Source organism: Myroides marinus, from assembly GCF_900109075.1.
Classification (GTDB): domain Bacteria; phylum Bacteroidota; class Bacteroidia; order Flavobacteriales; family Flavobacteriaceae; genus Flavobacterium; species Flavobacterium marinum_A.
Map to the genome: position 1 here is coordinate 1 of NZ_FNYS01000005.1, position 115,343 is coordinate 115,343.

Genomic DNA, 115,343 nt, shown 5'->3' on the forward strand with positions numbered 1-115,343 from the left:
ATTTCTTTGATTTTCATCTTAATGATACTTTTTATCATGGTCGTTGAGATAGGTTTATTAGCCATAACTTTGTGATTTTTAATCACAATTTACACTAAAAAACTAAGCTCAGAACTGTTCAGTTTGCACCGGAATCATCTGTTCAGTTTGCACCGGAATTACCTGTTCAGTTTGCACCGGAATTACCTGTTCAGTTTAGGCCGGAATTACCTGTTCAGTTTAAACCGGAATTACCTGTTCAGTTTAAACCGGAATTACCTGTTCAGTTTAAACCGGAATTACCTGTTCAGTTTAGACCGGAATTACCTGTTCAGTTTAGACCGGAATACCCACCATAGAAATCAATTAACTAGCTATCTCATTCAAAAAGATAACTAGTTAATTCATGTTACTATTGCTAAAAAGTCGTTTAGATTAGATGATTCTAAAGTATAAACATCAAGTTTTTTAAACTGAAAATCAATTATTTTTGGGTAAATTCTATTTTATTAAGTTACAGATATTCAAGTAGTTCTTTTAGCTTTTGAGTATTAGAATTATTAATAGTAAGAGCTGAATTGTAAGTTACCTTTGGTTCTCCTGGTATTGTTAAAAAGAAAGCCATAGCTTCTACTTCAGAGCCATATTTATCTACTAATTCACATTTTGCCTCCTTCATAGCTTTCGTAAACAAGTTTAAATTTTTTTGTTTAATTGACTCATAGTCAAATCCTTTTTTAAACAGAGGTACAATTTGTGTATCATAAAAATCAATAAGCACATCAATAAAGTTAGATAAGCCATAGACGATATCATCTTCATCAGAAACATAACACCACTCTTCTGCAACCCATTCATAATTTTGATGTATTGTTTTTAAACTTTGTTTGGTTGAAACTGCAGTATAACCTGTTAGGCAATCATTATCTAAAATAATAGATAATCCATAAACTTGTTCTTTTTTCTTTTTAAAAGAATGATACAGATAATCAAATTCATTAATAACAGCTGTCTTTAAGTCTATCAAATGCGTGTCATACCACGTGTCAAAAATTGGGTTTTGATTAGTTTCTTGTGCTTTAGAAGACCAATATGTATTGGCTTGACAAACTCGACTTACATCATCTAGCCCATCCTTCCCTAAAGAAAGATCCAATTTAGTACAAAGTAGACCATGAAGTAACGCTAACTCCTCTCTTATTTTTTGTTCACATATATAACTTGATATAGCCTTATGCTCTTCTTCTTGTGTTTTATTTTTGCTTGGATCAGAATAGTATGTCTTTATTCTGTCTATAGATCGTACAAATTGATCTAGAGAAGCGATAATCTTTAAAGTCTCCTCTCCTGTTAATTTAATTTCCTTATTATTTGGATTCATATTTCCTCTTTTTTACTTCTATCTCTAGGAGATTTACCAAAGTGTAAGATAAGTATAAAAACAGATTTTATATATCCCTGATATTATTGATTTTATATAGTATCTATATTCTTTATTAGAATATATTTCTCCTATTATACGTTTATAATTAACTTTAACTCGATAGAAACCTGTAAATATATACCCTCATTGGGATGTATAATTCCTAAAGTAATTATATGCCTACTAAATTTAACTCCTTGCTTATATTTTTAAAATAAGGAGTCATTGAATACTGAAGTATTCCACTATAAAACTACTAACTTTGGTATAAAAGTGAATTAAAATTTACTTTATGGATAAAGCTCTATTAATATTAATCTAAATTATTATATCAGTAAATAACCCGCTTAAAAAATGCTGTAGTCTACCTACAGCATTTTCTTTTTACAACTGTTTAATCTTTTCTATAATAGCTCTTACATTATCATTCTTAGGATCTAGTGCTAGGGACTTTTCATAGTTCAGTAGCGCATTCTTATAATCTTTATTTAAATAATAAGCCTCTGCTAAGCTATCGTATAAATTAGCATTACTACTATCATTTGACACAGCTAATTTGAATATATCAATAGCCTTATCTATTTCATTAGCATTGATTAACTCATATCCGAAATTGTTCAAATAAAAAGATCCAGATAGATAATGATTAGTATCCTTCTTTAAGGTTTGGTACTTCCTTTTAGCAGATTTAAAGTTCTGTTTAAACTCAGTAGATAATAAAGACACAAGATTAATCTTAGGATACATAATCAGCTCTGTTTCTATTTGATTATAGAGATGCCCCCAATCATCTTGAGCAACTTCAGAATTGTTATTCATAATCACTATCATTCCGTAACTGGAGTCAGGACAAATTAGTATACCACTTTGAACACCATTAGACGTTCCTGTTTTTCCATGATAAGCCCCTTCTTTTTGTCCATAGCCTACATCCCATAAATATCCTTTATCATCTCCTTCTACCTCATCTTTGAACAATAAACGAGAAGACTCTTTTATAAATGGAGATTGATCTTCTAATTGAAACTGCATGAACTTAATCAAATCTGGAAAATTACTTATCATTCCATGGGATCCGCCTAACAAAGGATTTTTTAGCAGTGGAGCAATCTTTCCATTCTCATCAAAACTAATTGCTAATTGCTCTCTATACTTTTCATATTCGTATAGATGGGTATTAGGCAAATCAAGTTCCACTAGAAAATCTTGTACTAAGTCCTTATATGATTTGTGATATACCTGCTCTAAAACATAAGCTAAAAGCTCCGGTCCTACTGAATTATATTCATATAGCGTTCCTGGTTTCTTATCTAGCTCCACTGTCTTTAGTTCCTCTAGTAAATCAGGCATCTCATACGCAAAAGCATTATTTTCATACTTCCCTTCCCTTACTTCCTGATATATTGTAGCTAACCTTTCAGGAGCCTTATCTTTAAGCCCTAATGTATGAGTCAATAAGTTTTGGATAGTAATAGGAGTTCCCTCAAACTGAAGGTTAGGGTAATCGCGATCTAGATACATCTTAATGTCATCATCTAAAGATATCTTATGTTCTAAAACTGCTCTAGCAACTAAAGAACCAGTAAATGTCTTAGTAATTGAAGCGATTTCATACAATGTATTATCATTTGGCCTTTGTTTCGAGACCGAATCTAACACTCCATAGTACTGCTTATAAACTTCTCCATTTCTATAAATAGCTATAGCTAGTGAGTTTATATTTCCTTTTTGTAGAGTTTCATTTGCATACTGATCGATAATACGACTAAGCTCTTGAAATGATTTACTTCTCTTTTGTTTGGTCTCTTTCCTAATCTCACTCCACAGACTAACTATACTTCTATTATCATCAGTATTAAGTTTGTTATACGCAGAACTAGCTATCCCAGTCAATGGAATACAAAAAAGAACAAAGGAAGTAAGTAATTTATTTCTCATAAACTAAAGATACACTAATTAAAGTAGTTAGTACTACATCTACTATAATTGAATTTATCTTTTTGAAACAGTCCTAAAAGATTATTCAGTCATTACATCAATATACATATTTACAAAATCAAATAATACGCTCGCTTTTATCTCTCTAAAAAAATCATAACCTATATTACCATCTAATATCCTGGGATGTGCACTCATAAGTCTTATGTCATATGCTAATATTTGTGATCCTTTAGAATAATTAATTGGCTTATCCTGCAATTTTATTTGGGTATCTTTTACAATATCATAAGGAATATCCTCTTTCATTTTAGTTATTGTACTTGCATTTAATGGCTTTTTATAAGCAAAAGTATCCACCTCTATCTTGTTCTTATACCTATTATAAAAATTTGTATCTATTTCCACAAATGCCTCTGCTCCTGTATCTACAAACCCAACAAAAGGAATATCATTTATTTTAATCTGAGCATATAATTCATTATTTCTAAAATAGATGTTTTGTTCTTTTTGCCTCTTTAAATCCTTAGGAAATACTATTTTTTTCTTATTCACGTCAATTACAAGTCTTTCTAAGGCAATCATTGTAGGCAAACCCACTACTACATCTGTTCGTTCAATAAATCGCTTAATTTTATCTAATCTATTAGATTCTTGTATTGATGATTTAGTAAACATAGACATAACATCATCTTCAAATACTGTTACAGGTACATTATACAATGTAATTCCACCAAATGAAATAGAATCTGCAAGATAATTTTGAGCATCTAAATCCTGACCATTCATTAATGTTTTGAATTCATCATTAGACTCAGAAAACTGTATCTTTCTTAACCCCATCTTCTCTGCTAGATGTTTTCTTACTGTGAAATATTCAGATACACCTGTATCAAATGCTGTCTTATGTTTTTGTCCATTGTAAACTATGTCAAAAGTTATCACATCTTTATCATCAAATTCTACTGAATTCAAACTATCAGATCTAACTATTCTAAGTTCTTTTTCTTTACTAAGCGTTTTTATATAAACATCCCTAGTTTTAAAAAAATACTGCCATTGAGATAATCCTTCTCCATCAAGATTACCATTTTCAACAATCTCTTTGAATGCCCTTTCACTTACTTTTAAAGCTTCTTTAAATTTATTTGCTTTTATATATAGAAGGCTTAGTTCATTACAAAATTCTGGCAATCTCGTATTATCATGAGATATAATTTTTTCAATATAAAGAATAGCAGTATCAGTCTGTCCTCTATAAACAGCTGTTTTATATTTATAAAAGTAATCTATAAATTCAGTCAATATTTTATCGCTAACTAATTGATCATAGAGGGGTTTTGCTGTAAAAAAATCATCATTAATCAGTGAATTATACAATTCTAAACCTCGGGAATATATAGTAGCCTGTTCTTTTTCAGTATTATTTTGTCCAAAACAAAACACATTTACCCCTAATAGAATATATATAATTACTGTTTTTTTCATTATCTCTCTTTTAAAACAAAAACTAATATATACTAGTTCATTAATCTATTTACGATATAAAGTTTTTTATAGATTAAATCATCTGATATAGAACTAACTTTTATTGAGTATTTTCAGTTAGTTACTAGGCTTCTGAAATTTGTTAAACCTTTTAAACAAATGTATAAAACAAGAACATCCATAAAATACCGTTAAGATGGTATTTTATGGATGCTTATATTAAATTCATTACTAGAGTATACCCTATAAAAAACAAATAAGAAACTTACCTACACCTCCTGCAACTCAAACATCATCTTAATCTGCTTATCCTTTAAAAAAGAAGGTAGAAGCTTAAAAGCAGTATTGCGAGCGGTGGTGATAATAGGATTGCTCAACTGAGCGATTTGACCTAGCTTCCAACTTTCACAAACGATGCCATGTGCCTTTTTACGACGAATAGCTGTAAAACTTTGGAAAGCTTCCTCTAAAGAGACTTTTTCTAAAAGTTTACTGATAACGTACACATCCTCGATACCTTGGCAAGCTCCTTGGCCTAGATTAGGAGTTGTCGCATGAGCAGCATCACCTATTAGACAACTCTTGCCTAAAGACCACTCTTGTATCAGCGGCAAATCATATATTTTGTTTAAGAAGATCTCCTCTTCTGCTGTTTGCATTATCATGTCTTTGACTAGAGGACAACAATCTTTTATCAGCGTATTCAGGTCTTTATTTTGAAGATATTTATCTTCATTGACTAAGAAATACCAATATACTTGCTTATCTAATAGCTTCACAAAACCAAAGCGATCTCCTCTGCCCCAACCTTCTAGGGCAATATTATTATACTTATCAGATAGTTCAAAATCAAGCACACCACGCCAGCACACTTGCTTAGCATCTCGTAGCGTATATTCACCATATAGAGCCTGTCTAACCTTAGAGCGTATTCCATCAGCCCCTATTACGTATTCATGAGATGCACTAGTACCATCTGTAAACTGAAGAGTATATAAACCATCATCACCCTGATTAAGCTCCTCTAAGCGCTTATTTAGTATAATATGCTCCATACCCACCTCATCTACTAAAACTTTGTGTAATTCGCTTCTATGAATCGCTACATTAGCTAATTGATACTTCTTTTCGAATGGAGTTAAATCAGATTGTGTAAGTACTTTCAGATTCATATCTGTCAACATCACTGTAGAAATACGAGTTCCTCTTGGAGTCAATTTATCAAAAATTCCAAGATGACGGTAGACCTGCATTGCATTATTTGCGATAGCGATACCAGCACCTACTGGCTTTAATTGCGCTGTAGATTCATACACAACAAAAGAAATATTTGCTTTCTTTAAAGCTATTGCCATAGTTAACCCTGCTATACCTGCACCAATAATTGCTACTTTCATATCTCCTTGATTTACTTGATAATTACTGCTATTCTTTTAATCTTACAAAGTGTAATAACCTCATTAGGCTAAAAAACATCTCAATACAAAACTACGACTCTTATCATTCTATATTTCTCAAGTGGGAACTTATTTCCACTTTCTTCCTAAAATGTCTTAAAAGGTCCATTTTATTCCAAAAAACTCCATTTTAAAAACCACAAACAACTGAATATAAATATATAAATAAAAACTTAAGATGTTTCGCTTCGGAGGCTCTGCGGAAAAGTTCAGTACTTGTTCGGAAAGAGAGGCTATTTTCCGAAGACTTTCAAATGGCTTCCAAATGAGTTCCCGAAGAAAGTCTTCTAAACCTCTTTTAGCCTTCTTATCTAGCAATGAGATTTATGTAAATATTTTGGTTCAATTTGAGACTTGCTAATTACTATCTTATTCTCTTGTAAACTGTAGCCTTATCGTTATTAATCAACGTTAACACATCATCTTTTACAGTAAAGTTAGCCTTAAGATAAACCTCAGCGCCTTGTTTTTTATCAGATTTTAATATCAAATCTTTGTTCTCTACTTCATAAACACCTTGTTGGTAGCTGTTTTGTTCACACATCTTTACAACTTGAAAGCTTTTAGCAGCTTCAAAGTACAAACGCTCTTTATTCTCCACATTCTCCCATGTACCTGTAAACTCATCCTTCTTAAGATATTTATTATTTAGTGTAGTCAATAGTACAAAAAACCAATGAATACCACAGGGATATAAAGATACTTCACTTTGCTAAACTTAGTAAACCAGTTTGGTCTCTCAACTGTATCAAACAAAGGTGGTTCTTGAATAAGTAACTTAAAAAACACCTTATAATCAGAAACAAATATAAAAATTCCCATAGCCAATAATAATGTAGCCATTCCCTTAGCACCTTCAATATCATAGGCAAAGTCTACCATCACAATATTAACCATATAAGTCAAGAACAAGATTACACCTATACGAGTAGTCTTTCTGAAAAATAATAACAAAGAACTCGCAATTTGCGTAACCGCTATAATAGTCCCATACCAATATGAATATCCATAGTAATACCACGTCAATTGAAATCCTGATAATGAAGAAATAGGTTTATCATACACACTAGGTTGGGTAGTGAACTGTGTTTCTAATAACTTGGCAAAGGCATAAGAGATAATAATAGTAGCAATAAAATACCTACAAAAAGTGTATAAGTATAAGTGTAATTTTTTTAGATCCATTTTTCAATCTGGGTTAGTTAGGTTAGTTGATAAAAACAAATCTAAATTAATTTCTTTAACTACAAATAAAAATATCAGAAAAGCATTTAATTCACATATCGAACTAAAAAAAGCGTTATAACTAATTGTCATAACGCTTTTCTTTATTTATCTAGATTATTTCTTTTCTGGTTGATCCTTCACATATTTTGGAGGAACTGTACTGTCATCCCCATCTACAATACGATTAAAGTGGAAATGAGGTGCTACCATTTCTATATCATTTTCTGCAAACACATCTTGTGCATGTTGACGCAAATCTGAATATACTTTAGATGACAACTTAGCATCGCGAATATAGACATTCAACTGATATTCTACATAAAAGTCCTGGAACTGATCTTGGAATATAAAAGGTTTTTGTCTCTTCATTACATGTTCTGTTCTACTAGCTACTTCATAAAGCATCTCATGTACCTTTTGCCATGGTACGTGATATCCAGCACCGATAGTCAAATACAATATCAAACCGTGTTCTCTAGCAGATTGTGAATAATTGACTGTCTGAGCAGTCATAATATTAGAGTTTGGTATCGTGATTACCTCATTCTTAGGAGTCTTAATCCTAGTAACTAAAGCTGTTTTCTCTAATACATCTCCAGTAAACTCCCCTAACTTAATACGATCTCCTAGTTTAAAAGGACGCATATACGTTATCACTAATCCAGCTACTAAGTTACCTATTACAGAAGTAGATCCTAATGACAGCATAATACCTGCAAATACCGATACTCCTTGGAATATCTGTGAATCAGAATTAGGTAAATAAGGGAATATCAAGATAAACATAAAGATGAATAACAACCCACTAACTAAATTATATGTAGGAATAGCCCAATCTGGATAAAATCCTCTAATAACTATTTTATGAGTCGCTATCTTATCTGCTAGAGATCTTACAAATTTTTGTATATACCTAAATATAACCACAATGACTACTATAGTAAATAACTTAGGCATATAAGCCATTATACTTCTTCCTACAGATCTAAGGGGGGATAACACATACTCTAACAGCTGATCTGATAAATGCTTAGTATAAGGAAATAACTTAAATACAGCTAGCAATCCCATATAAAGCACTATAAGAACTATTAAAAACTTTATAATCTTAGCGATAGACATAGTAGTCAACATCGCTCTTTGATCATCAATTATACCAAAAATACCTTTGATTTTCTTACCTCTTTGTCTCCATATCATCACTCTAGAGACTCTGTATCCATAGCGAATCCACTTTAAGATAAAGAACTCTACTATTAAAATAGCCACAGCACCTGCTATTTGCATCAATATTTGTTGCCAACTAGTATTGTGTAATTGAGTTTCTACTGCACTAATAATTTGTCCTCGATAATACTCCGCTGCTTCTACTCTAGTTTTGTTCTCTTGAGCTGCTTGTAGACTATCTACACTCATCAATATCTCGTTTTTATACACGATATTTAAATAAGTACCTTCATCTGATAATTTAATAGAATCTCCTTGGAACAGATAATTATCTGCTAACATCGAGATTTTACTCTCTATTGATTTAGCACGTTGTTTTGAGGTAAACGAACCAATATTTCCATACACATTAAACAATGTATCGTTAAAACTTAATACAGGTGTTTTCTCCATTCTCACGAATGAAGTTTGTACAGTATCAATTGGTTCTTTCGTGTTATTTTTCTTTTTACCAAACACAACTCCTGCCATAAGAACAGCAGTTAGTACAATAAAAAATCGAATATTAAATATGTTAAATCGCATAGAATACAATCTTGAAATAAAAGTAAATGTAACAATAATAAAAAGACAAAAACTATACCGTTTGTGATTTATCAGGAGGTTTTAACGTCTTTCTATAAGGATATGGTTGGCTTATGATTTATAATACACAACAAATCAACTTCTTAAATCAACATAAAAAGAAGAAAACAAAATCACAAACCACAAAAAGACAAAATCACAAAAACCAAAAAAGGATGCCCTTAAGCATCCTTCCTTTTTAATATCTCCACGCTAAAATGCGGCTTATTTTATTTCCTTGTTCCATATTGATAATGCGAACTTCTTTGGTTTCTGAGCGTTTAAGTAACGACTGCAGAGGTTTCAAATTGTCCTTATTAGACACTAGTGTAGTAAACCACACAGCCTGTCTCTTAAAGTGTTTACTCTCGTAAATGTAATTTGTGATAAAAGCTTTTTCTCCACCTTCACACCACAACTCATTATTCTGTCCACTAAAGTTCTGTACAGGTTTCCCAACTACTTCTTTTCCTAGATTCTTTAACTTCTTCGTAGTAGTAGCTAGTACCTCAGCTCTAGACTTAAAGAATGGAGGATTACAGATCACTACATCAAAGTACTCTTTATCCTCAATGATATTCTTTAGTATATTTCTTTTAGACAACTGCTTGCGTATCGTCACATTACTCTTTAGGTGAGGATTGTTCTCTATGATGTGACTTGCCGTTTTCACAGATACCACATCTACTTCAGAACCTACGAACTCCCATCCATATTCTGCTACTCCGATGATAGGATAAATCACATTAGCCCCTATTCCTAAGTCTAATACTTTAACTCCTCTTCCAGTAGGAACCTTACCATTATTCCCTTCTGCTAATAAATCCGCTATGTAGTGAATATAATCTGCACGGCCAGGTATAGGTGGACAAAGATTAGTCTTAGGCATTTCCCAAAACGTCATCTTGTAATCCTTCATTAAGATTGCCTTGTTTAATAATACAACTGCCTCAGGTATTGCAAAGTCAATAGTATCTACTCCTGAAGGGTTCTTAATAATGAAAGCTTCCAACTCTGGTACAACGCTTTTCAGTTGATCAAAATTATATAACTCTTGATGTTTATTGCGCTGGTGCAACTTCTTCTTCGTATTCTTACCGTCTTTCATTATTCTATTATTTGCTGCAAAATTAGGTTATTTAAAGGATTTATAAAGCTTAAAATAATAATTATACAAAACATAGTGAATAGTTCCCTCAATAAAACATCTCTTTGACAAATTTGTTTTGAGTTCGCTTTAATTAATTCAATATTTTTAATAGAAAAAATGAAAGACAAAAACGAATTAAAAAATATTGAGAAGTATAGAAAAGAAATCAGTCACAAAACTGATAGAGAGCTGTTAGAAGAAAAAGCTTACTTTACCTTTGCTACCTATAGAGTGACTGAAAAAATATACTTAATACTGTATATATGGTTTATACTATCATTTATAGGAATATTATGTGCAATACTTACCATATTTATTATTGGAAAACAGTAATCATTATCACTTTCCTTACTTTCTAATCAATAACTTAATAGAATTAGAAAACTTTAATCACTTTTATCTAGTTATTTCTATCAAATGCCTTTAATTTTACGCTTCACTTAAATACCAGAAGAACATGAAAGTTGGAATTGATAGTTTAGCATACTATATCCCTAAGATTCATTTACCTATAGAAACATTAGCCATTGAGAGAAATATAGATCCAATGAAGCTAATCAAAGGACTAGGACTACAAAAAATGGCTTTGTTAGACATCTATCAAGATGTTATCACAATGTCAGCCAATGCTGCACATAGCTTATTAAAAGACAATCCTACTGTACAACCAAAAGATATAGCGAAGATTTATGTAGGAACAGAAAGTGGAGTAGACAATTCTAAACCTATTGCATCTTACACATTAGGTCTTCTAGAACAGATTTATGGAGCGGGAACGTTTAGAAACTGTGATGCAGTAGACCATACTTTTGCTTGTATTGGTGCAGTAGATGCTATGCAGAATGCTATTGATTTCGTAAAAGCAAATCCTACTAAGAAAGCTATTGTTATCGCTACAGATTACGCGAAGTATGACTTGGCTTCTACAGGTGAGTACACACAAGGCGCTGGTGCTATAGCAATGCTTATTACAGCTAATCCTCGTATGTTAGCGTTTAACTCTCAGACTGGTGTAGCTACGGAGAGTGTATTTGACTTCTTTAAGCCATATCGCGCTATAGAAAAACAAGCAATCACAGGAAACTCAACGAATGATACTTGGTTTGAAATAGAAGAAACAGAAATCTCTATTCACAAAGACCAACCAGTATTTGAAGGGCAGTATTCTAACGAATGTTATATCAACAGAATAACGGAAGCTTACGCAGACTTTAAGAAGCAAAATAACCAAGAGTGTATCATCGTTTATAAAGATTGGAAGGCTATCTTAATGCATTTGCCTTACTGCTTTCAAGGACGTAGAACATTCCACGAAATAGTATTACAAGAAAACCCAGAATTAGTAGACAAAACAGCTGCTGATGCGAAAGATCAAATTAAGGCTTTTGCTAAGTCTGAGGCATATATGGAGATTGTAAAGAACAAGATCGCTCCTTCTGAAATAGCATCTGGTGAAGTAGGTAATATCTACACTGGATCTATCTTCTTAGGACTGCTATCTACATTATCACACTTCAGCGATACTAAAGAAAATATCACAGATACAAAACTTGGTTTTATCGCTTATGGATCAGGATCTAAATCTAAGGTATTCGAAGCAGAAGTACAACCTAATTGGGCTGCAGGTATGCCGTCTGTATCTATCTTTGACACTCTAAAAGAGTCTCAAGCTATAGACTTTAATACTTATAGTGCTCTACATAAAAAAGAGCAAAAAACAGCTGTATCAGCTCCGTCAAACGAGTTTGCAATTGATTATATCGAAGCTTCTATACCACACTTGGTTGGAGCTCGTTACTATAAATTTGTAAAATAGTACTTTAATACTAATAACCATAAAGGGCTGTCTATTCAGGCAGCCCTTCTAGTTTACTCCCATTCTGCAATAGTCGTGATACCACTTTTGGCTTTATCTCCTAACTTTACTTTTATCTTTGCATCTAAGGGCAAGAGTAAGTCTACTCTAGAACCAAACTTAATAAATCCCATCTCTTCACTTTGTCTAGCCATTTTACCTACTGTTAGATAATTCACAATTCGATTAGCCAATGCACCAGCTATTTGTTTAGCGAGTACCTCTCTCCCATTCTTGTGCTTATATACTACAGTATGGCGCTCATTCGCTGTTGAGGACTTAGGATGCCAAGCTACTAGATGTTCTCCTTTGTGATATTGGCTATAGACAACATTTCCCTCTATAGGATTGCGATTTACATGTACGTTAAGCACACTCATAAAGATAGAAACCTGAATACGTCTATCGCTAAAGTACTCATCAGGTTCTACTACTTCGATAACCACAACCTTCCCATCACAAGGTGCTAGTACTAGATTATCTCCTTGTAACAACTGTCTATTGGGAATTCTAAAAAAAGAAACTATTAATCCAACTATACTTGTACTTCCTATCAAAAGAACCAACTGTAGCCACCAATAACGACTATCAATGAAGATATACGATAATAAATTCAATATAATAAAACTGTTTATAGCAACGAAGATTGAACCTCTTCCTTCTCTGTGTATTCTCATATCACTGATTTTAAAAATATTAACCTAGCTTACTAATCATCTTAAGAAGACGAATATGGGAAGAAGTACTTGACCAATAAGATATGGCCAAGTACATAATTTACTTGCGATTAGTAGATATAAAGTTGTTGAGAAAGGAGATATCAGGTTATCTCATGTGTTCTACTTGTATTGTCTATTTTATGCTTCTAACTGTTTTTGTGTAAATACAACTTTATTGACAAGTAAATTTCATTATTTAGGGTGTATGAATGAGTAATAATCACAACATAACCAATTTATTATTCATAACTATACTCCCCTATAATTAGAGGTTCCGACTGGATTCGAACCAATCTACTGGCTATTGCGTAACCAGGCCTAACCACTCAGCCACAGAACCTAATTGTGCTACAAACTTATACTCTTCTAGTACAACCTTAGTAGCACAGATATTTAATATTATACTAGTCCAGTTTGTACTATCTATGTGTCAATTTATTAATCACCTCAGATACTCCATTAGTGATAAACACCAACTCTTCTTCTGTTAGTTCCGTATGAATTGGTAGAGATAACACCCTTGCCGTTAAATACTCTGTATTAGGTAAAGAGTATTCTCTATCCTTTAGCTCCTTAAACATCTCTTGTTCATGACATGGCACTGGATAATAAATCATACTTGGAATACCTATATTGGCTAATTCAGCGTGTACCTCATCTCTATTTACTCCTTCTAAGATCATTGTATACTGATGATATACGTGATGGCTATACTCAGGTTCATAAGGCGTAATAATATGCGGATTAGAAGAAAAAGCCTCGTTATAGAAAGCGGCTACCTCTCTTCTCTTATCACAATATTTATCTAGGTATTTTAATTTGACATTTAGCACTGCAGCCTGTATAGAATCTAGACGGCTGTTTACTCCTACTATCTCGTGATAATAGCGTCTTTCTGATCCGTGATTACAAATCTTTTGCATTGTATGAGCCAGAGTATCATCATTAGTCAATATCACTCCTCCATCTCCATAAGCTCCTAAATTCTTAGAAGGAAAGAATGAAATACAACTAACTGTTCCCATTGTCCCTGTCTTTCTACCTCCGCTTTCATTGATATAACTTCCTCCTATACTCTGAGCATTATCTTCTATCACAGCAATATTATGCTTATTCACTACTGTTAAAATAGCATCCATATTAGAACACTGCCCATATAGATGTACTGGAATAATCGCTTTTGTTTTATCTGTAATCGCCTGTTCTAAACTTGCTATATTGATGGTAAAAGTATCTTTATCCACATCGACAAAGACAGGAGTTAACCCTAGTAAAGCCACTACCTCTACCGTCGCTATAAAAGTAAAAGAAGGAGTAATCACCTCATCACCTGGCTTTAATCCCAATGCCATTAATGCTATCTGTAGTGCATCTGTTCCATTAGCACAAGGTATTACGTGTTTCACACCTGTATAAGTAGCTAAGTTCTCCGTAAACTCTTTAACTGCTGGACCATTGATAAACGTACTAGTCTTAATAACCTCTTCTATTCCCTTGTCTATTTCACTCTTTATTTGCTCATATTGACGTTGCAAATCAACCATTTGTATTTTATGCATTTCCACCTATTTTATCGTTACCTATATAAGCCCCCTAATGACTAGTAGTACTTTAAAGGTTATCCCTTTTTAGTAAGACAAAAGTAGAGTGAATAGATAGGTATTATATGGTCCAGTTTTTAGAAATACCACCTTATATAGGATGACTTCTTCTTTACAAAAAAATCTGAGTTGATTACACATATCCGAGTTTTAGTTACAGTTCGAGCCTTCTTTAAGTCAAAAAAACAAACCTTTGGTCTACTAATACTAAAACAAATAACTATGAGTATAGTTAAAGATATAAATTCAATATGGGTAAGTAATAGACAACATAGAACCTGGCTTGATATTCTTAAGTTTTGGAAGAAAAGACCATGTCCTCATGTTAAACTACCTACTCCTCTACACCTAATAGATTCGTGTAAAGGACTTGTATTAAACAATCAAAAAGTCAAATCAATCTTATTCTCTACAGATATAGCATTAATCGAGAACAATGATTCGGATGCTATACTAGCAGTATACCCGTTTGCACCCTCACAGAAGATTATCAAGACCTTGATAGAGTTTTCTAACAAACCTGTTATCTGTGGTATCGGAGGAGGTATTACACAGGGAGACTTCGCTATCACTATGGCCAAGAAAGCTGAAGCTTTAGGAGCGGCGGCTGTTATCGTTAATCAGCCTTTTAAAAATGAAGATATTGCAGAAGTGAGCAAACATATCAGCATTCCGATTATCTCTAGTGTATCCACTATCAACTTTGATTTTAAAGCACGTATTGAGGCTGGAGTATCTTGTTTTAACGTGACAGGAGGCACAGAGACCTTAAAGATAGTAGAACACATCAAAACAAACTATCCCAATGTAGCAGTAATCTCTACAGGAGGTAAAACAAACGAGTCTTTAAGAAAAATAGCCCAAGCCAAAGTAAATGCTATTATCCTTACTCCCCCTTCTAATGGAGAGTTATTCCGTTCTATTATGGATGGGTATAGAGGAGAGTAATTTTTCTATAATATTGTAAGACAAGTCTTAAACCTATTTCTTTTTATCTTTTACTTTTTTGTCTTGACACCAAAAAGTAACAAAAAAAGTCAAGGCTGTAATTCCTAAACGATCAATTACGACACAAATTCTTAGAACTAAACAAACTCCCTACGGTCAAACACTGTTTAGTTCTTTAGAATTTGCATCTATTGATACTCGTTTATCCATTAAGGCCATTATACCGCTTCGCAAGATTATTACGGTTAAACAGTCTACCTATAGAGTGCTTCACAACATTAAATCGTTTTGATTAGTTAATTTACCTGTTACCTCTCAAAAAACACTTCTCCTTTAGATTTATTTACTTCAACAATAACTTCAATTAATTACATCTTTTGGATTTTAGCGAAATAGCTGTAATACAGAATAAATCAAATATTTACGATAATTTTCTCACCATTTATTATAACCACAGATACTTCCGTTATTTAGGTTGTTGTTGTGTGACGCAGTGTATCATTCCTCCATTTTCATAGAGGTTTCTCACATCTATACCAACTACTGTTCTATCAGGGTATAGAGATTGAATAATCTTATTTGCCACTACATCATTAGGGTCATTGTAGTTAGGCACTAATACTTTAGTATTAGCGATATAATAGTTCACATAAGAACCTTTGTATCCTAAGTTAGTCCCATCAGTCTTTTCTACATTGTGTTTTGTCAAGGGAACTTCTACAAAATCATAAGTCTCTCCTTTCTTATTTTTAGCAGCATATAGCTTATCAATATCCTTAGGCTGTACATCAAACTCTAATAGATCCTCTTCATTCATGGTAACGATAGTATGCTTATTGCCAAAACGAGCAAATCCATCTATATGTTGATCAGTAAGCTCTAACCCAGGCTGTCCCTCTAGCCATATAAAATGTGTTACCCCTAAATACTTTGTAAAGATACTTTCTACTTCTTCAAGCGACATTCCAGGGTTCCTATTGTCATTAAGGATAGAGCTTTTACAAGCCATTAGAGTTCCGTTGCCATCTATTTCCACACTTCCCCCTTCATTAACCATCAACTTATTAATATCTACCACTTCTCTATTCTGTGCTCTGCCTATTTTCTCTGGGATAACATTACACTTAGAATACCCTATAGGCAGACCTGATACCTCATCTGTTTTTTCTCCCCATCCATTAAATCCCCAATCTTGTATAACTAAGTTTCCTTTCTTATCTTTTACATAAATAGGTCCATTATCTCTTGCCCACACATCGTCTGTCGGATAAAGGTAGAAGTCTATATTAGCCAATGGAACCTCAGCATCATTTAGCAAGTTAATAATCCTTGTCTTCTCTTTTTCATTATAAGCTATAATATGCACATTCTCGCTTGTCACTAAAGCCTTAGCCATCGCAACCCAAGTAGCATCAAGGCTATTTCTATACTTAACGCCATACTGATAATGATGAGGCCATTGTAACCAAGTACCTTCATGTTGTTCACTCTCTTCAGGCATTGTATATAGAATATCTGTATTCATATTATCTTCTTTCTTTTTATCTACACTAAAACATTCTGTAAGCACAGTCAATATTGCTAAAATCACGATCTTCTCCATTTGTTCAGTATTTGTTAGGTCTATGATTATACTTCTTCTTATCTGTTTTAAAATGCATATTACCTTCTGATAATTTAGATCCTTGTCTTATCATCATTCCATTGTAAACACAAGTATCATTACCACAATTATGCTTAGAGTAATCTCCAAAATTCCTATGTTTAATACGTTTATTAGCTAATATCTTTTGTTGATTACTTCTAATATCATCCCATATCCTATTTTTATCTCCATTAGTTAAGTCTAACCCTAAAGTAAATACTTCAAAATAAACTATAGGATCCTTTAATTGTAAGAATTCAAAGGTTTTTTGAAAGGTCTTATTAGCATATTCTCTAATAGCTACTTTATTTGTCACAGTCAACTTTTCATTCTCTAATATTGATTTATAAATCCCTAAAATATTAAAGTCTGTATATTTCTTATAATTATCTAGATAATAGAAATATTCCTTTACAGTTAATTGGTTGAATCTCTTTCCTATTTTCATAAGATAAAAGTAATAATTTAATCATCTCCTAAAACTAACTATATACTTTCTGGCCATTGTTGTTCTATGTGGTAATCGTATTGCATGATTTTAGATATTTTCTCTTGAATATCTTTACCACTATATTTCTCAACCATATATAGTGCTAAATCTATACCTGAAGTAATCCCTGAAGCTGTCAAAACTTGACCACTATCTACAAAACGTACATTTAATACAACTTCTGCTAGAGGTAAAGCATTCCCTAAACTCACTGCATCTAAATAATGAGTCGTAAACTTATGTCCATCTAATAAACCTGCATTAGCTAAGAAATAAGCTCCTGTACATACTGAAGTCATTGTGGTTCCCTTTTGTTTTTGTTTTTTTAAAAATCTTATAATTTCCTCATTCTTAGATAATGTCATAGCCACTTCTATCGGAGTTCCTGGTACTAATATAATATCAACTTCAGGCAAAGTCTTAAAACTGTACTTAGGCAGAATAGTCACAGTATTCTTCTCTGTTTCTATTAATTTACCTTCTTGAGAAAATAATAATAATTCATACTGATCATCTGTAAAACGATTAGCCTTAACAAAAACATCTGTAGGACCTGCAAAATCCTGCAGTTCCATTTCAGGATAAACGAAGATCCCTATTTTTATCTTTTCTTGTGCAAACATCATTGTTGTCAATAGGCAAAATACCCAAGTTAAATTAATTCTTAATTTCATATTGTTTGTTTTATATTTCAAAATTAAGACAGTGCTCTAAACTATCTGTTTTGTTATTTCGTTAGAATGTATTGACTTTCAATACTACTATAAATACTAATAAGCTCAATTAAGTTCAGTATTAAATGGTGTCTATTCAAAACTATTTACTGTTCATTCATAAAAATATAAAGTGTAAAGCCTCCTTATATATGTACTTTTGCTCAATGAATTAATTATACAATAAAATGAACTATCAGAAATTTGACATAGAGAATTGGAATAGAAAAGAACACTTCTATCACTTTAAAGATCAGCTAAGGTGCGGATTTAGCTTAACAACTAAAATAGACATCAGTCAAGTTATCCCTTTTATAAAAGAACATGGATATAAATTTTATCCAACTATTATTTATCTAATCAGTAAAGCTGTAAATAAACACCAAGAGTTTAAACTAGCGATGAAAGATAACGAATTAATTGAATGGGATACTGTTAACCCTGCTTATACTATCATGCATACAGAAACAGAGACGTTCTCTGAATTATGCTCGATGTACACTGATAATTTAAAGGTTTTTTTAAAGGAGTATGACCGAGTACAAGAAAAATATAAAGGTAATTATGCTATGTCTCCTCAAACTGGAATAGAGAATATTTTTCACATCTCAATGATTCCATGGGTAAGTTTTGATGGATTTAACCTAAATGTACCAGGTTTTGGAGATTACTTTGCTCCTATTTTTACACTAGGTAAGTACACTGTAAATAAAGATGAAGTTCTAATGCCTATCTCAATACAAGTACACCATGCAACATGTGATGGATTACATATATCTAAATTATTGAATAGTTTACAAGAGTATTGTAACAGTATATCAGAACTATAATAAAATACTTCAAAGGCATAATTCTATGTTTTTGAAGTATTATCGTTTTCTATACTCATTAGGAGTCTGTCCTATATAACGCTTAAAATAGCGACAGAATTGTGAAGAATCCGTAAACTCTAGTTTATCGCTAATCTGCTTAACAGATAAAGAAGTTGTCATAAGGTACTCTTTTGCCTTATTAATAACGATAAACCCAATCCAAGACTTAACAGACTTACCTGTTCTCTTCTTTATCAGAATACTTAAATGCTGAGCTGTTAGATGCAATTGTTCCGCATAGAAAGAAACATTGCGTTCTACATGCCCATGCTTATTCACTAACTCTAAGAAAGAATCCGTCACATCATTAATACGAGTCTTCTGTAAATTCTCCTTCTTAGATAGAGATAGATAAGACATTGCTACTGCTGTAATCAGTGAAAAAACAAGGTACTGTATCATTTGTTCAAGAAGTAAATTCTTAGCCTCTTGATAGTACTTTTTTATCAGATCTACTAACTCTCCTATTACCTGTTTATCCTGATCTACGGGATAGATAAGTAGAGAGTTCAATACCTCTGAATTATTGATAAACTCAGATAAAATAGTGTACTTCTCTATAAAGTCATAGGACATAATAAAGATCTCTGCCATAAAATCATCACTCCACTCTACCGGCTCTACATTCATCTCTGGTAATATAATTAAAGTTGCTCCCTGTAAAGCAGTATGCTCTTTATGATTAATCTTCATACGCAATGTACCCTGATTACAAAACACAAATATCAATCCTCTATATTGATACTTTTGCTCTAGAAACATCTTTAAATCCACAGACTTACTATCTAAAATAACCAAACCATCCATCTGTATAGGATATTCTATCCCATACATTTTTTGTAAATCTGATATCTGTAGAAGCTCTAACATCTTTTTTCTTGTAAAAGTATAAAACGAAAATCAGAGCTTCTGTTAAATTAAAAGCTTTGTTTATCGAATACTTAAAATGGCACATAAATCACTTAAAATAGCATATCCTTTACTCTACTCAATCTTCTAATTTCGCCCAATAAATAAACATCACAATGACTCCAACAACAACACAATCCAAAAAACAATACAACAGAATAAGGCTAGCTGTATCACTCTTCTTTTTTTCACATGGATTAATACTATCCTCATGGGCAAGTAGAATACCCTCCATAAAAACTCAGCTCAATATATCAGAAGCTGAGCTAGGTACATTACTTCTTTTAATGCCTATTGGACAGATCAGTACTATGCCCATTACAGCAAAACTAGTTGACAAATACGGCAGTAAAAGCATTGTCAAATATGGCTTCTTACTTTATCCATTGATTCTATTGATTATAGGACTATCAACATCTTACACACAACTAGCCATTAGTCTTTTCTTCTTTGGCATAGCAGGTAATCTATGCAATATTTCTATCAATACGCAAGGAGTGGAACTAGAATCATTAATGCATAAACCGATGATGTCATCCTTCCACGGAGCGTGGAGTATATCAGGTTTTGTCGGTGCATTGATAGGGCTACTAATCTTAAATTTGAACCTTACTACATTTACCCACTTCTCCATTATAGCAGTTATCATTGTTTTACTATGGGGAATAAATATTCCTTCTTTAATCACAACTTCTCCTATAACACCAACTTCTCAAGTCAAAGAGTCAATCTTTAAACACCTAGACAAAACATTAGTCTTATTGGGAATAATCGGGTTCTTAAGTATGGCTATTGAAGGAGCTATGTTTGATTGGAGTGGTGTATACTTTCAAGAGATTGTGAAAGCCCCAGAACAATTAGTCATTATCGGTTATACTTCTTTTATCTTGATGATGGCTATTGGTCGTTTTTTAGGCGACTATTTAATTGTCCGCTTAGGTAGACAGCGCGTCATACAGATCTGTGGTACACTGATGAGTACAGGGTTGATCATATCAGTATTCTTTCCTTCACTAGTCGTATGTACACTCGCTTTTATGATGGTAGGACTAGGTGGTTCATGTAGTGTTCCGACTATATATGGGGTTGCAGGAAAGCACAATAAAGTTAGCGCAAGTGTTGCTCTAACATTAGTCTCTACCATTTCCTTCTTTGGTTTCTTAATAGGCCCACCAGTGATTGGTTTTATAGCAGAAGTATTTGACCTAAGATATTCTTATTTCTTATTTGCCCTATTCGGAATTATTATGGTAATCATGGCAAGTCGCTTACGAATATTAAAAGAGAACTAATCTTCTTTATCTACTGCAAATTGAGAGGAATAATTTTAGGTAACTAGTAGCAGAGTTATCTACTTCATTACATACATTCTGTGCGTCAATGTATAGATGAAACTATCCAGCTTTCTACCCTATCTATATTACTCAATATACAACACACTTTTTATCTAGATCGCGTCATTCTATAAATCAAAAGTTAATCTTACAAATATAGGATGACGCAATTTATTGGTATGCTGATAACGAATAAAACAGGTAACAGAAGAAAACAAAACCACAAAAAAAGCTTATTTCACTCCCATACTGAACTACAAAAAACTACAAAAACCACCCATAATGACACAAAAAGACAAGTACTTCTCATTTTTGTGAATTTTTCAATACTTAAATCACAATATTAGAATTATTCTAAATAATATAAGTCTATTTAGAATTAATATAATTAACACTTAATTCAAAACACGCACATCTAACAATAACGTTAACAAAACACATCAATCTAATTTACAACAATTTAAACAAATAAAAGAGATAGCTATTTTTAACTAAATTTTAAATATTGAGATATTATATACATTTGCATCACTATTTAAATTAAGTCCAAATAATGAATACTATCTCTCATGTAGTAAAGTTGCTCTCACATAACTTTATTTACATATTTCTTCTCTTACTAGCAGGAAACAGTGTCGCCCAGAGTCATAAAACCTTCAAAGGCACTGTAGTAGATTCAGAAAATCACCCTCTTGAATTTGCATCTGTCATACTTGATAACAATGAAGTATACTACACCAATAGCAAAGGCCAGTTCTCTTTTACTACCAAAAGGGAGTTTGAAGCTTTTAGCATAAACTACGCAAACAAAAAGTCGTTATTTATCACAGATTTAAAGACTTATAATACATACAACCACTACTTCTTATTAGTGGATCTATCCATTACATTAGAAGAGATCAACATTACTTCTCCCATACATAAAGCACAGTCAGGATCTAACTCTGCCATTGTCATTGACAAAGAGAAGATTAGCGAAGCTCAAGCTTTTAGTTTAAAAGACGTACTTAATACCCTTCCAGGACACGCTACTGTAGCTCCTAATCTAAATACAGCGCAAACCATTAACCTAAGAGGTGCAAGTTTTGACAAGATGACTGGAGGTACACTACAGCAAATGAACAACTCTTTTGGAGTAGCCATTATCGTAGATGATGTAACTATTTCCAATGATGCTAATATGCAAACTAGAAGTTTAAATCAGTTTGGACTAATCAATTCGTCTAATACTGGAAGCATCGCTAACCTTACCTACCAGGGAGTTGATTTACGTGAAATCCCTGTAGAGAACATCGAAAGCATAGAAGTAGTACAAGGGGTAGCCTCTGCCAAATATGGAGAACTTACAGACGGTGCAATTATCATCAATAAACAGGCAGGTAAAACACCTTATAGCTTTACTACTAACATCAATAGAGGAGCTACGTCTTACAGTTTGTCTAAGGGATTTGGACTTCCTAATAAATGGGGAGCTCTAAACCTATCGATGAACTATTCGAAGAGTAATAACGATCCAAGAGATAATATCAAAGAGTACAATCGCATCAGTCAAAGCATCTTGTGGACTAAATCATTTAGCCCACGCATTAAGAATAACCTTAGCTTAAGCTTCAGCAAGCGATTAGACGGTGTACGCGAAGATCCAGATGACCAGCAGAGCCGCAAACTTAAAGCTACGGATGAATTCTTTAGATGGTCTAACAGAACTAGCATTCAATTCAAGTCTAGGATAATCAAATCACTAAATCTAAACATCAACGGTTCTTATGGAATAAGTAATACTTATAACCAAGAACGCATTAATAAAGGTCCTTTTCCTATCGCTAATAAAGACACCACAGGAGTCTATGAAGGGTATTATGTAGATGGTCGATACATCGCTGTCGAAGAGATACAAGGGAGACCTATTAGCTTAGGATCTACATTAAATATCTCGTCTGATGCCTTTGGAAACAAGTTTGAACACCTGATTACTGCAGGAATGTCTGTCAACTATCACGACAACTTAGGAAAAGGAACTATCTATAAAGCAGACCAACCTCGTTGGTTTCAGAACAGCAATCAAAACGAACGTCCTTATGACTTTAGAAGAAATGAAGGTCAAGTAAACTATGGTATATATGTGATGGATAACTTTAAGTCTTATCTGTTTAGCAAACCACTAGATGGAAACATAGGTTTCCGCATGGACGTACAGAACGGAAAAGTGAGCTACCAACCCAGAATAAACGTAGCCTACCAGGTATCTCCTAACAGCAGATTTACCATCGGATATGGTATTTCTACTAAGGCTCCGTCACTAGCCCACCGCTACCCCGCTCCTATCTGGTTAGACTTCCCATTGTTAAACTATTTTGACGATTCTAATATTGCCAATAGTTTATACCTAGTCAAAACAGTTAAAATAGAATCAGATAACAATCATCTTAAACCCTCTACTTCATCACAGTTTGAGCTAGGATATACGTTTAACAACAAATTTTTATCCAATAGTTTCTTTGGATACTTTAAAGATAACAAAGACGGTTTTGGTGTTAAGCAAGAGTACTTCCCTATCGACGTACCTGAATACAAAGTAGTCGGAACACCCGAAAAAGGAAAGCCTATACAGTATGAAGCTACAGGTAACTTTAAGACTTTGACTAATTACAGTATCAGACGCATGACAAATAGTGTACGCTCTAAGTCTTTTGGTTTTGACTGGACAGTTTCTACACAGAAGATAAAACCTCTAAACATGTATTTATCTCTGTCTAATAGTCTTTCGTACAGCGAATATTACGATCAAAACCCAACGTATAACGAAGTCACAGAAGAGAGCTATAAACAGGACTACGGCGTGTATTACACAGTGTTTTACCCTAATAAGACCAAGTCCCTTTCGTTGATGAGTAAGTTGAGATTGACCTATCACATCCCTAAGATTGGATTTATCGTAACGATGAACAGTGATATATTCTGGTTTAGAAAGAGCTTTAATACAGAGCAGAAATATGCTAATGAATACCTAGATATCGCTATGCAACCGATTAAAGTAGAACTTCCCGAGGATATTAAACAGACCATCTCTACTGCAGGGAGCAACTATGAACAACCGACATTCTATGTAATCAACCTAAACGCCACTAAAGAAATACGAAAAAACATAAGAATAGGGATCAACACCTATAACTTCTTTAATATCAGAATAAACAAAGAGAAAAAACTATCTGATGGAACTAGATCTATAATCAACTATAATGCTCCATTCAGTATCACAGGATCAATATCAATTAAATTTTAACCCACAATGAGAAATACTTTACTTTTAGCCATTGTCTTTATCTGCACCGTTTTTACAACGAGCTGTAGTAAAGACGACAACTCTAGCGATTTTGCCAATACCTTAAATGTCAAGTTCGTCGCTGAAGTTTCACAAGAGAATACTAACCTGACTATCCCATTAGAAGGAACTTCTATTGAATTTACCAATAGAGCCAATGGAAATAAAAATACCGTAACCCTAGATAAACAAGGGATTGCTGCTGCCAATTTAAGAGTAGGAAGTTATAATATCATAGCCAAACTTACCATGACTAAGCAGGCGTATAACCAACTGATTGACTCATCTAACAGCAAGGAAGAAAAGATCGAAGAAGACAACATTACCTTCACCGCGAATATAGACAACCTAACTGTAGCTAATGCAGAAGATATCAAGATTGTACTAAAGATGAATAAAGCGAGTCAGTCTGGCCTAATCTTTAAGCAAATATTCTATGCTGGTTCAAATCTTCAAGATGGTTCTGGATATAGGGACCAATTCCTTGAGATTTATAACAACAGTGAAGAAACTTTATATGTAGATGGTATTGTATTAGCTATGTTACACAACACGACGAATAGCCAAGCTACAGGACCAGACGATATAAGCTACCTTCCTTCTCGCCAATACGACTGGACTAAAGCAGCCGAAAACAGCGGAAAAGGAGATTTAAACAAAGACTATGTCTATGCCAAAAAAGTATTGCAATTCCCAGGTACAGGTACACAGTACCCTATCGAGGCAGGTAAGAGTATGATTATTGCTTCTACAGCTATTGATCACACTAAAAACTTTATTATAGGTAAACCATCAGAATTCGTAGATCCTAATAAAACTGTTGATTTAAGTAAAGCTGACTTTGACGTTTACATCCTTGACTACTTACAGAGAGAATACGGTATAGATATCACACAAGCCAAATACCGTTATAACCTAAACACACTTGGTACAGCGAAGATGAAAGTTATCAAAGCACAACAGAGCGATTTAGCTATGCGCTTCGCTACAGATGACGGAATACTATTAATACAACTACCTAAAGACATCGTTGTAGAATCATTTCCAACAGTTAAAGCACCTAAGAAAAACGACTCTACACAGTGTGTGAGAATACCAGTAGAGTACATCATTGACGGAGTACAGGTAAGACACTCTACAGATAGCCGTGTAGCACCGCGTAAAGTACCTGAATCAGTAGATAGAGGTAGTGCATACGCTCCTAATGGTACATACTCTAGCCAATCTCTATTGAGAAAAACGAGATATAAACTAAGCAATGGACGCCGTGTGTTACAAGACACAGATAACTCTACAGAAGACTTCGTAGTTCTAGAAAAACCAGTTGTATCAAAAGGGGATGACTCTTTCACTAATTAATCCATGAAAGCATTATATATCTTTATAATTCTATTTTTCACCCAAATGCTAAATGCTCAGAGCCATTCTGAGCATTTAGACCTTTGGTTAATTCAGAAAAATAAGCGCACCTATGTTCCTGAGCATATCTTGTTTCTCAATCAACAGACACAAGAGTACGGTCGCCTAGCTATAGATTACACTAAAACCTCTGGCGAGTACAAAAAAAGTCAAGAGGCAGAGAACAGTAATGACTTTAAATTCTCAGCAGAGGGATTCGCTGACATCTATAAGTTTAAAGCCTATGGTAACTTTAGCTATGCCAAGACTTTTGAGAACAAACTTGCCAATGATTTAAGAGGAAAGAAAGACATCTTTAATCCCTTTTACTTCTATGCGAACCATCCCAATAACTTTCAGAATCAGCAATATTTTGCCAATACCATGTTTAGCTATGAACTAGTTAACAAGAAACTATTTGTCGGCTTTGGTATTGACTTTGATTACAACTGGACTACGGGTAACAATGACCCTAGACCTGACGTAATTAACTACTTCATTCGCTATAAAGGAGATATTGCCTGGCAATTAGACAAGCACTCTATTGGGCTTAGAGCCACTTATGGCAAGGTTACAGAAGAGAACAACATCATGTATAAGAACAATGAATACAAGAGCAGTAACAAATACAAAGACCGCTTTCTTAATATCAGTTTAGGATATGGAGATATTGTACTAAGTGACCAGAACCTATTGTTAGACCGCAAGGCTAAGGAGAACACCTATACCCTAGCTCATCAATATACAGGTAATCAACTAGAAGTAGCGACATTAGCCAAGATAAGCTCGTACGACGAAAACTCAGAACTAAATAAGTACAAACAGAGCTTTGATGTCTACAATAGATTTAAGAACAAACAGCTTACCCTACAGAGTATGCTGACTTATACCCCTACTGACCACCGTCAATATCAGTTAAGCGTCAAGTATAACAACTACGATGGCAAGAATCTAAGACAGATAGAAGGACTTAATTATAAAGTAGATCACTACAATGCCAATGCCCAACTATTAGCCTCGTTTTCTATGCTATTTAGAGACACCGATGTACAGCTAGGGCTAGACCACACCCTGTACTCTACAGTACGTCGAGACTATGCCATAGGCGTTTATAGCAATGAAAAGCAATTGTTAAACAAAGTAATTATCAACACCATCTGGGATAAAAAAGATCATTTTTACCAAGTCAATGTCACTCCTTTATATAGAGTTAAACTAGTCAATGATTTGACCATTCCAGAGACTCAACACACCAACTTCACAGACCAAGTAATTATACCTAATCATCAGTATAACAACAACAATGCTTTAGGAGTACAAGGTGAGGTCGGTTATGGAAACAAAACCTGGTTAAACCAATACAGTCTATATTTCGCTATTTCTGGTCACTACCTTCAGTCTGACGGATTAGACAGAAGTAGCCTTAATCTAAGTTTAAAATTATACCTATAATGAACAGGGCTATCTACCTTGCTATACTACTAATTACCCTATTATTTTTAAGTTTTCACAGATTAGATCACACTTATTCTGAATACCAATCCATAGAAGACCTACGTCGCGACTATCAGCGTCCTAGTGCCCTATGGCCAGCTCCTACCTTAGACAGTACAGCTGTATTTACAGAGCTAGGAGCTATACTATCACCACTAGTACTAACAGAGAAAGAGCAACCTATTGCTGCCTTGGGCAAGATGTTGTTTTATGACCCTCGCCTATCCTCTTCTAATCAGATCTCTTGCTCTACCTGTCATATTGATACAGCCCACTGGGCAGATAAGCAGAGCTTAGCCGTAGGACACCAGGGACTAGTAGGCACGCGCAATACCCCGAGTATAGAGAACGTCTGGATACAGCGAGAGCTTTTCTGGGATGGTAGAGCCAATAGCCTACAGGAACAACAGATGATGTCTATCGAAAATCACATCGAAATGTTTCAAGACATTGACGAACTCCCTGCTAAGATCACTGCCATTAAGGGGTATAAGAAACACTTCAAAAAAGCCTATGGCAATAGCACTGTCACTAAAGACAGAATACTAGATGCCATCGCCTTATTTCAGAAGACCATTGTTTCTAATCCTACTCCATTTGATGCCTTTATGCAGGGGGATTATACCCAGCTAACTGATCAGCAAGTACACGGATTACACCTATTTCGAACCAAAGCCAGATGTATTAATTGCCACAGTGGCCCTTACTTCACCGATCTACAGTACCACAATGAAGGGTTTACCTTTTATAAGAGAAAGAGAGAAGACCTAGGCCGATATAACGTTACCCATAAGGCAGCTGATGTCGGTAAAATGAAAACGCCAGGACTGCGCAATGTATTACACACAGGACCGTGGTTTCACCAAGGCATTTTCCCTAATATAGAGAGTGTCATCGGTATGTATAACGCAGGAATGAATACTCCTTTTCGAAGAGAAGAGTATAAACACGATACCCTATTCCCTATCACTTCTCCATTGATCAAAAGATTAGGACTGACCAAAGAAGAACAACGCGCTATCATAGCCTTCTTAGAATCTTTATCTTCTGAACCGATGTTAATCGAAAAACCAAAGCTGCCGAAGTAGAGAGAGAAAAGAAGGAAGAATGAACAAGGAGGAATGTTTACCTTAGTCAAAAAGAAGATAACAAAGACAAAATCACAACTAAAGGACAAACACCATTCGTCAAAATTAACATTATACTTTAAGCTATATTTAAGCACATTGCTGAAATTTGACATTTCTTATTTTGAAATTTTTCGTAATTTGCGTCCAAACACAAAAACAGATGAAAATACACTTCACTTACATACTATTTTTTATTTTATTTAGTGCAAATACCTTTGCTCAGAAGCTAGAACTGTACACTAATGACGGTAAAGAAGAATACCTAGGCTGCCTAAACTGTGATGCTAAAGATGCTAATTCGATATGGAATAGCTATGGCAACTACGGAAATCTATACAGCCAAAAATCTATTTGGAATAAGTATGGTATTTTTGGAGATCAGACAAGCAGCTATTCTCCTTGGAATATCCATGCAGACAACCCTCCTATAGTGAAGAAAGATGGAGTAATGTATGGATACTTCACTACGAATAAGCACTTCGTAGGTAAGCGAGTTGAAGTAGAACTTACCAAAATGTTATTTGACTACTACCTAGATATTAAAGAAGATCCTAGTAAGTGGAATAAAAACCACGATGTAGCCAAATCTAAGGAAATAACTAAATCAAAAGAAGCTCCTAAACTAAAAGAAACTGTAAAGAAATAATATAAAGCGATTGGTAAAACCAATCGCTTTTTTAGTTTTTAAGAGAATAAATGTTTATAGATAAAAACAACATATTTTTTTAAGTCTCTTATCTATATCAATTACACCAAAGAAGATAAAAACTTTAACTAATTCTTCGTCTTAGACCTAGATTATTTATAAATAAGTGTCGGAGTTTATCTATAATTATTATTTATATTTGTAGCGAGTTATAACAATATGTATTAAAAAGAAATAGAATGAATACAGACGAAAAGTTTCACGACGAAATGGGAGATAACCACATCGCATCTAGTGATGCAACTCCACTTAGAAGTGATGCATTTGACCGCACAGATGACGAAAAAATAGAATTGATAAAGAAAGATGTAGAAAACATTTTGAACACTTTAGGTCTTGATCTTACAGATGATAGCCTTAAAGGTACACCTAACCGTGTAGCTAAGATGTTCGTAAAAGAAATGTTTGGAGGGCTTAACCCATCGAAAAAACCTAGTGCATCTACATTTGACAATAAATATAAATACAACGAAATGCTAGTAGAAAAAAACATCGTTGTTTATTCTACTTGTGAACACCACTTATTGCCTATTGTAGGTAGAGCTCACGTAGCTTATATCTCTAATGGTACTGTAGTAGGTCTATCTAAGATGAACCGTATCGTTGACTTTTATGCTAAAAGACCTCAGGTACAGGAACGTCTAACGATCCAAATCGTAAATGAGTTAAAACGTGTATTAAATACAGAAGATGTAGCGTGTATCATCGATGCAAAGCACTTATGTGTAAACTCTAGAGGTATCCGCGATATCGAGAGTAGCACTGTAACTGCTGAGTTCGGAGGAAAATTCCAAGATGAGAACGTTCGTAAAGAGTTCTTAAACTATATCCAATTAGAAACTAAATTCTAATCACTATAATTTAAATTTATGTTATATCAAGAACAACAACTAAAAATGTACAACTCCTTAAGTGGAGAAAAAGAAGTTTTCAAACCTATCCATGAGGGTAAAGTAGGTATGTACGTATGTGGACCAACGGTTTACAGCTATGTACACCTTGGAAACTGTCGTACTTTTATATCTTTTGACTTGGTATATCGCTATTTAAAACACTTGGGATACGCTGTGCGTTATGTGCGTAATATCACTGACGTAGGACATATGGTAGACGATGTGGATGAAGGAGAAGACAAAATCGCTAAGAGAGCACGTATTGAACAAATAGAGCCGATGGAAATCGTTCAGAAATATACACTGAACTTCCACAATATTCTAAAACAGTTCAATAACTTACCTCCTAGCATTGAACCTACGGCTACTGGACATATCATCGAGCAGATAGAGATTATCCAATCCATTATCGCTAATGGATATGCTTATGAAGTGAATGGTTCTGTGTACTTCGATGTAGAGAAATACAACAAGGATCACCGATATGGTATCTTGAGTGGTCGTAAGATAGAAGATATGATCTCTAATACTCGTGAATTAGATGGACAATCTGATAAACGTAGCCCACTAGACTTCGCTCTGTGGAAAAATGCTGAACCTCAACATATCATGAGATGGCCTTCTCCATGGGGAGACGGTTTCCCTGGATGGCACTTAGAGTGTACAGCGATGAGCACGAAGTATCTAGGTAAGCACTTTGACATACACGGAGGTGGTATGGATTTAAAATTCCCTCACCACGAGTGTGAAATCGCGCAAAATGAAGCTTCTACAGGTAACTCTCCTGTGAACTACTGGATGCATGCGAATATGCTTACATTAAATGGTAAAAAAATGGCTAAGTCAACAGGTAACAATATCTTGCCAGATGAGTTGTTCTCAGGAGAGAATACGATTCTAAGCAAAGGATTTGCTCCTACTGTAGCTCGTTTCTTTATCTTACAGGCGCATTATAGAAGTATACTAGACTTCTCTGACGATGCTATCTTAGCTTCTGAAAGGGGATATATGAGATTAATGGAGACTATTAAGTCTTTAAAAGAGCTTAAAACTTCTAGTAACTCTTCTGTAGACGTAGCAAAGTGGAAACAATCTTGCTACGACGCTATGAATGATGACTTTAACAGTCCTATCTTAATCGCTAATCTATTCGAAGCAGTGAAGTTTATCAACCTTATTAAGGATAATAAAGAAACGATCACAGCAGCTGACTTAGAGAACTTAACGACTAGCTTAAATGCATTCGTATTCGATGTATTAGGTCTAGAGGATAGCGATGGTGTGAGCGCTAATAACGAAAAACTAGAAGGTGTAGTAAATATGCTTATCGGTATGCGCAACGAGGCTAGAGCGAATAAAGATTTCGCAATGTCTGATCACATCAGAGATGAACTAGCTAAAATCGGTATTCAATTAAAAGATGGTAAAGAAGGTACTTCCTTCACATTATAATACAAAAAAAGCTATAAGGTAACTCTTATAGCTTTTTCTTATTACACGCTATTATGATCAAAAAAATATTAATCTTCCCGTTTGTAATACTAGTTCGCTTTTATCAACTATGTATATCCCCTTTTTTCCCACCAGCGTGTAGATACAGCCCTACTTGCTCCCAATACACATTAGATGCATTGAGAAAGCATGGCCTGTTCAAAGGCGGATGGATGGCTATAAAACGAATAGCTAGTTGTGGACCATGGGGAGGAAAAGGATATGATCCAGTTCCGTAATAATGAGGAATCAAGAATGGTTGACAGATTCCCTTTTGAGAATAAAGATATTTTCATACATTTATCATCTAACAGTATGACAAACTATGATACATTCATTAAGTATGATTTGGAACCCGTCAGAGGGTATTGATTTAGGATTTATTAAACTGAGATATTACAGTCTAATGTTCGTTATAGCATTCGGTTTAGGGTGGTTTTTAATGAAAAAGATATATGATCGCGAGGGAGAAAGTGTAGAGAAATTAGATAAGTTATTTATCTATACTGTACTAGCTACTCTAGTAGGTGCACGTCTAGGACACGTATTCTTTTATGACTGGGCATATTATAAGGATCACTTATTCGAGATTATATCTCCTGTTCGTTTTACTCCTAAGTTTGAGATTGTTGGTTTTAGTGGATTAGCGAGTCATGGTGCTGCTATTGCGATTATCACGGTTATGTACTTCTACAGCAAAAAGATTGTTCAAAAACCTGTACTTTGGATACTGGATAGAATTACGATACCAGTAGCTATTGGTGGTATGTTCGTTCGTTTTGGTAATTTCTTTAACTCAGAGATTGTAGGTCACGAAACTGCTAGTGCTTTTGGCATTCGCTTTATCAGAGATAAGTTTACTCCAAGACAAGCAATGGAAATTACAGGTCTTAATGATTATAACCAAGCGTATGATGCGATACAGACTAATCCTCAGTTTGCTGAAGCATTAGCAATAGTAGCCCCTAAACACCCAACACAGTTATATGAGGCATTCGGATACCTTATCGTATTCTTGATTGTTTACTATATGTATTGGAAGACAGATGCTCGTAAAAAGTTAGGTTATATCTTTGGGGTATTCTTAGTTCTACTGTGGGCAGTGCGTTTCGTAGTGGAATATGTTAAAGATAGTCAAGGAGGTTTTGAAGAAACTCTAGGTTATTTATCAACAGGGCAATGGTTAAGTATACCTTTTATCATCATAGGTATCTATTTATGGGCAACTGCTAAAAACAAAAAATACGAGGCTTAATACTCGATATATCATATAAAAAGAGCGAATCAGTTGATTCGCTCTTTTCATTTTATACTATCTCTCGTTTAAACGACACAAGGTAACCTGTAGTAGCTCCTGCTGAGTTGACATCTATAATAGATACTAACTCCCATCCCTCCTGTCCATACTTGTTTAGGACTTCTTCTACATCTTGATCACTTACATTAAAACTCCATAAACTAGTTGGTTTTAGTTGTATCGCTTTGTATTCAAACTTTTTCATAATTGTTATAATTGGTTAATTAGGTTTTTACATTCTTAAGTAGTTCCACTTTGTCTTAACTACCTCTGGATTTAAACTAGACAAGAACTCGTGAAAATCTACAAAGTTTTTATTCCAAAAGCGAACATTATGTGTAAACTTAAAGGTTATCTCTTTGTTATCTTCTTTTATAACAATCCTCCAAACATTGCTATTATTAATTCTAACATCTGTTCGTTTTAATTCTGTAATTGTACTTATAGGAAAGATGGTTTGTGTACCACTTGAATCTACTACACAAAGTTCTTGTTCATTAAAATACAAATCGACATCACTAACTGCACTTTTAAACATATTAGGCTTAGATGTTATTTTTTTAAAACTGTGTGTCTCACCACCTTCTCCGGTTTTGTCTACTATAATGATCTGGTCTTTATTTTCTAAACTGATACTGTTCTTTAATAGATAATACAGACCATATACACTAGCAAACAAAACAATCAATACAAAAACACCTCTAAGTAATGGTGAATTAGTTGGTAAAAATCTTCCCATAACGAATAAAACACCAATACTAAGTGGTATTAAAACAACTTTATATTTAAACATAATTAGTCACTTACTAATAATTCAAAAGGTATATATTTTCTTACATACCATTCTTCTTTATGAAATATCCCTTCACACTCTCTACTCCACTTCTTCTTATAAAATCTCCTTCCTTATACTTCCAAAATAGACAATCTTAAATAGAAACAATTTGGCATAAAAGTATTACATTTCTAACATTAAACGATATAAAAAGATGCAAACCAAATATACCACTCAAGATAGAGGTGACAAAAAAGATTACCAACAGTATCTAGAAGCTATGGATGCAATAGCTATCGAAAAGGTGGCCTCGGCGAGTGTATTCTTTGAACCGAAACAGGGAAATATACTGGTAGATGTAGGTATGGCCTCAGGGACTAGTACTACTATTCTGGCTCAACTATTTCCTCAACTCGATATTATAGGTGTAGATATCAATCCAAAGATGGTGGATATTGCTAATGAAACATATCAACTTCCCAATCTATCATTTAGAGAAGATGATGGAGAGAAGCTATTAACTTTTAAAGAGAATTCTGTAAGTGGTTTCTTTAACTGCTCGGCTATACATCACATCACTTCTTATAACGATTATGACAACAACAGAGCCATCAATACACTGCGTAGACAAGTAGAATTACTTAAGGATAAAGGTGTATTAGTGATAAGAGACTTTGTCAAAGTAGAAGAAAAAGAGGTAATCATAGAGCTTTCTACAGTGTCAAAAAATACACGTCCAAGTGATAGTGTTCTATTTATACAATTTGCCCAAACCGCTAGGTCATTAGCTGTAGAGAGAGGTTTTCCAATAGAGGAATTACCTTCTAATAAAGCCACTACTAGACGTTTTCAGGCACATTATACAGATGTAGTGGAGTTCATACGTCGCAAAGATTATTACGCAAATTGGGATATAGAATTACAAGAAGAGTATGGATATTTTACTCAACATGAGTTCGAAGCTCTTTTTAAAGAGTTAGGTTTGCGCATCATTCTATCTACACCAATCTACAATCAATGGATTATTAATAATCGATATAAGAATGAGTTTGTCATATATGACCTTAATGGACAGGAAATAGGATTCCCTCCTACTAATTACTTAATAGCTGGAGAGAAAGTATCTGGTGCAAAACAACTACAACTCACTAGACATTTACCTAAAAGTAATAGACCATTTTTAGAATACGCTTCATTTAAGAATATCAAAACGGATAGAATATACGATGTTGTCAAACGTCCAAACAAGGTAATTGATGTCATCCCATATAAATTGGATGATAATGGCCTAAAGATAGTGGCTAAGCATGGATATCCTCGTCCATTAGCTAATGTCAATACTAGTAGCCCTGTGATAGATGGCAAGAGCTATAGTGGTTATATTCCAGAAGGGTTAGCTCTAGCAGAGACAGTAGATATCGCTTCAGATATAGAAAAACGTTTTAATATACAAGCTTCTGACTACTCTACTAGTTCACATTCATTACAGTATTATACTTCTCCAGGAGGAATTAATGAAAAGGTAACTTCCATGTATGTGCAACTCAACAAAGAAGTACAACTAAATACACCGCTATCTGAAGGATACTCTGGCTTTAAAGATTCTGGGTATTTACATCAGTACGATACTGCTCAATTATTAAATACAGCACAGACAGGTGCTTTAGTAGAAGCTAGACTAGAGGTTAATATTTATAATTTATTCTTTAAGCTTAATATCCCTCTACCTAAATGGCTTGGAGCTAAAATCGAGATACCTAATACTTCAGAGATTATAAGTAGTTCTCTAGAAGAGTTATTGCTAATTCAATCCTCAGATTATACGACTAGTGAGGTGTCATCAGGCTTTTTAAAAACAAGTAGAGCTATATTCTCTGAAATAGGAATAGATAATAGTCAGGCTATTTTAGAGTATACTTATCCAGCTAAATATAGTACGAATACTCTAGTGGTTCTTCCTTTGTTTAAACAGAAAAACAAAGTTTATTTAGGTCTTGAACTAAGAAGTTTACCTGTACCTCAATTATTTACTGACAATAGTTCTATATTAACTGTACCTGCTTATAGATTAAATAAAGAAGTCACTAACTATTACGATTTAGAACAGTATATTACTTCATTGAAAATAGGAAATAGTTGTGTATTAAACTTCTCTAAACTAGGAGAAAAGTACTTCCCTAGTGTAGGAATTACATCTGAACAAGTATATCCATACTTGATATCATTAGATCAACCGACTCCTACACTAAGATGGGTAGACATAGATGATTTATACAACAACTTAGAAAAGATAGAAGATGCTCATTTACTCATCACTTTGTGCCGATTAAAACACAGTCTTTCTTAGATTTAAAATACTCATACATTAGCAGCTACTCTCCATAGCTGCTAATATTTTGAAAAGCACCTCACAAAAGTTTAAAAACACAACAATACACTCGATAACATAGAAAACATTGTTAAAAAAAATGTTAATTTAGTAGTTTAAACTACCTAATTAAATATGAATCAAGCTGTAGAAGTATCAAAAGACTTTAAAAATAGCGCCACAAAAGCAATCATAAGTATTGTAGTATTCTTAGTTTTTTACTTGGCTATTTTATCATTAGCTATATATGGATTTACTCTTTCATTAAAAGCTGCAAAAGCTATTATTAGTAGTAAAGCTAACTTATATACAGGAGCTCTCGCATTATTTATTATTGGTTTTGCTGGTGCTCTACTATTCTTCTTAATTAAGTTTATTTTCAAACCAAATAAACACGATCGATCACACTTAATCGAAATTACAGAGCAAGAAGAACCTGAGTTATTTGCGTTTATTCAAGAGATTGTTCTGGATATAAATGTGGACTTCCCTAAAAAGATATTTTTAACTACAGAGGTCAATGCTGCTGTATTCTATGACTCCACATTCTTAAGCATGTTCTACCCTGTACGAAAAAATCTGATGATAGGTATGGGACTTATCAACACATATACACGCTTAGAATTAAAAGCTATTATTGCACATGAGTTTGGGCACTTTTCTCAAAGAAGTATGAAAGCTGGTAGTTATGTTAGCAATGTAAATCACATGATTTTTAATATGCTTTATGATAATGATTCATACAATAAATATATGGCTAAAGTAGCTAGTACTCATGGTTACATCACTATACTTATGTATTTTATGGAGTTTGCAATCAAGGCGATACAATGGGTATTACGTATACTCTATAAAGTAGTAAACAAGAATTACTTGGCTCTATCTAAGCAAATGGAATATCACGCTGATGAAGTGGCGGCTACATTAGTAGGATATAAACCACTAGAAACCTCTCTATATCGAATAGAATTAGCTGATAAAGCCTTTAATACAGCTATTAATATCTATGTTAACCATATAAAAGAACAGACTAAAAGCAGTAACTTATTTACAGAACAGAGCTATATATTAACAGAGCTAGCAAAAGAGAATTCTAATGACTTTATGGGAACTTTACCTATTGTTAAAGAAGGAGATATTGATAGATTTAAGCGTTCTAAAATAGAGTTCAATGACCATTGGAATACACATCCAAGTACATTACAACGCATAGATAGATTAAAGTCATTATTCTTACTTGAAGTTGAAGAAGATGAAACTCTTGCCAATACCCTATTTAAAGATATTAATCAAACACAAAAAATGCTTACAAATAAGTTATTTGAAGATGCACTTGATAATAAAACTCAACTAACGACAACATTAGAAGACTTTAAACAACACTATCAACAATATAAAAGAGACAATACTTTCCACAAATATTACAAACATTATTACGATTACAACAATCCTAAAATATTTGATCTTAATGATGCTTTACACCTAAATAAAAAAGTAAGCAAAGATGAAATCTATGATAAAAAATCGATAGAAATGTCTTTACAACTAGCTGGGCTACACGACGACCAAGGTACACTTAATGATGTCCTAAACAACAATAAAGAACTTAAATATCTACACTATAATCAAGAGAAATACAAAAGAAATCAGTTCAGTCAGCTTAGCGATAAATTAGCTACTGATCGAAAAGAATTAGAGGAACAGTTAAAACTACACGATATAAAAGTGTATCAATACTTTCTTCAATTAGAAAGTATTCAGAACAAAGAGCCCCTTTTAAAAAGATATTATGAGGATTTCTTTAGTGAGGATAGTTTATATGACAAAAGAATGGAATTGTACCAAAATATAGTATACAATCTTAGTGGCCTAAGAGATGGTATTGACTTAGATACAGTCCGTAATATAACAAATCAATTGAGTAGAGCTCTTATACCTTTTATCTCCGAGATGAAAGCTCTCTTTGAATTGGATCACAATCAAAAAGATATTACTATCGACATGTCAAAATACTTAGATCAGCTAGACAACATTAAAACATTTTTATATGGTGATAGATACAATGAAGAAGGATTTACTGCATTAAACATCTGTCTAGATAACTATACGCTACTTACAATAAAGCATTTTTTCTATCTAAAGAAACAAGTACTAGATTATCAAATAACTTTACTACAAGAACAATAATATATTCAAGGGCTATACTTCTAAATAAATTAGAAGTATAGCCTTTCTTATTTAGTTTCAAATACTAAAATAGTACCGTCCCAACTATTCTCTTTAATCTCTTCATGACTCACTCCTACCTTAGTGTGAATGATTTTTCGCCAGAAACTTAAAGCAGGATCATTAGAACTAATCACTCCTATTTTCCATTTACCACTATGTTTAGATATAATATCTCTTGCAGCATAACTTCCTATCCCTTCTCTTCTATACTTCTTTAACACAAAGAATTCTACAAGCTCTAATACAGTTTCTTTAGTCAACTCTAACTCTGCATACCTTACAAGTGCAAAACCTGCTAAAACGCCATTAAAACGAATAAAATAAGCATAACGATCACTCTCTACAAAATAATAATCTAAATATGGATAATCATATAATCCCATTAAATCTAAATCTTCAGGATCATATTCTGTAAAATCATACTTGTACAATTGCATTAGATTGCGCAAAACTTGTTTCTCATCTAACTGAACTTTATCTATACTAATCATAACATATCTTCTAATAACTTCTCTAAAATAAAAAACCTTTATCAATCAAGCATAAAAAAAGCCACTCTAAATAGAGTGGCTTTTCTGTATATTTTTTTGAAAACAATTATGCTTTTTCAGCGATAAGCTCTTCTTGAGCTTCTTTATGTCTTCTTTCAATTTCTTCTTTATCTTTTCTTGGCATTGTATCCACTAATACTGGAGTAGCTAAGAATAATGAAGAGTAAGTACCTACAATAATACCAATTAACATCGCAAAGATAAATCCTCTAATTGAATCACCTCCAAATACGAACATGATTAATAATACTAAGATTAAAGTAAGCGAAGTATTGATAGTTCTAGATAATGTAGTATTTACTGAGTCATTAACGATTTTGTTAAAATCACCTTTTGTTTTACCAGCGATATACTCACGTACACGGTCAAAAACAATTACGGTATCATTCATAGAGTATCCAATAACTGTCAAGATTGCAGCGATAAAGTGCTGATCAATCTCCATATGCCAAGGCATAAACTTATAAGTCAATGAGTAAATACCTAATACGAAAATAACGTCGTGTGCAACAGATACGATAGCTCCTAATGAATATTGCCATTTTCTGAATGAAATCACTAAGTATACAAAGATAGCAGCCATAGAACCTAATACAGCCCAATAAGCATTTTGCTTAACGTCTTTCGCCATACTTGGACCTACTTTAGACGCTTGAATAACTCCTAACGTTTTACCTTCAGTAGCATTTACAAATTGCTCGTAAGTCATTGGTGAAGAATAGTATCCTTTTAACCCTTCGTATAATTTTTCATTAACTTCTTGGTCAACTGCAGCTCCTTCTTCTTCTACTTTATATTTAGTAGTTAATTTCAACTGTTGTTTGTTACCAAATACTTTAGCTTCAACATTAACTCCAAATACTTCTCCTAATTTATCACTTACTTCATTAGCAGTAACTTCTTTGTCAAATTTAACTTGGAATGTTCTACCTCCTACGAAGTCAGTTCCTTGGTCAAATCCATTAACAAAGAAAGAAGCAAAAGAAACAACTACAATGATTAAAGATAATCCGTAAGTAAATTTCTTAACTTTTAAGAAGTCAAAATGGAAGTTAGTAAACCAGTTTTTAGTGATACCAGTACAGAATGCTAATGATCTACCAGCTTTAACGTCTCTATCCATAAAGATACGAGCGATAAAGATTGAAGTAAATAATGAAGTAGCAATACCAATTAACAATGTAGTAGCAAATCCTTTGATTGGTCCTGAACCAAAAGCAAATAGGATAACCCCTGTTAATATGTGAGTAACGTTAGCATCAACAATAGGACGCATCGCTCCATGCCAGCTATAAGATTCTTTAATTGTATCAGCTAAGTTCATTCCTTTACGCAAACACTCTTTTGCTCGCTCAGAAATAATAATATTCGCATCCACAGCAGTACCCATAGTTAACACGATACCAGCAATACCAGGTAAAGTTAATACAGCACCTAAACTAGCTAAAATTCCGAATAAGAATAATAAGTTAGCTAATAAAGCTACGTTAGCATACCATCCAGCTCTACCATAGTAGAATGCCATCCAAGCAGCAACGATAATTAAACCAGCAACAGCAGATAACATACCAGCATCGATAGCTTGTTGTCCTAATGATGGTCCTACGATTTCTGATTGAACAATATCAGCACCTGCAGGTAATTTACCAGCACGTAAGATATTAGCTAAGTCTTTTGCATCAGCAACTGTAAAATCTCCAGAGATTGAAGATCTACCACCTGAGATAGGTCCACTAGTTACACCTGGTGCAGAATAAACAATATTATCTAATACAATAGCAATATTTGAATTTTCAGTATAAGCTTTCCCTGTTAACTCTTCCCAAATTTTAGCTCCTTTAGGACTCATAGTCATACCTACTACAGGACGGCTGAATTGATCATACTCGTCTTGAGCACTAGTAACTACACTTCCACTTAAAGGAGGAATACCTTCTCTATTTGTTTTTAAAGCATATAACTCTACTAAATCTGGAGCTTTTTTACTTGGTTTACCCCATGCAAAACGAGCATATTTCTGATCTGCAGGTAATAAGTTACGTACATCAGCTCTGTTTAAGTAAGCATTTACTTTAACAGTATCTTTAGTTTGGAAATATCCTAAGATTGGGCTTCCTTGTTGTCCACCCATTGCAAATAAATCTAATAAAGGATTAAACTCCTTATTAGCAGTATTACCCATTGAGTCTTTAGCTACAGTACCTAATAAAGCTTCTACATCAGAGTTAGCTTTATTTTCAGTTTTAGCAGCTTGTGCATTTTGAGCAGGTTGTTTTTCTGTAGTTTTTAAGTACTCATTAGCAGCCATGATATAGTTTCCTATCTCATCTACTTTATAAGTTTCCCAGAACTCTAACTGAGCAGTACTTTGTAATAAATTTTTAATACGATCTACATCTTTTGCTCCTGGAAGCTCAACTAAGATACGACCTGTATCACCTAACATTTGGATGTTTGGTTGAGACACACCGAACTTGTCGATACGCTCTCTAAATACACGGTAAGCACTTTCGATAGATTCTTTTACTTTTTTATCTAAAATAGCTTTTACTTGGCTATCAGACATTCCTACAGTAATCTCGCTTAAATTTCTATTTGCAAAAATATCTGCAGACGCTAACTTCACATTTCCTTTTGATTCTTTATCAAAAGCAGTGTAGAATGCATCTAGGTAACTTTGGTTACCTTGTCTTTGTGATTCAGCTTCCGCTAAAGCTTTGTTGAAAGTAGCGTTTTTTGAGTTATTAGCTAAACCTTTTAAAATGTCTTTGATTGATATCTGTAACGTAACATTAATCCCTCCTTCTAAGTCTAATCCTTTATTGATTTGCTTAGCTCTCACTTCATTGAATGTTTGTCCTAGAAATACCGTTTGGTTACCAATTGAATCAAGGTATTGTAATTCTTTTGTCGAATCACCACCAGCAAAAGCTTTCGCTTTATCCTCATAGTGATTGGTAACAAAGGTAAATGACAGTTGGTAAATACTTACCAATGCAAAGATAATTGCAAAAAATTTAACGAGTCCTTTGTTTTGCATTATTACTAAAAATTAATTATTTACTTTTTTTAAAACGAGCAAATATATGATATAGACGATGATTAACCAATTCTTTCGTTAAGAATATCAACAAAAGAAACAATTTATTTAACCTATATTTTAACATTTAAGCTCAATAGTCCTATACTGTAAGTTCTTTATTGGTATTATGCACAGCTTCTACACTAGCCAAGAACTTCTCAGTCTCCTTATCATTAAGATTGATTTCTACGATTTCTTCTAAACCATTCTTACCTATAATACAAGGAACACCAATACACAATCCCTTCTGTCCGTATTCTCCATCTAAAAGAACAGAACAAGGAATCATACGTTTAAAGTCATATAAGATACTTTCAACCACATTAGCTACAGCAGCTCCTGGTGCATACCAAGCTGATGTACCTAATAATTTAGTTAAAGTAGCACCACCCACCATTGTTGATTTGCAGACTTCTTCTTGCTCCTCTAAACTTAACAACTCAGTTACAGGCATTCCTTTATATGTAGCATAACGAATTAAAGGAATCATAGTTGTATCACCATGTCCTCCTATTACCATTCCCTCAATATCATAAACAGGTTTGTTTAATTTTTGAGATAAGAAATATTTGAAACGAGCAGAATCTAATGCTCCTCCCATACCAATAATTCTCTTACGATCTAATCCTGTTATTTTTAAAGCAGCTAATGTCATTGTATCCAATGGATTAGTTACCATAACAAAAATAGCATTAGGTGAATATTTTAAAGCACTTTCCATTACTGATTTTACAACAGCAGCATTAGTACCTATTAACTCTTCTCTTGTCATACCAGGTTTTCTAGGAATACCTGAAGTAACTACTATCACTTCACTATTTGCAGTCAAGCTGTAATCATTAGAAGATCCTTTTACGATTGTATCAAACTTTGAATTAGATGCACATTGCATAATATCCATTGCTTTTCCCTCAGCATATCCCTCAGCAATATCTACCAAAACAACTTCACTAGCAATACGTCTGTTTGCAATAACTTCAGCACATGTAGCTCCTACATTTCCTGCCCCAATAATAGTAACTTTCATAAACTCTAACTTTTATATTGAAAAAAAAGGTCAAGGCATTAAAAAATGCTTGACCTCTATTAAATTATATCATCTAAATACTAAGCATCAATTTTAGCATAAGTAGCGTTCTTCTCGATAAAATCTCTACGAGGTGGTACTTCATCCCCCATTAACATAGAGAATACTCTATCCGCTTCTTGTAAACTATCAATTGTTACTTGTCTTAAGATACGATGCTCAGGATTCATTGTAGTATCCCACAATTGTTCTGCGTTCATCTCTCCAAGACCTTTATAACGTTGAACACTAGATCCACTTCCCATTTGTTCCATTAACGCTAGGCGTTCTTCATCAGTCCATGCGTATTCTTTCTTCTGACCTTTCTTAACCATGTATAGAGGTGGAGTTGCGATATATACATATCCATTCTCGATTAATCCTCTCATATAACGGAAGAAGAAAGTTAATATAAGCGTTGCGATGTGGCTACCGTCCACATCGGCATCACACATGATTACTACTTTGTGGTAACGCAGTTTCTCAAGATTTAAAGCTTTGCTATCTTCTTCAGTTCCTATAGTTACACCTAATGCAGTAAATATATTTTTAATCTCCTCGTTCTCAAAAACTTTGTGTCCCATAGCTTTCTCTACGTTAAGAATCTTACCTCTTAATGGTAGGATAGCTTGGAAGTTACGATCACGTCCTTGTTTTGCAGTTCCACCCGCAGAGTCTCCCTCCACTAGGAATACTTCACATTTAGAAGCATCTTGTTCTGAACAATCAGACAGTTTACCAGGTAGTCCACCACCGACCATTACAGTCTTACGTTGAACCATCTCACGTGCTTTTTTTGCAGCATGTCTAGCTTGCGCAGCTAAGATAACTTTCTGAACAATAATCTTAGCGTCATTTGGATGCTCTTCTAAATAGTTCTCAAGCATTTCTGCTACAGCTTGACTTACAGGAGATACTACCTCTCTATTACCTAACTTCGTTTTAGTCTGTCCCTCAAACTGAGGTTCCATAACTTTAACCGATACAATAGCTGTTAATCCCTCTCTAAAGTCATCTCCAGTAATCTCGAATTTCAATTTATCAAGTAAACCAGATGCATCTGCATACTTCTTAAGCGTTCTAGTTAATCCCATACGGAACCCTTGAAGGTGTGTACCTCCCTCATGAGTATTAATATTATTCACATATGAATAAATATTCTCCGCATAAGTATCATTATAAATCAACGCAACTTCAACAGGGATTTCTCCTTTGTCAAGTTCCATTGAAATAACTTCTTCAATAATTGGCACACGACTACCGTCTAAGAATTTAATAAACTCTTTTAGACCTTCTTCAGAGAAAAACACATCGTGTTTAAACTCTCCTTTTTCCTCAACTACTCTTCTGTCTGTTAAAGTAATTTTCAAACCTTTATTTAAGAAAGATAACTCTCTTAAACGCCCAGCTAAAGTATCATAAGAATACTCTTGAGTTTGAGTAAAAATAGTAGTGTCTGGCTTAAATGTTACCGCTGTTCCACGTTTTTCTGTTTCTCCAATAACTTTTACCGGATATAACGCTTTACCACGAGAATATTCTTGCTCATAAATTTTACCTTCACGATAAACAGTAGCTTTTAATAAATCTGATAACGCGTTCACACACGACACCCCTACTCCGTGAAGTCCTCCAGATACTTTATAAGAATCTTTGTCAAATTTACCTCCAGCACCAATTTTAGTCATTACTACCTCTAATGCTGACACCCCTTCTTTCTTATGGATATCAACTGGGATACCACGTCCGTTATCTTCTACAGTAACAGAGTTATCCTCATTAATAATAACATTAATTGTATCACAATAGCCAGCTAAAGCCTCATCAATAGAGTTATCAACAACCTCGTATACTAAGTGGTGTAAACCTCTTACTCCTACATCACCAATATACATCGAAGGACGCATCCTTACGTGTTCCATTCCCTCAAGAGCTTGAATGCTGTCTGCTGAATAATTATTCTTATTTGTTTCCTGGCTCATAATAATAATCTAAATATCTAACGTACAAATATAACATATTAATAAGACTTTATCAACCCTAAACTAGCTTAAAATGCCTAATTATAAGAAATAAATCCATAAAAAAACGCAGGTGTTTTACACCTGCGTCCTATACTATTATCTCCTTTTTATTCTAACTCGTGAACTGTAAATTCACAGTTATTAAAAGTAAATCTATCATGTAACTTTCTACCTAATAACTCCTTGGCGATTGGAGCATCCATAGAAACTGCTAATATTGATTTGCCATCTACATTAATTTTTGGCAAAGCTGCTGAAAAGAACAAATAGACAGAATTAATTTGAACAAAACTACCGAATTCCACAACAGAACTCTCTTTTTCTTCGTCGATCTTAGCTACTATATCACGCATTGCGATATTTTCTAAAATCTTTTTGCTTAAGTTTTCTTGTTCTAAATGCATCATCGAAAGGCTTGTCTCATGTTTATCCCCTGCAGAACTTTTGGCGTCATTCTGAGCGTCTAAAGACATATCTTCTATAATCCCTTGCAATGCATCAATCTTGTCATTTAACCGTTCTAAACAAATTGTTTTTAACTTCTTCTTTAGTGTCATTATTCCGTTTTTAATATCCTCTCACTTTTGGCTTAAGTGAGAAAATGCTTTGTTGTTTGTGACGACAAAAGTAAGTTTTTAATTATTGTAAAAAAACAATATTGTGCATCTATTAGCAACTTTTAATCATAAATTATCAATTTTTAGCGATTTTTATAACTTCAAAATCTCAAAAATCAAATTTATACATTGCTCCACCCATCACTTGGATTCCTTGAGTTCTAAAGTTGTCCCACTGATTATACTTCTGATTAAACATATTATTAGCTTTTACAAATACAGTCCAATTCTTAGTTGGTCTATACCCTACTTTCATGTTTAAATCCACATAATCCTTAACATCTACTACAGTCGGATCTTCCCATGTATTATAATCACCTATTAGACCTTTAGAGTCAATTACAAATACATCTTTTCTCTTTCCTACATAGAATATATCCATTCCAGCGAACCATTGCTCAGTAAAGTCAAATCTAAAATCAGCTCCAGCTTTTACAGATGGTAAGTTCCATGCCTCTTGAGTATTTGTATTGTAGCTATTATACTCTCCATGTAAACCAATTGATACATTCTCTTCGAAATCAAAACGCAATTCTCCAAATAAATTAAACGTTTTCACATCTCCATAAACTACACCAAAAGAATTTCCGAACATATATGGTATTCTACTAGGATTCACAGTATACTCGTTATGCAAGAACATAGCTTTATCTTTCTCTCTCTTGTAAGATCCTTTAACATTATAAGAAATATTATTATCTAATTTTCCTTTTAATCCTACAAACAAATCATATTTCTTATCCGTTGGAGTAATCAATACATTTGGAGAAATAAATGGGTTTTCTTCTGAGAATTGTTGAAAAGAATTTTGTTCTAAACCTCCTTCAATACCCGCATAAGTAATCAATAAACCAGGTACTAAATCATAAGAAGCTTTCACATTAGGATACACATAAAAACGGTTTTGTGTCTTTCCTGCTACTTCACCATTGTTATAAAATGTACTTACCCCAACTTCTATAGAGTAATTATCATCTCTAAATGTAAGTGTAGGTTTAGCACCAATATTTAAATGGTTATACTTATCCTTAAGCCCCGTAAATGCATTTTTGTAAGTTGTACCTACATAGTCAACTACTAAACCTACATTTAACTCTCCGAACTCTAAAGCTGTCTTTACATTTGGACGTATTTTAAAACGATTCTCTACAGTTCCAAAATCATCCCAAAAATAATCATATCTAAAATCAAGACCCGTAAAAGGAGAGTTTCTAAACTCAACCCCACCATTCAAAAATACATTCTTATAGTGTTGTGATTCAGAAACGCCATTAACATCACTTTTATCAAAATCAATATGTTTAGTTGGCAATCCATAATAATTACTTAACTGATATCTTCCTCCTGCTTCTACAGTCCAACCAAAATTATCTAATTGTCCACCATAAACAAGTCCTCCTTTTGTATTAGAGAAACTATCATCTAAAATCAAATCCTTAATACCTCCTTGAGAAGAAAAATGACTTGCATATCCTGCTAAGAAACTCTTTTGATTTAACTTATGACTTAAGAAAAGCTCACCGTTAATATTAGTGTAATTACCTGCCGAAAAAAGCGCATAATTATTAAAACTCTTTAGCTTAGATCCTTTCTCCACTTCAGCTGCTTTTCCTTTCTCAGGAACAAAAGTAGATGCTACAGGAAAAGAACTTATAGTATAAATCACAGGTTTTTTATTTCCTACAGACTCATCATCATTATTTGCTGTTGCTCTAACTTTAAAAGCATCAGAAATAGTTGCATCATAAGCTCTAACCACATTCACTACTTCAGTTCCCAACTTATTAGGATCCGTATTTTTATCTTGTGCAAATCCCGCTCCACATACTAGTGTTACAGCAGATATTATCGTATATAAATTTTTATTATTCATTGTAAATAAATTCTTTATTAAAGTACTATTGAGCTATTGAAGAGTTGCGTTTAGCCTCTTGCCCCTTAATCATCTGAAGTTCTTGTTTTGCCTCACTAACTACATCCGAAAATTCAGTAAAATTAGTGGTTACACTCTCAAGAATATAAGTTGCTTGGTAACTATCTTTTAATTGATAGAAGTTCTTAGCCATAAGAACCAACCCTTTAGCTCCATAATATTTATATCCTGAATACTCCTTCGCTAACTTCTGTACAGTCTCGTTAGAAGCTTCATATTTACCATCTTTATTCTTAAAGTAAGCATCGTAATACAATGCTTCTGCAGCTAACTCTCCTTTAGCTACTTTTAATACTTCTTGGTACGCTTTTTTAGCCTTAGCTTCTTCATTAGTAGCCATAGCTGTTCTAGCGATAACTATCTGAGCATCCGCTTTTACTTTATTATCCGTCTTAGACATTTTTAATACAGCTTCTGCATAGCGAAGAGCATCTGCATAACTATTTTGTTCATAAGATAGTTTCATCAAATTAGATTTAGCAAATACCACATTTTGTTCTTGTGCAGCTTCAGTATCTAATCGTTTTAATGTAGCAATTGCTTTTGCTGTATTCTTATTCTTTAAATAAAGCTCTGCTAATCTCGCTAAAGCAATTTCAGAAAACTCATTTTTATCTTTAGCTGTTACAGCCTCATAGTGAGCTGTTGCCTTTTCTAAGTTATTTTCTGCAAAGTACATCTGCCCTAAATAGAAATGAGCTTGCAAAGCCTTCTGTCCAGTTGGGAAGCTCTTCAGGTACTTTTCGTATCCTTCGATAGCACTCTTTGCGTTGTTTTGAATATACTGTTTCTCTGCTGACTCATAAGTATCTTTATCAAGTTCAGCATCTGTAACCTGAATAAAAGAAAGACCTTTTACCCAAGTTGCATACTCATCTACTCTACCGTTATCCACATAAATTAAACGAGCATTTTGTACAGCCTCTACAGCCTCAGGAGATTCTGGAGATTCTTTTACCACTTGTTTAAATTTCGCTAATGCTTCATTTGGTTTATTTGCATTATATTGAATTAAACCTTGACGTAAAATAGCTCTTGCCTTATAACTAGAAGTAGGGTACTCACTAAGCAGTTTATCAAAAGCAGCCAAAGCCTTAGCATTTTGATTCATCACATCATACGTCACCCCTAATTCATACTGAGCATCATCAGCTAAATTCGATTTAGGGAAATCTTTCACAAATGCAGTCAAGTCTTCCACCTTACGCGGGTTTCTATCTACGAATCCATAGCTTATCGCTTTTTGGAAACGCGCATACTCCATATCAGCTTTATTAGCTTCTATAACTTTATTATAAGCCTCCATCGCTGGCCAATATTTACCAGTAACGAAATTACAATCACCTAGTCGCAAATAAGCATCTAATCGTCTTGATTCATCTTTAGGATTAGCATCTGTATATTTCTTAAAATATTCTCCTGCTTTAGCATATTCTTTTAGTTTAAAGTAAGAATAAGCTAAGTTATAGTTTAGATTTTCTTTCTCAGACAATCCTTTAGAAGCAGAATTTTGCTCGAAAGCATTAAACTGAGCAATAGACTCTTTAAAGTTATTTAAATAGAATAAAGTTTCCCCTTTCCAATATTGAGCTTTTGCAGTATATTTTAAATTTTGCTGCTCTGCTAATGATTTATCGAATAAACCTAAAGCACCTTTAAAATCGCCTTCATTAAACAACTCTTGTCCTCTTAAGAAAGTTACTTGTTGATACACCTCCTTATTTCCTACTGAGCGGTTTTTCTCTAATAAAGCTAATGCTTCCTTGTAGTTTCTAGAAGACACATAAGAATCAATTAACAATCCTTCTATCTCTGTGCGATATGCAGAATTAGGATATTTACTTAAATATGCGTTTAACACACTAGGAGTACTTTCATAAGCATTACCTATATCGTAACTAAGCTTAGCATAATTCAAGAAGGCATCCTCTTGAATACCTGCATCAAAACGCATTTCTGAAGCATTCTTAAATGCATTTAGAGCCTGTGTCTTTTTATGTGTTTGAAGATAACTTTCTCCTAAATGGTAATAAGCATTTTGAGCAATACCATTATCTCCACTGATAATTTTATTAAACTGTTCTATTGCTTTATTATAGTCCTTAGACTTGTAGTATGCATATCCTAATTGATAAAAGTCTGTATTACTCCATTTACCATTCTTACCTTGATAAGCTAATAAATACGGAAGCGCTTTATCATATTGTTTTAAGTTAAAATAACTCTCACCTACTATTTTTGACAATTCAGATTTCTCTTGCTCAGTAGCTTTACTCATTTGAGCAGTACCTTGATCGATTGCTTTTTGGAAGTTACCAGTTTTAAAGCTCATATCAGCTTGATAGTATCCCATCTTTTCTTGATAAGTAGATTTAGTTTCTACCTTATCAAAAAGTTTCTTAGCCTCGTCAAATTTATCAGAATCATAAGCTATATAACCTAAATAGTAAGTAGCCTGTTCCCCCCATTCACCAGAAGTATTAACCTTCTTAAGGTATCGCTCTGCCTCTTTTTTATTTTTAGTGTAGAAATAACTATATCCCTTCTCAAAATAAAAGCGATCTAATCTTTTCTCACTTGAGATAGCATTCTCTTTTACTTTTACAGCATATTTTAAAGCTTTAGAGAAATCTCCTTTGCTAAAATAGTAATCTGTAACCTCTACATAAGCTTGATTTTGCTTAGAACTAGTAGGGTATTTCTTCACGAACTCATCTATCTTATCCTCTGCACCATCTTGATTAAGACGAATTGCACAATGTGCAATATAGTAAGCACAGTCAGCCTCTACTTCAGTATTTTCACCCACATGAGCCTGCTTTACCTTAGAGAATAACAACTGAGCTGCTAGATATTGTTCTTCATTATACAATGCTACAGCATGATTATAATCAGCTAATCGATCTACATAAGCAGCTGATTGTTGAGCACTTGCAGTTATACTCCCTAGTGCAAGAGTTAATAAAGTTAATCTATTATTTTTGTGCATTTCAATTCAGATTTATATAACGTCAAATATATCATTTTATACTCTTTTAAACTTATTTTTTAGCAATATATTGCCCTAAAAATTATCAAAATCACAGATAAAATAAAAATAAAGACTACGCAACTCAAAAACACAAACCCAGACAGCCCTATTTTATCTGCTAAAACCATATAACCATTCTCCCTACTACTTAAAAGACCATTATAACTTAATAACAATAAAAAATCCACACCTAGATAGATGTGGATCCCTTATATACTTTTTATTTTATAACAGTGGAGTGAGTACTCCTAAAACTATCGGTGCTAATACAGCAGTAAATATCCCATTAAAGATCATACCCACACTAGCGAATGCACCGTATTTATTGCTTACTTCCATAGCTTTCATCGTACCCATTGCATGCGAAGAAGTCCCCATTGCTATACCTTGAGACATAGGATTACTGATTCTGGTCAAATTCATTACTTTAAACCCTATCATACTACCAAATATCCCTGCTATCATAACAGCAGCAGCTGTTACCGAAGGGATACCTCCTACTGACTTAGATATCTCTAATGCTATTGGTGTACTAACTGATTTTGGTGCTAATGAAAGTATAATTTCCTGATCCGCACCAGTAAGTTTAGCTAGTAAGACCACAGATACAACACCTATCACACAGCCAACGAATTGGCTTATCAAAATCGGCACTAATTGCTTGCTAATCTTTTCCCACTGTACGTACAATGGAACAGCTAAAGCTACAATAGATGGCTTCAGAAAAAAATCTATATACTTACCTGCTTGTTCATAATTCTCATAAGGAATCTCTAGGAATGATAGGTATGCCATAAGCACTACCATAGACAAAATTATAGGATTAAATATTATCCATTTTTTCTTTGCTGTTAATGTTATACCCAAGGCATATAGTGCTAAAGTTAAAAACAACAAAAATGTGGGATTGGCTAAATAACTCATTTTTTCTTTCTTAATAATTGGTGAGTAAATCCAGTAACAAAAATAACAATAACAGTACTGGCTAAAGTGGCCACGACGATAGGCACAATAGATCTACTAAGAATATCAAAATAATTTAGCATTGCAACACAAGGTGGCACAAAGAAAATCCCCATGTTTTTAATTAAGAAATCACTAATTCCTCCTATCGATTCAACCTTTACCCACCTTATTTTAAGAAACACCCATAATGCTATTAAACCTATAATACTAGATGGTAATTTTAAACCTGTTAGATAAACTACTAACTCTCCCAAGGCAAGACACCCAACAATGACTGCCACCTGCTTAATTAAATTCATTTTATACAAATATTTACCACAAAATTACAAATTACATTCTCCACCAAGCCACATTTACAGATAAAAATAAAGAATTTAACAAAACATTGAAACACCAAAAAGCCAATATAGACAAGTCTTGACAGCAACTTTCTTGACATTAATTCACCATAAAGGAACTCTTTTAAACAACAATAAGTCATCTAAATAACTATACAATCACTTATTCATTTGGTAACTTTTAGTTAATGTACATTAGAAGATTATGAAGCATCTTTGTCATGTAAAAAAAAAGAACATTATGTAGTAAGATATAATTCATTAATTGGTTAGTTAGAACAAAAGGAGAAGCCTAATACTAGGTTTCTCCTTTTGCTTTACTCCTATTTGATTTTCTATTCTCAAATACTTTCCTAAAAACACTACAAATTGAACCAAATATTCAACCATTAAGTGATATTTTCTAGTCATTTTTCTTTTATTATTGTTTATCTTAGTACTTTTACGACAAAATTCACGATTATTATGTCAAAGACAGTTCTATCACTACAAGGAGTTGATATTTTCCAAAACAAACACAAAGTACTATCTAATATAAATCTAGAAGTACAGAAAGGAGAATTCCTATATATAATCGGTAAAACAGGAACAGGAAAAAGTAGTTTTATGAAAACACTTTATGCTGACCTTCCTCTTGAAGTTGGTGAAGGATCTATAGTAGATTACGATCTTAAAACATTAAAAGAAAGAGACATTCCATACTTAAGAAGATCTTTAGGTATCGTTTTCCAAGACTTTAAACTACTTCCAGACAGAACAATCTATGGTAACTTACACTTTGCTTTAAAAGCTACTGGTTGGAAAGAAAAAGAAGAAATGGACAGAAAGATTCACGAAGTACTAGACAACGTGAATATGTTAGCCCATATAGAAAAAATGCCTCACCAATTATCTGGTGGAGAACAACAACGAGTTGCTATAGCTAGAGCATTATTAAATGATCCAGACCTTATATTAGCGGACGAACCTACAGGTAACTTAGACCCACAGACGAGTGCTGAAGTAATGGAACTACTGCTAAATATCAATAAGAACGGAAGAACGATTATAATGGTAACACATGATTATGCATTACTATTAAAATTCCCAGCCAAAACTTTAAAATGTGATGATGGTACACTATTCGAAGTAGTACACAGAACCGCACAACATCAATAAAATACAAAAGCTATCCAAGAGGATAGCTTTTTTTATATCTGATTGTGATTCCTCTTACTTCATTAAAATAAGGTCGCTATATGATACTGCTACTAAATCCTCCTCTTTAAGCTTTAACAACTCAAAGAACTCATCGCATTGCTTTTTTAAATCAACCCCTTGCTCTACTCCTATATTACAAGCTTCAACCTCCACAAAAGTACCAAGTCCTTCAACGGTATCTAAATGAACACTAACATTCTTATATTTAAGCACTTTTCGCACTTTAGAAACTCTTACCTTAATACCAAATTGAAGCTCTAATATAGCTCCTAAAGCAGCATCTTTCTCATGTTTATAGTAGATAACATCAGATCCCTTTGCATCTATCCCGTCAGTTCTATTATAATAAATTAGAGAGCTAAAATCATCGTACTCTCTTAATTTCACGCGTCCAATAGGTACATTATAATACGTATCTACTTGTCTAAAAACACCTTCTAATATAGGATTCAAAACACTCAAACGTTCTTCAAGTACGCCTAAATCTTTTGCATAAGCTTTAAACTCCACATTCTTTAATTCCATAATTATCTTTACAGTTTATCTCCAAAAATAACCAGAAAAAACAACTATAAACTATTGGAAAATAAAAAAGCCCTACACACTGTAGGGCTTTAAATATATTAAGTAAGATAAATCAGATTTGACAAACGTTTATTATTTTACTTTATTAACGATAGCTGCGAAAGCTTCAGGGTGATTCATAGCTAAATCTGCAAGAACTTTACGGTTCAATTCGATATTGTTAGCTTTTAATTTACCCATGAATTGAGAATAGCTCATTCCGTGTAATCTTGCACCAGCGTTGATACGCATAATCCATAAAGCACGGAAGTTTCTTTTCTTTTGTTTTCTATCACGGTAAGCATATACCATTGCTTTCTCTACCGCGTTTTTAGCTACTGTCCAAACGTTTTTACGTCTTCCAAAGAATCCTTTGGCTTGCTTCAAAATTCTTTTTCTTCTTGCTCTTGAAGCTACTGAGTTTACTGATCTTGCCATTTCTTAAAAATGTGTTTTTGTAGTGGGCGGTTATATCTCAAACACTTCCAAAATTTAATTTGCACCACTCCAGGGTTATTAAATGATTTTAACCGAAATTAAGATTAGATTAATCTTAATTGATCTTTGATACTGTTAGTATCTGCTTTAGACACTAATCCAGAGTGTGTTAAAGCTAATTTACGCTTTTTAGATTTTTTAGTCAAAATGTGACTTTTGAAAGCGTGTTTTCTTTTGATTTTTCCAGAACCAGTCAACTTGAAACGTTTCTTAGCACTAGATTTAGTTTTCATTTTAGGCATTATTTCCTAGGTATTAATGATTATCTTACTTAACTATCTTAATATACTATTTTTTCTTTTTAGGAGCAATAAACATAGTCATACGTTTACCTTCCAAAACTGGCATAGTTTCTACTTTACCAAATTCTTCAAGATCTTGTGCTAATCTCAATAATAAGATTTGTCCTTGATCTTTATAAATAATCGAACGCCCTTTAAAGAAAACGAAAGCTTTTAGCTTTGATCCCTCTTTTAAGAACTTCATTGCATTTTTCTTTTTGAACTCATAATCGTGCTCATCAGTTTGAGGACCGAAACGAATCTCTTTTACAGTGATTTGAGTCGACTTCGCTTTAAGCATCTTCTCACGCTTCTTTTGTTCGTAAAGAAATTTATTATAATCCGTAATTTTACAAACAGGAGGTTCTGCGTTTGGTGAAATCTCTACCAAATCTAACTCTAACTCTTCAGCTAAACGCATAGCGTCAGCTAATTTAAATACACCTGCTTCGACGTTGTCTCCTACAAGACGAACTTCAGGAACGCGGATGGCATTATTAATTCTATGCGCATCTTTCTTTTCTTCGCGAGGATTTCTTCCTCTGTTTTGTCTTATTGCTATGGCTATAATATTTTTTGTGCTTGTATATCAAGCGTTATACGATTCTTATTCTCCAAATTGTTTAACAGAGCTATTTACCTCTGCATTAATTTGAGCGATAAACTCTTCTATCTTCATTGTTTGATTAGACTTACCGTCATCACCATGTCTTCTTACAGAAATTGTACCATTTTTCTCCTCTTCCTCACCTACGATTAACATATAAGGATATTTTTGTACCTCTGCTTCTCTAATCTTTTTACCTATAGTTTCATTACGGTTGTCAACCACCGCGCGAATTTCGCTATTTTCTAGCAAATCTAAAACTTTTTTAGCATATTTTTCATATTTCTCACTCAAAGACAGGATTATAGCCTGCTCTGGCATTAACCAAAGTGGGAAATTACCTCCAGTATGCTCTAAAAGAATCGCGATAAAACGCTCCATAGAACCAAATGGTGCTCTGTGAATCATCACTGGGCGGTGTAGTTCATTATCTGATCCTTTGTAACTTAGATCAAAACGCTCTGGTAAATTATAATCTACCTGAATCGTTCCTAACTGCCAGCTTCTACCTAAAGCATCCTTAACCATAAAGTCTAACTTAGGACCGTAGAAAGCAGCTTCTCCACTCTCGATCACATAATTTAATCCTTTATCCTTAGCTGCATTAATAATCGCTTGCTCTGCTTTCTCCCAATTATCTACACTTCCAATGTACTTATCAGGATTGCTTAAATCACGTACTGATACTTGAGCTGTAAAGTTCTCAAATCCTAAAGAACCGAAAACATACAACACTAGGTCAATTACTTTTTTAAACTCTTCATCTAATTGCTCTGGAGTACAGAAAATATGCGCATCATCTTGAGTAAATCCTCTTACACGAGTTAATCCGTGTAATTCTCCTGATTGCTCGTAACGATATACTGTTCCAAACTCAGCAAAACGCTTAGGTAAATCTTTATAAGACCAAGGTTTTGAATTGTAAATCTCACAGTGGTGAGGACAGTTCATTGGTTTTAACAAAAACTCTTCTCCATCAACTGGAGTATTGATTGGTTGGAAGCTATCAGCTCCATATTTTGCATAGTGACCAGAAGTAACATAAAGCTCTTTTTGTCCGATATGAGGAGTTACTACTTGCTCATAACCAGCTTTTTTCTGCGCTTTACGCAAGAATTGCTCTAATCTATCTCTTAAAGCAGCACCTTTTGGCAACCATAATGGTAATCCTTGTCCAACTTTTTGAGAGAATGTAAACAACTCTAACTCCTTACCTAATTTACGGTGATCGCGTTTTTTAGCTTCTTCTAATAAAGCTAAATGCTCAGTTAAGTCTTTTTGTTTAGGGAATGAAATACCATAAACACGTGTTAACTGTTTATTCTTCTCATCACCTCTCCAGTACGCACCAGCGATAGATAAGATTTTAAACGCTTTGATAATTCCAGTATTAGGAATATGACCTCCACGACATAAGTCAGTGAATGTATCGTGATCACAGAATGTAATAGTACCATCAGCCAAGTTCTCGATTAACTCAACTTTATAAGGGTTTTCTTCTTTTTTATAAAACTCTAAAGCTTCAGCTTTTGTAGCAGAACGCATTTTAAAATCATGCTTTCCACGAGCTATTTCTAAAACTTTGTCTTCAATCTTTTTAAAGTCAGCATCAGTTACTTTGTAATCCATGAAGTCTACATCATAGTAAAATCCACTTGCGATTGCTGGACCAATAGTTAATTTGATACCTGGGTATAAATCTTGTAAAGCCTGAGCCATTACGTGTGAAGTAGAGTGCCAAAAAGCTTTCTTTCCTTCCTCGTCATTCCAAGAATATAAAACTAAACTACCATCCGTGGTCATAGGTGTCGTGGTTTCGATGGTGGTACCATTGAAGCTTGCAGAAATAATATTTCTAGCTAAACCTTCGCTTATACTTTTTGCAACATCGAAAGGAGTAACACCTGAGGCGAACTCTTTCACTGAACCGTCTGGTAATGTAATTTTTATCATAATAATTTTAAAAAATAAAATGCAAATATACAGGTTTTACCATAGAATCGCAACATTTACCCCTTCTTAACTCATTTTTTTTAACACTATAATCTTTACAATACGCATAAATCTATTTTATTAATAAACAGCTATTTATCTTTAGATCTTTTTTTCACAAATCACAACTACATATACTACAAAGAGTAAAAACACACTACCCATACAAAAAAACACTTACCTCCTACTCTATCAAAATAGAAAAAAATTAGATATCCACTCAGGACTGAAGGTATACAGACTTTATTCACTGTGTATTGATAGAAACTAATAGTAAGTACTTGTCCTATGTCTTAATATACATTTTTTTTACCACATTACCTACTCAAAATAAAACACTTACAAAAAACACACTAAAAAACTTCACTTTTTTATTCTAAAAAGCTTGCAAACATCAGACTTTGCCGTATATTTGCACTCGCAATACAGAAGTAAAGCAGACTACTGGAGAAATGGCAGAGTGGTCGATTGCGGCAGTCTTGAAAACTGTTGACTGTAACAGGTCCGGGGGTTCGAATCCCTCTTTCTCCGCTGATTTATAAAAGATAACTTTTTAAAAGTCATCAAAACAACTTAAAACCTATGATTCTCAAAGAGTTATAGGTTTTTTCTTTTTTAGGGATATCCCATTTTTTTCAAAAGTGCACCCAAAAAATACACTTGATTCGGTGCACAGAAAAATATTTTAGTGATGCGCACCTTCAAACTTAGCGAACCCTTACGCCAAATGGCGCCAGAGAGTTTTAAACTGTGATTTTGGAACGTTTTAATTCGACATTTATTAATATTTAAAAACAGTTGAATTATGTTAGAAAAACAGTTATCAATTAATTTCTTTCTTAAACCCAATAGAGAGAAAAGTGATTTAAGAGGTGTTTATCTTAGAATCACAGTAGACGGTATTCGCAAAGAGACTTCTTTAAGTCATAAATGGGATATCAACAGATGGAATCAAAAAGCAGGTCGTGCCAATGGCACTAAAGAAGATGCTAAAACGCTAAACTATCTCTTAGATACAATCGTATCAAAGATTACTAAATACAAATTAGAGCTCTTAAGCAACGAAGAGCCTATTACTGCTTCTGTACTTATGGATTATATCCAAGGCAAAGGAGCTAGTAAGGCTAAAGTTTTAGAAGAGTTTCAAAAGCACAATGATGAAATACTTAAACTTGTACCTAAAGAGTACTCCATTGGAACGCATGAAAGGTACGTAACAGCAAGATCACACGTAGCTGAGTATATCCGTTATGTATATGGTAAAGAAGATATAGAGTTTAGAGAGCTCAACTATGAGTTTGTAATTGGCTATGAGCACTATTTAAAGACTGTTAGAGCGTGTTCTAATAACACAGCTATTAAGTATATCTCAAACTTCAAGAAGATTGTTCTAAGAGCGGTTGCTAAGGGAATTATTGCTTCTAATCCATTTGTACAATACAAACCTAAAAAGACTAAGCTCAATAAAAAACCATTAAGCAAACAAGAGCTATCTATTTTAGAAAACAAAGAGTTTATTAACGAGCGATTAGAAACTGTAAGAGATGTATTTGTTTTTCAGTGTTATACAGGTCTTGCTTATATCGATGTGTTTAAGCTTAAGAAAAGCGATATTACTAAAGATGAAGAGGGTAATTTGTGGATAAGAACCAACAGACAAAAGACAGATGCTAATATTACCATTCCCTTACTGCCAAAAGCTATACAGATAATGGAAAAATATAAAGATCATCCGGATTGTACTTATAAAGATATAGTACTTCCCGTTCGCTCTAATCAAAAGATGAATGAGTATTTAAAAGAGATTGCCTCACTGTGCGAAATAAGCGAATTAAATACACATAAGGCAAGAAGAACTTTTGGAAGTACTGTAACTCTTGGCAATGGCGTACCTATTCACGTAGTCAAAGAAATGTTAGGTCATCACTCTGTTAAACAAACAGAGGAATACGCTCTAACAGAAGAAGAGTCTATCAAAACTGAAATGCAGATATTAAAAGATAAGCTTGAAGGAAAAGCAAATAAACAAACTGATAATTACACAGATTTATTAGAGAGTTTAAAAAAGCTAGATCTTGATAAATTAACCCAACTAACTAATTTTATTAATCAGTTAAATGGATAATAAAAACTCCCTTAAATTCTCTACACTTTCTAACAATTCAACTGTTGTATTTACAAGCAAGGAATTTAAAGGAGTCAATTTTTAACCTATTTAATAAGTAGAAATTTTCTACTTACTAAATAGGTTTTCGATCTCTTTTCTGTTGTAGTAATACGAGCCTAGTATTTTGCGATACTGCAATTTACCACTGATTCGAAGAGTTTGTAGTGAAGCTGGCGAGATACTTAGTAGTTGCCTTGCTACTTTAGCTTTTACCCATTCGGGTGAACACTCTTTACTCTGTTTAGCTAATAGTTCTTTTAGCTCTCCAATGATTGTTTGAGCAAACAGTCTTAAATCTTCTTTTGTGATTTGATTTTCCATGATAATTATCTTTAAGGTTAAACATCTAAACTAAGATCAAAACAGATGTAACTTGATTTTTGGCAGTTTTAGAGTCTATTTGGCGATGAATTTCCTATTAAACAACTATAATATTCTCTTATTGGGATATCTTACCGATTATTTTATAACTTTACAATTCAATCTTTTTAAATCATTGGCTTTATCTTTGAGCCTTCTTAACTCAGCTATTAATTATGGAACATAAAATACATCAAGGAAGAAATGTAAAGCGTTTTAGAGAAATGCTTGGAATCAAGCAAGAGGTTCTTGCTTTTGATTTAGGAGATGATTGGAATCAAAAGAAGATATCTTTACTTGAACAGAAAGATGTTATTGATAATACTTTATTACAACAGATTTCTAAGGTGCTAAAAATACCTGTTGAAGCGATTGAGAACTTTGATGAAGAACAAGCTATTAATATAATATCAAGTACATTTCATGGTACACAAGGCTTGATAAATTATAGTCCAGTTTTTAATAACAACCCTATTGATAAACTAGTTCAACTTCATGAAGAAAAGATTGCCTTGTACGAGCGTATGCTTAAAGAGAAAGATGAAATGATGGTTCGTTTAGAGAAGTTGATTCAAACGAAGTAAATAGATTATTAATAAATATATGAAAGCTTAACCTATGGTTAGGCTTTTTTTTGTGACTTATAAAGACAAATAGAACCTCATTAAGCCAATACATAATATAGGAGGTTTTCAGGAATACTTTTCTGAAAATTTTTTAATTATGTTATATAAACAAACCGTTATTAATGAGCTTTGGGAATTACTTCAAAGGCTTATGAAAGATGAAAGGTTACAAGATTTTATTCTTGTAGGAGGAACAGCATTAAGCCTGCAAATAGGTCATAGAATTAGTATTGATATAGACCTGTTCTCGATCAAAGATTTTGATTATAAATCGATATCACAACATTTAAAACAAAAGCTTAATGCCAATGTAAAGGAAATGTTTAATAATACTATTTTAATGGATATCAATCGAGTTAAAGTAGATATTATTGCACATAAATACCCTTTACAAAAAGAAGTATTGCATATAGACAATGTAAGATTAGCTTCTTTAGAAGATATTGGGGCAATGAAACTTCATGCTATTTTTCAAAGCGGAACGCGTATCAAAGACTTTGTTGATATGTATTTTCTTTTAGAGCACAATCCTTTGCAAACCTATTTAGATGCTTATAAAAACAAGTATAATGGTAATACAGCATTAGCATCCTATGCATTAACTTTTTATGAGAATATCTATCGAGATTTTGAGGTTACCTTGATGCATGGAAAAGAAAGTAATTGGGGTACAATGAAAGAACGTTTAGAAAAAGCTGTTGCAAATCCCTCTTTTAAATTCGATTTAGAACCCGATAAAAAAATAAACCAACATGTTAGAAAAAGAGGAATACGCAGATAAACAGTTGCTTAATCTCCATAAAATCACTATATTCATATTATGAAAAAAGAACAAAAACTAACTGATATTTCAACTTTAGGAACTCAATTATTTTGGGACACTGACATTAATAAGCTTGATTATCAGAAAGCATATATTCCCATTATAGTACGTGTAATTGAACGTGGCGATCAGAGTGAAATAGATGAAATCGTTCGGCTGTATAGCAAAGAAAAAATACTTCTTACAATATGTAAGGAGATTAAGTTCTTACCTAATTACGCTATTGAAAGAGCTATTAGATTTTTTCCAGAACTTAGAAAAGAAGATATGCTTTGTTATCAAAACAGAAAAGATAAATCCTATCATTGGATATAAGAAAAAGCTAGAGTACAATATTTTATGTATTCTAGCTTTTTTGCTTTATATATTCTGGTAATTAATACTCCTTTATCTTTACCAATTTTGCGACCTTCGGGAGAAAAACGAGTGGTCTTTGATACTGGAAAATTTTCAATTTGTAAGGACAAAGACACATCTCGATAATTTAGACGTCATTTCTTTGTGGATAAGAACTTCGTTTATAAATTAACCAACAAGCATCTAGTAGCTTATATAAATAGATAGGAGGAATTTGGTAATGTACTTCAAAAATTCGCTCTTCTTTTAAAGCATCTTGTATATAATCAGCTGAAAAATAATCTAAATCTTCTAGGCTAACCATTGTAAAAATATTCTTGAAGGTCATATAGGGATTTAAGTACTCTTCTAATGTGAGAGAGCCTAAGTAGAAATCATTAAAATTATCTGTTTTAGGGACAGTTAATTTTCGTTTTTCAAATCCTTTAGGCTTTTTAAAAATAGTATAACATGCTCTAAACACAGAATGGAGTATGAAAAATCTATATACCATATCCCCAGCAGTTCCTTTATACCGTTTTTTTATTTCTAATACATAATATGAATACTCATTTAAAAATGTCTTATAGCTTTCTAAGCTGTAGGAAGAAAACATCTCTTTAATAATTTTATAAGGGCATTTGATGCCTCTTTTAGTCCACAAATGTGATTCTAAAGGGATTTTGATTGCTTTCATAATTCAATTTTTTTAAGGTTTATATAAAAGTACCTTCTTACATATTGGTAAGCTATTCTATATCAGGGATAAAATATGCGTTTAATCAGCTTGAGTATTATCTTGATAAGTATTTAGTTCTACAATGCAAGTCATTAAATCGATGAATATGCGTATCATCTCAAACCAAATAATAGTTTCTTTATAATTTTTAGATTCATAAAAATGAACTTTTTGTAGAAGATATACTATTCGCTTCACAAACTATAATATCCTTTAATTGAATAGATTACTATAATTCAGGGTAAGAACTTGCAGTTACTAACCTAAAATACTGTAATTATGAAATCAATCATTAACAACCTTGAAAGCTTGAAATTATCAAGCGAACTAAAACACGAACTTGAAGAATTAATCAAAAAAAAATTAGTGGGATTTATTTTTTATTCACAGAATAACTTGCTCAATCATCCTATTATTACTCTTTGTTTTTACGATATTGATGAACTAAATAATATTCGTAAAAGCAAATGGATTACTAAAGGGATTAATCACTACCAAGTAAATATTTATTGCTTATGTATCAAAGACTTTTATCAATCTGGTTCTTTTCAGAATATAATGTATTCAACATTAAATTTTCAAAAAGAAAATCTCACTTATGGTTCTTTACTTGATGCAGAACCTTTGTTTAGTTTGCATCAATCCAAACAGAAAGAAAATGATTTTGAAAAATATATTTCTAAATGGTTTGCTAAGCATTACAAAAGAAATACTAAGTTTTTAAAGTCCTTAAAAAAGGAGTTAAAAACTAATCTTATAAATGAACAATCTGCTATGCTTGGTATAAAACAAGTAATACAAGATACTAAAGAAAGAGTTCTACCTATACTATCAGGAAGTATTCAGTGTAGTAATGTTTCTTTTCTAAATTTTGTGTTTAGTCATTGTTATCCTGTTCAAGATGTTTTTGAAGAAGACTTTGACTTTTATGCAGAAGATATGGTTTCATTATTTAGAGAAGAACTAAAACCAAAGAAAATTACTGAATATACAGAATCCAAAAAACAACTAACAATAGGATATTTCCTTACCATAGCTCAGGATTTTTTAGAAGCGATGTACATAGAAATGCCACATCGAATACTAAGTAAGTATAGACACATAGTAAACAAACAAAAATTATTATCATTAGATAACCCAGAACAAATAACGGAAATACAAGAGGTGCTTGAAGAAAGAACAAGAAAGGCTTTAGAGAAATATAAAAAGGTGAAGTCATTTTATCTAATAAAAAGAAGAGCTAATGAACAGATACTCTTAAGTTCTGAGCCCCCAACTCCCTATAAACTACATCTACTATTAATAGCAAGTGTTGAGACGTTGCACATCAATGAAGAGGGAAATATAAGACAATACGTTTCTTTTCATACTGAAGATTTAGTTGATGTAACCATAATTTTAATAAAAAAATCAAATTGGCATTTACATATACCTGTATACCATTCTTTCTTTAGAACAAATCTAACAGAGGATAAACTGTGGATTGGAGCACCGCTAATAGCTGAGAATCCAGATTTAGAAACGTTCCCATTAAGTGAACTTAAACTAAAATTTTGGACAGAATGTAAAGCAATGGTTAAACCTATTGTAAAAAGGCTCAGTTACCAAATAGAGGGCTGTCAGAGCGATGCAGATGTGATTTTATATAAGTATACCTTACAGCAACTTGCAATGGCTATACTTTTTGCTAAAATGGATTATATACCACAAGTACATACTATAAGTTATCTATGGCGTTTAATTCAATGGTATGTCCCAGAATTAAATCTTGTTATTGACTGTGACAAGGAGATAAGAGAAATGCTATTTGATAATTATACAAGTCTTAGAAATTATCCTAATATCAAATTCCCAACTGTTAAATACACAGAAGAACAGTGGAGCAGAGTTTATTATTTCATTTGTAAGATTTATGAGTTTGCTAAAGAGTGCTATCTACAATATGAAAAAGGCATATCTGATTTTGAGTGTAATAAAGGATTAAACAATATAGAAGAGACTCATACACAAAATTAATTAATAAAAAGGGAATGACTCTATTTGGCTAGATATGTCTTACAATACTTTGAATTACATTGATTTACTTTGCTTTAGAAAGTATTAAAAGAGTAGTATATCACTACTCTTTTCTTTTACAGTAATATATGGTTTTGAAAAAAGCAAGCAGGACTTGGGCAGAGCCCTAGTCGCTTGCCTTTTCACTGACGTTGCAAAGGGTTAGAGTATACTTAAGGTATACTCTTGGGCTTTCAGCCCTTATAAAGATGTGATTTGGGTATACTTAAGGGTATACTCTTTTTTAAGATTAATAAACTAAAAAAAGATAAGTATGAAGCAATTAGACACAAGTAGCATTCGCTTTTCAAAACCAGTTAATGAAAAGCTTGAAAAGCTCGCTTTAGGATTTAAGCGAAGCAAGAAAGAGTTATTTACTCAGATGGTTGATTACTTCTATAGAAGTAAAAAAGATCCATCAGACTTTGGAGATGAAGTTTTAAAAAGGGAATTATCCTCTGGAATCAGTCGGATAATCTCTTTTATAAAACAACAAGAGAAAGACTTCTTATTGCCAAGCTATACTGATGTAGGACTTTTAAAAGTTGCTATGGCTCAAAGTAATGATAAGCTCACTAAGATTGATACTCACTTAACTAGAGAAAGTGAGGTAAATACTGCCCTATTAAAGAACACAAAAAGTATAATAGGTGGAATAAGAGTACTGATAAATCATCAAAGACAAAAAGATGAACTCAAAGAGCAGTTTAGCGAACTTCTAGAGTATTATATTCATTCACGTGAAGAAATGGGTTGGACAACAGCTAATGCAAAGAAAGAACAGCTCATAGAGCATGTAAGACAATCTTTAAATAATATGTAGCTATGTTTATAAATATTACTAATTCTGAAACTGGAAGCAATAAAGGCAGTTCTGCAGGACTTGTTGAATACTTAGAGAAAGAAAACAAACTAAAGACTGATAACACAGAGAAAGAACTTTGGTATACAAATGACAGATACGATGTGTCACATCAAGAAGTAAGAGTTAAACTTGATAACAACGTAGCTAAACTTTGTAAAACGGATGATAAGTTTTTCTTAGTAAACATAAGTCCAAGTGAGAAAGAAATTTTCTTTTTAAAAGAAAAGTATGGAAAGGAAATATTACAACAGAAATTAAAAGAATATGCTACTGCTGTTATGGATGCTTATGCACTTAATTTTAAAAAAGATAGTATTACAAGTAGTAAAGATCTTCTTTGGTTTGGAAAGCTAGAGTACTTTAGGTATTACTCTATCACGGATGAAAAAGTAAAAAATGGAGAGGTGAATATTGGTGATATTAAAGAAGGTGAACAAATGCACTTACAGATTATAGTTAGTCGAAAAGATATTACCAATAAGATAAAGCTAAGTCCTAAGAATAATTCAAGAGGTAAAAACACAGAACACTCTGCTAAATTTGGTCAGTTTGACAATCTTGCTTTTAAAGAAAATAGCGAAAAACTTTTTGATGATATGTTTGATTATCAAAGAGGACTTAAAGAGAAACTTGTGTATTCAATAACTATGGATAAAGGAAGTGTTGAAGAAAAAAAGGTATTGAACATCTTGGAGCAGATTGAAGATAAACTAAACGAATCGACTAAAGAAGAATACTTTAAGCTTATAGAAAATATTTCATTGGACTTCTCATTAGATTTAGAAAACATTATTGAAGTATTTGACTCTAAAGGTTCTGGATTACTTACAAGTTTATTAACTGCAGAAAATAACGAGTATAATGAGAATATAAAATTTTCTAAAAAGAAGAAATTGAGAAGAAATATAGGTTTAAACATTAATTAAAATGTGTAAAATAAATAAATTCCACAAAGAAGTTAATCTTTGAAAACTGTGTTTTTTCACAAAGTAAGATGTGTAACTATTTGAATTTTAATAAAATATAAAAGGTGTTTTAATCGTATAAAAAACAGAATAAAATAAGTTATCGAAAAGGTAACAACACGTTAAGTTGTTGTGAGGCACTCGAGATAATATTCAAGCTTTTAAAACGACTTGCCATTGCATATAATTAGAAGACTACTCAGAAGTCATTAATTTTGTAGACTCAAAATATTGAGGCGTTTACGGATTTCCGTAGTAGGGATTCATAAAATTGCTTTATGTTTGAAAAGAAAAACAGTATTGTTTAATTATTTTACTATATATAATAGGTTGGTACGTTAAATACTTAATTGGAAAAACTAATCATATTAGTAACAAATTAATTAAATAAAGATATAGGTGTGTTTTCACAAACTTAAACTTTATATTGTTTCGTAAAAAACTCTGTTATGTGCAATTTTATTAATAATCGTAACTAATATATTAATGGGCTATATTCAAAAATTAAGAATAAAATATTCGATTTGCAGATGAGTTTTCTTTTAAAGAGCTTTTTAAGTATGCTTTTAAAGCTGAAGTAAAAAGTAGTTCTAAGACTAATGCAAGGCGTTATGATTTGGTTTTTAACGCGCTAAGAGGTAAAAAAACACTTTTCCCTTTTGGAGGAATTAAGCCAATAGAGGAGGATTTTGATGAAGATGATTTGGAGGGGGGAATTGTACTGGAGGGAATGGCAAACCGCATTTTCAAATGGTGTACTGATGATTGGTATGATAAAGCAGATGGAAATGCTCTTGTAGGTCTTGCAATCCCCGAAAAGGTTAAGAAATTGACTGATTATCCAAAGTGATTTTTAATTAAATAATTATATAATGAGAAAGTATATTTTAATGTTATTAGTATGTTTTTCTTTTTTCAGTTGTAAAGAAAAAGAAGTTGATTTTTCAAAAATTCAAGAACGAAATGGAGTTTATTATGAAATTAATAGTGAAGTGGGGTTTAGTGGAATAGCTACGTCATATTATGGGAATGGACAATTAAAAGTGGTAGGGACTTTTAAAGATGGAAAAACACATGGCTTAAGTAAAGAATATTATGAGAATGGACAAGTACAAGGGGAATTCAATTTTAAAGATGGAAAAAAAGATGGTTTGCTTAAAGAATATTATGAGAGTGGACAAGTAAAATTGGAGGGAAATTATAAGAATGGAAAAGAAGATGGTTTGGCCAAATTTTATTATGAGAATGGACAAGTACAAGGGAAAATAAACTTCAAAGATGGAAAAGAAGATGGTTTAGCTAAATCTTATTATAAGAATGGACAAGTAGATGAGGAAATAAACTTCAAAGATGGGAAAAGAGATGGTTTGGTTAAAGAATATTATGAAAGCGGACAAGTTCAAGCTGAAACAAACTTTAAAAATGGAAAAAAAGATGGTTTGGTTAAAGAATATTATGAGAGTGGACAAGTAAAATTGGAGGGAAATTATAAGGATGGAGAAAAAGATGATTTATTTAAAGCTTATTATGAGAATGGACAATTACAATTGGAAATGAATTTCAGAGATGGAAAAGAAGATGGTTTGCTTAAAGAATATTATGAGGATGGACAAGTAAAATTGGAAATTATTTTAAAAGATGGGAAAATCATGTTCTAATTATTATGCATTGATTTAATTAATTTTGCACAGGAATCACCTGTTCAGTTTAGATCGGAATATCCACTTAATGGTGAATCAATGAGGAAGACAAACTTTTAGAGTTTAAAATAATAGACTTAAAATATTGAGTGGTTTACGGATTTCCGTAATAGGATTAACAAAAAGTTTTTTATGTTTGAAGAGGAAAATTAATTTTGCTTTACTATCTGTGATTAAAATAGTTTATTAAGTATATAGTTTACTGAAAACAAATTATATTAGTGGAGAATTAAACTAAATACATATATATGTATGTAATTTTGCGAAACTACACCGTGTTTTGCTTCGTAAAAAACAATGTTAGCAAAAATTATTAACTAAATCTGATGAAATAGAATTTTAAAAAAATCTTCAATATATTTAACTAAAAAATGAATTATGGCAATAACTAAAGGTGATACTACATTAAGGTCTGTTAGTGGAATAAGTGCAATAGAAGAACAAAGAATTTTAGATTTTTTACAAGGTGCAGTTTATTGTTGGTGTAAGAATAGAAAAGATGAATGGTTTTCTTTAAGAGAACTTATGGGTGGAGATAATTTTTATTGGGAAGAAACACCACTTATGCCATTATATGAGAAACATCGAATTGCAGGATCTAGTGATCCCGTAAAATCTGCTGGAAAAGACTGTGGATGGATGTTGAAAAAAGTTATAATTAATGATAGTAGAAATTTCGAAACTGATAAGTTTGAAATGACTAGAAAATATAAATGGATATAATAACTTCCGCTAACATCAGCTTGCTGGAAATGCGGTTTTTTTGTTTGGATTGAACACTATTGTTTTCTAATCCCCAAAAGCTGTCTATATTCGTATTTTTTGTAAGTTTACAAATAGTGGAACAGCTTTAATTTCGTTTGGGTCTGAATTGAACATTCACTCAATTAAAGTCCGCACTTCGCCAAGCTAATCGCAGTTAGGCGTAATTTAATAAAAACTATATGTCAAAGAAATATCATCTAGAAATCCCCAAAGAAAATATATCAAAAAAAGAAATAAATAAAACAGGCTTTGGAGAAACAATTCCACGATTTAGTTATTCTGAGCATGGAATTATTTTACGTACTAATAAAGAACAATTTAAAGAAAATGAATTTTTAAAGAAAGATTTAAGTGTTCTAAGTAATTTCTTTCTACAGTTAACAACGCTTGACAATATCAATATTAAATTACATGTTCCTAAAATTGAAAATTTAGGTTTTGAACTTGTATCATTAAATTACGATAATAAATCAATTGCTAATTTTAAAATCGACGATGAAAAGTTCCATGAATTCGAAGCAAAACTAGAAGAGTATATTTCTAGTCCTGAGAATAAGTACAAAACTTATTTCTCAGCAATTGAAAGTATTAGAGCAATACCTAATGAAACAAAAATTTCTAAAGAAATTAATATCAATTCAGAAGACAGATACGATATCCTTATCAATTTTTTTGATGGCATTAAGAATGATGAAATTAATTCTTTAGAAAGACTAATAAGAAATGAATTTGCCCAACACAATTTTGAGTATAATTTTTCAAATATAGCAAATCGAATAGTTACTATTAAAACTCAGTTAAATGGCTTAGAAATTAGTGCTATTTTAAATGAGTTTAATTCAATAAAAGAAATTACATTAAATCAAAATTATTTCATAACAAATTCTGTAAAAGGAGAATCTATCACGGCCGATATAACATTTGAAGATGTCTTATCAAGTTCAGCAATTTGTATTTTTGATTCTGGAATTACAAATCAAGGTAATATTATACCTAACTATGTGCGAAATCGTATAAATTCATATTTACCGTCTGGTTCAACTTCACCTCAATACACACATGGTACATTTGTCGCAAGTAGATGTATTTACGGTGATGATATTGAGTTTCAAATAACAACTAAAATTTTAAAACCATATTGCTATGTTATAGATGTACCTGTTTTTGGTATTGATAGCTCTGGTAACATAACTGGATTGAATGATTTTGAGTTAGCCATTGCAATAACAGAAGTAGTAGAATCACTTTATAATGATGTAAAAGTTTACAATTTATCACTTGGCAATCCAAAATCTTTAGAGGATAATGAACGGTCGCATTTAGGAAAAACTCTTGATTTTTTATCTAAGGAATTTGATGTTTTATTCGTAATATCTTCGGGTAATATAAATTCAAGCTTAGGAGATTACCCTGATAACCACTTTTCAAATCCTAATGCAAGAATTGGTTCACCTGCGGAATCATTATTAGGACTTACGGTTGGATCAATTGCAAAATATGACGATAATGGTTCACTGACTAAACGAAATTTAATTTCTCCTTTTTCAAAAATTGGCCCTGGTACAGATGGTGGCTTGAAACCAGAATTAGTTTCACATGGCGGAAATCTAATGTCTCCGTATACTTCTTTTCATCGTATTTCATCATGTGGGCTTTATCATGATGGCATGAGTTTATCTTATGATAATGGTACAAGTTTTTCATCACCAATAATTTCCAGATATGCACAAATGCTTTATGATTACTATCCATTTGCAAAAACAAACTTGGTTAAGGCTTTATTAATCCACTTCGCAGAAAGAAGAGAAATTTTTGAGAATTTTGATTTCGACTTTAAATTTACAGGATTTGGTGAACCCTTAATACAAAATGCTTTATTTGCAAATAACACAGCAACTTATCTTTATCAAGGTGAATTAGATATGGAAAATTATGATTATGTAAAATTTAATATTCCAAATTCATTTTCTGACTCCAATTCAGAAAGTAAATTAAAACTAAAAATTACAATTGTATATAATCCTGAAGTTAATTTAAATAACGATAGTGAATATTCTAAGACAAGACTTTCTGTAAAACTTGTAAAAAACACTACTTCTGGACTAAGAGAAATAAGTCTATCTAATTCAAATATATACACTAAGCAATGGAGCCCTATTTTACAATTTGAAAAATCTTTTACTAGAAACTTTGATGCAGGTGAATGGGAAGTAGCTCTTAGGCTATATACAAGAAGTATTAATGATTCTAATTTCAAACAAGATTATGCTATTATTATTGAAGTTATTGACGAAACAGGTAAAATAAATGTGTATGATGAAATAAAAAATGATGAGAATCTAAATTATAATTCATATGAAAATGAAGTAATAAATATAAACTACGCCTAACACTGGATTGATAAAATACACATTTTGGAAATCAATTAAAAAACTTTCTTTTTCCTCAAAATCAATTATTAAATAGTATATTTGATTCTGAATCAAATGATTCCAATCATAGTTTAAAACTTTCGTAATAAGGTGCTCACATCAATTTAAAAAAGTGAACATCCCTATTTATAAAGCATACGGAGTAAAAGAGGCTAACCCTCTTTCTCCGCGAAGAAAACCGATAACGAGAGTTATCGGTTTTTTTATTTCTAAAAAGTAACTGAAAGCTCGCTTTCAATGTTACTCTGGAAATAAAAAAACCGAAATACCAAATGCAATGAAGTATTGACTTTCTTTGTGTCAGTTAACTCCTTATGGAGATATTATTTTATCACTTTCCTTTTTTCTCTATATCCTCTAACAAACTGTAAATTTTTCGAAAGTCTGATTGATAACTATTTTCAATTTTACTTACTTTTTTTTCTTTCAGTTTCTTGTTTTCAAATATAAATTCTGTAGTAACTATAAAGTCTTTCAATTTCTCAGAGTAATATAATATCTCAGTGTTTTCAGAAACGCCTATACTTAAAGGGGTTCCATATTGTTCGATTATCTGTTCTTTGCTAACTCCCAATGTGATGAAGTTTAAAAATTTACTTTCATTTTTAATTGGAGTACTTATACTTGAACACGAAGCCATTAAAAAAGGGACAATCAAATAATATAATTTATTTAGTTTCATTATTTCTCGTTTAATATTCTATCTATTTTCATTCTTGTTCTTAGAACACATATAATAATATGTATCTAAACTACGTTATTAACATTAACTCTAATACTAGTCTTATTTGTACTATGCTATATATCCCAAAAATAACCTTTTAAAATCAGTATCAAAAAAGCCCTTATTTTTTTGTTTAAAAGTATACATCTGACATTTACTAGATCTTTTGTGTTTCATCCTAAAAACCGCCTTCCTATTTTACCATTCATCTCTATTTACTATCCCATCGTTGGGTTATTGGACTACTCGTGGAGAATAACGAGTGTTTATTAGACTAGAGACGCTATTTGTCCAACAATTGACCAAGTACTCATTAATCACTGTCCAACATAACAATTCGCTGGCATTGATATATAATACCCTAACTATACCTCTACTTAAACTCACTTACTTACATAAATAAACACCATTTCTCCACTCTCTCATCCAATATCTGACGTTTAGTAGACCTACTAGTCTCATACTAGTCCACTACCTGTCCTAAATACGGTCGAGTAGACTGTTTTTTAGCCTTCTGTCCCTTTGTTTTTTGAAAGAAGTAATATTTATTTTTTCCACAATACGACTTGCTTAAGATCGCTTTTAGGTATAAATAATGAACAAATGTGTTCAGTATTCAAACAGGGTTGTTCAGTCTGTCATAAAACCATTAAAACTATCTGTAACTTGCCATTAGCAAAACGAGATAAAACCTATTCAATTCTTTATCACATAACGCTCAGTAGCTTATAAAATAAGGATTAAATAAGTTTTTAGTTGGGGTGAATCCATAGTGTGTCCATTGTGCCTCCATTAAAAAAGGGGTTTTTAATAGACGCATTATACTCGTATTATACTTTCACCATTTTAGCACTCAGACTAATTCATTCTTAAAACTATTTTACAATCCAAAAAACAACAACAATTATGGCAAGAGTAGATTCACAAGGTCATTTTAGAGGAGCATTAGGCCCACTTAGTGCACGTCTGGTTAATGGTCAATACGTCGTACAAACTAAGGGCAAAAAACCTAAACAAACAGAAGAAACTAAGAAAGCAGCTTCAGATTTTGGTTATGCTTCTAAAAACTGTAAGATTATTCGATTAGCTATCTGTGAGATTATCTATAAAAATCACGACAAAGATTTCTTTAGGCGATTTACTACCTCAGCAAGGAAACTTCTCAAACAGAACACAGAATATTCTGCAGGTAAACGCACCTTCTTTAACATAAATATGCAAGGTTTAGTAGGTTTTGACTTCAATATGAATAGCCCTTATCGAGAATACTGTACCCTACCTATACAAATACAAACGATAGACAATAACAAAGTAAAGCTAAATATAGAATCGTTTACTCCCCATGATTATTTTAATTTGGCTAAAAGCACTGCTGAAATACAATTAAATTTTACGCTTATCAGTACACATCTCAAAGAATTCACATCTTTAGATACCAAACCTTTCTCCCTAAAATTTAGTGAGAACGCTATCGTCCCTACACAAGAATGGGAGGCTGAGATAGCGTTAAAAGATAGTTTTACAGTGATAATCGCTGAGATATGGCATACCCACACTACACTAGCAGATAAAAAGGTAGTCATTAATAATAACGAGTTTCACCCAAGTAGTATTATCTATGTGAATAACGGCATGGAATAAATATCTCCTCTTTAATAAACCGATAGTTATTGCTATCGATTTTTTTATTTATAAAATATAAGCACTACATTAGTACTATAACCAAAACACATTACACTCAAATTAAAACTCAATGAAAAGACTTTATGCCTTACTGCTAGTATTAGCCATAAGTACAGCCCACGCACAAGAAGCGACTGATACAGTCACAATCAACCGATTCTTATACAACACAAAGATCCTAAAAGACAAGTTGACTCCTAACAAAATGACTGAAGGAGTAGCTACTCTAGATATCTACAATACAGAGTCTAGATTTATGGATCTAAATGCGGTAAAAAGGACTGAGATAGAGGTAAAATTACAACAAGATAAGACCTTATCTGCTAGAGATAAAATGACGCAATTAATGGTGTTCAAGGTCGGTTTTACTTGGTCTATTTTTAGTACAGCAACAGATAATACTATGTATAATGAAGTAGCTAGGTATCGCTATGCTTATACAGAAGCAAAGAATAGTGTACAATGGGCTATTGATCAAGAAGTAACTTCATGGGAAGGATATAAAGTACAGCAAGCGAATGCCTTTATTGATGGTCGTATGTGGAATGTCTTATTTACTACTGATATTCCTGTACTTAGTGGTCCATATAAGTTCAATAACTTACCCGGTTTTGTGGTAAAGGCTTGGGATGATGAGATGCAATACATATTCGAATTTGCAAGTACTCAAAAAGTAAGCAGTACATGGGACAACCAAACGTACCAAAGCAAATACACAACAGTCTCTAAAGAACAAGCAAAAAAAGCATTGAGAACACATTATAATAAGAGTCCTTATGACTTGCTATTAGATATCAACCCAAAAAATGCAGAACACAGAGATCAATACCCTGCTGATATGATGAAAAAGCTTATCTTAACAGCTAATCCTATAGAAAGAGATTTCTAATCTAATACACAAGGCGTTAAATCTAATGATTTAATGCCTTTTACTTTATCCTTACTAACAACTTAGCAATCTCTGATGCATTGGGAATAGCCAACGAATGAAGTACTTTCTCTATCTTCTCATAGAACACAGACACTGTAATCTTGATGGATTCAAGCTGACTAACAAGTTCTGCTTCTGAGATTGTAAACTTAGATACTAGGTCTACAGGAGCTTCTCCAGTATGTTCTATATAATCAGAGAACATCACTCGTCCACTCTCTCGTCTATAATACACCCACGGATGACCTATCCACAGTTGTTGCCATATATTGTCTTCACTAGACGCTATTGTTTCCCATTCATTTAGACTGTCTAGATCTCCACAGCACATAGGTTCTAGATAACACACCTCTCCTTCACTGATAACAAGACCTCCTGACATCTTTACAATCTGGTCTTCATATTCATCTAATTCTATATCTTCTAACTCCTTCTGAAGAATAACGACTAAGTTCTCTGTAGTTAGCTCCTCTATATCTACAAAGAAAGATCCTTCTCTACTTGCTTTTAGATTGCCTAATCCGCTATCTGATATACTATTATGCCAATAGGTATTCCATTCCTTAGGTGAATCTATAGCATTACCTAAAGGTGATTTATACTCTTGGGTAGCATACGCAAAAGGTAATAGCTCTATAACACAAGTTAACTTCATTATCCTTTTATATTGATTTAAAACCTTAAAGATAATAGACTAAACTCAATATGCACTAGACAACCTCATCTAAGAGGTACAAGAACCTCTAATACACGATTTAACATTCGTCACCTCATCCTTAACCTAACTAAAAAAAATCTAATAAACTTTACTTATTTTTTATACATTCGCATTATTACTCACTAAGTAGTGATAAATATAAAAACGCTATTCTATAACTAATCTTATGTTGTAATATGAGTGACAACTGTGCGAATTGCAGTCAATTAGTAACCGAGAACTATTGTGCAAATTGTGGACAAAAACGCTATTCTCGTATAGATAAACAGTATCTATTAGAAGAGCTGTATGAAGTACTCATCTATGCTAATAAAGGCTTTATGTACTCTGTACTTAAGGTAGCGATGAATCCGGGTAAAACAGCTAGAGAGTTCCTAGATGGCAACAGACTAAAACACTATAAACCGATCTTATTAGCCTTCGTACTAAGTGGAATATCAGCTATTATCTCTTTTCAATTTATAGAGTTAGAAAAGGCTATGCGCTTAATCTATTCACAACAAGAAGTAAACAACAAACTCGCAAATGAGTTGGTGGCGTTTTCGGTAAGTTATAACTCCTTTTTGATGCTATTACTTATCCCATTCTTTGCGTTACTTACTAAAATTTGTTTTAACCGATGGGGACAAAACTACTATGAGCATATAGTCATGAATTCTTATATATTGTCTTTTATCACGATATTTAACATTGTGGTCTTCTCTCCTATCGCTTATTACTATAAGGATAGTCCTACTACTGTTATCAATATCTTTATGATATCCTTAGCTACAACACCTATTATACTTACATGGTTCTTTAAACAGTTCTATAAAGAACATTCTTTAAAGAGTATAATACTACGCTTATTACTATTCATAGCCCTTGGCATTGTACTATACATAGCACTAATTATTCTACTAATAGCCTTAGGGTTCTTTGTTGCAATGTTATTTGGCCCTGAATTACTTCAAAATATTAAACCCTAATCCTATACCCCTTATAGGTATTGGGTTAATACAGAATACCGATAATACCTTAATAACTAACCTCACCTTACTTATGCAAAAAAACAAAAAAACATCATTTATTTTTATTGTCTGTGCCTTAGTTATCGGCTCTGCTTTATACCGCCTTTTTGATCCTAGTACTTCTAAGTTCGAGAAGCCTGCTCTAGCAACGTTATATTCGATAGCCTTACTATTTAATATCGTATGTATCATCCGAAACTTCAGATATAACAAGAACTTGAAGGAATAAATATCAAGCAAAGCGAATAGCTTTGCTTTTTTATTAAACAAAGTTTGAAAATTATAGCCATTGTAGTAATACTTTTATAGTTTTACTTATTACAACCAACTCTTTATATTTGTTATATGCATAACACTAGACTACAATATTCTGACATTTTATTCTTATATCAGTACTTTCATCAAATAGATCTTTCATTAGATAGAGCAAGATGGACTACTTGGCCTGACTTACAACAATACTATAAACAAGAATCTATCTCTCCTCTTTTAATTCTTCAATATTTTCAACAAAAGTACCATATAACTCAAGATGAGATAGAATCAAATTATTCATATACTTCACAAAGAAAATTTAAAACAATTTGGTTACAAACAGCATTGTTCAAATACTATGTTTTAGAAAGAGAAGCTCTTATACATATATGCCACCTCCTTATAGATTTCGATAAGATTCTTGAATCTAAGAGTGAAAAATATATAATTGAATTTGAGATTCTCAGACAAAAAGTAATTACTTTTTATCTTAATCCATTATACCCAATGCTTACTATAAAGGATAATAATACAAGATCTGTAGAACATTACTTTCAAGCATTTAATACTACTTGTATACCTTTATCTAAATATATACCTAAATCGTTTTATAAGAACCTTCTATAAAAACATAGTTAACTTACAATCACAACAAAACAGTCATTACTCCTCATCTCTAACATACTTAGACATAAATAATCCTAATATTAGACCGCTAATAAGCCCACCTATATGTGCTGCATTATCTATTCCCTCTGATAATCCCATCAATAGGTTAACTCCTATAAATGCACAGACAATGATTAAGAACCTTTTATCCATATCACGTGGTACATTCTTTCTTAATAAAGAAACTAGCAAGAAACCATATAACCCAAAGATAGCTCCTGAAGCCCCAACACTTATTGTAGCTTTATACCACCATATATTACACAAACTAGCAAATACACCAGAAATTAAATAGACTGCTGCATATCTAATACTTCCTAAGTACTTCTCTAGAAAGATACTTATGAATAATAGCCCTGCCATATTAACAAAGAGATGCATTAGCCCTCCGTGTAAGAAGATGTTAGTCAGTAACCTCCACCACTGCCCTTCTAATACTAGTGGGCGATAATTAGCTCCTATATCGAGTAAATCTTGGCTTCTTATAGAAACAGCTTCACCATAAGCAAACAGCATATAAATGAACAGGATAATATTCAGGTTAAGAATAATTGGGGTGACAAAGAAGCCCTTTTGTGGAACAAACAGATATAACAACTCGTTATTTCTCTTCGTTTTATTAGTCTTAAAATTTTGAAGTCTAGTTTTATGAAATTTAGGTTTGAGTAATAATATAAAAAATAATAAAATTCCTCCTCCTAAAGCAAGTAGTATCCACTTCAGAGTTACTTTATTTCTATTTTCAAAAGCCTCTGTATGTGCTTCAAAGAATAATACACCTCCTTCTATACTCTGACCTTTATTCTGTAATGCAGTTTGAAAATCTCTACGTTTACCCGTATTTCCTAATACTTCTAAAAACGTAAAGTCATTAAAGGTTTCATTAGAAAAATCAATTTCCACTCTCTTTAAAAACCTCCTATACTGATACTCTTTTTCACTTTGAGAACTTTTATTATCAATCGTCTTTGAATAGTTCTTTGCAAGCCAATACTTGTGATTTGATTCTAACTTAGTACTAAATCTTTTATGAATAGGCATAGCAACGTAAATATTCATATTGAAGTTATCATTGTGCCTACCTGATATAGATAATATTTCTTCTTTCGCTATATTATTCTTGTCTATATAATATTGACCTAGTGTGTAGTACTTAGTTTGCTTTTGATTAACTAACTGTGTCACATCTTCTAGATGAGTTAACTTTCCTGTAGAGGTAAGTAAGTAATTCTGTGTCATTATTGTCGTTCCCCACATCGTTATTATAGCTAACATAGCATATAGAAAATGATAATTTTCGTTCTTAAATTGCAATAACTTAATTCGTGGATATAAGAGCCAATATACAAGTACTGCTGCCAAGCCCATAGGTATCCAAAAAGATGTAATATCTTCCTTTATATCCACTCTTAACTGAATAGTTACCACCCAATTTAAAAGAGTATACCCCAATAAAAAGAAGAATACTATACCTACAAAAGGTAGAAATATCAATCGCATTTTCTCTAATAGTACTTTCATTGGTATTGAGTAAGTTAAATTAGGTTTTACAATAATAACCTTAATATCTCTGAAAAATTGTATCCCTTTTTTATTACCCTCATTTTGGATACACATCTCTTTAATTTGGAAACATTTGAGCTGAGCAAGTTTTAATTAAAGCCCTTAAATCTAGCGACATAAAAAGGCTAAAGTCATATTATCACATTAACTATCAACAGGATAAAGGTTAAAAAAAGTTTAAAGTTTTAGGCTGTTATTCATATCCTTTTAATTTTGTTATCACACCATTTAGTCCCTCCTTATAGGGACTTTTTTTTATACAACCATAACATTAACCTAAGACTTAAAACCATTTTTTTCAAAATGAGAAAATTCCTATTACCTATTGTTATCACCACAATAACAATCGTTATCTTATCTAGACTCTTCTATCTCCAAATAGTAGATGATACTTATATAAAGAAATCAGAAAACAATGCACTTAAAATAGTATATGAGTATCCTGAGCGAGGTTATGTATATGATAGGAATAATAAGTTACTGATCGCTAATCAACCTTCTTATGACATCATGGTCATCCCTAGAGAAGTTAAAAATATAGATACGTTAGCGCTGTGTAATCTACTTGATGTAACTAAAGAACAATTTATAACTAAGCTTGAAAAAGCAAAAGTATATAGCCCTCGCCTACCTTCTGTATTCTTATCAGAATTAAACAAAACAGAGTATGCCGCGTTCCAAGAGCAGATACACCACTTTAACGGTTTCTACATTCAGAAAAGATCTTTAAGAGACTACCAAGTTTCTTCAGGAGCCAATCTATATGGGTATATACGTCAAGTAAATGAGCAAAACATCAAAGCTAATCCCTACTATCGTTCTGGAGATTTAATAGGTATACAGGGAATAGAACAAGAATATGAAGAGATACTGAGGGGTACTAAAGGAGTTAAATATATACAGAGAGACCGATTTAACAGAGAGATAGGCTCGTTTAAAGAGGGAATCTATGATACAATAGCACAAAAAGGTGAAGATATTACGTTAACCATAGATACAGAGCTACAAGAGTATGGAGAATTACTAATGAAGAATAAACGAGGAGGAATCGTTGCGATAGAACCTAAAACAGGTGAAATATTAGCATTAGTCAATGCCCCTAGTTATGATCCAAATTTATTAGTAGGTCGTGAGCGCTCTAAGAATTATACTGAGTTATATAGAGATTCTCTAGCTAAACCACTTTATAATCGAGTACTGTCTGGAGAATACTCTCCTGGTTCTCCTTTTAAATTACTTACTGGACTAATTGGTCTACAAGAAGGTGTTATAGATACACATACTACATTTACGTGTAATAGAGGTTTTTATTACGGTAAAGGAGCTTGGATGGGATGTCACGATGTAGGTACTTGGAACTTAAATTCGGCAATAGCTAAGTCGTGTAACACTTACTTTGCTAATACTTATAAACGCATTATAGAGAAGTATAAAACACCAACAGAAGGAATTAATAAATGGAGTCAGCACCTTCACAGTTTTGGTTTAGGAGAATTTCTAGGTTATGATCTACCAGAAGGAAGAAAAGGTCATATTCCTGACTCAGATTATTACAACAGATGGTATCCTAATGGAGGATGGAAAAGTACAACGACTATTTCAAATGCTATAGGACAAGGAGAGGTTATTATGACACCTATGCAATTAGCGAACTTCGTAACTGCTATAGCAAACAAAGGATATTATTATACACCTCATATCATCAAAAATATAGAGCACCATAACATTGATAAAAAATTCACAACTAAGCATGTAACATCAATTGACTCACGTCATTTTGAACCTGTTATCAACGCTATGAATGATGTCTTTAATTTTGGTTCAGGAAGATCTGTAAAAGTACCTGGCTTAGAAATATGTGGAAAAACAGGAACAGTAGAGAATTTCACTAGAATAAATGGCAAGAGATACCAATTGACAGATCACTCCGTTTTCGTTGCATTTGCACCAAAAGACAATCCAAAAATAGCAATCGCTGTATTTATAGAGAATGGTTCTTGGGGAGCTACTTGGGCTGCTCCTATTACTAGTTTGATGTTACAAAAATACTTGTTACCTGAAATTGTCAGAAAAGATCTAGAGAAAAGAATGTTAGAAGGAAGTCTTCAAAAAGAATATGATAAAGTACTACAATTACATCATAAAAAAGACATACCAAAAACTACTTAAAAACACCATAAATAATTGTGATTAAGAGTATTTATGTCAGTATCTTGCAGTTAGAAAGAGAAATAATATAAGCACAGTAAATACTGGTTTATTGACCGTGATTTGTTGTGTACTAAACTTAATCAAAGGTAAAATGGACAAAAAATTAGTTGTGATTACAGGAGCTAGCTCTGGATTTGGAATGGAATTAGCAATAGAGTTTTCTAAAAGTGGACACCCACTGCTATTATTAGCGAGAAGACTAGAAAAAATGGAAGCATTAAACCTTCCTAACACAATGTGTAAGAGTGTGGATGTATCTGACAAGGCTGCCTTTGAAGGAGCTATCAGAGAAGCTGAGGCTGTATATGGCAAGACAGACTTACTAATCAACAATGCTGGAGTAATGCTATTAGGTGATATCGCTACACAAGATCCTAGCGAGTGGAAACAAATGCTAGATATCAATGTACTAGGTGTGATGAATGGGATGCAGGCAGTAATGACGGACATGAAGGAAAGACAAGGTGGTACTATCATTAACGTGTCTTCTATCGCAGGAGTACTTCCTTTTCACAATCACGCTGCTTACTGTGCTAGTAAATATGCTGTGAGAGGGCTTACACAAACTGCTCGTCTAGAGTTGAGTCCTTCTAATGTACGTGTAATCTCTGTAGAGCCAGGTGCTGTAGCAACTGAACTACTTAGTCATACGACTAGTGATGATATCAAAGATGGGTACAAAGAGTGGATGAAGAACTCTGGTGCTAACCGCATTCAGGCTATTGATGTGGCTCGTACTATTAAGTTCGCTTATGACTTGCCTCAGAGCGTTCTTTTAAGAGAACTAATTATCTCGGATACTAAGCAAGATGCTTAACATAATAAAAACCGCTTGTCATCATAATTAGATTACAAGCTGTTTTGTTATCTAGCAACTGGCTCTAATACAAAAGAGTATTCTGTTACTTTAATAAATCTGTTCTACTCTTAATATTTAAAACCTCATATATAATCTTTAGGTGATATTTGACTGTATTTTCTGATACAAACAAATCATTAGCTATTTCTTTATTTGTCTTTCCTTGTCTTACTAAAATAACTATTTCTTTTTGTCGATCAGTTAATAAATTCTCCTTTTCTACTCTTGTCACTTCTTCTTTACTAATAAGAGATTCGTAGTCTTGTCTAAGCCTCTCATTCTCCTTTGTGATACTTTTCTGTTTGACAATATTCCTTCTATACTTAACAAAATAAATCCCTGTAACAATAAGAACAAACCCTAAAAATACTTGTAAGACTTTCTCGATATATCTTTTCCTTTTTAATGAAGCATCTTCTTCTAGTAATTGCTTTTCTAAAGTATTTAAAGAACTACTTAAATTAACAGTATCAAACCTAGTAGCTAACACTAATACTAATTGGCTTGTTTCTAAACTTTTTCTTACCTCTCCTATTTGCTTATAATAAATTGCCATAAAACGATGCAATTGTATTAGTTCACTATTCCATTGGAACTGCTCTGCATAAGTCACTCCATTTTGATAACTATCTAGAACTTGATTGTGTTTACCTAAAAAAGCATAAGCTCTTAATAACTCTTTATAAACTACTGGTAAATACTGTGGATAATCTTTTTTAAGTATATCTATAGATTCCAAGAAACGACTCACAGCCTCTTGATAAACTTGCTTACCTTCTAAAGCTTCTATTCCTTTTAAAAATAGATATAAACCTAAATCACTTGCCTCTAATTGAGTTTGGTCAATCTTTAATAAATTTAATTCGTAGATAGCTTGTTTATACTCAAGTTTTTCACAGTAAGTAACTGCTTTTTCAAGTCCATACTTTCTTGTAATTTTATCTTTCTCCGTACTTTTTAAACCAAACAGAAAAGCTTCCTCTAGATTATCTAATGCTTCACTATAAATAGCTAACCTCTTAAATAGTTGATATCTCAAATAATAAGCATTGCTCTTATCTATATTTTCACTATTCTTATCAGAGATAATCCTATGCAACCTAACAATAGAGCTTTTATAGTCCAACGCTAAATTGTTTTGTTCTATTTCCTTAGCTAACTCCTTGTAATCAATAGTCTGACTAAAAACAGTTATACTAACAAAAAAGAACATCATAAACCAGATAATGTTTTTCATAATTATAGATCCTCTCTACTATTGACGTTTAATACTTTATAAATGTTTTTTAAATGGTATTTAACCGTATTCTCAGAAATATATAACTTCTCACCTATCTCCTTATTTGTTTTTCCTTGCTTGACTAATTCAACAATCTCTAATTGACGCTCAGTTAATTGTAACAGTTCACTGCTATATTGTTGAATATTAGGCTCAGATATAAAAGACATAATATTATTCCTTAACTGCTCATTTTCTAATCTTAGACACTCTTTTCTCTCTTTGGATTTTAGAATATATCTATAGAGTAAGAAGAAAATTATAATAACTATTATACAAATAACAATCATCACAACTACAGACACTAAATGCTCCTTTTTCTCTTGATCAATACGCTGATTATGTAACTTTGTCTCTAATACATTTAGGCGACCAATCGTGGTTCTCTCATCATATTCCTTAGATAATAAATTACATATCTCTTGTGTTATCACAGCATTTTCATAATCTTTTATTTGATTATAAAAGTAAGCCAAGTCATAATACATATTCAGAATATAGATATCCATATTATACTTCTTTGCATAATAAAGCCCTTGATCAAAACTTTTCAACGCTTTATCATACTGATTCATTTGTCTATATATATCTATTTTCTTCCTATACATTAACGGAAGATCTACAGGCTTTTCTTTTTCGAGTATTTCAATAGCATTATCCAAATATTCTATTGCTTTTTCAAAGTTCTCTTCCTTTGATTCAACAACTGCTAACACAGCTAAATAAAAAGCATGAGTATTAGGAGATATATGCTTTAAATCTTCTGATTTAATCTCTTCTAATATAGTATTAACTTCAGTAAACTTTAATTGATCAAAAGCTATAAAGAGCTTCTCTAACTTAACTTTTGAAATAATTACTTCTCTATAAACATCACTTTTAAGTCCTTCTTTAAGTGCTAAGTTTAAGTTAAGTTCCGCTTTATCATAGCTAAACAACCTCTTATAAGTAATGTATTTAAAAAAATAAGCTTGATACTTATCGTAGGCAGTAGCTTGTTTACTGCTAATAATTTCTTCTAATAATATAATAGTGTCATCATACTTGCCTACATTATTAAAAGAAGTAACCTTCTGAGATATTTCTTCAAAATTATAAGATTGAGAAAAACCTTTTCCTACAGATAGAAAAAGAAGAAGAAAAACAATTACTCTAAAAAACACTTTAGTCGGCATGACCATAAAATTAATTCGGGCAAAAATATCCAATTGCAAATTAAAAAAACAATAATCAATCAACAAAAAATCACATTCATTGACTATTTAACCTACAACTAAAACTAAATACAGGTCAAAAAGAGAATAAATAAATTATTTATATCCGCAATTCGTAATTAAACCACTAAACAAGATTTTAAATAGTTCAACTACAAAACCCAAAGAAAACCTAATAAAATACTGAAAATCAACAACAAAACAAACAAACTACCCGCGGGTAGCCAGCTTCTAAAATAGGCCTAACAAAGAACTACCCCCTTAACTACCTACCTAAAAATTTGTTTTGCTACAGCTGTTAACGAGTTTTGCGAACAGTAAATCATTATTAAAACAAATCAATATGAAAACAAAAACAGTCTTCTTGTTTTTGATGCTTTCTAGTCTATACACACTAGGACAAAGCAAAATTAGTGTAGCCTTTATTCCTATCACTTATGACTCTAACACCATCTCTGGATCAGATGCTGTTATTATACAAGAATCAATACTTAACTCATTTGTTGAGACCAAAAAATTCACAGTTGTAGATAGAGAAAAACTATCTGAAATAGAGAAAGAAAAAAAACTACAACGATCTGAAGCATTTATGGATAGTAACGATGTTATAACAGATGGTATTAGTAAAGGTGCTAGTTATCTTATCTCTCCAAGTATTCTAGGCCTGCGCCATACAAATACTAAAAAAGAGTGGGAAAGCATGTTACAGGTACAAATAAAAGTATTAAGTGTCTCTACTGGAGAGATTCTAGCGACTGCAAGTGTAAACAGCGACTTTATTAAACCTGACAAGATAGCTCTAGATGCGAGATCAAAATATGCTTCTAAAAAAGAAATTAGTGAAATGACTAATCGTCAAAATAGATTGCAAAAAGAACAAAAACACAAAGAAGATGCTTTCATACTTGCACTAGAACGTCTTAGTGACAATGTCAAGGTATTCACATCAAAACACTTCCCACTAACTATTGATATTGCCAATTGGGACGCTAAAAACAAAAATATTCTAACTATTGCTGCAGGATCAAATATAGGTATAATACCTGGCCAATTATTAGATATAATGAATATAACAGAAGTAACAATAGGAGATAAAACTGTACAAAGACGTCAAAAGGTTGCTACGGCATGTATCACTAAAGTAGATGACGCTTATTTCGCTGATGCAGTCATTTTAAACTCAGAAAAATCATTTAAAAAACTTCATGAAAGTAACGCCTCTTTTAAAGTAATAACTAGATAATTCAAAATTTAAAATCATGAAAAAAATTTATTTAACAGTAGTACTATTCTCATTATTATTAGGTAGTTGTGCAAAAAAAATGTACAGCCCTTATTCAGATTCTCAAGTAATTAATCATGCTACTCAAGGCTCTGTAACTCTAAAAGGTTATGGAGATGAAGTAGATGGTAAAAAGCAAAAATCAAAAGAAGATGCCGTAAGAATGGCTCATAAAAAAGCAATACAACAACTACTATATTTCGGATTTGTTGGTACTGACTTTAAAAATCCAATTATACGTGAAGGTATCAGTGTAGAGAATAAACATAAAGCATTCTTTGATAAATTCTGGAATGGGGGTTACGAACACTTTGTAACTAATTCTAAAGATGAGTTTTATGACTGTGTAGAAAAAAGTAATTGTGTTAGTGCTGTATCAGTCTTTACTTTAAACTACAATATGCTAAGGCAAGAGTTAGAAAAAAATAATATAATTAATAAAATTGGTTTCTAATGAGAATATTTCAAACTCATTATATAACCCAGCTAGTAGTTCTACTAATGATATTTATTATCAGTAGCTCTACATTAGCACAAGCTCCAAGTATTGCTGGTACAAGGAGTGACGAATCAGTTAGAGCTGCTGCTAAGATAATGGTTATTCCTTATAATAAACAAAACGAAGATATTCGAACTGTATTAGACGAGAACCCTTACATTAGAACAGCTGTTTCTAAAGTAAAAGAAGCCTTTGACCAACGTGGTTGGTCAACGGTTGACTTTGTTGCCAATTTAAGAGCTGCACAAGCTAATGCTGCATTCACAGTAGATAGACAATCTAATTTTAAATCTGACCTTTTAACCACATCTGGAGCGGACTTTTATGTACAGGTAGATGTTCAATTAACAACTGATGAAACAGGTACAAATACTGTATTAAACTTAACTGCATTTGAGACTCATACAGGGGCAAGTTTTTCAAATAAGACTGGTACAAGTAAATTTGTAAGTAATGACTATGAAAAACTAATTTCGAAAGCATTTGATCGTATTCAAGAAGAATTCTTAAATACCTTAATGGTCAAAACAGATGAAATTCGTGAAATAGGTAGAGCTACAATAGTAGAGTTTAACTTAGATGAAAACGCAACTATTGACTTTGATAGTGCTCTAGATTCTGGTGAGTATCTTAATGAATTAATAGAAGATTGGATATCTACAAATGCTTATAAGGGAAGAGCTAATCTAACAGGTATCTTAGATAATAAAATGCTCTTTGATGAAGTAAGAATTCCTCTTTATGATCAAGAAACAAATAAACCATATAATCTAAACCGTTTCGCTACTGAAGTTATAAGATATCTTAGATCTAAAGGAGTGCAAGCTTCAAGAAATATACATGGCCAAAAGATGTATGTAACTATTAAACAATAATGATGAACTATAAAATAAGTGCTTTACTAATTACCCTTTTATGTCTGTGGTCTACTATTATTTTTGGACAGAAAAAAACATATAAAGCAAATTATGTAATAGATATACCGATAGAGAATCAAGTAGCTAGCATATCTCAATATGAATATCTAACTAATATTTTAAAAGAGAACTACACTGGTGGTAATCTATTTTCAAATCAGAGTCCTTATGTACTTATCCCATCAATTAAAATTATTAGTGAACAAGTTGCTGGTGAAGTACAAATAGTAAAAGTTATAAAAATAGAGATAGGATTAGTCACTCAAGGTAAGAATGATAACTTTACTTTTAAAAGATTTAAGCAATCTTACATTATAACAGCAGAAAACAGATCTATTGCAATCGATAAAGCCTTGGATAGAGTTAATAATGAACAAAAACTTGCTACTTTTTTTGAACAGAGCAACCAAAAGATACTTGAATTTTATGAATCAAATTGTAGTAATGTTTTAAACACAGTAAAGGTAAATATTGAGCGTAAAGAATACCTCAAAGCATTTGACTTTCTACGCTATGTTCCTGAACCAACAACTTGTTTTCAAGAATCTGAAAAACTAATAACTAAGATATATGCTGACTCCAAAGAAGAAAGTTGTAGAATATTAGTTCAAAAAGCACTTAGTGAGGAAGCTCAGAGAAATTATACTAAAGCGTTATATTACTTACAATTTATCGATACAGGTACTACTTGTTATAGCTCAGCTACATCTTTAGTAAATAAAATTAGCGAACGAATTGATGCTTCTGTCTTACGTGACTTTGAAATGGAAAAGCTTAAGTTCAGTAAATTAACTGATTTACAAAAAATAGAAATAATAGCTAGAGAAGCTAATTCTATTGACTTAACAATAAACGACTAATGAATTGATTTGTTTACTAAATAATGTGATCGTAATTAGGGATACTCATGTACCTTAGTTACGATTTTTTTGTTACAAACTTATCGCATAGGCTATAAATAACACTAAATGTGAGATACTAGCAATATTTAATATGAGATATCTATTCTGTTTAAAGGACTCTAATATTACTAGTGATATGAAAGGTAGGTACAGTAAAACTACAACTAACCAATCTTTAAAACTCAAAACTAACAATCCATATAGAAACAACAGTACCACATAAGCCACATTAATGATATCTATAGCTTTTTTGCCTTTATACAGACTTCTACCAACATTCAACAGTAAAAAAGGTAATCCAGTACCTAAAAAGTAAAAAAACACTCTCATTCCCTTTCCTCCTTCTTTCAATAAAAAAGGGTAAATAATTACCAGTGCAATAGGTAATAAAGTAAAATAATAGAGTCTTAATCTTCTTTCCATACTCTTATTGATTGATTTTAGCTTTTAGATATAATTCATTACTAAAACTAATCAAATTTTTATTAAAAACATCGCATATTGAACTTAATATATTATTAGTACTAAAAATTATCAACCTTTTACCTCTATCATAAAGCAAGCTATCAAACTCTTCGATTAGAAAATTATTAATGTTATATACTAATCCCCTATTTATATAGTTATTAGTACTAATAAGAACTAAATTTGAATTAAAGATTACCTTGAAAAAGATTATTACAAATAGACTTTACCTAATTCCCTTCACTGTAGAACTATGTGAAGAGTTACTTAATAACAACATTAGTATATTAGCACAGTATGGACTAGAACCTTCTCTAGGTTGGCCAGATACAGATATGGTAGAAACTTTGCCTCGTATTCTAATCAACTTAAAGAAAGTACCTGCTCCTACAGGTTTTGAGTCTTGGTTAATTGTAAATAAAGAGAACAATACTATCATAGGTGATATTGGCTTTAAAGGAGTACCTAATATCGGGGGAGTCATAGATATCGGCTACGGGGTTGTGGTACAAGAACGTCAAAAAGGCTATGCGAGCGAGGCTGCTGAAGGATTGATCCACTGGGCTTTTACGCAGCCTTATGTAAAGAGCATTACTGCTCAATCTCTTACTGATAATATAGGATCTGCCAAAACTCTAGAGCGATTAGGTTTTAATAGAACAGGGTTATTAGGGAACTTCATTCAATGGAGGTTGTTTAAGAAAATATAAATAATATGATAAAACAGATTATATATACTCTATTTATTACTTTACTTATTAGTAGCTGTACTAATAGTAAGAGATATATAAAACTGACTAATAAAGAGATAGTTGAGTTAATAAAACAAGATGCCTTAAATAACAAAGTTTGTAAAATACTATCTCCTAAAGGAGAGGTCATTGATTACAAACAAGCTGTTAGTTACTCTCCTTCTAAATACTATGTAGATAGATACTTAGACACTAAAAATGATTCTATCATCTTAAGATTTAGAAAAATTAAAAACACAGATATTACATTCAATAAAACGCTACAGTTATACCATACTTATGGCACTTATGCTGATACAATAAATGCTAAAATGAATATTGATTGTAATCAGTTAGATAGACTTCTAAGTGAAGCCTCTTTAAAAGATAAAGAAAATAGACTTAGTGGTACAATAGATCCCAAAGTAGATGCTTTAAATCAGAGATTGTTATTTAATATCTTCAACTCATGTGACTTTCATTCTTCTATAAAGAACAAACAAGAAAGTAGTCACAATGCCTTAACTATACTACTACATGCTAATAGTGAGTATCAAAAAAAATACTTACTCCAAATCAAAAAAGCAGTAAAACTAGGTTATCTTGAGTCTAAACACTTAGCTTATCTCTATGATAAAATAGCTGTAGGTGATAATCAACCTCAGAAGTATGGTACACAGTCTACAATAGATAAAGATGGCAACACAATATTACTACCTCCCTACGATAACTTAGACAAAGTAAATAAACGAAGAACTAAACTAGGTTTACCTCCTATAACTAAATAATATCAAAAAAAACAACCATAAGTAATCCTTATGGTTGTGACGTTCAAAAAACAACTTATACAAATGAAAAAAAGTTTATTTTAAACATTGCTTTTTCTGCGAATCATAATATAAGATGGCTTACCAAATGGAGCCATCATAGACTGCTCTTCTACTTTAAATCCCCACTGTTCTAATGATGGAATAAGTGGATCCGATTGTAATACCTCTGTCCATATTGCGTCATAGTTACGCACTAAAGACAAGCTCTTATTCCACAGAGAATCTCTCACCTCTGCGTTATTATGATCCGCACTAATATAAAAAGGAGCATAATTAATTACTTTTAAATCTTTTAGTATTTCTGGACTAGGCGTTTGTTTTATCAATACATATCCTACAGGTTCTTCTTTAACAAAGACTGATAACATCTGAGTGCTTAGATTATTTAATTCTAAGATAGCCTCTTTCGCATCGAGTTGCGTAGTTATATAATTAGTAAGATTATCTGCGTTTACCGTTTCTTGATACTGCTGAGTATATTGAGTCTTGCGAAGACTAAACAAATGTCTAAGTCCTTCTTCTGATGCTATTGTAAATTTTGATATAATATCCATGGTATTCTATTTTATTACTTATACAAATATAGAATTCCATTAGATATAGGTATCGGTACAGTATAGTAAAAAACTATCAGTACATAGTTTACCTCAATACCTTACCTATCCTTTGAATAGCGTTTAAGTGCTCATCTGTTAATTGCTGGGAAAACACAGCTCTAAAACAAGAGTCATAAGCATCTGTAAATGAAAAAGTATCACCAGGAGTAAAATAAACTCCTTCTTTTTCACAAGATTTATAAAATAAGTCCACATTTGCATTTATAGGTAATTGACACCATAGACTATATCCGCCTTTGGGATAAGTAAGCTTAAACTCTTCAGAAAAACTCACTCTAAACTGTTCTATCAATCGAATACACTGAAACTCTAATTTAGAACGAAACACACGCAGGTGTTTGTCATAACTTGAGGAGTTAAGTAACTTAATCATTACCTCTTGATTTATAGGAGATACAGATCTCCCTATAGAGAATTTTACTCGTTCTGCTTTTGAGAAGTATTTACTAGCAGCTAACCATCCTAATCGCAGTCCTGGAGCTAAAGTCTTAGAAAATGAAGAATAGGTCAACACTAATCCTTTTGTATCAAAGCTGCGGATATTACTCGGTCTATTACCTTCGAAATACAAATCTCCATAGATATCATTTTCTATAATTGGAACATTGTACTCTACAGCAATATCATATATTCGTTGCTTCTGTTCATCTGTCAATAATAGACCTGTAGGATTGTGAAAATTAGGAGTAACTACAATAGCCTTGATAGGGTAGTCAGCACATACCTTAGCAAGGTATTCGATATCTAAACCATTAGGATATCGCACAGGTACTTCTACAGTACGCAACCCTAAACTAGCGAAAACCTCTAGTATAGAGAATACACAAGGACTCTCTACTGCTACAATATCTCCAGGTGATGTAACAGACGCTAATGCGATATACAATGCCTGCAATGCTCCATCAGTGATAACTAACTCATCAGCTTGAATAGTTGTCCCATATAAGGCTGCGCGACTAGCTATTAGATCTCTCAATTCATTAGAGCCATTATTAGGGTAATAACGCAGTAAGGAGGCTCCTTTCTCTCGGATAACTTCCTGCATCGTCTTCAATACTAGTTTCTGTGGTATAAATACATCTGCTGGAGTTGCTACGTTTAGAGAGGCTTGCTCTGAATGTTCTAACTTATTTGAAGTCAACAATACTTTCTCTCTAAAAACCGAGTCTCTAGGAATAGCATTTAACGCTGTAGAAGATATCTCACTATCTATATACGCTGCCACAATATAACCAGCACGAGGTAGACTCTGTACTAATCCCCTAAAAACAAGGTAATCATATCCACTCTGTACAGAGCTAGTACTTAGCGTATATTCTGCTTTTATAGCGCGAACAGAAGGTAATTTATCTCCAGGTTTTAAAAGACCTTTTCTTATTCCTTCTTCTATTTTATCTGTAAATACACTATATTTATACTGCTTCATAATCTACTATCTGTACCGATACAAAGATACAACTATTCAAATTTATGCTAACTTAAACAGTACAGAATCCTTTAAAAACTTTACCTTAGTGCACTATAAGCCTATTTTACATTCTATATGCAAGACTCAATAACAACAACAAATCAACACTACATCAATAGCTTTATAGCTGTATTAGAAAAAAGAAAGAAAATAGCCTTATGGGTTCTAATCACGATAACAGTACTAACCCCTCTTATGTTTTTCCTAATTACCTACAAGGAAACGATGTCTTATGGAGTAGAGAAATTAGGTATAGACAGATATCAAGAACGCATAACTTCTGCTACTTATCACAGTTTATTCTTACTAGTAATAATAGGTTCGTTAATGGGGTTAATGTACTATGTCATCCATTTATTTTTTGACAGATATATTCCAATATTAAAAACACTGAACAATCGTTATATCGAAAAACTAAAATCATATAATGATATATACAGTCCGTTTTACCAATACACTTTACCCATTATATTTAATAACAATAATGTGTATATAATGACTGGAACGATGACAGTTCTTATACCTGAACATACATTACTCAGCTTTGAACTATCAAGAAAAAGAGGAAGAAGATCTTCATTCTATCAACTAAAAGTACAAACCAAAGCAGATAAACAATATAAGTTCCATCTATCAGATAATGCAACAGCTGCTTCTATGATAAAAGAAGATCTACAAGCACTACTATAATTCTATTATAATAAAACAAATTTGATAATTATCTCAATAACGAAACTACTTAATGTCCTTCATATCTGTTGGGACAGTAATTACTTCTAGCACATTAGCAATATCATCTATCTTAATACCTGTTAATCCATAGCCATAATAAGCACCTGTGTCAATGTTATAAGAATTACTCTGTTCTGTATATTGAGGAAGGGATTGATGTAAAGGAGTATGTCCGTGAATCTGAAGTTTGTCTTAGTTTACCAACTCATTTCTATTCCATAATACACCATCCCAATTATCCTCCTGATAAGGATATTGGGTATCAGATACACCTGCGTGAGTCACTATAAAAATGCTGTTTCAAAGACAAGTGGTAATTGTTCTAGTTTAGGTAAGAGTTCTGTAAGGTCAACACTGTGATGTTCAAAATCATCTAAGGTGGCTAACCCACACTGTGAGGTCCATATCTCATGATGTCCATCTCGAATATACTAGATTAATTCAGCTTCGTGATTGCCTTTAAGTATAGTAACAAATACTGATGGATCATTTAAAAGAGACAAGCACTTATCAACTACTAACCAACTGTAGTTACCTCTATCTATTAAATCTCCTACTAAGATTAGGTGCTCTTCCTGAGGATTCCATTGCTCTAAGAGAGCACATAAAGTGTGATAACATCCATGGATATCACCTATGATAAAATAGTTCATACAGTTGAGTTAAATACTGTACAAACTTATGAAATAAAAAAGCTCCTACTCAGTAAGTAGGAGCTTTTATTATTATTGTTTTGAAGCCTCTAAAGATGCTTTTCTAAACTCTTTTAAAAGTTTCTCAATAGATAAAGATGCTTTACGAGCTCTTGTACCTGCAGCTTTATTTCCGTTTTCTGATTGTAAAGCTGAATCTTGTTTGAACGCCTCAAACTCTGCGTTAATTTTTTCGATTAATTCTTTCATGGTAATTTTTACATTTTAATGTCTATACAAAAATAGAATATAATCTCACATAACCACAGTATTTACTGACTTTTTTGTGATTTTGGTTCTCTATTTTTGCACTTGATTTTTTTACAACTTCGTCTATTCTGACCACAAAAAACACTAACTAACTAAAAATCAACACAATTAACATAAAACTCTTCTAATACCTTGTAACTACTGGGCTTACCAAAAAATGATAAATAATACAATAGTATAAATGCCCAAAAAGGTAATACAAAGAACATTTATAAGCTAAACTTCTAATATTACAACTATAAAAGCCTACAAAACTATAAGCTTAAGTGCAATATTGGGTATGGCTTACCCTGCCCATCCGTTTCAGAACGTCCTATCTGTGCAAAACCTTGATGCAAATAAAAGCCAACTGCTTGATCATTCTGTTCATTTACATCTACTTTATTGACATGTAATCTATCTTTCGCATAGTTGAGCAATAGTTTACCTATTCCTTTCCCTCTAAAATCATTGTGAATAAACAACATCTCCAAATTCTCATCTGCTACACCTATAAATCCTGTCATTTGTTCTTCACTATTTATATATACATAAAGCTCTACAAATTCAAAATAATTAGGTATTGTCTTTTTAAAATACTCAAAATCCTCTCTTGCTAAAAAATCGTGTGTATTAATCACCGCACTTTCCCATATATCTACTAATTGAGGATATTCACTACTCTTTACTTTTCTAATCATAATCTATATATTTAATAAGGCAAATTTCTACTCTTCATCACTAATAACACTGAACCCAAGTTAAAAAATGCGTTTGCGGATTCTACTTAATGCCTGTGGAGTGATTCCTAAATAAGATGCTATATCTTTTAGGGGTATGTAATTTATAGTTGCACCATACTCTTCTAGTAACTTTACATAATACTCTTCAGGAGAATACTTAATTAAATCAATATTACGCTGTAATAAGCGATTTAAGAGCATTGCTGTCAACTGACCAAATATTACCTCAAGTTTAGGCATATCGTTATACAGAAGCTCTACTTGTTCCTTACTAATGCGATATACAATCGAATCTGTAACAGCCTGAACAGAAAAGTTAGTCTTTTCTTGAAGAGAAAAAGATATATTAGACATCGAGAAAGTCCCCTCTTTACAAAACCAAAAGGTCTGCTCCACTCCTTTGTGATCAAGCGTCCAGCATCTAAATGTTCCCTGGAAGACAAAGTAGCTATAAGGTTCTACCTCCCCTTCCTTTATTAGATATGTATTCTTCTTTACATGAATTTCTTCAAAATAGGAGTCAAATAACATCAACTCAGAAGTAGTAAACAAAGAAATATCAACGCCAAACTCTTTTAGTAACTTCTCTAGTAACATAAACTCTCTCTTTAATGCTATAAAAATATAAAACCACTTTTACAACTCAAGCTATTTTATAAAGAAAGAGAAGTATTATCCTCTCTAAATAACTATATCTTCAAAATCCCCTCAAAAAAGACAATTTTTTACTCCCTCAAAATAAACAAGTTACAATAAACAATTAGAAAAGTTGTCCTATATTTTCAAAAAACACTTGCAAACCCCAGTATTTGCAGTATATTTGCACTCGCAATACGGAAGTAAAGCAGACCAAAGGAGGAATGGCAGAGTGGTCGATTGCGGCAGTCTTGAAAACTGTTGACTGTAACAGGTCCGGGGGTTCGAATCCCTCTTCCTCCGCGAAATTATAAATGATAACCTTTTAAAGGTCATCAAAACAACTTAAAACCTATGATTCTCAAAAGAGTTATAGGTTTTTTCTTTTTTAGGGATATCCCATTTTTTTCAAAAGTGCACCCAAAAATACACTTGATTCGGTGCACAGAAAAATATTTTAATGATGCGCACCTTCAAACTTAACGAACCCTTACGCCAAATGGCGCCAGAGAGTTCTAAACTGTGATTTTGGAACGTTTTAATTCGACATTTATTAATATTTAAAAACAGTTGAATTATGTTAGAAAAACAGTTATCAATTAATTTCTTTCTTAAACCCAATAGAGAGAAAAGTGATTTAAGAGGTGTTTACCTTAGAATCACAGTAGATGGTATTCGTAAAGAGACTTCTTTAAGTCATAAATGGGATATCAATAGATGGAACCAAAAAGCAGGTCGTGCCAACGGCACTAAAGAAGATGCTAAAACGCTAAACTACCTCTTAGATACAATCGTATCAAAGATTACTAAGTACAAATTAGAACTCTTAAGCAATGAAGAACCTATTACTGCTTCTGTACTTATGGATTATATCCAAGGTAAAGGAGCTAGTAAAGTCAAAGTTTTAGAAGAGTTTCAAAAGCACAATGATGAAATGCTTAAACTTGTACCTAAAGAGTACTCCATTGGAACGCATGAAAGATACGTAACAGCAAGATCACACGTAGCTGAGTATATCCGTTATGTATATGGTAAAGACGATATAGAGTTTAGAGAACTCAACTATGAGTTTGTAATTGGCTATGAGCACTATTTAAAAACCGTTAGAGCGTGTTCTAATAACACAGCTATTAAGTATATCTCAAACTTTAAGAAGATTGTTTTAAGGGCAGTTGCTAAAGGAATAATCTCTTCTAATCCATTTGTACAGTATAAACCTAAAAAGACTAAGCTCAATAAGAAACCATTAAGCAAACAAGAGCTATCTATTTTAGAAAACAAAGAGTTTATTAACGAGCGATTAGCAACTGTAAGAGATGTATTTGTTTTTCAGTGTTATACTGGTCTTGCTTATATCGATGTGTTTAAGCTAAAGAAAAGCGATATTACAAAAGATGAAGAAGGCAATCTATGGATAAGAACCAACAGACAAAAGACAGATGCTAATATTACCATCCCTTTACTTCCTAAAGCTATACAGATAATGGAAAAGTATAAAGATCATCCTGATTGCACTTATAAAGATATAGTACTTCCCGTTCGCTCAAATCAAAAGATGAATGAGTATTTAAAAGAGATTGCCTCACTGTGCGAGATAAGCGAACTAAATACGCATAAAGCAAGAAGAACTTTTGGAAGTACTGTAACTCTTGGCAATGGCGTACCTATTCACGTAGTAAAAGAAATGTTAGGTCATCACTCTGTTAAACAAACAGAGGAATACGCTCTAACAGAAGAAGAGTCTATTAAAACTGAAATGCAGATATTAAAAGATAAGCTTGAGGGAAAAGCAAATAAACAAACTGATACTTACACCGATTTATTAGAGAGTTTAAAAAAGCTAAATCCTGATAAATTAACTCAACTAACTAATTTTATTAATCAGTTAAATGGATAATAAAAACTCCCTTAAATTCTCTACACTTTCTAACAGTTTACTGTTGTATTTGCAAGCAAGGAATTTAAGGGAGTCAATTTTCAACCTATTTAATAAGTAGACATTTTCTACTTACTAAATAGGTTTTCGATCTCTTTTCTGTTGTAGTAATACGAGCCTAGTATTTTGCGATACTGCAATTTACCACTGATACGCAATGTTTGTAATGAAGCTGGCGAGATATTAAGTAGTTGCCTTGCTACTTTTGCCTTTACCCATTCAAGAGAGTTTTCTTTGCTCTGTTTAGCTAATAGTTCTTTTAGCTCTCCAATGATTGTTTGTGCAAACAGTCTTAAATCTTCTTTTGTGATTTGATTTTCCATGATAATTATCTTTAAGGTTAAACAACTAAACTATAACCAAAATAGATTTTACTTGATTTTTGGCAGTTTTGAGGCCTATTTGGCTTTATTATGCCTATTAAATTCAGTTATTAATTATAGAACATAAAATACATCAAAGAAGAAATACTTGGAATCAAAAGAAAACATCTTTACTTACTTGAGCAGAAAGAAGCCATAGATAATGCTTTATTACTTCTTGTATTCTCGTAATTAATACTCTTATTTCTTTTACCCATTTTGCGACCTTCGGGAGAAAAACGAGCGGTCTTTGATACTGGAAAATTTTCAATTTGTAAGGACAAAGACACATCTCGATGATTCTCACGTCAATTTATCGCGGCTAATACTCAGTAAATAATCATTGACATCCTTGTAATCTTTATATCTAACTCTTGCATCTTTTGTAATTAATGGAAATGCTGCAATTAACTTCTCAGAGGTTTAATTGCTGTAACCTCATAATATTTCTCTCCTATATTAGCCTGTGTAATATAAAGTTACTAGTAAAGAGAAAAACAATTGTTTGCTAAAATCTTTAGAACTTTTTTGAATCACAAACCAGGGGTATTTTCCTCTCTAAAAGGAGAGTGATACCAGGCTTGTTTATCATTGATTTTAGTTGGTTTTATATCTAGGCTATCTAAAATAGAAATAATCAATATATTTTTTTCTTCTTGAATATTCATAAGTCGGGTTATATGATTGTATATTGTTGATTTACAACTGTTAAGATGATATCTATATGTCATTTAGTTATCATCTGAGCATCTGATCATAATTGTACTAATAGTGAATTACTTTCTTTAGATGAGCACAGATGAACCGTAGATGACAAGCAGTTGATTATTCACTAACAATTAAGTTATTGATATATAGATTGTTATTTATTTATTTCATCTATCATCTGATCTACAAGAGTATTTTTTTTAAAATCGGTAATATTTACCATTATAAATAGCAACCATCCAAAAGGTTATAGAGGTAGTGATGGTATATTGAAATAGAAGAAATTACTGATATATGTGTCTTTTTCTTTATTTAAAAAGTAGAAAGTATTAACTTTAACAAGAATCTCAAAATGATTCCAAATCATAGTTTTAAACTTTCTCTATTAGGTGCTTACTACAATTAAAAAAAGTGAACATCCCTATTTATAAGGCATACGGAATAAAAGAGACTAACCCTCTTCCTCCGCGAAGAAAACCGATAATGAGAGTTATCGGTTTTTTTATGCTCAAAAGTTATTGATAGTTTCACTCTCAGAATAATGTTGAGCATAAAAAAACGAAATATCACATGCAATGAGGTATTGGTTTTCTTTGTGTCAATTAACCTTTAATGAGTTCTCTAATCTCTAGTCGCTTACTTCGTCCTAATTTATGAGCATAAAAAAGAGGTTAAACACAGTTTAGCTATTTTTCTTCGTGCTTATTAACCTCTAATGGGATCTCTACTCCCTTCCAAAAGGAACCTCCTCTTAATAAAGAATACCACATATAATTAAATATTGGTTTCATTTTTATCAATCACTCTTCTAATAGATATATTCACAACAACTATTTACTACACCCTATATATCCATACCTATTTTTCACTTGATATTTATAACTTCTAAATAATTAAGTAACTCTTCAATAATTAAATTATTCAAACATTTTTTCCCACTCCTAATTGACGTTTATAAAAAACCCTACTTTAAGCGAATTATTTTTCGCCAATCTAAACATTAAAAAACAACTATTTTATAATAATTATAACACATAAAATATACAATAACAATACTTTATTAACACCCATCAGCAATTAAAACAACTTCTTAAATAATACTAATATTAATTTTAAGTTAATTTTATTTTAAAAATATATTATTTTTTGTTTACTTTAGTTTAACTAAACAAATAAAAATTTATGATTTCAACAAGATTAGGTAGCTTAACAGCTATCATTTTTTCGATGGTTAGCATGAGTCTCCATGCACAAAGTGAGCAAAATGAGCAAAAAAAAGACAATCGATTCAAAGTAGGAATTGATTTAGGGTATACTAATACCTCATTAAACGCTAATATTTCCAACTTAGTAGACTCTAAGTATAACTCTCGTGGGGGGTTTGGAGTTAATGTTTCTGCAGAAATGAATGTATGGAAAACCTTATTTGTATCTACGGGAGTTTCTTATTTACAAAGAAACTATGAGTTTGAGAGAACAGGCTCTCGTGAAGGGTGGTACTCTAAATACAATAATGATTTTATATCAGTTCCATTATTAGTAGGTGGATACTTAATTAATAACCCGTATACAACAGATGGTGTTTGGGTTAAAGTTGCTGGAGGTATTTATACTGAGTATTGGGCAAAAATGAAAACAGAAGGGCAATATCCTGTTTTCTCAGAACTACAACCTGATGGATCATTTAACTACACTACAGTTTCTGAAAAATATGATTTTGGTAAAAATGAAAATCAATTACGCAGACTATCTATGGGACTACAAGGACAAGTTCAAGTAGGTTATTCTATTGATAAAATTGATGTCTTTGCAGGTTACAATTATTTGTATGGTTTATCAGACACATACAAATATGATAGCCCAGGGGATAAAAAGATCACTAGAGATTCACATATGATTTCAATAGGAGCTGCTTATAAATTTTAATAAAATCACACACAATGAAAAGAATAAAACATAAAATAACTATACTTAGTTTATCTATATTATCATTATCATCTGCAACAGTGTTTACATCTTGTTCTACTGACGATGTTACAGTTACAGACCCTAGAAGATTTACAGCAAATGACGTACAATCGTATGCAGACCTATTTGAAGTTTTTTGGAAAACAATGGATCAACAATACAACTACTTTGCTGAACAAAGACAACAAGGTGGATTAGATTGGGATGAAGTGTACAAAACGTATCATCCTAAATTTGCTGCTCTAAAAACTTATGGAAGACCAGGAGAAGACGATGGACAAATAAACGCAGACTTCCTAGCTGCTTCTGGTTACTTTAAAGAGATTATAAATCCTATTATTGACCGTCACTTTAATGTTAAAATACAGTTCCCAGCAACTAACAAAAACATTATTAGAACCCTTACTTTCTTTGGTGGAATGTTAAATGAGGATAATCCTAATACATATCCATTCGAAGATAAATTTGGTTATATGCAACAAAGAGTTGATAAAAATGCATTTAAATCAAAAACAGCTAGTTTAGGTATAATAGCAGGTAATTTAACTTCTAATCCTGATATCTATTATTTAACTTTTAGTCAGTTTGCTGTAACTAATAGCTTTAAAATAACTTTAGCTAATCAATACTTAAACCCTAGTAAAGGAAATGCTTTACTATTGACAAAAGAGATTCTTTCTGAAAGCGAAGAGTTAAATGCTATTAAAGATGTTAATATGCGTAACGCTATTAAAGATGTTACTTTTAATATACTGGATACATATAACTCTTATTCTGAATCTGAGGTTTTTAAAACATTTATGCAAGAAGTTGCTAAATTTAACCAAACTGAAATAGTTACTAAAGAGTTAACTACAGCTGCTCAAAAAGCTCTAATAGCATATAATGCATTACCTAAGTACAATACGATAGCACCTTACGGTCCTTTATACAATGCTGCTACAGCAGACTACGTAGGTTCGTTTATTGGTCTTATGGGGAATCATATTAATTTTGGGTATAATTTCCCAGAATTAACTGGTGCTATAACACAAATCATAGCAAGAGCTCCATTCTACGAAAAATTCTTAAATCCTTTACATAATGGCGATATTAAGAAGATTATTATAGATTTACGATCTAATGGTGGTGGAGCAGTTGTTGATGCACGTTTTATTTCAGATCGTTTTATTACTAAAAATACTGTATTTGCTTACCAAAGAACAAGAGAAGGTAACGGTAGATTTAACTATACTCCATGGGTGGAGGCTAAAACAAAACCACACAACTTTGGTATTCCAGCCAATATTCCTATTGCTATTCTAACAGATAAAGGTAGTGCTAGTATGTCTGAGATAACTACATTAATGTTAAAATCTCAAGGAAACCAAGTTGTAAGTATTGGTGATTATAGTGCAGGTGCTACAGCAGGATTAGGTACAGTTGATGATTTTAACGGTGGTACTAGAGATGCTATCGCTGGAGGTAAATTGACATTCTATATGCCGTTATTAGCAATGAAAGATGCTAATGGAGTTGTAGTTGAAGGAGTAGGTATAAAACCAAATATTTATGTAACTCCTCCTACTGATGAAGAATTATATCAAATGGCTTCACCTAACTTTGTAGATAGAGTTTTAAATGAAGCAATTAATTACTTATCTTCTAAATAAGTAGAAAAGTAAATCACTACATAACAAAAAACCGATAACGAGAGTTGTCGGTTTTTTTATGCTAAAAAGTTCCCAATAACGTGATTTACACCCCCTACAACATTAAAACACCTACTCTATATGTTGTTTGATTTCATTCATTACTACACTTAAGAAAGATAAAAAACAGTCTTTTTTACCACTCTCAAAATGTACTATCGTTTTTCATGAAAGTTATTTTTTAGTAATTAAAAACACACTCTAAACCCAATGATACCAATGATACCAATGCTTCACCGAGTTTTGTTCGAGTGTCCTTCGAGAAGTGTTCGGGAACGCTTCGGAAAAAGGGCGTCTTTCCCGAAGCGTTCTCGAACAATGGTCGAACAACACTGCATGAATACTCGGTTTGAGGTAAATCAAACTAGGTTCTTGATTAAAAAAATAATGCGAAATGCGAATTCAAACACCTTGCAGAATGGTGTTTTTTAAACTCATAAGAAGATTTTATTTCACTTTGATTTGTGTCATTTATAATACTTAAATCATCAGTTAGTGCACTGATATAAAACAAAATACTCTACAAAGATACAAAAAATAAAAATATGCTTTTAATGCTATCTTATTCCTGTATCAAAAAACAATAAAGGCTTTCCTATAATATAGATGAATAATTCTAGTTTTTAATCTTAATTAAAGATTTGTATGAAGAAATAAACTCTTCAACCCTAATAACCTTGCGAAGTACGTTCATGGCATTAGTCAATTAAAGAGTGTCAAACACTTGAAGATTTTTTAAACAATCTAGTATTTACTTCACGTGTGTTTGTTTTAAATAGAGTTTTGGTTACTCGATTTAAGAGGCTTTACTCTCCTTCTCAAAATACTCTATTAGCTGAAGCATTGTATTTTCGGTTTGCATAATATCCAATAAGATCATTTTAAAAGTCTGTTTTGTATTCTCATCTTTGGAGTTTATATTAGAATATAAGTAAGTCATTAAGAACTCACTCTTATTATTGATCATCTCCTTTAATTCCGCAATATTAGACAGTGTATTCACGCGATTATAATCCATAAGATCTATTTTAGTACTTGATACTGCCTTCCATCCATTAATCTTCACTTGAGGAATATAAATACCATTTGAATCCATTACTATTTTCTGAATAGAAGCTTCAGTATTTTTAGCATTCTCTTCTAAAGAAGCAATTAATGCTTTCTGCTTAGGCATCATCGCTTTTATATCCTCCTTAGACTCACTTAATTCAGTGCTAATAGTTGTATATACTTGTTTAATATACGCTCTATCCTTGCGTTGAGAATTCCAATTATCAATAAACAGAGCAATTAAAATCCCTACCACAACAGGAATTATCTCTTTAACGAATTGTATACTATATCTCTTTATTCTTTGTTTCATAGATCTAAGTAAGGAATAAGGTTGTCAAATTATAAAGCTCAAACACTATTTACTGACTTTTATACCTATAAAAAGCCTTTAAACTGAATTAGCCTAAAATATTTCGCTAATTTAATTAAATATTGATATGCGAAACATGAGATACTTAAAATTCTTGAACTAAAAAACCTCCTTAGTTCAAAATGCACTAAGGAGGTTTTTATACTCATTTACTTCTTCTCTTTTAACAATAAAGACAAAAACTCTTTTCCTATATAAGGGTTAATGATATGTTGAAAGTCTTTTTGTAGTGTGAATACAGTGACTGTAGCATCCGCTTCTGGAGAATAGATAACATCAGTTCCCCACCATCCACCGTGATAATAAGCATTAAATCCTAAATCAAAATGAAATACTCCAAGACAATACTTAGACTGATCAGCAGGTAGTACATAAGTAATCATCTCCTGAAGAAGCTTCTTATCTTTGATAATCTTTCCTTCAAACAAATATTGAAAAAACAACGCTGATTCTTTTGTAGTAGAAGCAATTCCCCCACCACCGTATAAATCCCAAGAAGGGTCTAAATCATAAGAATCCCAATTGTACTTATTAGCATATTGATGAGCTAATGTCATAGACTGTTTAGGATATTCTTCTAAGTTAATAAACCAAGTCTCTGTCAATCCTAACTCTTTATATTTTAAAAGATCACGCATCGCTAAGTAGAACACTTTATTCGTCTTTTGTTCTATAATCTCTGCTAATAACAGATAATTAATATCTCCATAACTAAACTTCTCTCCTACTTTCTGAGGTTCTCCCATATGCATAGAGCGCTTTATTTGTTCCTCTTTTGTCCAAATGTGTTTTGGTTGTTCATTGACCAATTCAAAATAAGCATCATTTACATAATCTTGAATACCTGAAGTATGAGATAATAAATGTCTTACCGTAATCTTATTTAAATCATAGTTCGCCTTTTCAAACATTTGACGAGTCTGCTTAGACAATAACTTCTCTATAGGTTGATCTAAAGATATTTTTCCTTCCTCTACTAACCTCAGGGTAGCTGCAGCTACATAGGGCTTTGTATTACTTGCTATCAAAACAGGTTGTTCGCGCTTTAAAGCTATACCTGTTTTAATATCTGAAACGCCAGTGGCATAACTCCACGAGACACCTTGTTTAGGAGACTCTACGTGTACCATAATACCTACCGCATCTTTATGTTTAGCATATAGAGAATCTATCTTATACTGAAATACAGATTGCAACTGAGCAGTACTTAATAAGGGCAATAATAAACAGGTTAATAGTAATGTTTTTTTCATTTTTAGATTAGGTTAATTAAGGTTATATATATCAAGAGTTACCAGGATATACACAAACTCTCAAATATAAATATTCTATAAAAAAATAGTATAAATAAATTTATTTCACAGGTGTTATTTTTTATATCTATTTGGTTTTACGGTTTTCCGTACACTGATTATGAGAAAATCACCTATGTTTGAGTTATTACAACTACAATCAAATTACTTAATAATAACTTAAAAACTATAACTATGAAGTATAAAGTAGTACCATTCGTTGCCTCTATTGATTCTAAAAATGGAACATCTGATCATGTTGCGCAACAGCTTGAAATTTTAATTAATAAATATGCCTCAGAAGGTTGGTCATATATCAGATTAGAAAGCGTTACAACCTATGTGGGAGCAGATGATGGTTGTTTTGGATTTGGAGCTAAACCTGGTTATACAACAACAAGACAAATGGCTGTTTTTTCAAAGTAATGAAATATATATTGCTATTTATAATCAAATCATATTGGCTATTAATTCCTCCTAAAAATAGGAGGAAATGTATTTTTAAAAAAAGTTGTTCTCAAGCAGTTTATGAAGATACAACAACCAATGGATTTATAGCAGGTTTTAAGACTTTACTATTCCGTTTTAAATCCTGTAATAATCAATATGATATAATAACAGATTATACAACAAATAAAAAGAAACTGCTATTAAAAAATGGAGTTATTCTACCTGAGAATGAAATAGCGAAGAGATTACTTTAAAACTTAGATTAAAAGAAAACAAAAACTCCTTAGCAATCTATCATTAACTAAGGAGTTTTCTATCAGTACTCAACCTAAAAAATGGCAATATTAAAAAGGAGATAGTGTCTTAGACTTTAAATACACCCAAGTCTTACTTAGATATGGTGTAAATATGACTAAAATGACTATCACTAATAACATCCAACACATCAGCTCGTAATAATCCATTGCATACCTCAACTCTATTTGTTTACTCAAATCAGTCAATAGCAACTTCTCACTCGCCTCTTGTGCAGGAGTGTGTAACAATCCTCTTCCCTCAAGCTTACTCATTCCTTGATTGAGTTTGCGTTGTAAGAAAGGATTTGCATAGTTTAAATAATCAGCAAAACGACTTTGGTGAAGACTACTACTGTATAGATTGTAATAGTTCATCACAGCTGTACTCGTTGTATATCCTAAATAGCGTATTGCCAAACAAACTGCTGCGGCAGAAGGGCCAAGTTCTACAGGTACAGAAGCAACACAATATATAATAGTCGGAACCATTAATAATCCTACTCCAAAACCTTGACAGAACAACAGTATATAATATGAATCATTATTGGCAGTTGGAACAAATAATAAATACATTCCTAAGTGATAAAGGAATAAGAACACAAAACCTAAACTCCAGATAAAACGCATCTGATATCTTCTCAACAACCAAATACAAGCTACCACTACCCCTGCTACTAAACCGATCAGATTAAAGACGTTTAGATAAGACAAATGTCGAGGGTCAAGATGTAGCGCAGTAATAAAGTGCGTATTGGTAATCCCAGAAGCAAATCGGCATATGTAGAGTATAAACAATAGGAATAAGCCTATTTTAAAGTTTCTATAGTTCCATACATCCCAATTAATATAAGGTCGTTTTAATCGCTTCTGACGAGCTATAAACACTATCATTGATAACAATATTCCCAATCCTACCCAACGTATAGTCTCATCTTCGAACCAGTAATACTGTTGCCCATAAATAGCCATATAACCAAATAGCACAACAGCTACTGCATACAATACAAAACTCTCCCAATCTAAATTGTACAACGGCAACTTACGACTAAGGCGCACATGTCGCATAGTCAACATAATCATAATCAACCCAGGCACAAAAGAAAAAGCAGCTACTTTATACAAGAAAGAATAGTCATACTGATCAATGATATCTGAAGTTATCAATTGATTAAAGGGAGTAGCACAAATCAAGATTCCATAAAAACAAGAGAATGATATCTCCCTTGCCTTAGAACTTTCGAGGCGCATATACATAGTCGAAATACACAGATTCACTGTACTGGCAAACAACATCCCTTGTAAAAAGCGAATAGGGAACACTATACATAACGCCTGCACATTATACAGCACAACACAACCTAAGAGCTGTAGAACATTAAAGATTATGAAGTATTCCTTAGTCGCTAAGTAAGTAAAGAAACGTCTCTCTAAGCTATAAAAAGACACAAAGCCTGCATAAAGCAAAGAGACTGAAAACTGTATATCACGAGGATCACAGCCAAAATAACCTGCTGCTGCTGTAGCATTAGCAGCAGGTAGAAAGAAGAGGACAATACTCGGCATCAAAAGTACAAAAAGGATGACGCGTACTGCCCACTCTGGTATCCAATTAACAAATAAGGTAGATGTATCGCTACTTTGCATCTTTTTGTTTTTTAGAGATAAGAACATTTACATTCATACCTGCTTTTAGCAATTCCTCAGAATCACTTGGTGCTGTAATCTCGATACGAACAGGGATTCGCTGTACTATCTTAACGAAATTCCCTGTAGCATTATCGGGAGGGAGTAATGAGAAGCTCGAGCCTGTGGCTGGTGCTATAGAAATCACTTTTCCTTTAAACTGAGTGTCAGGATAAGCATCTACAGCAATCTCTGCTTCATCTCCTAAGCGGATATTTCTAATCTGTGTTTCCTTAAAGTTAGCCACAATCCACTTAGGCGTTTCATCATTCACTATATAAGTTAAGACTTGACCAGGCGTAATCATTTGCCCTAAGTCAATACTTCTCTTCCCCATCCTACCACGATATGGAGCAGTGATAACTGTATATCCTACTGTCAAGTCTTTATAATTTTGAAGTTGTTTTAAGCGAGAAATCTCTTTCTCTAATACTCTTTTTTGGGCCTCTATATCCGATATACTTGCTTGAGCAGCTTGTGCATTCTCTACACTGCTTTTCCAGTCACTTCTATCGATATCAAGCTGAGCGCTTTTTTCTTCTAACTGTTGAGCAGTAGCAGCATCTACTTCATACAGTTTGTGATATCTATTATAATCTAATTCTTGTTGCTTAAACTTTGACTCACGTCCTTGTATCTGACTCTTTGCAGCAGCAGCTGTTTGCGCTAATGTATACTGGCGTGCTTCTAACTCTTTTAACTGAGCATATTGTTTATCTATATCTGCTGTAGTTTCTGCTTGAGCATAGATATACTCTCTATTATCCACTATAAGTAAAGTATCTCCTTTAGCTACTATCTCATTCTCCTCATAGCGCACCTCTGTTAAATATCCTCCCACTCGCGCTATAACAGGGTTAATATACTCTTGTACTTGTGCATCGTTTGTCTGTTCATATCTCCAATAAGTCCAAAGCGTGCGAATACCCCAAATACAACCAAAAAATATAACTGCTAATGCGATATAACGCGTTACACGAGTAATAAAGCGGTCTGTAATTTTAATACGTGTCTTAATGTCCATTATAATAGTCCTTTTGCTTGTTGAAGAGTATAATATTTGTAAATGCTATCTAATTTGGCAGCTTCTAATTCAAACTGCGTTTGCAAATGCTGTAAATCAGCATCTAATAAATCTGTGAGTAAGGATATTTTATTAAAATAAGTATTCTTGATAATGCGGGCATTCTCAGAAGCTTGTGCTTTGTTCTTAGTACAAACTTCTATTTGTACTAATGACTCTTTATATCGCAAATAAGCTTGTTGCACTTCTTGCTTGATTTGATCTTGTATATGGTGATGTTGTATCTCCTCTTTCTCATGCTCTAAGGCACTGCTTTTGATCTTGTGTTTATTGTGATAAATAGACGAAATAGGAAAAGAAACCTGTACACCTATAGTTCCTAAACTATACCAGCTTGGATTATAAGGGTATAAGAATATCTGTGGATTAGCCATAGTAAAGTTTCCGATAAGTCCAACACTTGGTTTATTAAGTGCTTTTATCTTCTTTTTCTCTATTTCACTTAGTGCAAGGTCTTCTTCTGATAGCAAATGCTTATGAGCGTGCTCTGCTGCTATTCCTAAGGCCTCTTCATAAGGTTCTACTATAGGTAGTTCTTCTGATAGCTCTTGAGGTAAGACAAATTCTGTATCCTCTTGCCCCATTAATAAGGTCAACCTCTGGTTTTCTATTAGAATATCGTTTTCTATTTGTACTAAAGTCATTTCTCTCTTAGACACTTCCATTGTAGCACGTAGCACGTCACTCTTAAGAATAACGCCGTGTTTATAGAGTTTTTCCACTTCTGCCAATTGCTCTTTTTGATCTGCGATATCGTGTTTTATCACTTCTCTAAAACGCAACACCTTAGCCAGTGTCAAATAACTCTTCGCTGCTTCTAAGCGAACTTCAGACTGTGATAACTCAGCGCGAATAGCCGTTTTATGAGCAAGTGTTTTGCGCTCTTCTATCTCTAAGTTTTGGCGATTACCACTATAAAGATTTAGGTACATAGACACTCCTGTGTTATAGAGTGTATGGATGACATCGTGTTGTTCTGGCTTATTAAATATCCCGTTAGAATATACAGGAATATTACTTGCTTTCTCAACTTTAGCAACAGCGTTAAAAACTGGATATCTCCCCATCTGCGCATCTTTTGTATTCTCTTGGCTAATCTCTTGTTCTTTGATATAGATTAACGCTTTCTTACTCTGTACATCCGTTTGTTGCCAAACTTCATTTAGGGTAATTCTAAGGGTGTCTTTAGGTAAAATTGACAAGTTTGTAGTTTGGCTATACCCCATCAGGGTACTACTTGCAAACACAGGTAATAGAAGGCGACTTCCGAGGTTCATATACTATTTTTATTCGTCGCAAAAGTAAAGGGAGTACACTATACCTTGTACTTCTAAAATAGTCAACTTTTTATTGAAAACAGACAAAATCATCCTTACTTTTGTGCCCCATAATAATTAGCCCTATCCATGAGAATCATTGACTCATTAGACTTCATAGACACTGTAGAAGATGGTGTATTCGTAACTCACGAAAAATCAGACAAACGCTATCCGCTACATCAACATCAAAAAGGGCAATTGACCTATGTAGAGGGAGGAATCACATATGTAACTGTAGATAATATTACTTATGTAGTACCTGCGCGTTACTTCTTTTGGATCCCAAGTGGTGTTCCACATATATTAAAGCTTAGTCACTCCGCTACTGTACTTCGCTCTTTGTACTTTTATACAAATGATGACAATAAAAGTCCTTTCTATAACGAATTGGGAATATATGCAGCTTCTGATTTAGTAATCGAGATGATTGCTTATACTGAGCGTTGGCATGACCTTATGGTAGATCCTCAGACACCTAACTTTGAGTTCTTACAAGCTTTAAAGAATATATTGCCTTCTTCCATTAATAAGAATATGCAATTACAACTTCCTATCAGTGATAATCCTCGTATGGTTAAGATTACAGATTACTTAGATATACACTTTGGGAAGCAACTTACATTAGCAGATATTAGTGATAAGTTTAATCTTAGTGAGCGCTCTGTATCACGCCTCTTTCAGGCAGAACTTCAAGTTCCTTTCTTACAATACCTCAAAGCACTACGCATTGTAAAAGCAATAGAGTTATTGATGAAAACAGAACAGTCTATAAGCGAAATAGCGAATACAGTAGGTTATGTAACACTTGGTTCATTTAGCAATGCCTTTCGCGAATTCACAGGGATACGCCCTTTGGAAATGAGGAATAAAAGAGAGGGGTAAGTTGAGAAATAGAGGATAAAAGTATTTACAGCTAATGATGAATATTTTAAGACCACACCTCATTAACTGTAAACCATATGTACTTATCCTAAGTTATGTCTTTCATAAGAGTGTGTATAAATCTCAATCATATTTCCGAAAGGGTCTTTTACATAAACCATCTTATAGGGTTTATTCCCTGGATCTAACTCTATAATATCACACATTTTTTCTCCTCCATGTTCTTCAATTCTTGCTACTAGCTCCTCAATATTAGGATCTTGTACACAAAAGTGGAACATTCCTGTACGAAATGGAGTATTAACTGATTCTTTATCAGTGTTATTTGCAAATTCAAACAACTCACAACCTATTCCATCAGCTGAACTCAAATGAGCAAAACTAAATTGTTTCCATCCTGTACCATACAGTATCTTACCAATCTCTGCAAGTCTTCCTCCTCCTACTTCATTAACAATAATAGGACCTGATAAGTGATACCATCCCATTACTTCTGTATAGAATGCTATTGCTTTAGCTAAATCTGGTACTGTTAGTCCCACGTGTGAGAAATTAACTGGGTAGTTTCTTTGTTCTATATTTTTCATTATCCCATAGTATTAACGATTAAACCTATATGTGTAAAATAGTTTAAAGCACCGAATAACAACCATACCCATCCTACTAATGTCAACAAAAAGTAAGCAAACTTAACTGTGTTATTATTGTGATTTCCTTGCGTAAGCTTTTCTAAAGTAGAAGGCATAATTACAGCCGCTATTCCAATACCTGCATATACTAAAGAAATACACACTGCCTCAAACATTGGATAATCGGCAAACATACCTGAGATAGGTTCTTCCTTTGGCGCTGCAAATAGTTGGTAAATAACTCCTGCAAAAGCAATACCAATCATTCCTAATCCTATTCCAATCATAAGATATTTGAAATGTCTAAAGTTAGCTGCTATAGCCTGCATTCTATTCTCATTCTCTACTACATCTTTCTCATGTTTCCAGAAATAATAAGCAATAGGTAATAACATCGCTCCTAATACCAGAGAAGGTTCTCCAAAGATAATATTATCAAAAGGGAAGTACTTTGCCAATGGCCAAGTAACTGTCATATGAAGTCCTGTTGTAATTAAGATTAAAGCTAATGTGAATAGATTCATTGCCCAACCTTTAGGATTTACTTTTTGATTATTAATCAAACTTCTTCCTATTGTTGCTAGAGACAACAGTGCTGCACCAGAAGCTACAGCCATAACAGTATTGTAAGTTGGCAATTGTTGCCAATCAATAATTAATTTATCCATAAGATTGTTTTTTGGTTTTATTAAATTTAATAAAAACCTATCAACTTTCGCATCAGCACCCAGACTTTAACTACCTTTCTATTTGATATTCATTATTTTAAAATCCTATTTAATCAAATATTTGAAGCATTCATAAAAAAGAAAAAACACTAAAAGACAATACTTTACGTTTATTATATATAAACTATTATATGAAAACACTATTCTCCTACTTCTGTTTACTCTTTATAACTACCGTCAATGCTCAAGACATAAGAGGTACTTGGATTATTAGCTCTGTTATTCACGATAAAGAAGCTGAGGAATACATCTTATCACCACGTACAGATATGAGATGGGGTAACTTTATAGAATTTACAGACCTAAACACTTTTACTAGCTATAACTCTTGGCCATGTGGTAACGATTGCTTTATTACCTCTAAAGGTCGATATAATCTATCTAACAATACTGTTAGTCTATTCTTAAATAGTTTAGAATACAATGTGTATTGTAAAGAACTAAAACCCTTAAAGGATACTGACCTTGGTGTTTTTACCATTACTCATAAAGATGATAATATCATTCTAAAGAAGGTAAAGAAATAGAGAAAATTACACATTATTATTCAGATCTAACACAAAAAAAACGAGTCATTACTGACTCGTTTTTTATTTACTTCTTTACTTTATCTATTTCTTGTTGGATAAGTTTCCAATCATAATAATGAAAAACCTTACCATTACTCATCATAACTAACATCCCTTTATCGAAAGTATTATTTAGTCCTAACGAAGTTATCTCTAAGCCATCACATTCTATTGCTGAGACTGGTATTTTAGCGATTAACTGATGATCATGTGGATTAGCTCCTTTTCCTTCTCTTGGATAAACTAATATAGCATTCTCTTGTTGGTCAGAAACTATAATATACCCCGTCAGATCATCTTTCTTATAGATACCAATCCCTTCATGGTCTCTTTTAGCATCCTCCTTTGCAAAGAAAGCCAACTCTTGATTTCCCTTTTCAGGATCAGCATAATACTTACGTACACCTACTGTTTCATCAGAATAATATATATACCCCAATTCTTGATCCACTGCTATTGCTTCTATTTCTTTCTTTCCACTATAAGTACCAAACTTTCTCTTTAACTCAAGACTCAACTTACCTGCATCATCTGATTGTATCTTATACTGCCATAAGTATTCTTCAGAAGGGCCACTCTTACGACCTACTATTGCCAAAAGAGATTTATACTCTCCTTCTTTCTTTTCAAATAGAGCAATTCCCATTGGTTCATTGTAATTTTCTTCTTTTTCTCCTTCGAATACTTTCAAACCTCCATCATCTATAGGGGTTAATTCTGGTAATCTGAATACACGTATGGCATTAGCATTGCGTTCTGTTACCACAGCAATATCAATCAGCTCATTTTTATAAGAAAATCCATATACAATATCCACATTATTAGGGCGAGCCATATCTAAATGTTTATTAACTATTTTTCCTTGTAAATCATAAGCATAGATACCTCCTCCATTTTCCTTATCTGTACCGATAACAAGGCTTTTACTCTTATCTATTGGATTAACCCAAATAGCAGGATCATCAGTATCGTATATCGTTTGTTCTGTAATTATTGTCGGTTGTATAGCATCCTCAGCCACAGGAGCTAATTTATCTTTACAGCTTACTAATAATGCTAAAGCTACTAAAGAGTAGATATATTTATTTTTCATTATTTATCCTTTTTAATTATATGTGTATATAACACTTTTGCTTCTGCCTTATCTGCTTTGACCACTTGTACAGTCAATTCCTTATCTAAAATAGAAAACGTCATAAAGCCTGGTTCTGCTGCAGCAAATATAGTATGTTCCATTTCTCCTGACGGTCTTACCTCACTCGCTGCACCTGATAAAAACTGTGTTGTATAACGTTCTTTAGGTTTTATAATTTGCAAATCATGCTCATGCCCACAGATATAAGCATCTACTTTATGTTTATCAAAGAAATCCGCAAACTTCTGCTCAAAACCTTGGGTATCCTTATTCGTTTTACGCTTCCCTCCACTATACATAGGATGATGTCCTACTACTATTTTCCATTGAATAGATTTATCCGCTTTACCTAAAGTCTCTTCAAGCCATTTCATCTGTTTAGCAGTATCTTGTTCGCGAAGATCACCATACTTACTGCTCTTCTGATAACCATCTATAAACGGATTAGTATCCATAACCACTAACAACAGCTTTTCTCCATTGTCAAGTTTAAACTCTTTACTATAATAACGATCAGGCATATTCCATCGTTTACTAACTTTAGTATAATCTACTTGTGCCTGTACATTACCTAGATAATCGTGATTTCCTAATGCAACATACCAGTCTGCATATAAAGATGGATTGGTATATATACTTTCAAAAGAAGATATCCAGTGGTAATCTTCTGTGCTTGCTACACCATTAGGATAAAAATTATCTCCTACCGATACCACAAACTCTCCGTCTAATACCACCATTGCATTTCCCATTTCTCTAGCCACATCTCTTTGATAGTAATCTCCTACTCTACCAAAGTCTCCCATAACCAAAAAGTTAAAGCTATCATCTTTATAAACTAGACTAGGAATATTGTTCCCACTATATCCAGTACTTTTCTCATACTCAAAAGGAGTTTGTGCATGACTATTAAAAGAAAGAGCGATTAAGGTTAGTATATATAATATTTTTTTCATTGTAAGTTATTATAATGGAACAAGGGCGATTCATATTCGCCCTCATTCTTATTTTGTATTATTTATTAGAAATCAAACTTCAATCCTAATGTAAACTTAGGTTGATAGTACTCCATTTGTTTTACTCTATGACTCACTCCTTGATAATATCTCAAAGGTTGATTAGTCAAATTATTTGCTTCTGCAAATACACGTAAATAACGTGTGATTTTATATGAAGCATTCGCATCTAAGAATAGTTGCTTATCGTAATAACTATCTTCGAACTCATTTCCTCCTAATGCGTCTAAGTAATCAGATGTATAATTTACAGATACTCGAGCCGAAAAACGGTCATTCTCCCAAGATAAAGATCCATTAAACATGTGTGGAGCTGCACCTGGCAACTTCATGTTTTTTCTTAGTTCCCCATCCTCATTAGCTATCCCTTTAGCTTCAGAGTGTGTATACGTATAGTTTACATATACTCCTAAACCTTTAAAGAATTTACCTGGTAAGAAATCAAGTTGTCTTTGGAAAGCTACTTCTACTCCAAATAAGTTTACCTGATCACCATTTCTTTGTTGCATAAATTTCCAATTCTCCCCAGTCTTAATAGGGTTTACTTGATCTGGGAAAAGCTCAGTAAAGTTATCTCTTGTAAATGAATCCGATCTATAAGTATAAATAAAGTCATTTAAGTTCTTATAAAATATACCCGCTGAGAACATCCCTACAGATTTAAAGTACTTCTCTGCCATTAAGTCAAAGTTATAAGCATAAGTTGCCTTTAAATCTGGATTACCTGCTGATAACGCGTTATCTTGAGATGATACATTAATATAAGGTGCCAATGCATAATAATCTGGTCTAGCTAATGCTGTTGTAAATGCTGCTCTGTAGATCCAATCAGATGCAGTCTGATACTTAAAAGTAAGACTTGGTAATACATTGGTATAACTATTAGTATTTGATACTTGCCCTACTAAATCACTCTCATCTACTATATGATTACCTGTATAATCTATACTTGTATGTTCAATACGAGCACCTACTATCATCGATAAGTTCTCATTGAAATCCTGATCCCAACGAATATAACCAGCATAAATATCTTCTTTAGCTTTAAAATTAAGTGCTAAATACTCA

General features: G+C 32.7%; 104 protein-coding genes and 3 tRNA genes (1 of these 107 running past the window's edge). 50 read left to right on the plus strand and 57 right to left on the minus strand.

Features of this window, described 5'->3' with window-relative positions; translation table 11 throughout:
* Nucleotides 1-493 precede the first annotated feature (493 nt).
* The 8 genes from BMX53_RS06945 to rlmF all read right to left on the minus strand — a co-directional run bounded on the left by BMX53_RS06945 (nucleotide 494) and on the right by rlmF (nucleotide 10,411).
* Nucleotides 494-1,360 carry a DUF4303 domain-containing protein gene (locus tag BMX53_RS06945; RefSeq protein ID WP_074745312.1) on the minus strand — a complete coding sequence of 289 codons (867 nt, stop codon included), beginning with the start codon at nucleotides 1,358-1,360 and terminating at the stop codon, nucleotides 494-496.
* A 426-nt stretch (nucleotides 1,361-1,786) separates the two neighbouring features.
* The gene (locus BMX53_RS06950; RefSeq protein ID WP_083394391.1) at nucleotides 1,787-3,340 is read right to left on the minus strand and encodes a serine hydrolase domain-containing protein; all 1,554 of its coding nucleotides are present in this window, start codon (nucleotides 3,338-3,340) and stop codon (nucleotides 1,787-1,789) included.
* A gap of 81 nt (nucleotides 3,341-3,421) precedes the next feature.
* Nucleotides 3,422-4,828 (minus strand): retropepsin-like aspartic protease, encoded by a 1,407-nt coding sequence (locus tag BMX53_RS06955; RefSeq protein ID WP_074745313.1) that lies wholly within the window; start codon nucleotides 4,826-4,828, stop codon nucleotides 3,422-3,424.
* A 269-nt stretch (nucleotides 4,829-5,097) separates the two neighbouring features.
* Entirely contained in the window at nucleotides 5,098-6,225 is a 1,128-nt protein-coding gene (locus BMX53_RS06960; RefSeq protein WP_074745315.1) for an FAD-dependent monooxygenase, read from the minus strand.
* A gap of 424 nt (nucleotides 6,226-6,649) precedes the next feature.
* Nucleotides 6,650-6,946 carry a hypothetical protein gene (locus BMX53_RS06965; RefSeq protein ID WP_074745317.1) on the minus strand — a complete coding sequence of 99 codons (297 nt, stop codon included), beginning with the start codon at nucleotides 6,944-6,946 and terminating at the stop codon, nucleotides 6,650-6,652.
* Nucleotides 6,943-7,470 carry a hypothetical protein gene (locus BMX53_RS06970; protein ID WP_074745319.1) on the minus strand — a complete coding sequence of 176 codons (528 nt, stop codon included), beginning with the start codon at nucleotides 7,468-7,470 and terminating at the stop codon, nucleotides 6,943-6,945. Before BMX53_RS06970 ends, BMX53_RS06965 begins: the two co-directional genes overlap by 4 nt.
* 156 nt (nucleotides 7,471-7,626) lie before the next feature.
* Nucleotides 7,627-9,264, minus strand: a complete 1,638-nt coding sequence (locus tag BMX53_RS06975) for a mechanosensitive ion channel family protein (protein WP_074745321.1) — start codon at nucleotides 9,262-9,264, stop codon at nucleotides 7,627-7,629.
* Nucleotides 9,265-9,502: 238 nt separating this feature from the next.
* Nucleotides 9,503-10,411: a 23S rRNA (adenine(1618)-N(6))-methyltransferase RlmF gene (rlmF, locus tag BMX53_RS06980; protein WP_074745323.1), complete on the minus strand. Its 909-nt coding sequence runs from the start codon at nucleotides 10,409-10,411 to the stop codon at nucleotides 9,503-9,505.
* Nucleotides 10,412-10,570: 159 nt separating this feature from the next.
* Here rlmF and BMX53_RS06985 point away from each other — a divergent pair, with 159 nt between their 5' ends.
* Complete coding sequence (locus BMX53_RS06985) at nucleotides 10,571-10,786, plus strand: hypothetical protein (RefSeq protein WP_074745325.1); 216 nt, start codon at nucleotides 10,571-10,573, stop codon at nucleotides 10,784-10,786.
* Between the two features lie 124 nt (nucleotides 10,787-10,910).
* Entirely contained in the window at nucleotides 10,911-12,269 is a 1,359-nt protein-coding gene (locus BMX53_RS06990) for a hydroxymethylglutaryl-CoA synthase family protein (protein ID WP_074745327.1), read from the plus strand.
* 53 nt (nucleotides 12,270-12,322) lie between these two features.
* Here BMX53_RS06990 and BMX53_RS06995 read toward each other — a convergent pair whose 3' ends face one another.
* From BMX53_RS06995 to BMX53_RS07000, 3 genes are all read right to left on the minus strand, one after another.
* On the minus strand, nucleotides 12,323-12,985 hold the full coding sequence (locus tag BMX53_RS06995) for a phosphatidylserine decarboxylase family protein (RefSeq protein ID WP_074745329.1): 663 nt from the start codon (nucleotides 12,983-12,985) through the stop codon (nucleotides 12,323-12,325).
* 311 nt (nucleotides 12,986-13,296) lie between these two features.
* Nucleotides 13,297-13,367: transfer RNA gene (locus BMX53_RS19080), tRNA-Cys, on the minus strand.
* A 79-nt stretch (nucleotides 13,368-13,446) separates the two neighbouring features.
* Nucleotides 13,447-14,571: a DegT/DnrJ/EryC1/StrS family aminotransferase gene (locus BMX53_RS07000; RefSeq protein WP_083394395.1), complete on the minus strand. Its 1,125-nt coding sequence runs from the start codon at nucleotides 14,569-14,571 to the stop codon at nucleotides 13,447-13,449.
* A gap of 279 nt (nucleotides 14,572-14,850) precedes the next feature.
* Here BMX53_RS07000 and BMX53_RS07005 point away from each other — a divergent pair, with 279 nt between their 5' ends.
* On the plus strand, nucleotides 14,851-15,576 hold the full coding sequence (locus BMX53_RS07005; protein WP_074745333.1) for a hypothetical protein: 726 nt from the start codon (nucleotides 14,851-14,853) through the stop codon (nucleotides 15,574-15,576).
* Between the two features lie 466 nt (nucleotides 15,577-16,042).
* Here the strand turns inward: BMX53_RS07005 and BMX53_RS07010 are convergent, their stop codons facing one another.
* The 3 genes from BMX53_RS07010 to BMX53_RS07020 are packed head-to-tail and all read right to left on the minus strand — an operon-like array spanning nucleotide 16,043 to nucleotide 18,385.
* Nucleotides 16,043-17,179, minus strand: coding sequence for an agmatine deiminase family protein (locus BMX53_RS07010; protein WP_074745335.1), 1,137 nt, complete (start codon nucleotides 17,177-17,179; stop codon nucleotides 16,043-16,045).
* Nucleotides 17,180-17,183: 4 nt separating this feature from the next.
* The gene (locus tag BMX53_RS07015; protein ID WP_074745337.1) at nucleotides 17,184-17,669 is read right to left on the minus strand and encodes a hypothetical protein; all 486 of its coding nucleotides are present in this window, start codon (nucleotides 17,667-17,669) and stop codon (nucleotides 17,184-17,186) included.
* 38 nt (nucleotides 17,670-17,707) lie between these two features.
* Entirely contained in the window at nucleotides 17,708-18,385 is a 678-nt protein-coding gene (locus tag BMX53_RS07020; protein ID WP_074745339.1) for a DJ-1/PfpI family protein, read from the minus strand.
* 227 nt (nucleotides 18,386-18,612) lie between these two features.
* Here BMX53_RS07020 and BMX53_RS07025 point away from each other — a divergent pair, with 227 nt between their 5' ends.
* Nucleotides 18,613-19,254 carry a CatA-like O-acetyltransferase gene (locus tag BMX53_RS07025; RefSeq protein ID WP_074745341.1) on the plus strand — a complete coding sequence of 214 codons (642 nt, stop codon included), beginning with the start codon at nucleotides 18,613-18,615 and terminating at the stop codon, nucleotides 19,252-19,254.
* Between the two features lie 39 nt (nucleotides 19,255-19,293).
* On the opposite strand, the gene BMX53_RS07030 is transcribed toward BMX53_RS07025, so the two are convergent.
* Nucleotides 19,294-20,166: a helix-turn-helix domain-containing protein gene (locus tag BMX53_RS07030; RefSeq protein ID WP_074745343.1), complete on the minus strand. Its 873-nt coding sequence runs from the start codon at nucleotides 20,164-20,166 to the stop codon at nucleotides 19,294-19,296.
* Nucleotides 20,167-20,321: 155 nt separating this feature from the next.
* Here BMX53_RS07030 and BMX53_RS07035 point away from each other — a divergent pair, with 155 nt between their 5' ends.
* The 10 genes from BMX53_RS07035 to lgt all read left to right on the plus strand — a co-directional run bounded on the left by BMX53_RS07035 (nucleotide 20,322) and on the right by lgt (nucleotide 33,228).
* Nucleotides 20,322-21,497: an MFS transporter gene (locus BMX53_RS07035; protein WP_074745345.1), complete on the plus strand. Its 1,176-nt coding sequence runs from the start codon at nucleotides 20,322-20,324 to the stop codon at nucleotides 21,495-21,497.
* Nucleotides 21,498-22,092: 595 nt separating this feature from the next.
* Nucleotides 22,093-24,822, plus strand: a complete 2,730-nt coding sequence (locus tag BMX53_RS07040) for a TonB-dependent receptor domain-containing protein (protein ID WP_074745347.1) — start codon at nucleotides 22,093-22,095, stop codon at nucleotides 24,820-24,822.
* Between the two features lie 6 nt (nucleotides 24,823-24,828).
* Complete coding sequence (locus BMX53_RS07045; protein WP_074745349.1) at nucleotides 24,829-26,220, plus strand: DUF4876 domain-containing protein; 1,392 nt, start codon at nucleotides 24,829-24,831, stop codon at nucleotides 26,218-26,220.
* A 3-nt stretch (nucleotides 26,221-26,223) separates the two neighbouring features.
* The gene (locus BMX53_RS07050) at nucleotides 26,224-27,711 is read left to right on the plus strand and encodes a DUF6850 family outer membrane beta-barrel protein (protein WP_074745351.1); all 1,488 of its coding nucleotides are present in this window, start codon (nucleotides 26,224-26,226) and stop codon (nucleotides 27,709-27,711) included.
* The gene (locus BMX53_RS07055) at nucleotides 27,711-28,841 is read left to right on the plus strand and encodes a cytochrome-c peroxidase (protein ID WP_074745353.1); all 1,131 of its coding nucleotides are present in this window, start codon (nucleotides 27,711-27,713) and stop codon (nucleotides 28,839-28,841) included. Before BMX53_RS07050 ends, BMX53_RS07055 begins: the two co-directional genes overlap by 1 nt.
* 202 nt (nucleotides 28,842-29,043) lie before the next feature.
* Nucleotides 29,044-29,529 carry a hypothetical protein gene (locus tag BMX53_RS07060; protein ID WP_063176075.1) on the plus strand — a complete coding sequence of 162 codons (486 nt, stop codon included), beginning with the start codon at nucleotides 29,044-29,046 and terminating at the stop codon, nucleotides 29,527-29,529.
* A 239-nt stretch (nucleotides 29,530-29,768) separates the two neighbouring features.
* A complete protein-coding gene (gene folE, locus BMX53_RS07065; RefSeq protein ID WP_006260891.1) occupies nucleotides 29,769-30,440 on the plus strand; it encodes a GTP cyclohydrolase I FolE in 672 nt (223 codons plus the stop codon).
* A gap of 18 nt (nucleotides 30,441-30,458) precedes the next feature.
* Nucleotides 30,459-31,934, plus strand: coding sequence for a cysteine--tRNA ligase (cysS, locus tag BMX53_RS07070; protein WP_074745355.1), 1,476 nt, complete (start codon nucleotides 30,459-30,461; stop codon nucleotides 31,932-31,934).
* A 53-nt stretch (nucleotides 31,935-31,987) separates the two neighbouring features.
* The gene (gene yidD, locus BMX53_RS07075; RefSeq protein ID WP_063176074.1) at nucleotides 31,988-32,212 is read left to right on the plus strand and encodes a membrane protein insertion efficiency factor YidD; all 225 of its coding nucleotides are present in this window, start codon (nucleotides 31,988-31,990) and stop codon (nucleotides 32,210-32,212) included.
* A gap of 86 nt (nucleotides 32,213-32,298) precedes the next feature.
* Nucleotides 32,299-33,228, plus strand: a complete 930-nt coding sequence (gene lgt, locus BMX53_RS07080) for a prolipoprotein diacylglyceryl transferase (protein ID WP_038987142.1) — start codon at nucleotides 32,299-32,301, stop codon at nucleotides 33,226-33,228.
* Nucleotides 33,229-33,280: 52 nt separating this feature from the next.
* Here the strand turns inward: lgt and BMX53_RS07085 are convergent, their stop codons facing one another.
* Nucleotides 33,281-33,475 (minus strand): DUF4177 domain-containing protein, encoded by a 195-nt coding sequence (locus BMX53_RS07085; RefSeq protein ID WP_074745357.1) that lies wholly within the window; start codon nucleotides 33,473-33,475, stop codon nucleotides 33,281-33,283.
* A 27-nt stretch (nucleotides 33,476-33,502) separates the two neighbouring features.
* Entirely contained in the window at nucleotides 33,503-34,063 is a 561-nt protein-coding gene (locus tag BMX53_RS07090) for a hypothetical protein (protein WP_074745359.1), read from the minus strand.
* A gap of 196 nt (nucleotides 34,064-34,259) precedes the next feature.
* On the opposite strand from BMX53_RS07090, the gene BMX53_RS07095 reads away from it, so the two are divergent.
* Both BMX53_RS07095 and BMX53_RS07100 read left to right on the plus strand, forming a co-directional pair.
* Nucleotides 34,260-36,392 (plus strand): class I SAM-dependent methyltransferase, encoded by a 2,133-nt coding sequence (locus BMX53_RS07095; RefSeq protein ID WP_074745361.1) that lies wholly within the window; start codon nucleotides 34,260-34,262, stop codon nucleotides 36,390-36,392.
* A gap of 156 nt (nucleotides 36,393-36,548) precedes the next feature.
* Entirely contained in the window at nucleotides 36,549-38,600 is a 2,052-nt protein-coding gene (locus tag BMX53_RS07100) for a M48 family metallopeptidase (protein WP_074745363.1), read from the plus strand.
* A gap of 47 nt (nucleotides 38,601-38,647) precedes the next feature.
* On the opposite strand, the gene BMX53_RS07105 is transcribed toward BMX53_RS07100, so the two are convergent.
* The 9 genes from BMX53_RS07105 to BMX53_RS07145 form a co-directional block, all read right to left on the minus strand.
* Complete coding sequence (locus BMX53_RS07105; RefSeq protein ID WP_074745365.1) at nucleotides 38,648-39,133, minus strand: GNAT family N-acetyltransferase; 486 nt, start codon at nucleotides 39,131-39,133, stop codon at nucleotides 38,648-38,650.
* Nucleotides 39,134-39,239: 106 nt separating this feature from the next.
* Nucleotides 39,240-42,233 carry a protein translocase subunit SecDF gene (gene secDF, locus BMX53_RS07110; RefSeq protein WP_038987136.1) on the minus strand — a complete coding sequence of 998 codons (2,994 nt, stop codon included), beginning with the start codon at nucleotides 42,231-42,233 and terminating at the stop codon, nucleotides 39,240-39,242.
* Nucleotides 42,234-42,375: 142 nt separating this feature from the next.
* Nucleotides 42,376-43,302 (minus strand): malate dehydrogenase, encoded by a 927-nt coding sequence (locus tag BMX53_RS07115; RefSeq protein ID WP_074745367.1) that lies wholly within the window; start codon nucleotides 43,300-43,302, stop codon nucleotides 42,376-42,378.
* Nucleotides 43,303-43,382: 80 nt separating this feature from the next.
* Nucleotides 43,383-45,323, minus strand: a complete 1,941-nt coding sequence (gene gyrB / locus BMX53_RS07120; RefSeq protein ID WP_038987134.1) for a DNA topoisomerase (ATP-hydrolyzing) subunit B — start codon at nucleotides 45,321-45,323, stop codon at nucleotides 43,383-43,385.
* A gap of 149 nt (nucleotides 45,324-45,472) precedes the next feature.
* Nucleotides 45,473-45,922, minus strand: a complete 450-nt coding sequence (locus BMX53_RS07125) for a hypothetical protein (protein WP_038987133.1) — start codon at nucleotides 45,920-45,922, stop codon at nucleotides 45,473-45,475.
* A gap of 169 nt (nucleotides 45,923-46,091) precedes the next feature.
* On the minus strand, nucleotides 46,092-47,855 hold the full coding sequence (locus BMX53_RS07130; RefSeq protein WP_074745369.1) for a TonB-dependent receptor: 1,764 nt from the start codon (nucleotides 47,853-47,855) through the stop codon (nucleotides 46,092-46,094).
* 25 nt (nucleotides 47,856-47,880) lie between these two features.
* Entirely contained in the window at nucleotides 47,881-50,904 is a 3,024-nt protein-coding gene (locus tag BMX53_RS07135) for a tetratricopeptide repeat protein (RefSeq protein WP_074745371.1), read from the minus strand.
* 267 nt (nucleotides 50,905-51,171) lie between these two features.
* Nucleotides 51,172-51,870 carry an LrgB family protein gene (locus tag BMX53_RS07140; protein ID WP_038987130.1) on the minus strand — a complete coding sequence of 233 codons (699 nt, stop codon included), beginning with the start codon at nucleotides 51,868-51,870 and terminating at the stop codon, nucleotides 51,172-51,174.
* Entirely contained in the window at nucleotides 51,867-52,211 is a 345-nt protein-coding gene (locus tag BMX53_RS07145; protein ID WP_074745373.1) for a CidA/LrgA family protein, read from the minus strand. Before BMX53_RS07145 ends, BMX53_RS07140 begins: the two co-directional genes overlap by 4 nt.
* A gap of 504 nt (nucleotides 52,212-52,715) precedes the next feature.
* Here BMX53_RS07145 and BMX53_RS07150 point away from each other — a divergent pair.
* The gene (locus BMX53_RS07150) at nucleotides 52,716-53,408 is read left to right on the plus strand and encodes a cell division ATP-binding protein FtsE (RefSeq protein WP_038987128.1); all 693 of its coding nucleotides are present in this window, start codon (nucleotides 52,716-52,718) and stop codon (nucleotides 53,406-53,408) included.
* Between the two features lie 54 nt (nucleotides 53,409-53,462).
* Here BMX53_RS07150 and BMX53_RS07155 read toward each other — a convergent pair whose 3' ends face one another.
* From BMX53_RS07155 to thrS, 5 genes are all read right to left on the minus strand, one after another.
* Nucleotides 53,463-53,975, minus strand: coding sequence for a class IV adenylate cyclase (locus tag BMX53_RS07155; RefSeq protein WP_038987127.1), 513 nt, complete (start codon nucleotides 53,973-53,975; stop codon nucleotides 53,463-53,465).
* A 132-nt stretch (nucleotides 53,976-54,107) separates the two neighbouring features.
* Complete coding sequence (gene rplT / locus BMX53_RS07160; RefSeq protein ID WP_038987126.1) at nucleotides 54,108-54,452, minus strand: 50S ribosomal protein L20; 345 nt, start codon at nucleotides 54,450-54,452, stop codon at nucleotides 54,108-54,110.
* Between the two features lie 104 nt (nucleotides 54,453-54,556).
* A complete protein-coding gene (gene rpmI / locus BMX53_RS07165; RefSeq protein ID WP_016361612.1) occupies nucleotides 54,557-54,754 on the minus strand; it encodes a 50S ribosomal protein L35 in 198 nt (65 codons plus the stop codon).
* A gap of 46 nt (nucleotides 54,755-54,800) precedes the next feature.
* Nucleotides 54,801-55,295: a translation initiation factor IF-3 gene (gene infC, locus BMX53_RS07170; RefSeq protein WP_240485531.1), complete on the minus strand. Its 495-nt coding sequence runs from the start codon at nucleotides 55,293-55,295 to the stop codon at nucleotides 54,801-54,803.
* A gap of 105 nt (nucleotides 55,296-55,400) precedes the next feature.
* Complete coding sequence (gene thrS / locus BMX53_RS07175; protein ID WP_038987125.1) at nucleotides 55,401-57,353, minus strand: threonine--tRNA ligase; 1,953 nt, start codon at nucleotides 57,351-57,353, stop codon at nucleotides 55,401-55,403.
* 485 nt (nucleotides 57,354-57,838) lie between these two features.
* Between thrS and BMX53_RS07180 the strand changes: the two genes are divergently transcribed.
* Together BMX53_RS07180 and BMX53_RS07185 are read left to right on the plus strand one after the other, a co-directional pair.
* A tRNA-Ser gene (locus tag BMX53_RS07180) sits at nucleotides 57,839-57,923 on the plus strand.
* 274 nt (nucleotides 57,924-58,197) lie between these two features.
* Complete coding sequence (locus tag BMX53_RS07185; RefSeq protein WP_074745377.1) at nucleotides 58,198-59,517, plus strand: site-specific integrase; 1,320 nt, start codon at nucleotides 58,198-58,200, stop codon at nucleotides 59,515-59,517.
* Nucleotides 59,518-59,625: 108 nt separating this feature from the next.
* Here the strand turns inward: BMX53_RS07185 and BMX53_RS07190 are convergent, their stop codons facing one another.
* On the minus strand, nucleotides 59,626-59,880 hold the full coding sequence (locus BMX53_RS07190) for a MerR family transcriptional regulator (protein ID WP_074745379.1): 255 nt from the start codon (nucleotides 59,878-59,880) through the stop codon (nucleotides 59,626-59,628).
* Between the two features lie 215 nt (nucleotides 59,881-60,095).
* Here BMX53_RS07190 and BMX53_RS07195 point away from each other — a divergent pair, with 215 nt between their 5' ends.
* The 3 genes from BMX53_RS07195 (at nucleotide 60,096) to BMX53_RS07205 (ending at nucleotide 61,683) form a co-directional block, all read left to right on the plus strand.
* Entirely contained in the window at nucleotides 60,096-60,503 is a 408-nt protein-coding gene (locus BMX53_RS07195; protein ID WP_074745381.1) for a helix-turn-helix domain-containing protein, read from the plus strand.
* A gap of 139 nt (nucleotides 60,504-60,642) precedes the next feature.
* Nucleotides 60,643-61,326 carry a nucleotidyl transferase AbiEii/AbiGii toxin family protein gene (locus tag BMX53_RS07200; protein WP_074745383.1) on the plus strand — a complete coding sequence of 228 codons (684 nt, stop codon included), beginning with the start codon at nucleotides 60,643-60,645 and terminating at the stop codon, nucleotides 61,324-61,326.
* A gap of 39 nt (nucleotides 61,327-61,365) precedes the next feature.
* Complete coding sequence (locus BMX53_RS07205; RefSeq protein WP_074745385.1) at nucleotides 61,366-61,683, plus strand: DUF6922 domain-containing protein; 318 nt, start codon at nucleotides 61,366-61,368, stop codon at nucleotides 61,681-61,683.
* Between the two features lie 169 nt (nucleotides 61,684-61,852).
* Here BMX53_RS07205 and BMX53_RS07210 read toward each other — a convergent pair whose 3' ends face one another.
* Complete coding sequence (locus BMX53_RS07210; RefSeq protein ID WP_074745387.1) at nucleotides 61,853-62,401, minus strand: hypothetical protein; 549 nt, start codon at nucleotides 62,399-62,401, stop codon at nucleotides 61,853-61,855.
* 321 nt (nucleotides 62,402-62,722) lie between these two features.
* On the opposite strand from BMX53_RS07210, the gene BMX53_RS07215 reads away from it, so the two are divergent.
* The 7 genes from BMX53_RS07215 to BMX53_RS07245 all read left to right on the plus strand — a co-directional run bounded on the left by BMX53_RS07215 (nucleotide 62,723) and on the right by BMX53_RS07245 (nucleotide 71,183).
* On the plus strand, nucleotides 62,723-64,459 hold the full coding sequence (locus tag BMX53_RS07215; RefSeq protein ID WP_244154481.1) for a hypothetical protein: 1,737 nt from the start codon (nucleotides 62,723-62,725) through the stop codon (nucleotides 64,457-64,459).
* Nucleotides 64,460-64,772: 313 nt separating this feature from the next.
* Nucleotides 64,773-65,321, plus strand: coding sequence for a BfmA/BtgA family mobilization protein (locus tag BMX53_RS07220; RefSeq protein ID WP_074745389.1), 549 nt, complete (start codon nucleotides 64,773-64,775; stop codon nucleotides 65,319-65,321).
* Nucleotides 65,322-65,323: 2 nt separating this feature from the next.
* Complete coding sequence (locus tag BMX53_RS07225) at nucleotides 65,324-66,289, plus strand: DUF5712 family protein (protein ID WP_074745391.1); 966 nt, start codon at nucleotides 65,324-65,326, stop codon at nucleotides 66,287-66,289.
* Between the two features lie 655 nt (nucleotides 66,290-66,944).
* The gene (locus BMX53_RS07230) at nucleotides 66,945-67,178 is read left to right on the plus strand and encodes a hypothetical protein (RefSeq protein WP_074745393.1); all 234 of its coding nucleotides are present in this window, start codon (nucleotides 66,945-66,947) and stop codon (nucleotides 67,176-67,178) included.
* 22 nt (nucleotides 67,179-67,200) lie between these two features.
* Complete coding sequence (locus tag BMX53_RS07235; RefSeq protein WP_074745395.1) at nucleotides 67,201-67,986, plus strand: toxin-antitoxin system YwqK family antitoxin; 786 nt, start codon at nucleotides 67,201-67,203, stop codon at nucleotides 67,984-67,986.
* Between the two features lie 420 nt (nucleotides 67,987-68,406).
* Nucleotides 68,407-68,751, plus strand: a complete 345-nt coding sequence (locus tag BMX53_RS07240) for a hypothetical protein (protein WP_074745397.1) — start codon at nucleotides 68,407-68,409, stop codon at nucleotides 68,749-68,751.
* 221 nt (nucleotides 68,752-68,972) lie between these two features.
* Nucleotides 68,973-71,183 (plus strand): S8 family peptidase, encoded by a 2,211-nt coding sequence (locus BMX53_RS07245; RefSeq protein ID WP_074745399.1) that lies wholly within the window; start codon nucleotides 68,973-68,975, stop codon nucleotides 71,181-71,183.
* Between the two features lie 373 nt (nucleotides 71,184-71,556).
* Here the strand turns inward: BMX53_RS07245 and BMX53_RS07250 are convergent, their stop codons facing one another.
* Nucleotides 71,557-71,907, minus strand: a complete 351-nt coding sequence (locus BMX53_RS07250; protein ID WP_143061408.1) for a hypothetical protein — start codon at nucleotides 71,905-71,907, stop codon at nucleotides 71,557-71,559.
* Between the two features lie 948 nt (nucleotides 71,908-72,855).
* Between BMX53_RS07250 and BMX53_RS07255 the strand changes: the two genes are divergently transcribed.
* Together BMX53_RS07255 and BMX53_RS07260 are read left to right on the plus strand one after the other, a co-directional pair.
* Nucleotides 72,856-73,590, plus strand: a complete 735-nt coding sequence (locus BMX53_RS07255) for a hypothetical protein (protein ID WP_074745404.1) — start codon at nucleotides 72,856-72,858, stop codon at nucleotides 73,588-73,590.
* A 112-nt stretch (nucleotides 73,591-73,702) separates the two neighbouring features.
* Nucleotides 73,703-74,521 (plus strand): GLPGLI family protein, encoded by an 819-nt coding sequence (locus tag BMX53_RS07260; protein ID WP_074745406.1) that lies wholly within the window; start codon nucleotides 73,703-73,705, stop codon nucleotides 74,519-74,521.
* 40 nt (nucleotides 74,522-74,561) lie between these two features.
* Here BMX53_RS07260 and BMX53_RS07265 read toward each other — a convergent pair whose 3' ends face one another.
* On the minus strand, nucleotides 74,562-75,218 hold the full coding sequence (locus BMX53_RS07265) for a hypothetical protein (RefSeq protein WP_083394392.1): 657 nt from the start codon (nucleotides 75,216-75,218) through the stop codon (nucleotides 74,562-74,564).
* 239 nt (nucleotides 75,219-75,457) lie between these two features.
* On the opposite strand from BMX53_RS07265, the gene BMX53_RS07270 reads away from it, so the two are divergent.
* A complete protein-coding gene (locus BMX53_RS07270) occupies nucleotides 75,458-76,249 on the plus strand; it encodes a DUF3667 domain-containing protein (protein ID WP_074745408.1) in 792 nt (263 codons plus the stop codon).
* A gap of 73 nt (nucleotides 76,250-76,322) precedes the next feature.
* Nucleotides 76,323-76,520 (plus strand): hypothetical protein, encoded by a 198-nt coding sequence (locus tag BMX53_RS18965; RefSeq protein WP_074745410.1) that lies wholly within the window; start codon nucleotides 76,323-76,325, stop codon nucleotides 76,518-76,520.
* Nucleotides 76,521-77,209: 689 nt separating this feature from the next.
* On the opposite strand, the gene BMX53_RS07285 is transcribed toward BMX53_RS18965, so the two are convergent.
* The gene (locus BMX53_RS07285) at nucleotides 77,210-78,736 is read right to left on the minus strand and encodes a rhomboid family intramembrane serine protease (protein WP_167357241.1); all 1,527 of its coding nucleotides are present in this window, start codon (nucleotides 78,734-78,736) and stop codon (nucleotides 77,210-77,212) included.
* A gap of 345 nt (nucleotides 78,737-79,081) precedes the next feature.
* Here BMX53_RS07285 and mrdA point away from each other — a divergent pair, with 345 nt between their 5' ends.
* Nucleotides 79,082-80,947 (plus strand): penicillin-binding protein 2, encoded by a 1,866-nt coding sequence (mrdA, locus tag BMX53_RS07290; RefSeq protein ID WP_063176909.1) that lies wholly within the window; start codon nucleotides 79,082-79,084, stop codon nucleotides 80,945-80,947.
* A gap of 133 nt (nucleotides 80,948-81,080) precedes the next feature.
* Nucleotides 81,081-81,806 carry an SDR family oxidoreductase gene (locus tag BMX53_RS07295; RefSeq protein WP_063176910.1) on the plus strand — a complete coding sequence of 242 codons (726 nt, stop codon included), beginning with the start codon at nucleotides 81,081-81,083 and terminating at the stop codon, nucleotides 81,804-81,806.
* A gap of 85 nt (nucleotides 81,807-81,891) precedes the next feature.
* Here the strand turns inward: BMX53_RS07295 and BMX53_RS07300 are convergent, their stop codons facing one another.
* Together BMX53_RS07300 and BMX53_RS19180 are read right to left on the minus strand one after the other, a co-directional pair.
* Nucleotides 81,892-83,085 carry a LuxR C-terminal-related transcriptional regulator gene (locus BMX53_RS07300; RefSeq protein WP_074745416.1) on the minus strand — a complete coding sequence of 398 codons (1,194 nt, stop codon included), beginning with the start codon at nucleotides 83,083-83,085 and terminating at the stop codon, nucleotides 81,892-81,894.
* A 2-nt stretch (nucleotides 83,086-83,087) separates the two neighbouring features.
* On the minus strand, nucleotides 83,088-84,290 hold the full coding sequence (locus BMX53_RS19180; RefSeq protein WP_208597251.1) for a LuxR C-terminal-related transcriptional regulator: 1,203 nt from the start codon (nucleotides 84,288-84,290) through the stop codon (nucleotides 83,088-83,090).
* Between the two features lie 394 nt (nucleotides 84,291-84,684).
* Between BMX53_RS19180 and BMX53_RS07310 the strand changes: the two genes are divergently transcribed.
* The 4 genes from BMX53_RS07310 to BMX53_RS07325 are packed head-to-tail and all read left to right on the plus strand — an operon-like array spanning nucleotide 84,685 to nucleotide 87,899.
* Nucleotides 84,685-85,584 carry a CsgG/HfaB family protein gene (locus BMX53_RS07310; protein ID WP_074745420.1) on the plus strand — a complete coding sequence of 300 codons (900 nt, stop codon included), beginning with the start codon at nucleotides 84,685-84,687 and terminating at the stop codon, nucleotides 85,582-85,584.
* A gap of 16 nt (nucleotides 85,585-85,600) precedes the next feature.
* Nucleotides 85,601-86,077, plus strand: coding sequence for a hypothetical protein (locus BMX53_RS07315; RefSeq protein WP_074745422.1), 477 nt, complete (start codon nucleotides 85,601-85,603; stop codon nucleotides 86,075-86,077).
* Entirely contained in the window at nucleotides 86,077-86,997 is a 921-nt protein-coding gene (locus BMX53_RS07320; RefSeq protein ID WP_063259227.1) for a DUF6175 family protein, read from the plus strand. The genes BMX53_RS07315 and BMX53_RS07320 overlap by 1 nt, the downstream gene beginning before the upstream one ends.
* Nucleotides 86,997-87,899: a hypothetical protein gene (locus BMX53_RS07325; protein WP_074745424.1), complete on the plus strand. Its 903-nt coding sequence runs from the start codon at nucleotides 86,997-86,999 to the stop codon at nucleotides 87,897-87,899. Before BMX53_RS07320 ends, BMX53_RS07325 begins: the two co-directional genes overlap by 1 nt.
* Before the next feature lie 72 nt (nucleotides 87,900-87,971).
* On the opposite strand, the gene BMX53_RS07330 is transcribed toward BMX53_RS07325, so the two are convergent.
* Nucleotides 87,972-88,364, minus strand: coding sequence for a hypothetical protein (locus tag BMX53_RS07330; RefSeq protein WP_074745426.1), 393 nt, complete (start codon nucleotides 88,362-88,364; stop codon nucleotides 87,972-87,974).
* Nucleotides 88,365-88,606: 242 nt separating this feature from the next.
* Here BMX53_RS07330 and BMX53_RS07335 point away from each other — a divergent pair, with 242 nt between their 5' ends.
* Both BMX53_RS07335 and BMX53_RS07340 read left to right on the plus strand, forming a co-directional pair.
* On the plus strand, nucleotides 88,607-89,116 hold the full coding sequence (locus BMX53_RS07335; protein WP_242651414.1) for a GNAT family N-acetyltransferase: 510 nt from the start codon (nucleotides 88,607-88,609) through the stop codon (nucleotides 89,114-89,116).
* 5 nt (nucleotides 89,117-89,121) lie between these two features.
* Complete coding sequence (locus BMX53_RS07340; protein WP_074745428.1) at nucleotides 89,122-89,925, plus strand: DUF6624 domain-containing protein; 804 nt, start codon at nucleotides 89,122-89,124, stop codon at nucleotides 89,923-89,925.
* Nucleotides 89,926-90,005: 80 nt separating this feature from the next.
* Here the strand turns inward: BMX53_RS07340 and BMX53_RS07345 are convergent, their stop codons facing one another.
* Both BMX53_RS07345 and BMX53_RS07350 read right to left on the minus strand, forming a co-directional pair.
* Nucleotides 90,006-90,521: a hypothetical protein gene (locus BMX53_RS07345; RefSeq protein ID WP_063176919.1), complete on the minus strand. Its 516-nt coding sequence runs from the start codon at nucleotides 90,519-90,521 to the stop codon at nucleotides 90,006-90,008.
* Between the two features lie 88 nt (nucleotides 90,522-90,609).
* Nucleotides 90,610-92,010 (minus strand): aminotransferase-like domain-containing protein, encoded by a 1,401-nt coding sequence (locus tag BMX53_RS07350; protein WP_074745430.1) that lies wholly within the window; start codon nucleotides 92,008-92,010, stop codon nucleotides 90,610-90,612.
* A gap of 117 nt (nucleotides 92,011-92,127) precedes the next feature.
* On the opposite strand from BMX53_RS07350, the gene BMX53_RS07355 reads away from it, so the two are divergent.
* Nucleotides 92,128-92,742: a PH domain-containing protein gene (locus tag BMX53_RS07355; protein WP_063176921.1), complete on the plus strand. Its 615-nt coding sequence runs from the start codon at nucleotides 92,128-92,130 to the stop codon at nucleotides 92,740-92,742.
* Nucleotides 92,743-93,215: 473 nt separating this feature from the next.
* On the opposite strand, the gene BMX53_RS19240 is transcribed toward BMX53_RS07355, so the two are convergent.
* From BMX53_RS19240 to BMX53_RS07375, 4 genes are all read right to left on the minus strand, one after another.
* Nucleotides 93,216-93,437: a metallophosphoesterase gene (locus BMX53_RS19240; protein WP_242651416.1), complete on the minus strand. Its 222-nt coding sequence runs from the start codon at nucleotides 93,435-93,437 to the stop codon at nucleotides 93,216-93,218.
* 72 nt (nucleotides 93,438-93,509) lie between these two features.
* On the minus strand, nucleotides 93,510-93,686 hold the full coding sequence (locus BMX53_RS07365; RefSeq protein ID WP_038987698.1) for a histone H1: 177 nt from the start codon (nucleotides 93,684-93,686) through the stop codon (nucleotides 93,510-93,512).
* Between the two features lie 314 nt (nucleotides 93,687-94,000).
* Nucleotides 94,001-94,426 (minus strand): acetyltransferase, encoded by a 426-nt coding sequence (locus BMX53_RS07370; RefSeq protein ID WP_063176922.1) that lies wholly within the window; start codon nucleotides 94,424-94,426, stop codon nucleotides 94,001-94,003.
* 60 nt (nucleotides 94,427-94,486) lie between these two features.
* Nucleotides 94,487-95,065 carry a Crp/Fnr family transcriptional regulator gene (locus BMX53_RS07375; protein ID WP_074745432.1) on the minus strand — a complete coding sequence of 193 codons (579 nt, stop codon included), beginning with the start codon at nucleotides 95,063-95,065 and terminating at the stop codon, nucleotides 94,487-94,489.
* A gap of 257 nt (nucleotides 95,066-95,322) precedes the next feature.
* Here BMX53_RS07375 and BMX53_RS07380 point away from each other — a divergent pair.
* Nucleotides 95,323-95,407, plus strand: a tRNA-Ser gene (locus BMX53_RS07380).
* A 274-nt stretch (nucleotides 95,408-95,681) separates the two neighbouring features.
* Nucleotides 95,682-97,001 carry a site-specific integrase gene (locus tag BMX53_RS07385; RefSeq protein ID WP_074745434.1) on the plus strand — a complete coding sequence of 440 codons (1,320 nt, stop codon included), beginning with the start codon at nucleotides 95,682-95,684 and terminating at the stop codon, nucleotides 96,999-97,001.
* 107 nt (nucleotides 97,002-97,108) lie between these two features.
* Here the strand turns inward: BMX53_RS07385 and BMX53_RS07390 are convergent, their stop codons facing one another.
* Both BMX53_RS07390 and BMX53_RS19375 read right to left on the minus strand, forming a co-directional pair.
* Nucleotides 97,109-97,363, minus strand: coding sequence for a MerR family transcriptional regulator (locus BMX53_RS07390; RefSeq protein ID WP_074745436.1), 255 nt, complete (start codon nucleotides 97,361-97,363; stop codon nucleotides 97,109-97,111).
* A 572-nt stretch (nucleotides 97,364-97,935) separates the two neighbouring features.
* Nucleotides 97,936-98,070, minus strand: coding sequence for a hypothetical protein (locus tag BMX53_RS19375; protein ID WP_262492905.1), 135 nt, complete (start codon nucleotides 98,068-98,070; stop codon nucleotides 97,936-97,938).
* Between the two features lie 1,222 nt (nucleotides 98,071-99,292).
* On the opposite strand from BMX53_RS19375, the gene BMX53_RS07395 reads away from it, so the two are divergent.
* Complete coding sequence (locus BMX53_RS07395) at nucleotides 99,293-100,036, plus strand: outer membrane beta-barrel protein (RefSeq protein ID WP_063176924.1); 744 nt, start codon at nucleotides 99,293-99,295, stop codon at nucleotides 100,034-100,036.
* A gap of 14 nt (nucleotides 100,037-100,050) precedes the next feature.
* Nucleotides 100,051-101,730 carry a S41 family peptidase gene (locus BMX53_RS07400; protein ID WP_074745438.1) on the plus strand — a complete coding sequence of 560 codons (1,680 nt, stop codon included), beginning with the start codon at nucleotides 100,051-100,053 and terminating at the stop codon, nucleotides 101,728-101,730.
* Between the two features lie 835 nt (nucleotides 101,731-102,565).
* Here the strand turns inward: BMX53_RS07400 and BMX53_RS07405 are convergent.
* Together BMX53_RS07405 and BMX53_RS07410 are read right to left on the minus strand one after the other, a co-directional pair.
* Complete coding sequence (locus tag BMX53_RS07405; protein WP_074745440.1) at nucleotides 102,566-103,132, minus strand: hypothetical protein; 567 nt, start codon at nucleotides 103,130-103,132, stop codon at nucleotides 102,566-102,568.
* Between the two features lie 209 nt (nucleotides 103,133-103,341).
* The gene (locus BMX53_RS07410; protein WP_074745442.1) at nucleotides 103,342-104,445 is read right to left on the minus strand and encodes a serine hydrolase domain-containing protein; all 1,104 of its coding nucleotides are present in this window, start codon (nucleotides 104,443-104,445) and stop codon (nucleotides 103,342-103,344) included.
* Nucleotides 104,446-104,679: 234 nt separating this feature from the next.
* Between BMX53_RS07410 and BMX53_RS07415 the strand changes: the two genes are divergently transcribed.
* Nucleotides 104,680-104,910, plus strand: coding sequence for a hypothetical protein (locus BMX53_RS07415; protein ID WP_074745444.1), 231 nt, complete (start codon nucleotides 104,680-104,682; stop codon nucleotides 104,908-104,910).
* A complete protein-coding gene (yidD, locus tag BMX53_RS19420; RefSeq protein ID WP_074745446.1) occupies nucleotides 104,910-105,188 on the plus strand; it encodes a membrane protein insertion efficiency factor YidD in 279 nt (92 codons plus the stop codon). Before BMX53_RS07415 ends, yidD (BMX53_RS19420) begins: the two co-directional genes overlap by 1 nt.
* Before the next feature lie 90 nt (nucleotides 105,189-105,278).
* Here the strand turns inward: yidD (BMX53_RS19420) and BMX53_RS07425 are convergent, their stop codons facing one another.
* The 3 genes from BMX53_RS07425 to BMX53_RS07435 are packed head-to-tail and all read right to left on the minus strand — an operon-like array spanning nucleotide 105,279 to nucleotide 109,274.
* Nucleotides 105,279-106,874: an MFS transporter gene (locus BMX53_RS07425; RefSeq protein WP_074745592.1), complete on the minus strand. Its 1,596-nt coding sequence runs from the start codon at nucleotides 106,872-106,874 to the stop codon at nucleotides 105,279-105,281.
* Nucleotides 106,864-107,937: an HlyD family secretion protein gene (locus BMX53_RS07430; RefSeq protein ID WP_074745448.1), complete on the minus strand. Its 1,074-nt coding sequence runs from the start codon at nucleotides 107,935-107,937 to the stop codon at nucleotides 106,864-106,866. The genes BMX53_RS07425 and BMX53_RS07430 overlap by 11 nt, the downstream gene beginning before the upstream one ends.
* On the minus strand, nucleotides 107,937-109,274 hold the full coding sequence (locus BMX53_RS07435) for a TolC family protein (RefSeq protein ID WP_074745451.1): 1,338 nt from the start codon (nucleotides 109,272-109,274) through the stop codon (nucleotides 107,937-107,939). Before BMX53_RS07435 ends, BMX53_RS07430 begins: the two co-directional genes overlap by 1 nt.
* A gap of 129 nt (nucleotides 109,275-109,403) precedes the next feature.
* On the opposite strand from BMX53_RS07435, the gene BMX53_RS07440 reads away from it, so the two are divergent.
* Nucleotides 109,404-110,198 carry a helix-turn-helix domain-containing protein gene (locus BMX53_RS07440; protein WP_063176930.1) on the plus strand — a complete coding sequence of 265 codons (795 nt, stop codon included), beginning with the start codon at nucleotides 109,404-109,406 and terminating at the stop codon, nucleotides 110,196-110,198.
* Nucleotides 110,199-110,281: 83 nt separating this feature from the next.
* Here the strand turns inward: BMX53_RS07440 and BMX53_RS07445 are convergent, their stop codons facing one another.
* Both BMX53_RS07445 and BMX53_RS07450 read right to left on the minus strand, forming a co-directional pair.
* Nucleotides 110,282-110,785 carry a VOC family protein gene (locus BMX53_RS07445; RefSeq protein ID WP_074745453.1) on the minus strand — a complete coding sequence of 168 codons (504 nt, stop codon included), beginning with the start codon at nucleotides 110,783-110,785 and terminating at the stop codon, nucleotides 110,282-110,284.
* On the minus strand, nucleotides 110,785-111,495 hold the full coding sequence (locus BMX53_RS07450; protein ID WP_038986501.1) for a DUF981 family protein: 711 nt from the start codon (nucleotides 111,493-111,495) through the stop codon (nucleotides 110,785-110,787). The genes BMX53_RS07445 and BMX53_RS07450 overlap by 1 nt, the downstream gene beginning before the upstream one ends.
* A gap of 191 nt (nucleotides 111,496-111,686) precedes the next feature.
* On the opposite strand from BMX53_RS07450, the gene BMX53_RS07455 reads away from it, so the two are divergent.
* Nucleotides 111,687-112,082 (plus strand): hypothetical protein, encoded by a 396-nt coding sequence (locus BMX53_RS07455; protein ID WP_074745455.1) that lies wholly within the window; start codon nucleotides 111,687-111,689, stop codon nucleotides 112,080-112,082.
* Between the two features lie 67 nt (nucleotides 112,083-112,149).
* Here the strand turns inward: BMX53_RS07455 and BMX53_RS07460 are convergent, their stop codons facing one another.
* The 3 genes from BMX53_RS07460 to BMX53_RS07470 all read right to left on the minus strand — a co-directional run.
* A complete protein-coding gene (locus BMX53_RS07460) occupies nucleotides 112,150-113,217 on the minus strand; it encodes a phytase (protein WP_074745457.1) in 1,068 nt (355 codons plus the stop codon).
* Nucleotides 113,217-114,215, minus strand: a complete 999-nt coding sequence (locus BMX53_RS07465) for a metallophosphoesterase (RefSeq protein WP_074745459.1) — start codon at nucleotides 114,213-114,215, stop codon at nucleotides 113,217-113,219. Before BMX53_RS07465 ends, BMX53_RS07460 begins: the two co-directional genes overlap by 1 nt.
* Nucleotides 114,216-114,280: 65 nt before the next feature.
* Nucleotides 114,281-115,343 carry the end of a TonB-dependent receptor gene (locus BMX53_RS07470; RefSeq protein WP_074745461.1) on the minus strand. Its footprint extends 1,775 nt past the window's final position, so only the last 1,063 of its 2,838 coding nucleotides appear in the window; its start codon lies beyond the right edge, outside the window; the stop codon is at nucleotides 114,281-114,283.

Coding starts and splice junctions, on each gene's coding strand:
- BMX53_RS06960 (WP_074745315.1), bottom strand. CDS start 6,225: ATGAAAGTAGCAATTATTGGTGCAGGTATAGCAGGGTTAACTATGGCA.
- BMX53_RS07055 (WP_074745353.1), top strand. CDS start 27,711: ATGAACAGGGCTATCTACCTTGCTATACTACTAATTACCCTATTATTT.
- BMX53_RS07185 (WP_074745377.1), top strand. CDS start 58,198: ATGTTAGAAAAACAGTTATCAATTAATTTCTTTCTTAAACCCAATAGA.
- BMX53_RS07255 (WP_074745404.1), top strand. CDS start 72,856: ATGGCAAGAGTAGATTCACAAGGTCATTTTAGAGGAGCATTAGGCCCA.
- BMX53_RS07285 (WP_167357241.1), bottom strand. CDS start 78,736: ATGAAAGTACTATTAGAGAAAATGCGATTGATATTTCTACCTTTTGTA.
- BMX53_RS07250 (WP_143061408.1), bottom strand. CDS start 71,907: ATGAAACTAAATAAATTATATTATTTGATTGTCCCTTTTTTAATGGCT.
- yidD (WP_063176074.1), top strand. CDS start 31,988: ATGATCAAAAAAATATTAATCTTCCCGTTTGTAATACTAGTTCGCTTT.
- BMX53_RS06990 (WP_074745327.1), top strand. CDS start 10,911: ATGAAAGTTGGAATTGATAGTTTAGCATACTATATCCCTAAGATTCAT.
- BMX53_RS07200 (WP_074745383.1), top strand. CDS start 60,643: ATGTTATATAAACAAACCGTTATTAATGAGCTTTGGGAATTACTTCAA.
- BMX53_RS07455 (WP_074745455.1), top strand. CDS start 111,687: ATGAAAACACTATTCTCCTACTTCTGTTTACTCTTTATAACTACCGTC.
- BMX53_RS07300 (WP_074745416.1), bottom strand. CDS start 83,085: ATGAAAAACATTATCTGGTTTATGATGTTCTTTTTTGTTAGTATAACT.
- BMX53_RS07015 (WP_074745337.1), bottom strand. CDS start 17,669: ATGAAAATAGGAAAGAGATTCAACCAATTAACTGTAAAGGAATATTTC.
- BMX53_RS07370 (WP_063176922.1), bottom strand. CDS start 94,426: ATGATTAGAAAAGTAAAGAGTAGTGAATATCCTCAATTAGTAGATATA.
- BMX53_RS06985 (WP_074745325.1), top strand. CDS start 10,571: ATGAAAGACAAAAACGAATTAAAAAATATTGAGAAGTATAGAAAAGAA.
- BMX53_RS18965 (WP_074745410.1), top strand. CDS start 76,323: ATGCAAAAAAACAAAAAAACATCATTTATTTTTATTGTCTGTGCCTTA.
- BMX53_RS07260 (WP_074745406.1), top strand. CDS start 73,703: ATGAAAAGACTTTATGCCTTACTGCTAGTATTAGCCATAAGTACAGCC.
- BMX53_RS07265 (WP_083394392.1), bottom strand. CDS start 75,218: ATGAAGTTAACTTGTGTTATAGAGCTATTACCTTTTGCGTATGCTACC.
- BMX53_RS07050 (WP_074745351.1), top strand. CDS start 26,224: ATGAAAGCATTATATATCTTTATAATTCTATTTTTCACCCAAATGCTA.
- BMX53_RS07330 (WP_074745426.1), bottom strand. CDS start 88,364: ATGGAAAGAAGATTAAGACTCTATTATTTTACTTTATTACCTATTGCA.
- BMX53_RS07345 (WP_063176919.1), bottom strand. CDS start 90,521: ATGGATATTATATCAAAATTTACAATAGCATCAGAAGAAGGACTTAGA.
- BMX53_RS07350 (WP_074745430.1), bottom strand. CDS start 92,010: ATGAAGCAGTATAAATATAGTGTATTTACAGATAAAATAGAAGAAGGA.
- BMX53_RS07435 (WP_074745451.1), bottom strand. CDS start 109,274: ATGAACCTCGGAAGTCGCCTTCTATTACCTGTGTTTGCAAGTAGTACC.
- BMX53_RS07090 (WP_074745359.1), bottom strand. CDS start 34,063: ATGTTTAAATATAAAGTTGTTTTAATACCACTTAGTATTGGTGTTTTA.
- BMX53_RS07140 (WP_038987130.1), bottom strand. CDS start 51,870: ATGAGTTATTTAGCCAATCCCACATTTTTGTTGTTTTTAACTTTAGCA.
- BMX53_RS07220 (WP_074745389.1), top strand. CDS start 64,773: ATGAAGCAATTAGACACAAGTAGCATTCGCTTTTCAAAACCAGTTAAT.
- BMX53_RS07155 (WP_038987127.1), bottom strand. CDS start 53,975: ATGGAATTAAAGAATGTGGAGTTTAAAGCTTATGCAAAAGATTTAGGC.
- BMX53_RS07240 (WP_074745397.1), top strand. CDS start 68,407: ATGGCAATAACTAAAGGTGATACTACATTAAGGTCTGTTAGTGGAATA.
- mrdA (WP_063176909.1), top strand. CDS start 79,082: ATGAGAAAATTCCTATTACCTATTGTTATCACCACAATAACAATCGTT.
- BMX53_RS07095 (WP_074745361.1), top strand. CDS start 34,260: ATGCAAACCAAATATACCACTCAAGATAGAGGTGACAAAAAAGATTAC.
- BMX53_RS07295 (WP_063176910.1), top strand. CDS start 81,081: ATGGACAAAAAATTAGTTGTGATTACAGGAGCTAGCTCTGGATTTGGA.
- BMX53_RS19240 (WP_242651416.1), bottom strand. CDS start 93,437: ATGAACTATTTTATCATAGGTGATATCCATGGATGTTATCACACTTTA.
- BMX53_RS07355 (WP_063176921.1), top strand. CDS start 92,128: ATGCAAGACTCAATAACAACAACAAATCAACACTACATCAATAGCTTT.
- BMX53_RS07405 (WP_074745440.1), bottom strand. CDS start 103,132: ATGAAACAAAGAATAAAGAGATATAGTATACAATTCGTTAAAGAGATA.
- BMX53_RS07270 (WP_074745408.1), top strand. CDS start 75,458: ATGAGTGACAACTGTGCGAATTGCAGTCAATTAGTAACCGAGAACTAT.
- BMX53_RS07205 (WP_074745385.1), top strand. CDS start 61,366: ATGAAAAAAGAACAAAAACTAACTGATATTTCAACTTTAGGAACTCAA.
- BMX53_RS07045 (WP_074745349.1), top strand. CDS start 24,829: ATGAGAAATACTTTACTTTTAGCCATTGTCTTTATCTGCACCGTTTTT.
- BMX53_RS06975 (WP_074745321.1), bottom strand. CDS start 9,264: ATGCGATTTAACATATTTAATATTCGATTTTTTATTGTACTAACTGCT.
- BMX53_RS07325 (WP_074745424.1), top strand. CDS start 86,997: ATGATGAACTATAAAATAAGTGCTTTACTAATTACCCTTTTATGTCTG.
- BMX53_RS07395 (WP_063176924.1), top strand. CDS start 99,293: ATGATTTCAACAAGATTAGGTAGCTTAACAGCTATCATTTTTTCGATG.
- BMX53_RS07245 (WP_074745399.1), top strand. CDS start 68,973: ATGTCAAAGAAATATCATCTAGAAATCCCCAAAGAAAATATATCAAAA.
- yidD (WP_074745446.1), top strand. CDS start 104,910: ATGAAATATATATTGCTATTTATAATCAAATCATATTGGCTATTAATT.
- BMX53_RS07430 (WP_074745448.1), bottom strand. CDS start 107,937: ATGGACATTAAGACACGTATTAAAATTACAGACCGCTTTATTACTCGT.
- folE (WP_006260891.1), top strand. CDS start 29,769: ATGAATACAGACGAAAAGTTTCACGACGAAATGGGAGATAACCACATC.
- BMX53_RS06995 (WP_074745329.1), bottom strand. CDS start 12,985: ATGAGAATACACAGAGAAGGAAGAGGTTCAATCTTCGTTGCTATAAAC.
- BMX53_RS06945 (WP_074745312.1), bottom strand. CDS start 1,360: ATGAATCCAAATAATAAGGAAATTAAATTAACAGGAGAGGAGACTTTA.
- secDF (WP_038987136.1), bottom strand. CDS start 42,233: ATGCAAAACAAAGGACTCGTTAAATTTTTTGCAATTATCTTTGCATTG.
- BMX53_RS07375 (WP_074745432.1), bottom strand. CDS start 95,065: ATGTTACTAGAGAAGTTACTAAAAGAGTTTGGCGTTGATATTTCTTTG.
- BMX53_RS07210 (WP_074745387.1), bottom strand. CDS start 62,401: ATGAAAGCAATCAAAATCCCTTTAGAATCACATTTGTGGACTAAAAGA.
- BMX53_RS07030 (WP_074745343.1), bottom strand. CDS start 20,166: ATGTTAGAGCTTCTACAGATATCAGATTTACAAAAAATGTATGGGATA.
- BMX53_RS07115 (WP_074745367.1), bottom strand. CDS start 43,302: ATGAAAGTTACTATTATTGGGGCAGGAAATGTAGGAGCTACATGTGCT.
- BMX53_RS07100 (WP_074745363.1), top strand. CDS start 36,549: ATGAATCAAGCTGTAGAAGTATCAAAAGACTTTAAAAATAGCGCCACA.
- BMX53_RS07150 (WP_038987128.1), top strand. CDS start 52,716: ATGTCAAAGACAGTTCTATCACTACAAGGAGTTGATATTTTCCAAAAC.
- BMX53_RS07445 (WP_074745453.1), bottom strand. CDS start 110,785: ATGAAAAATATAGAACAAAGAAACTACCCAGTTAATTTCTCACACGTG.
- BMX53_RS07235 (WP_074745395.1), top strand. CDS start 67,201: ATGAGAAAGTATATTTTAATGTTATTAGTATGTTTTTCTTTTTTCAGT.
- BMX53_RS07225 (WP_074745391.1), top strand. CDS start 65,324: ATGTTTATAAATATTACTAATTCTGAAACTGGAAGCAATAAAGGCAGT.
- BMX53_RS07035 (WP_074745345.1), top strand. CDS start 20,322: ATGACTCCAACAACAACACAATCCAAAAAACAATACAACAGAATAAGG.
- lgt (WP_038987142.1), top strand. CDS start 32,299: ATGATACATTCATTAAGTATGATTTGGAACCCGTCAGAGGGTATTGAT.
- BMX53_RS07365 (WP_038987698.1), bottom strand. CDS start 93,686: ATGAAAGAATTAATCGAAAAAATTAACGCAGAGTTTGAGGCGTTCAAA.
- BMX53_RS07415 (WP_074745444.1), top strand. CDS start 104,680: ATGAAGTATAAAGTAGTACCATTCGTTGCCTCTATTGATTCTAAAAAT.
- BMX53_RS07130 (WP_074745369.1), bottom strand. CDS start 47,855: ATGAATAATAAAAATTTATATACGATAATATCTGCTGTAACACTAGTA.
- BMX53_RS07425 (WP_074745592.1), bottom strand. CDS start 106,874: ATGCAAAGTAGCGATACATCTACCTTATTTGTTAATTGGATACCAGAG.
- BMX53_RS07450 (WP_038986501.1), bottom strand. CDS start 111,495: ATGGATAAATTAATTATTGATTGGCAACAATTGCCAACTTACAATACT.
- BMX53_RS07025 (WP_074745341.1), top strand. CDS start 18,613: ATGAACTATCAGAAATTTGACATAGAGAATTGGAATAGAAAAGAACAC.
- BMX53_RS07320 (WP_063259227.1), top strand. CDS start 86,077: ATGAGAATATTTCAAACTCATTATATAACCCAGCTAGTAGTTCTACTA.
- rpmI (WP_016361612.1), bottom strand. CDS start 54,754: ATGCCTAAAATGAAAACTAAATCTAGTGCTAAGAAACGTTTCAAGTTG.
- BMX53_RS06950 (WP_083394391.1), bottom strand. CDS start 3,340: ATGAGAAATAAATTACTTACTTCCTTTGTTCTTTTTTGTATTCCATTG.
- BMX53_RS07385 (WP_074745434.1), top strand. CDS start 95,682: ATGTTAGAAAAACAGTTATCAATTAATTTCTTTCTTAAACCCAATAGA.
- BMX53_RS07105 (WP_074745365.1), bottom strand. CDS start 39,133: ATGATTAGTATAGATAAAGTTCAGTTAGATGAGAAACAAGTTTTGCGC.
- BMX53_RS07460 (WP_074745457.1), bottom strand. CDS start 113,217: ATGAAAAATAAATATATCTACTCTTTAGTAGCTTTAGCATTATTAGTA.
- BMX53_RS07315 (WP_074745422.1), top strand. CDS start 85,601: ATGAAAAAAATTTATTTAACAGTAGTACTATTCTCATTATTATTAGGT.
- BMX53_RS07005 (WP_074745333.1), top strand. CDS start 14,851: ATGAGTATAGTTAAAGATATAAATTCAATATGGGTAAGTAATAGACAA.
- BMX53_RS07390 (WP_074745436.1), bottom strand. CDS start 97,363: ATGGAAAATCAAATCACAAAAGAAGATTTAAGACTGTTTGCACAAACA.
- BMX53_RS07340 (WP_074745428.1), top strand. CDS start 89,122: ATGATAAAACAGATTATATATACTCTATTTATTACTTTACTTATTAGT.
- BMX53_RS07010 (WP_074745335.1), bottom strand. CDS start 17,179: ATGGAGAAGATCGTGATTTTAGCAATATTGACTGTGCTTACAGAATGT.
- BMX53_RS07135 (WP_074745371.1), bottom strand. CDS start 50,904: ATGCACAAAAATAATAGATTAACTTTATTAACTCTTGCACTAGGGAGT.
- rplT (WP_038987126.1), bottom strand. CDS start 54,452: ATGGCAAGATCAGTAAACTCAGTAGCTTCAAGAGCAAGAAGAAAAAGA.
- gyrB (WP_038987134.1), bottom strand. CDS start 45,323: ATGAGCCAGGAAACAAATAAGAATAATTATTCAGCAGACAGCATTCAA.
- rlmF (WP_074745323.1), bottom strand. CDS start 10,411: ATGAAAGACGGTAAGAATACGAAGAAGAAGTTGCACCAGCGCAATAAA.
- BMX53_RS07000 (WP_083394395.1), bottom strand. CDS start 14,571: ATGGTTGATTTGCAACGTCAATATGAGCAAATAAAGAGTGAAATAGAC.
- BMX53_RS07125 (WP_038987133.1), bottom strand. CDS start 45,922: ATGACACTAAAGAAGAAGTTAAAAACAATTTGTTTAGAACGGTTAAAT.
- BMX53_RS07310 (WP_074745420.1), top strand. CDS start 84,685: ATGAAAACAAAAACAGTCTTCTTGTTTTTGATGCTTTCTAGTCTATAC.
- BMX53_RS07145 (WP_074745373.1), bottom strand. CDS start 52,211: ATGAATTTAATTAAGCAGGTGGCAGTCATTGTTGGGTGTCTTGCCTTG.
- BMX53_RS07465 (WP_074745459.1), bottom strand. CDS start 114,215: ATGAAAAAAATATTATATATACTAACCTTAATCGCTCTTTCTTTTAAT.
- cysS (WP_074745355.1), top strand. CDS start 30,459: ATGTTATATCAAGAACAACAACTAAAAATGTACAACTCCTTAAGTGGA.
- BMX53_RS07215 (WP_244154481.1), top strand. CDS start 62,723: ATGAAATCAATCATTAACAACCTTGAAAGCTTGAAATTATCAAGCGAA.
- BMX53_RS06955 (WP_074745313.1), bottom strand. CDS start 4,828: ATGAAAAAAACAGTAATTATATATATTCTATTAGGGGTAAATGTGTTT.
- BMX53_RS07440 (WP_063176930.1), top strand. CDS start 109,404: ATGAGAATCATTGACTCATTAGACTTCATAGACACTGTAGAAGATGGT.
- BMX53_RS07410 (WP_074745442.1), bottom strand. CDS start 104,445: ATGAAAAAAACATTACTATTAACCTGTTTATTATTGCCCTTATTAAGT.
- BMX53_RS07040 (WP_074745347.1), top strand. CDS start 22,093: ATGAATACTATCTCTCATGTAGTAAAGTTGCTCTCACATAACTTTATT.
- BMX53_RS07190 (WP_074745379.1), bottom strand. CDS start 59,880: ATGGAAAATCAAATCACAAAAGAAGATTTAAGACTGTTTGCTCAAACA.
- BMX53_RS07195 (WP_074745381.1), top strand. CDS start 60,096: ATGGAACATAAAATACATCAAGGAAGAAATGTAAAGCGTTTTAGAGAA.
- BMX53_RS06970 (WP_074745319.1), bottom strand. CDS start 7,470: ATGGATCTAAAAAAATTACACTTATACTTATACACTTTTTGTAGGTAT.
- BMX53_RS07400 (WP_074745438.1), top strand. CDS start 100,051: ATGAAAAGAATAAAACATAAAATAACTATACTTAGTTTATCTATATTA.
- BMX53_RS19375 (WP_262492905.1), bottom strand. CDS start 98,070: ATGAATATTCAAGAAGAAAAAAATATATTGATTATTTCTATTTTAGAT.
- BMX53_RS07085 (WP_074745357.1), bottom strand. CDS start 33,475: ATGAAAAAGTTTGAATACAAAGCGATACAACTAAAACCAACTAGTTTA.
- BMX53_RS07060 (WP_063176075.1), top strand. CDS start 29,044: ATGAAAATACACTTCACTTACATACTATTTTTTATTTTATTTAGTGCA.
- thrS (WP_038987125.1), bottom strand. CDS start 57,353: ATGATAAAAATTACATTACCAGACGGTTCAGTGAAAGAGTTCGCCTCA.
- BMX53_RS07020 (WP_074745339.1), bottom strand. CDS start 18,385: ATGAAATTAAGAATTAATTTAACTTGGGTATTTTGCCTATTGACAACA.